Source organism: Ruegeria sp. HKCCE4148, assembly GCF_017872495.1.
Lineage (GTDB): Bacteria > Pseudomonadota > Alphaproteobacteria > Rhodobacterales > Rhodobacteraceae > Ruegeria.
Window position 1 is genome coordinate 233,185 of sequence record NZ_JAEDOS010000003.1, and the last position, 111,985, is coordinate 345,169.

Sequence of the window (111,985 nt, forward strand, 5' to 3'; positions counted from 1 at the left end):
GGCTGTAATCATAAATGCAAGTTCTGCATCATCCCAGATATGCGTGGGAAACTGGCCAGCCGCCCGGCCCATGCGGTTCTGCGCGAGGCGGAGAAGCTGGTCGATAACGGTGTGCGCGAGCTGCTGGTGATCTCGCAGGACACATCGGCCTATGGGCTGGACCGGAAATATGATGTGAACCCGTGGAAAGACCGCGAAGTGCGCAGCCATATCACCGATCTGGCGCGGGAGTTGGGACAGTTGGAGGCGTGGGTGCGCCTGCATTATGTTTACCCCTACCCGCATGTGCGCGAGTTGATCCCACTGATGGCGGACGCGGGCTGCAATGTGCTGCCCTATCTGGATATTCCCTTCCAGCACGCTCACCCGGACGTTTTGAAACGTATGGCCCGCCCAGCTGCCGCGGCCAGAACGCTGGACGAAATCCGGGCTTGGCGCGACATCTGCCCGGACATCACCCTGCGGTCGACCTTTATTGTCGGTTATCCAGGTGAGACCGAGGCTGAATTCCAGACTCTGCTGGACTGGATGGACGAAGCGCAACTGGATCGCGTCGGTTGTTTTCAGTATGAAAATGTGGAGGGCGCGCGGTCGAACGACCTGCCCGATCACGTCCCGGCAGAAATCAAGCAAGAGCGCTGGGATCGCTTCATGGAAAAGGCCCAAGCGATTTCCGCAGCCAAACTGGCGGCAAAAGTCGGCCAGACCTTGCAGGTCATCGTGGATGAGGTCGATGACGAAGCCGCCACCTGCCGCACTAAAGCAGACGCACCAGAGATCGACGGAAACTTGTTCATTGACGAAGGTTTCGAAGACCTCAAACCAGGGGACATTGTCACAGTCGAAGTGGACGAAGCCGGGGAATACGATTTGTGGGGGAAACCTGTGTAACCCCTGAAACCTCAGTAGTCACACGCCACATGGGCAAAGCGTGAAGTGAGTTTATTGGCCTAATACGCCGCCACGCCCGATCTTAGACGGAAAGCCAAATTCGGAGGTTTTCATGTCTTCTGCCTTTAGACTTAGCTTAAACAGCGTGGTTTTTCTGTTGGCTACGCAGTTTTTGGCGACGCCCGGTTATGCGCAGGCCATTTATGTCGGATCAACGAGCTTCATCGCGGCAGGCGGCAAGCAACCAAGCTTGCACAAACACGGTCAAATCAAGATCAAGTGGTATTACCTGGCCCCAAAAGCCAAGGTACGCCCCAAGGTTCATCGCAAAAGATCACGACCAACCCTTGGCAACTACACACCAAAGCGGCGCGTGTTCGGGCATATTCCCTACACGTCGATCAAGCGGCACAAATTTAAACCGCATCGATTCAAATACCCCTACCGTTTCAAGAAGTACTGACCCACCGCGAAACGTGCGCCAACCGGCGTATCGGTAGATACAGGCAAGAAAAAGCCGCCATGAAAGGCGGCGGCAAATGCAAAATGGTGCAGGCGGTCCGGTCTTGGACCGCCTGCGAATAGCTTATTGAGTAACCGGGTTACAGACAGTCTGGCCTGCTTCGGTTGTCGCCAGCTCATACCCACCTGGGCAGCTGGGGGTGCCGGCTTTGTCATAGCTGGGCTGGACGTATACAGGTGTCGGTTCTTCCTGCTGCGCGCAGGCAGTCAGGATCAGAGCAAATGCGCCAACGGCAGCGAGTTTCAGTTTCATGTCCGTCAATCCTCTATTACTTTTCTGATATTGCCCAACTTTTCGGGGCCGTATTCAGAATACGGGTAGAACCTCGATCTGGCAACTGAATCGATCACGACTTTGTGAGTCAGGGCGATTCCATGCCAGTTTTGCCTTTAGGAAAAGCAATTTACTGGGTCGAACCTACCTTTTTGACTGCACTGCTCTAAAGTGTGTCACAACATCAGCCAAAGACGGAGAAGCCACATGTCAGACGCCCCAAACATTGCCCAGAAATCGCCGATTCCGGTCGAGGTTGTCGAAGGGAAGACCTATTTTTGGTGCTCATGTGGAAAGTCTTCTCGACAACCGTTTTGTGATGGATCCCACAAGGGCAGTGCGTTTGAACCCGTGAAATATACGGCGGATACCAGTAAAAAGGTCTTCTTTTGCGGCTGCAAACACAGCGCGAAACGACCTTTGTGCGACGGCAGCCACAGTGAGCTGTGATCAGGTTTTCAAACCATTCAAGGTGTTGGCATTTGCACAAAAATCCGGGGCGCTGTCGGCCAGCATCTGCTGCTCGGCCAGCCACAATGCACATTGGCCCTCGCAATTTGAAGCCCGGCACCGTGTGACAAGTTCCGAATAACCTTCTGGCGTCAGGCGACCGTCCGCCATTGCCTCGGTCAGTGAAATGCCCATGCATCGCGAGACAGATCGCGTCAACCAAAAGTGCTTTTCAATCTCACCCAAGGGAACCTGTGCCATCATGCGTCCTCCAATTGCTGCGCTTTCAGTGCAGCGAATCGGTCCCGGTTAGGGCAGGTACTAGGCGCTTGATCGACTTGGTCCCGCTGCTCCAGCCACTCTGGGCAATCATGCGCCCAAGCACAGCCACGGCATTGTTGTACGATCTCAGCCCATTCTTCGTGGTTCAGATGGCCCTTGCGATAAGCCCCGACCAGGTCTGTGCCGGTGGCTTGCCCCATCCGCAGCACAAGCCGCAAATGAGTCATGATGTTGCCCAGACGTGGCATGGCATGACCTCCGGGTTAAGGCATGAGTTTATGGAGCAATTCCTGGTTTCGGCAGTATTCGGGCGCCCGCCGCGCGGTTGTGGCCTGGCTCAACAGAGACCGGCAGTGTTGCGGGTTTGGGCAGTCGGTGCATCTTAGGACTGCTTCGGAAATCTGATCCACGGAAACCGAACCGCCAATGGCCGCTTCTTCAAGGTCGATGTCCAGCATTCTGGCCATATCGTCCACCAAACCGGCGTGCAGCCTCAAGGTGTTTCGAGTGGGCATGGTGTTTTCCTTTCCCTTTCGCGCTTTGCCAAAAAGGGTAGTGGAATTGCACCTTGAAACATTGACACAGGTCAAGATTGGACGCCGATGTGATCCAGATAGGCCCGGGTGGCATCCTGAACCCGGCGAAATCGATCCCCGCCCAGCTTCTTGCCGCCATACCACCGCGTGACGATGATCACGTGGTTCTGCAGGCCTGCCCGTTCGATCATACGCAGGATCACCATTCCAGCCCCGCTTTCCCCATCATCTGCCTTGAGCGCACCGGTCGGCAGAGTTGCCGCCCAGGTGTTATGGGTCGCCTTGGCATAGCTTTTGTCCGACTTAAGGTCATCCAGCACGGCATCGATTTCAGCCCGAGACGCCACGGGCGCCCCTGAAACCGCATATTTCGAGCCTCGGTCTGTCAGAATCATCCCTAAACGCACAAGATCGGTCATTGTGTCAGGCCCAACTTTGCCGCGGTTTCGATCACAATCTGAACGCGCTGTGCATTTGGCGGGTGGGTTCCTAGGAACGTGTCGCCGGGATCTGGAATTCGTTCAAAGAACTTTGCCCCAATCAGAGGATTATACCCAGCATTATACGTTATGATCGTACCCAACTGGTCTGCCTCTAGCTCGAAATCCTTCACGTAAGCCTGAATGCCGACCTTGGCCCCCTGCTTTTGCGCCGCTTCTATGGCCGCTGCATCGCCGCCGCGCAATTGCTCGCGCCTGCCAAACTCCGCGGCGCTGGCGCTGGCGTTTTCGCTTTGCCGGGCGATATGCCCCAGCACGTGATGGGCCGCTTCGTGGCCCATAACAAAGGCAAGTTCATCGGCGTTTTGCGCGGATCGGATCATAGACTGAGTGAAGATGATTACCGGCTGCCCATTCTCATCGAGTGTTTGGAACGCGTTGGCCTGCGCGCGCGGGTTAAGATCGACAAATATCCGCAACTCGCAATTCTTTCGTCCGGGTTGCTTTAGGCATTGATTACGCGCCTCGGCGCCGATGGCCTGACTGACCTGCTGAAAGGTCTGAACCTCGGCACGGGAACCAGGCTCGTCCCTCAGCCAATCTTCTGATGTTTGCACACGCAGTGTATCCTGCGCACAGGCCGCAAGCAGCAGGGACAACAGTAAAACAAAGCATCTGCGCATGGTGTTTCCTTTGGGCCATTCGAGCCGTCATTTCAACATAGTATGCCCCTTCAGCCGATGCCACAGCCCACAGCGGAAGGAACGGCTTGCATTGCATCCCGGTGGCTTGCACTGTGGTCACATGTTTTCGATTGAGCATGAATTCGACTCGACGGTCATTACGCTTGTGGACGAAGGTGAGAAACCTTTGCAGGAAGATGTCGTGATCAACAATTTCGCTGAATGTGTCACGCTGGAGCAGCTGGATCCACGCACCGAACAGGTTCAAAAGATCACTCTGTCACCGGAACAGGTTCGTGATCTGGCCGCCGCTCTAGACCTTCCCGAAGGCGTTTATCAGATTCGCGAAACCGGGCCTCAGGGGTCATAAACAAACACCTTGTTCCGCGCGGTCTGCCCCTGTTTCAGCGTTAACGTTGAAGGTGCAACACCAAGACACCTGGCAAGCAACTGAAGAACCGCCTGGTTGGCTTTGCCGTGCTCGGGCGCAGCGGTCACGAATACCCTGATCTGATCATCTTCGCAGATCACCCGATCCCGTGCTGCCTTGGGCGTCACCTTCACGTTCAATGTTGCCCCGGCCTGTGCGAGCGACTTGAGATCAGGCAAGTCACGCAGGTTGGATTTCGCCATTGTCATCCCTTTTTCTTCAAAGTCTTGCATGACGGGCACCAGAATGAAAATGATCCACGCAACGCATCGGCGCACCCTTGAAACAGGCGAGTTGCCGACCAACATACAACGTCGTGATGTAAAGAAGGTTAACATATGTCCCTGAAGAACCCCGCCGCTCTGGAGTTTTTGCAGGCGCGCAGGTCCCGGCCCGCCAAAACACTGATTGCACCGGCCCCTACACGGGACGAACTGCTGCCTCTGCTGACCGCCGCCGCGCGCAGCCCCGATCATGGCAAACTTGAGCCCTGGCGCTTTGTCGTTTTGGAAAAAGGTGCCATGTCACGCCTGTCGGCAATGACCGAGGCGTGTGGTCAAAAGCTGGGCAAAAGCACCAAAGACATCGCCAAGGCGCGCAGCCAGTTTGACATGGGGCACTTGGCGGTGGCCGTGATTGAAGTGCAAAAACCGTCCGAAAAAATCCCCGCTATTGAGCAAACCTATTCGGCTGGCGCAGTCTGTCTGGCCCTGCTGAATGCTGCGCTGGCGGCAGGTTGGGGCGCAAACTGGCTGTCTGGCTGGCAAACGCATGACCGCGACTTCTGCGGTGAAGCCTTTGGACTTGCCGAGAATGAACGTGTGGCCGGGCTGATTCATATCGCGACCGAAGGATCGGTACCGCCCGAACGTCCCCGACCCGACGTGGCTGCTTTGACGGAATGGATCACCGAATGATCATCCTGAATGCCTTTTTCAACGCACTCGGACAGATCGGCGATCCGAAGTTCCGGGGTGTTCTGCTGCGCGGCGTTGGTTTGACGATCCTGCTCCTGATTGCCGCCTGCGCTGGGGCGATCTGGTTGATCAACTGGTTGTCCGGAAATGAAATTTCCCTGCCCTTCATCGGCGCTGTGCCCTGGCTGAACGACGTTTTGAATTATTCCGGCATCGTATTGGTCCTGATTCTGCCGGTTTTCCTGATGGTACCTGTGGCCTCGGCGATCACCTCGATTTTTCTGGATGAGGTGGCACAGGCGGTCGAGGACAAGCATTTTCCATCCCTGCAGCCCGCACGGCGTATTCCGGTGTCGGAGGCGGTACTTGACGGTCTCAGCTTTCTTGGCGTGCTCATTGTCGCCAACCTGCTGGCGCTGATCCTCTATGCAATTTTCACACCGCTCGCGCCCTTTATCTTCTGGGCGATGAACGGGTTCCTGCTGGGTCGAGAGTATTTCACGCTGGCCGCTATTCGCAGGGTCGGGCGCGACGGAGCGCGCAAGCTACGTGCCAAACATGCAACAACCATCTGGGTGGCAGGCACGTTGATGGCAATTCCACTGTCCGTACCGCTGGTCAATCTGGTGATTCCAATTATAGGTGCAGCCACGTTCACCCACATTTATCACGCGGTGTCAGGCCCAAGGGCCTGACATTGGGTCAGCGGGGCTCTAGCTGGTTCAACCAGTCGAAATCCCGGACCGAGATCAATCCCGATAAAATAATACCCGCAATGATGGCCCACAAAACCACGGAAATGCCGGTTGTGATCCACATCTTTTTCTTCATGTGGTGCACTTCCGGCGCGCCAGCATGGGTGCCAGGGACAATATCACCCAGATCGCCTTGTGTTTTTATGCGAACGGGCAGAACGATCAGCAGCGTCAGAAACCAGATGACTGCGAAAAGTACAAGTGCGGCAGTAATGGTCATTTCAAACCCTCCGGGGTTTGGGGTGTTACACCTGCTCCAGCTCGACGAGGCAGCCGTTGAAATCCTTGGGATGCAGGAACAGCACGGGCTTGCCATGCGCACCGATCTTGGGCTCGCCTGATCCCAGAACACGGGCACCTGTTTCTTTCAGGTGGTCGCGCGCTGCGATAATGTCTTCGACCTCGTAACACACATGATGGATGCCGCCGGCAGGGTTCTTTTCCAGAAACCCGTTTATCGGGCTGTCATCACCCAGCGGGTAAAGCAGCTCGATCTTGGTATTGGGCAATTCGATAAACACAACCGTGACACCGTGATCCGGCTCATCTTGCGGTGCGCCGACCTTGGCGCCCAGTGCATTGCGGTATTGCTCGGACGCCGCCTCAAGATCCGGTACGGCGATGGCGACGTGGTTCAGGCGTCCAATCATGTCTCACTCCTGTGTCCTGCTTTTCATGGGTTATGGGGGCTGTTTCGTGAAAGGACAAGTGCGCCAAATCGCGCGTTAACGTCGTGTTAGCCAGAAGTTCCTAGCGTGAAGCATCTGCTGGATAGGAGAGCTGCCATGGACGATTCGGGCCTACTTGCCACCACCACCGTCACGCCCACCGCAACGCGGCCTTTGCTGGGTCAGACCATTTTGGTTGTTGAAGACAGCCGCTACGCTTGCGACGCGATCCGCCTGATGTGCCTGCACAGCGGTGCACGCATTCGCCGCGCGGATTGTTTGAAATCGGCCCGACGACACCTTCAGATCTATCGCCCCTCGGTCATACTTATCGATATGGGCCTTCCAGATGGGTGCGGGGCCGACCTAATTTCTGAGCTGGCCGAAGCAACACCCCGTATCGGTGTCATTATGGGCCTGTCAGGCAACGATACCTACGAAAGTAGCGCTCTGGCCGCCGGAGCAGACGGGTTTTTGTCCAAGCCGATCAAATCAATGACTTATTTTCAGAAATCCATTCTGGAACGCCTACCCGAAGACCGGCGACCAAGCGGCTTACATGCGATCCGGGATGAGGTTATCGAACCTGATCCAATGGCCTATCAGGACGACATGGCCCATATCGCCGATGTTCTGACAGGACCCAACGACCATCACACTCTGGATTATGCCGCCCAATTCCTGCAGGGCGTCGCACGGGAAGCCGGGGATAACCCTCTGGCAGAAGCTGCGCGTAAACTTGCTTGGTCCCGCGCAAACGGCGCGCCCTTTACCGTGCAGGCGGCGCAAGTCGCTGGGATGGTTCAGTCTCGCCTGGAACAGCGAGAGGCGATCTGAAAATGGTGACGGCCTACTTCATAACCGCAACGCTCGTGTGCCTTTGGGCATATCTTCGGACACGTCATGCTGCCCGCAGTATTCGGGTCAACCGAGATCATCTGGAAAACCCACTGGACTAACAGACGGAACGTTTCCAATCGCCAAACGAAAACCGCCCGCTTGATGCGGGCGATTTTTCTTAGTCCTGAGGGATAATGCGTAGACCAAGCTCCATCAACTGATCCGAAGTAGGATCAGAGGGCGCATCCATCATCAGATCTTCGGCACGCTGGTTCATCGGGAACATCATGACTTCGCGGATATTGGCTTCGTCCGCCAACAGCATGACAATCCGGTCAATGCCCGCAGCACAGCCACCGTGCGGCGGTGCGCCGTAGTGGAAAGCGTTGAACAGAGCGCCGAAGCGGGATTTGACCTCATCCTCGCCGTACCCCGCCAGTTCAAAGGCTTTCAGCATGATTTCAGGCTTGTGGTTCCGGATCGCGCCGGACACCAGCTCGTACCCGTTACAGGCCAGATCGTACTGGTATCCGCGCACGTCCAGAGGATCACCATTCAGCGCATCCATGCCACCCTGCGGCATCGAGAACGGGTTATGTTCAAAATCGATCGCGCCGGTTTCTTCGTCCTGCTCGTAGATCGGGAAATCCACGATCCAGGCAAAAGCAAAGCGGTCTTTCTCGGTCAGGTTCAGTTCTTCACCGATCACGTCGCGGGCCTTGCCAGCAACCTTTTCGAAAGCTTTCGGCTTGCCGCCCAAGAAGAACGCGGCATCGCCCACGCCTAAACCCAGTTGCTGACGGATCGCTTCTGTACGCTCGGGGCCGATGTTCTTGGCCAGGGGACCAGCGGCTTCCATGCCTTCGCCCTGATCACGCCAGAAGATATACCCCATCCCCGGCAGACCCTCTTTCTGGGCAAAGGCGTTCATGCGGTCACAGAACTTGCGGCTACCACCAGTGGGCGCCGGGATGGCGCGGATTTCGGTGCCGTCCTGCTCCAACAGCTTTGCGAAAATCGCAAAGCCAGACCCGCGGAAGTGGTCAGAGACCACTTGCATTTTAATGGGGTTCCGCAGGTCGGGCTTGTCGGTGCCGTACCACAGCGCTGCGTCCTTGTAGGAAATCTGCGGCCACTCCTGATCGACTTTGCGGCCGCCTCCGAACTCTTCAAACACGCCGGTCAGAACGGGCTGGATCGTGTCGAACACATCCTGCTGCTCGACAAAGGACATCTCAAGGTCAAGCTGGTAGAAATCGGTGGGTGAGCGGTCTGCGCGCGGGTCTTCGTCACGGAAGCAGGGTGCGATCTGGAAATACTTGTCGAAGCCAGACACCATGATCAGCTGCTTGAACTGCTGAGGCGCTTGCGGCAAAGCGTAGAATTTGCCGGGATGCAGACGCGACGGTACCAGAAAGTCACGCGCGCCTTCGGGAGAAGAGGCCGTGATGATCGGCGTCTGATATTCGCGGAAGTCTTGATCCCACATGCGTTTACGCATGGATGCAACAACGTCCGACCGCAGAGTCATGTTCTGCTGCATCGCTTCGCGGCGCAGGTCCAGATAGCGATAGCGCAGGCGCGTTTCCTCGGGGTATTCCTGATCGCCAAACACCATCAGCGGCAGTTCGTCGGCCGCACCCAGAACCTCTAGCTCTCGCACGTAAACCTCGATCTCACCGGTCGGCAGTTTCGGGTTCACCAATTCGACATCGCGCGCCTTGACGGTGCCATCAATGCGAATACACCACTCGGACCGGACCTTCTCCAGCTCGGCAAAGGCCGCGCTGTCGCCGTCGCACAGAACCTGAGTTACCCCGAAATGGTCGCGCAGGTCGATGAACAGCACGCCGCCGTGATCTCGAACCCGATGCACCCATCCGGACAGGCGGACAGTTTCACCGACATTTGCGGCGGTCAGAGCGGCGCAGGTGTGGCTGCGATAGGCGTGCATGGATCATATCCCTTCGGGCGCAGAATTCGTCGCGCCGATACACCCTGTCAGGCCCGGAAAGTCAAGGCGGGTCGCCTCGTCAAAACGGCCTTTGCACGTTGCCCGAGTAGAAATAGACACCCAGCCCAACCGCAAAGATGATATTGCCCGCAATCGCGTGCAGCAGAACTGCGTAGAAGAATGAGCCGCGCTGCCGGTAAGCCCATGTAAACAGAAGCCCGCCCGCTAAGGTCATGAAGGCAACAATCCAGCTCCAATACATAAGATGCGCGAACGAGAATATCGCCGCATTCAGCAGATAGGCCGCGCGCCCCTTTGGCAGGATCGCGTGGTACCGGCGAAAGAACAGAGGGCGGAACAACAGCTCTTGCGGCAAAGCCGACAAAAGCGGATAGCCAACCCAGATGAAGGCCAGCATATCAGGCCGATGGATTGCCAAGAAAAACGCGGCGTCCGGGCGCGTCATCTGGATTAGCCCTACGCAGAAAACCGTCACTACTACGGTGAACAGCAACACCTCGCGCAAAGACCAATTGGCCCATTCATAACGCAGTTCGGCCCAGTGAAAGCCAGGTGTCTGATGCAGCAAAACGATGCCCAGCCCGGTCAGCGCGAACAGCGCCGGAAACATCCAGTTAGGCGGAAAGAGTACGGCAATCAACAGTGGCAGTCCGATATAGAAAAGGCCAAATTCCAGCCTCAGCCGCGGCAGCGCAACCGGCGGTCCGATCATCGTGCTGTCTTTAGTCACGTGTCTATCAGCTCCACCCGGATCAGCCCGCGCAATGAATTGCCTACATAAACAGTTTGCGCGTTTTTCAGGTCGGTCAAGGTCAGCACGGCCTCGGTCACTGTTTCTTTATCCAGCAGTTCTTCGCGCAAAATGCCCGGCAACAGCCCGCAGGACAGCGTAGGTGTCTGGAACCGACCATCGGGCATCTTGGCAAACAGGTTCGTGATCGTCCCCTCGCACAGCTCGCCTAGTTCGTTCAGGAACAGCAACTCATCTATACCTGCCGGCAGAGCCGCCCGTGCCGAGTCGTAAAGCGCACGGTGGGTGGTCTTGTGCCGCAACCAAAGGTCGTTGGACGCCAAACGGTTCTCGGATACGGCCACGCGCCAAACCGGTGGATTCTCAGCCAAGGCACCAATGGTCAAGTCAAACGCACCAGCAGAGTCCAGCGTCAATCGGCAGCGCAGCGCGGTTTCGCCTTTTGCGGCGGTCAGCGCGGCTACGGCTTCTTCCAAGTCAAAAGGAAACCCAAAGACCCGTGCCGTGCGGGCCATACGAGCCAGATGGCGGCCCTGCCGCACGAATCCCTCGTCTGGCCGGAAGGCCAGGGTTTCGATCAGGCGGAAATCAGGCTCATTTGCCGGGCAAAGCGGGCTTTCCATAGCGCCTCCTCGTATTCTGAAGGGGCAGTACTGTCCCAAACGAGGCCACCACCCACATTCAGCGTGGCGCGATCATCCTCAAGCATCAGGGTGCGGATGGCCACGTTGAACTCGGACCGGCCATCCGGCGCGGCCCATCCAATGGTGCCACAATAGATGTCTCGCGGCCAGGGTTCCAGCTCGGCCAGAATTTCCATCGCGCGTATCTTGGGGGCGCCTGTAATCGATCCGCACGGGAACAACGCTGTCAGAATCTCACCCAGCCCCACGTATTTGTGCAACTGAGCACGCACCAGAGAGACCATCTGGTGCACAGTGGCGTAGGTCTCGACCTTGAACAGCTCGGGCACATGCACCGATCCGGGAAGCGCCACGCGGCTGATATCGTTGCGCAGCAGATCAACGATCATCAGATTCTCGGCACGGTTCTTTTCATCCGAGGTCAGAAAGGCCCGACGCAGTGCGTCTTCTTCCAGGTCATCGCTGCGCGGCTGTGTGCCCTTCATCGGACGGGTTTCAATCTTGCCACCTTCGTCCGTGCGGAAGAACAGTTCGGGCGACCGGCTGAGCAGATCCGGCAACCCGTCCTGCTGCACCAGCGCGCCTTGCCCCACCGGTTGCCCGGCGACCAGCGCCGCATAAAGCGATTCACTTTCGCCTGAAACCGTCAGGTCAATGGGAAAGGTCAGGTTGGCCTGATAGATATCGCCTGCGCCGATAGCATCGTGCACGGCGCGGAATGCCTGAGTATAGCGCGCCTCATCCCAGCGCGGTTGAAAGTCGCTGACCTCGCCGCTGGACATTGGCAACGCTGCGCGATCCGGCGCGTCGTACACCCCAAAGCACAGCAAAGGCAGACGGCGGTCCTTGGGCAACAGGTTCAGCAGCCGGGGTTCCAACGCGTAACCAAGCTCATAGCTCGCATAGCCCGCCACCCAGGCACCGTTCACGCGCGCCTCATCCAGCGCCGCCAGAGCCTGGGGCACCTCTTCCGCCACATCCGCGCGGATGATCTGAGACGGGCGCTGAAACCGGGTGCCACGCCCGGCCGGTCCCTGATCGAAACGAATACGCACTTGCATCCTCAATTGCCGTAAGGGGCCGTATAGAGGATACTCCGCCAAGTGAAAGAGGGGAAAGCGGCAATTTCGCCCCTGTTTCCGATACCCCTTGAACCTTTTTGCGCGGTCCCTATAACGCAGGACAATTTGGGCACTGGGGCGGTGCCCTGACTCGCGGACAATCGAAGGAACAAGGCCAATGCCGAGAAGAACCGACATCCAGTCGATCATGATCATCGGGGCGGGCCCCATTGTTATCGGCCAGGCCTGCGAATTCGACTACTCCGGCGCTCAGGCGTGTAAAGCCCTGCGCGAGGAAGGCTACCGGGTCATTCTGGTGAATTCGAACCCTGCGACGATCATGACCGATCCCGGTCTGGCAGATGCCACCTATATCGAACCGATCACCCCCGAAGTTGTCGCTAAGATCATCGAAAAGGAACGCCCTGATGCTCTGCTGCCCACCATGGGTGGTCAGACCGGCCTGAACACATCGCTCGCACTGGAAGAGATGGGTGTGCTGGACAAGTTTGGTGTCGAGATGATCGGCGCCAAGCGTGACGCCATCGAAATGGCCGAAGACCGCAAACTGTTCCGCGAGGCAATGGACCGGCTGGGTCTTGAGAACCCCAAAGCGACGATCGTGACCGCACCTAAGAAAGAAGACGGTTCTGCCGATCTGGAGGCAGGTGTGCAAATGGCGCTGGACGAGCTGGAAGAGATCGGCTTGCCCGCGATCATCCGCCCTGCCTTTACCTTGGGCGGCACAGGTGGCGGTGTGGCCTATAACCGCGAGGATTACATCCATTTCTGCCGTTCGGGCATGGACGCCTCGCCGGTGAACCAAATTCTTGTCGATGAAAGCCTACTGGGCTGGAAAGAGTATGAGATGGAGGTGGTGCGCGACACCGCTGACAACGCCATCATCGTTTGCTCCATCGAAAACGTCGATCCGATGGGTGTGCATACCGGTGACTCGATCACCGTGGCCCCTGCCCTGACGCTGACCGACAAGGAATACCAGATCATGCGCAACGGCTCGATCGCCGTTCTGCGCGAGATTGGGGTCGAGACCGGCGGGTCGAACGTGCAATGGGCGATCAACCCTGATGACGGCCGCATGGTCGTAATCGAGATGAACCCGCGCGTGTCACGCTCTTCGGCGCTGGCGTCCAAGGCAACCGGTTTCCCGATTGCCAAGATCGCCGCGAAGCTGGCCGTCGGATATACTCTGGACGAGCTGGACAATGACATCACCAAGGTTACGCCAGCGTCGTTCGAGCCGACAATCGACTATGTCGTTACCAAGATCCCGAAATTCGCGTTCGAGAAGTTCCCGGGGTCCGAGCCCTATCTGACCACCGCGATGAAATCGGTCGGCGAAGCGATGTCCATCGGTCGCACCATCCACGAATCGATGCAAAAGGCGCTGGCTTCGATGGAATCAGGCCTGACAGGCTTTGACGAGATCGAAATCCCCGGCCTGAACGTGGGCGTGTGGGAGGAAGCCGACGACAAAGCCGCTGTGATCAAGGCGATCAGCCAGCAAACGCCAGACCGTCTGCGCACCATTGCACAAGCGATGCGTCATGGTCTGACTGACGACGAGATTTTCGGTGTGACCAAGTTCGACCCCTGGTTCTTGGCCCGCATCCGCGAGATCATTGACGCCGAGCGTCAGGTTCGCAGGGACGGCCTGCCCGTCACCGAAGACGGTATCCGCAAGCTGAAAATGCTGGGCTTCACCGATGCCCGTTTGGGCAATCTGACCGGCCGTGACGAAGACAACGTCCGCCGCGCCCGCCGCAATCTGGGCGTCAACGCCGTGTTCAAACGCATCGACACCTGCGCCGCCGAATTCGAAGCTCAGACGCCTTACATGTACTCGACCTATGAGGCCCCGATGATGGGCGAGGTCGAATGCGAAGCTCGCCCGAGCGACCGTAAAAAGGTCGTCATTCTCGGCGGCGGCCCGAACCGTATCGGTCAGGGTATCGAGTTCGATTATTGCTGTTGTCACGCCTGTTTCGCGCTGACCGAGGCGGGCTATGAAACCATCATGGTCAACTGCAACCCCGAGACGGTCTCGACCGACTATGACACCTCGGACCGTCTGTATTTCGAGCCTCTGACGTTTGAGCACGTCATGGAAATCCTGACCAAAGAGCAGGAAAACGGCACGCTGCACGGTGTGATCGTTCAGTTCGGTGGTCAAACCCCGCTAAAACTGGCGAACGCGCTTGAGGCTGAAGGTATTCCGATTCTTGGCACCACCCCGGACGCCATCGACCTGGCCGAAGACCGCGAACGGTTCCAGGCGCTGGTCAACGAACTGGGCCTGAAGCAGCCCAAGAACGGCATCGCGGCGACTGACGAACAAGCGCTCGATATCGCTGAAGAAATCGGCTTCCCACTGGTCATTCGCCCCTCTTACGTCTTGGGTGGCCGCGCGATGGAAATCGTCCGCGATATGGATCAGCTGAAACGGTACATCAACGAGGCCGTAGTGGTTTCGGGTGACAGCCCCGTTCTGCTCGACAGTTATCTGGCTGGCGCGGTGGAGCTGGATGTCGACGCGCTGTGCGACGGTACTGACGTCCACGTCGCCGGCATCATGCAGCACATCGAAGAGGCAGGCGTTCACTCGGGTGACTCCGCCTGTTCACTGCCGCCCTATTCGCTGTCCAAAGAGATTATCGACCAGATCAAGGATCAGGCGTTCAAGCTGGCCAAAGCGTTGAACGTTGTTGGTCTGATGAATGTGCAGTTCGCGATCAAAGACGATGAGATCTATCTGATCGAAGTGAACCCGCGCGCTTCACGCACCGTGCCATTTGTCGCCAAGGCGACCGACAGCGCGATTGCCTCGATCGCAGCGCGCGTCATGGCAGGTGAGAAACTGGCCAACTTCCCGATGCGCCCTGCCTACAAGGAAGGTCAGGACACCAAGATCGCCGACCAGATGACGCTGGCCGACCCGGATATGCCGTGGTTCTCGGTGAAAGAGGCTGTGATGCCCTTCGCTCGCTTCCCTGGCGTAGACACCATTTTGGGTCCGGAAATGCGTTCGACCGGTGAAGTCATGGGCTGGGACCGCGACTTCCCGCGCGCTTTCCTGAAGGCGCAGATGGGCGCGGGGATGGTGCTGCCGTCGTCGGGCCGTGCGTTCATTTCAATCAAGGATGCCGACAAGGGCTACGCCATGCAGGAAGCGGCGCAGGTTCTGGTGGATCAGGGCTTTACCCTGGTGGCCACGCGTGGCACCCAAAGCTGGCTGGACGAGCAAGGCGTTGCCTGTGACGTTGTGAACAAGGTCTACGAAGGCCGCCCGGACGTTGTGGACATGCTGAAAGACGGTCAGGTGCAGTTGGTGATGAACACCACCGAAGGCGCGCAGGCGGTCGAAGACAGCAAGGCCATCCGGTCCATCGCGCTATATGACAAGATCCCTTATTTCACCACCGCCGCCGGAGCGAACGCCGCTGCGCTTGCGATCAAGGCGCAGGCCGAAGGGGATGTAGAGGTAAAGTCGCTGCAGGGCTGAAACTGCCCTGCGCACCCAGCCCTCACACGTTCAAAAACTTCAGCGCGTCAGCTTCGATCGAGTTTGTGCGGTTGGTCCAGCCTTTGCCGAATTTCGGGAAATGGGGCAGGCTCTGATAGTAGTTCAGCCGCAGTTCGCTAAAGCGTCGAATGATATGGGCGGGATCCACGGCCTTGACTGCGGCAAGCGTTATTGGGCCAACTTGGCCATCCTGTGCCACACCGACGATTCGCTGCAAGAGTTTGCCGGATCGGCTTGTTCCCGCATTCACGCCAAAGTCGAACGCAACCAGATCAACGCCCGCCGGAAGATCGTCGCAACTGAGTGCGTTCCAGTAGTTTGCCCGGTATATTTGTTTGGCTTCTTCGACGCTGAGATCCTTTACGTCTTTCTTGGTAATCGGTGCCTTCCGCCAGGATTTCAAAGTATCGAAGGTAATGCCCATGTTCGTGGCGCCGCCGGGGTCGTCCGGATCATCGACATAGCCGCCTTCTTTGCTGAGGATGATATCCACGCAGCGGGGAAAATTGTTTTCATTGGCAAACTTCTTCTCTTCCTGCGGCGCAATCACGGTTGGAACTGCCGCGGGCTGATTTGACTTGACCGTATTGACCAGCATCCGGGTGCGCTGTTCTTCTGCTTCGAACTGCTGAGCCTGGGCCTTGAAGTTGTTGATGTCCTTCTGCTTGGACCCTTGCGACGACCCCAGCCAGAAACTGACAACCGTGGCAAAAGCAGCGGTGAGCGCGCCGATCACAATGTTGATTATCTGAAACAGGCGTTCCCCGAATGGGTTATCGGGCCCGCTACTGAACGCTGGCAGGTTCTTTCCCATCAGCAAAAGTCCAAGCACGACAAAGAAGCCCAGAATTATGACGATGGAAATTATGGGTTGCGCCCAGGCCAGCTTGCTTCCGGTTTCTGCAAGTTGGGCGAACCGCCCGCGCGCGTCCTGCGCATCTGCGATTTCCTCTTTGAACACGTTAAATTGCTGCTGCTGATCTTCTTTGTTTGCATCAAGCTTGGCTTGCATAACGCTCAGCGCATGAGTCTGGTTCTTCTCCAGTTGCGCAAGCTCGAAAGCGCGTTGCTCAGCTTCTTCTTTTGCCGCGATCTCGGCCAGCTTCATCCGCAGGTCTGCAGCAATTTGCGGATCCTTGGCCAGAATGTCCGCAACTTCTTCCGGGTCTTCTTTCTTTGTGGTTTCCTTGACTGCACTGATTACTGCGTCTGACACGGTATCAACTGACTGCCTGTGCTTCGCACTCAGCACAGATTTCAGGATTTCGGGCAGGATGTTGGACGCTAAAACGATTAAAGGGCTCATACCAAAACTTCCCCCAAAGTATGTGAATAAACTTATAAAAGGGAACTATAACACAACCGCGCGAAAAAGTCGCTTTCCAGCGCATGTTTACCCCGAATGCGCAGGTCCCAGACAATCTGCGGGGCTGGTCGCCTACCGGTTTCAAGTTGCAATCCCGCGTGGTTCAGGCGGCCTTGCCCAAAACCAACGTGCGGCTTTGGGCATGGACAGATTATGCAGATTTAGGCCACGACGGTTTTCGATTTTGCCTCTTCCCGCTTAAAGAAAAGCAGGTAGAACACCGGCGCGGCGACCATGGTCAGGACGGTGGCAAAGGCCAAACCGCCCATGATCGTCACCGCCATCGACACAAAGAACGCATCCGTCAGCAGCGGCGCCATGCCCAGAATGGTTGTGACCGCCGCCAGCATCACGGGGCGCAAACGGGATACCGACGCCTCAACAATAGACTCGCGTAGGGGTTTGCCCGTGGCGCGGACAAGGTCAATCTCTTCCACCAAAACAATGCCGTTCTTGATCAGCATGCCCGACAGGCTGAGCAGACCAAGAAGTGCGGTAAACGTAAAGGGCAAGCCGGTTCCCAACAGGCCAATCACCACGCCGTTCACCGACATCGGCACCAGCAGCCAGATGATGATCGGCTGGCGGATTGCGTTGAACAGCAGGACCGAGATCAGCACCATGATCAGCAGGCTCAGCGGCAATTGCTTGCCCAGGCTTTCCTGCGCATCGCGTGAGTTTTCAAACTCCCCGCCCCATTCCATCTTGTATCCGGTGGGCAGCTCGATGGCCTCGATGGCGTCGCGGATTTCGGCATGGACCTGCGCGGCCGTCAGGTCGGGTGGGATGTCCGCGCCGACTGTGATGGTCAGAACCCGGTCACGACGATGCACCAGTGTATTGAGCGATTTGTACTCGAAGCCGTCGACCATCTGTTCGATGGGCACAAACTTCTCGGACTGATCCGAATACACCACCTGATCGACGATTGAATAATCCCCATCCGCCGGTCGGCGCAGGATGATCGGGATCAAACGGTCTCGTTCACGCAACACACCACCCGTGATGCCGTCGGTCGAGAATTGCAGCGTGGCGGCGATATCTTCGCGCGTTACACCTGCGGTCTGCGCCCGTTCCGTGGCATAGATCGGCTGAACCGCCAACTCTTGTTCACGCCAGTCGTGATGGACAAGCAGCGCGTTGGGCGACGCCGCTGCCATACGCTGAACCGCCTCGTCGGCAAGCTGACGCAAAACAACCGGGTCACTGCCCGAGAACCGGGCCTGAATCGGGTCTCCACCACCGGGGCCAAAGACCAGACGCTTTGTGCCGAACTCACCTTCGGGGAACTGAACAGACCCAAACGCTTCCAGATCCGCTTGCAAGGCCGGGATGTCATCCAGGCTTTCGGTGCGAATGATCATATGTCCATAGCTCGGGTTCGGTTTTTCCGCCGAATAGGTCAGCATGAAACGTGTGGCTCCCTGCCCAACGAAAGTTGTGACGGAAACCACGTCTTCGCGTTCAGCCAACCATTCTTCGAACACCGCCATATCCTTTGCCGTACGCGCAATCGGTGTGCCCTGAGGCAGCTTGTAATGGACAAAGAACAAAGGCGTGTTCGAGTTGGGAAAGAACTGCTGTTTCATCAGCCCAAACCCGGCGTAACACACCACCGTTACTCCAATGAGACCTGCGACAACCAGCCAGCGGAAGCGCAGCGCAAATCGTAGGATCGCGCCGTAGACGCGGAACAGAATGCCTCCGTAAGCATCAATTTCACCTTCTTTGCCTTGCTTGAAGAAGTAGTGCCCAAGCAAAGGTGTCACGGTGATAGCCAGTATCCAGCTAAGCAGCAGCGAAATGCCGATCACCGCAAACAGCGAGAACAGAAATTCACCCGTTGCATCCGGGCTGAGGCCGATCCCTGCAAAGGCCATGATACCGATTACGGTGGCCCCCAGCAGCGGGATCTGGGTTTTCGATGCAACATCTTCGGCAGCATCGCGCGAGGATTTACCGCGCAACATCGCGATTTGCATCCCTTCGGCCACCACGATGGCGTTGTCCACCAGCATCCCCATGGCGATTATCAAGGCCCCAAGCGAAATGCGCTCCATCTCGATCGAGAAAAGCGACATGAACAAGAGCGTACCCACCACGGTCAGTAACAGGGTTGAGCCCACAACAATGGCCGCACGCCACCCCATGAAGATACCCAGCACGGCAACCACGATGGCCACCGACATGGCAAGGTTCACAAGGAAATCGTTCGAGGCCTGCTCGACCACAACGTGTTGCTGGTAGATCGGCAGGATATCGACACCGAAGGGGATATTGGTGTTCAGGTCGGCGAATTTGGCATCGACCCGCTTGCCAACTTCGACGATGTTTTCCGTTGAAAGCCCGGCGATGCCAAGGGTAAAGGCTTCGGTCCCGTTATAGCGGATCATGATATCGGGATCGTTTTGGCGGGCACGATACACGTCGGACATATCAAAGAGGTTGATCACCTGCCCCTGTGAGCCAACCGACAAACCGGCGATGGCCGACACGCTGTCGGACCCTTCAGCCGTCAAAATAGGTGTCCGACCGTTTTCCGAACGCAGGGAACCCGAAGAATTTACTGAATCCGCATTGGCAATGGCCTCGTTGATCGCTTGAAGCGGGACGTTCTGGTTTACCGAGATCGCCAGATCAGGTTCCACAAAAATCGCTTCGTTGGGCAGGCCCTGTACTTCAACATCCGCCACACCTTCCACGGCCAACAATTCTCGCCGCAGGAACGTGGCCAGATCATGCTTTTCGGCGTCCGAGAAGCCCTCTGCAGTGACGGCATAGAAAAGGCCAAAAACATCGCCAAATCCGTCATTTACAAAAGGCTGGCCAACGCCAGACGGCAAACTTCGGGCGGCGTCGCGCACCTTGGCCCGCAAGCGGGTCCAGATGTCTGGTAGTTCGGAGCCGTCATATGTTGACTTGATCTCAACCTCGATCAGCGATTGCCCGGGTTGGTTGACCGAGGTGATAACGTCCACTTCACCCATTTGCTGAATGGCGGATTCAAGCGGTTCCGAGACCTCCAGCGCCACCTGTTCCGCTGTGGCACCGGGGTATTGCGTGGCTATAACAGCGTTTTTGATCGTGAAGGCCGGGTCTTCCAACCGGCCCAGCGACAGAAAACCCCAAATGCCACCAAAGAGGGCTATGAGTATGATCAGCCATGTGTAAAGCGGCCGATCGATCGAGGCACGAGCGATGTTCATCTGTCAGCACCTCAGTTCGCGAAACCAGTGAACCGGCGCACGGCCTGACCGTCTGTCAGTACAGCGCCGCCAGCCACGACCACTTCGTCACCATCGGACAAGCCCGTTAGCACCCGAACGTCGCCGGTTTGCGTGGGCTCAATGGTCACAGGAACGCGACGAACGGTGCCTCCATCGGCACCGCCCGGGGAGAACACCATAACACTCAGTTCACCCGTAGCATCAGCGACTATTGCTGTCGCGGGCACGATGATGCCTGTACGTTCGTCCTGAACCTGTACGTTCACTGTGACCGACGAGCCGGGGAGAATTTGCAGCCCCTCGGGCGGGGTCAAACCAAACTGGATGCGGAAGGTTTGTCCAACGCTTGAGGTTTCAGCGTCGAATTCACGAATTTCCAGTGGGAAAACCTCGTCACTAATAGGGAATCTGGCGGTGATCGTGATATCGTCGTTCTGGCCCGAACGCTGGAATAGAATTTCAGGAACATCCACCTCGATCCGTAGTTCGGACATGTCGTGGATACGGACAATGGGGGTGCCTGCAGAGACGGTGGTGTAAGCCTCGACCGCACGGCTTGAAACCAGCGCGTCAAAGGGCGCGGTTAGTGTCGCGTGCTCAAGATCGTATTCTGCGTCGCGCAATGTGATTGCGGCTAGTTGCGCTTCGGTTTCGGCGTCATCCACAGTCACTTGGCTGGTGGTTGTCCCCCGAAGGCGCGACAGGCGCGCGACGGTACGGTCGGCCTGTTCCTTTTGCAGCCGGGCCCGGTTGAGGCGCAGCTCAAATGGCTCCTGATCCAGTCGCGCGATCAGGCCATCCTTGGGGATCACAAAACCTTCGTTGATGGGCATCTCGACGATCTGGCCTGCCACCTGAAAGGCCAGATCAACAGTCTGACGCGCAGCGACGCGGCCAAAGAATTGGCGGGTGAACCCAGGAGCCGTTTCGCGCACCTCAATAAGTTTCACCGGTTTCGGGGTGTCTTGAGCGGCAATTGGGCTTGCCAGAACGGCCAGTGCAAAGCCGATAGAGGTCAGGAGTTTCATTTCTTCAATCCCTCGGGAATTCCCGTTTTCAACACGTTGTCACGGATTTTGCGCGCCAGTCGCGCGAATTCGGCTGTTTCTTCTTTGTCCAGACCAGAGGCTCTGTGAAAAAGATCTCCGGCCTCGGCCACCAGCATGTTGCGGGCCTCTTCACCTTGCTCGGTCAACACCAGCAACCACGCCCGGCGGTCTTCGGGGTCACGTTTGCGCGTCAGATAACCTGCTTTTTCAAGGGAATCCGTAGTGGCCGTGATCGTTGACGGCACACTCAGCATGTCTGCGGCCAGCACCCCCATGCGCTTTGGCTGATCCAGCTTGATCAGCATGTGGCATTCGGGATGGCTTAGGTCCGTTTCGATACAGTCAAATGTCTCTTCCAGTTTCCAATACAAAGCATACACCCCCATGATCGCCTGGATCTCGGGGCTGAGACGGCCAAGTCTGGTGCTGATACCGTCTGTCATTAGGAATCTCCGCGCGCGTTACGGGGCGATATACTTCGATTTATGAACTATTCAAGATATGAAGCGGCTCTCCCCAGTGCATTCCCTTGGGTCAACATACCTTGATCAAATGACACCATGACTGCATTTTGGGCAGATCCGAAACATTCAGGGCCCGCCATGTATACCCCCGCCATCACCGGTACCGGTGTCTTCACGCCAGAAAACATCATCACCAACGCCGAGCTTGTCGAAGCATTCAACGCTTATGCCGACAAACAGAACGCGAAGAACGCCGAGGCCATCGCAGCAGGTCAGATCGAGCCGATGCAGCATTCGTCTGAGGAGTTCATCGTAAAGGCCTCGGGGATCGAGAACCGCTATGTGATGGACAAGGCCGGGGTGTTGGACCCCGATATAATGCACCCGTCGCTGCGTCAGCGCAGTGATGACGAGCCCGGGATCATGACCGAGATGGCGATCGATGCCTGCAACAAGGCGCTGGCGCAGGCGGGGCGCACGGCGGCGGATGTTGATCTGGTGATCTGCGCGGCTTCGAACCATGAGCGTGCCTATCCTGCGATTGCAATCGAGATCCAGCAAGAGATGGGCATCGACGGATTTGGCTTTGACATGAACGTTGCCTGCTCCTCGGCCACTTTTGGCATACAGGCGGCGGCGGACATGGTGAGGTCTGGATCGGTGCGAGCGGCGCTGGTGGTCAACCCCGAGATCTGCTCGGGTCATCTGGAATGGAGGGACCGCGATTGCCACTTCATTTTTGGCGACGTGGCGACGGCAACCCTGATCGAACGGATAGAAGAGGCGCAAGGCCCACATTTCGAAATCCTCTCGACCCGTTGCGCCACAGCGTTTTCCAATAATATCCGCAACAACAACGGCTTCCTGCGCCGCTCACGCCCGGATGGTCTGATCGACCGGCGCGACATGCAATTCATGCAGAACGGGCGAAAAGTGTTCAAAGAAGTTCTGCCGATGGTCAGCAAGCACATCAGTGACCACATGGAAGCGGAAGGGATCGAAAACACCGACCTGAAACGCCTTTGGTTGCATCAGGCCAACAAGACCATGAACGATTTCATTGGCAAGAAGGTTTTGGGCCGCACGCCCGAGACCGGTGAGCAACCAAACATCCTTCAGGATTACGCCAACACCTCATCCGCCGGGTCGATCATCGCGTTCTCAAAATATTCCGATGACCTGCAAGAAGGTGACCTAGGTCTGATCTGTTCTTTTGGAGCCGGGTATTCGGTTGGATCGGTCATCGTGAAGCGCCACGCCTGACCAGCACCTATTTTTCGGCAGTTACTTTGAAAATTCGGAACGCGTCGCTGGGCGCGCCCGGAATGCTGCTGAGGTAGTTCGGGACCTCGCCTTCAACCAGCCTGGTTTGCAAACCCTTGCTGCCCGACGCCCAGGCCCAGAACTCAGCCCGGGGCGCGGAAGCACAAAGCATAATGTAGTCGACGCCCAGCGCGCCCAATCGCGGCGCGATTTCAGACGCATTGGATCGGAACAGGTCGATCTGCGCCAGAATCCCTGCCTGATTCCGGTGATAATTTCCGCCCAGAACCGAATGATCCGTGTAGCGCAGAACATGCGCAGCAAAGTCGAAATCAACAAGAATCATGCCGCTGGGCAGATCTTGCAGGGCGGCGTAGGCTTGCGGTGCGCGACAAGACGCACCTGTATCAGATGTGTCCTGCCCTACGGCTGCGGCCGTGGCCGAATAAGCGGGCCCGGAAAGCGACCCGATCTGCCTTTCCAGACTGATACCCGCCTTGGGTGAGGCACAGATTACAAATGCCACCATTGCCAACCCTGTGATCACTCGGCGATCCTGCGCATAAGAACAATAAAGCACGCGAAGAATCTGCGCCTGAACCGCCACAAGCGAAACACTGAGGAAGGTCATCATTCGTGTCTGATAAAGGAAGACGAAGAACCCTACCGCAATCAAAACCAGAAACAAGGTATAGTCCAACCCAGCACGTGATTTGACGGCGAAAGCAAGTGCTGCACCCATCGTAAGCATAGACATGGCCATCAGAGCCAGGGCTTCACCCCTGTGCCGCTCTAACACAACCGAGATATTCTGGGCTTCGGCCACCTGGCTCAGCCAGTAGTCCCGCATGTCCTGAGGCAACGCGTCAATTGGATTGCTGAGGCAATGGGGCGCAAAGGCAAAGGCAACGGCCAGCGTCATGATGCCAACACCAAGACAGGCCCCGAACCGGCCCGGCATTGACCAGCCAGAGCCGATCCAGGCCGCAGCCAAAAGCCCAAGAGCAGCAGCAGTTGCAGGTAAGGCCACACTGAGGGTCAGAGCGTCGCAGCTTGGGTAAAGAAACCCGTCGCGCCCGGTCGTCGCCAGGCTGGTCAACGCAAGAGTAAAGACCAAGGCAACACCGAAGATTATGGTGCGGTGGCGCGCGGAAGCACCGTTGCAAATCCAGTCGATGGCGCAAAACACCGCGATCAGGGCGATCTGAAGAATCGACTCGGTTCCAACGGACACTGAAAGGGCTAGGCAGACACCCAGCATCCAGGCGGCATAGCGCCTTTCTTTGCGTAAGACAAAAAACGCTAGTGCCGCAGCAAAGAGAAGAATTTGTAGGTTGTGGTGATCGAACGAGAAATAGTCGAACTTCCGCGAATGTTCGAGCGTCAGCACTCCGATAACCAAGGCCGAGATTGCGCCCTCGCGCCGCCCTAGCACTCCGCCAGTGACCGCGAAGGCCCACAGGGTCAGGGCAGCCAACGAGGCGGGCCAGACAAATGCCGTGATCTGCAAGGCGGTTTCAGCTGGCAGGACCGCACGAAGCGCGACGTATAGCCCGGCAATCGGGGCATCGACCAGGCGGGACCAATGCATCAAGGTACCCTCGTCGGGACCCAGGCGATGCTGATACGTGTCGAACCAGCCTTGTCCGGCCAGCAAATCTCGCACACCGACCAAGCGCATCACATCATCAGACCCTTCGTAATAGCCGCTGAGCGTCATCAGGATCGCAAGTGCCGCACAGGCGCATAGAAAACCCCAACGAACCACCGGGTCCGTATGACTCCTGTAACGCTGTTGCGATGGGTGCATGCTTTTGGGTCCTCAACGGAATTGTCTGCGCGGTGAGCCTATCGCACGGACGTGACTTTATTGAGGCAGGCGGCGCGATCTGGAACCTTGCTCTGACCGCTGATCTGTGTCGCGCCACACAAACGACCCGACCGGCGAAAATTAGCTGGAATTGGCCACGACGACAGCGGAAAAGTGACTTAACTGACGCTTTCTTCTTCCAGGTGAAGCTTCATCTCGATCAGGACCTGTTGCAACAAACTGGTTTCTTTCAACAGCCGCTTGGCCTCGTTAACGGTAATGATACCGTCTTCTATGGCCGCCTGATATTCAGTCATCAGCATCGCAAACCGCTGGCTGAGCGCGATCACGTCCGAGTTTACACCACCAGTGCGCGGTTCTTCCGAATTGCGGTCGGTATAAGACAAGGTGATGTTCTTAAGATCCGCCAAGGCCGACGTGACATGCGGATAAGTTGCCGCGTTTTCAAGACGGGCTACGGCGTCCACAGGCATGAACCTGTCTGCGTGTTCGGCATTGTCGGAATAGTACCGGCCCAATGTGGCTTTGGATTTCCCCGTAATTTCACATGCGGCTTCGATTCCGACGTCTTTGACCAATGCTTCTGTATGCTTTTTCAGATAGGCCCCAATATCTGCCATTGTTTTACCTTTGTTACCTGCAATCGCCTGCCCGGTGTCCAAACGGGGGAAAGCGCCGGGAAATTTCCCATAACAGATTCATAATTGAAATGTCATACATTGGCTATCCCTCAGATATGCGAGGGATTTCGTGAGTGAGTGGCGGCAGTTCATGCCGGTAATGAGTGATTGCGAGGTGGTATTGTTTGGGCCTCGCTCCGTTTTGGCCACATGTTGGCCGACGGCGTCGCTGTTGCAGATGTGGGGGTTCCATCCCCTAGAGCGTAGCTCGGCCCCTGCAAAAGCAACGGCGACGTCGCTTCCGTAAAAAGCGATTGCCGTCTTGTTCATAATCTCCAAGCGTTTTAGACCCCGGTCATGGCAAAGCTGTATTTCAACTATTCGACCATGAACGCGGGTAAATCGACCGTGTTGTTACAAGCCTCGCACAACTATCGCGAGCGTGGAATGCAGACCTATCTGATGACCGCCGCCATTGATGGGCGCGCAGGCACCGGGCGGATTGCATCGCGCATCGGTATTTCTGAACAGGCTGATATGTTCCGGCCCGATGACGATGTGTTTGCCATGATCGAAAACCGCCTGAACCAGGGCCGGGTTGCTTGCGTTTTCATCGACGAAGCTCAGTTTTTGTCGGATGATCAGGTCTGGCAATTGGCGCGTGCCGTGGATGATCTGGATGTACCGGTATTGGCCTACGGGCTGCGGGTGGATTTTCGTGGCAAACTTTTTCCCGGATCTGCCGCTCTGCTGGCCCTAGCCGACGAAATGCGCGAGGTGCGCACCATCTGCAAATGCGGCCGCAAAGCCACAATGGTGATTCGTCAGGACGAAAACGGCAATGCCATTACCGAAGGTGCCCAGGTGCAGATCGGCGGGAACGAAACCTATGTCTCGCTCTGCCGTAAACATTGGCGCGAGGCCGTGGGCGACTAAACCGGGTTGGGCAGTGCCCTGCCCGCCACATGAGCCGCCACGTTATCAAGCGCCATATGGCCCATGCTGCTGCGCACTTCTTCGGTTGCTGTGCCGAGATGAGGCAGCAGGGTGACATTCTCCATATTGCAGAGGGCCTGAGGTACTTTGGGTTCGAACTCGTAAACGTCCAGCCCGGCTCCTGCGATCTGACCTGATTGAAGCGCCGAGATCAGGGCCGCTTCGTCCACGACCTCGCCCCGCGCAATGTTGACCAGAATAGCCCCAGAGTTCATCGCCTTAAGAACTTGCGCATTTATCAAATGGCGAGTTTCCGCGCCGCCGGGAACCGCGAGCACGAGGAAATCGATGGAAGCCGCCAGTTTGTGCAGGTCAGGTGAGAACTCTGCCGGGAAGTCCAGATCTTTGACGCTGCGGGACTGATAGGCCACCTGCATGCCAAAGCCGAAATGACAACGACGCGCGATGGCTTGCCCGATGCGGCCCATACCAACGATACCAACACGCTTACCAGTGACGTGCTGCCCCAACATCTGCGTCGGGTGCCAACCCTGCCACTGGCCCGATCGGACCAGCCGCTCGCCTTCGCCTGCGCGACGCGCCGTGGTCAGCAGCAGGGTCATAGCGATATCTGCGGTTGCATCGGTGACCGCGCCAGGCGTGTTGGTCACCTCAATCCCTGCCGCGCGCGCAGCCTCGACGTCGATATGATTGTAACCAACGCCGAAATTGGCCAGTAGCTTGCAGCGCACTGTACCAGCATCTGCAAAGACTTGAGCCGAGAACAAATCGCCCAGCGTTGGCACAACGACGTCGAATTCCGTCAAAGCAGACAACATTTCCCGCTGCGACATGGGCAGAGTGTTTTCACGTATCTCCACGTCGAACTCGGTACGGGCGCGGGCCTCGACCGCCGGTGTCATTGGGCGCGTGATCAGCAGTTTCATCAGTGCATCCGTCCGCCAGTTGGAACTTTGCCATCCGGTCCGATCAGAACGATCTCGCCGTTTTCATCAGGCAGGCCCAGCACCAGAACTTCAGACATGAACTTACCGATCTGGCGCGGCGGGAAATTGACAACCGCCATGACCTGCTTGCCCACCAGAGCCGACGGATCGTAATGCGCCGTGATCTGAGCCGAGGTTTTGCGCTCGCCAATTTCCTCACCGAAGTCGATCCACATCTTGATCGCGGGCTTGCGGGCCTCGGGATAGGGTTCGGCGCGGATCACCTCGCCCACACGGATGTCGACCTTGAGAAAGTCGTCGAATGAAATCTCACTCACGTGACAGCTCCTTGGATCGGTCGGTTGCCGCCTTTACGGCGCGGTGCAGCAGATCGGGGAATCCCTGCTCATCATGCATCAAAACTTCAAGCGCGGCCTGCGTGGTACCGTTTGGAGAGGTCACGTTGATGCGCAGTTGCGTTGGGTCATCCTCGGCGACCTTGGCCAATGCACCGGCCCCCGCCACCGTGGACTTTGCCAGTTTCATTGCCAGTTCCGCAGGCAAGCCCTGCGCCTGTCCGGCGGCGGCTAGCGTTTCAATCAGGTGGAAAACATAGGCCGGGCCAGAGCCGCTGAGGCCGGTCACGGCGTCCATCTGCGCCTCATTGTCCAGACGAACGGTCTCACCCACCGCCGACAGCAGGTTTTCAGCCAATGTCAGATCATCACCAGAAGCGTGGTTGTTGCCGATCAGTGCCGTGATACCCTGGCGGATCGCTGCAGGCGTGTTGGGCATCGCGCGAATGATGGGCGTGTCGCTGCCCAGAACGGATTCAAATGTGGCAATCGATTTGCCTGCGGCTACCGAAACAAACAGGCTTTTACCACCGCCCAGCGCCTGAATGGCTGGCAAAGCTTCACCCATCATTTGGGGTTTAACGGCGACAAGTACCACGGCGGGCGCTTCGGGCAGTGGGGTGTTGATGTTGACGCCTTGCGCTTTCAACCAGTCTGACGGGTACGGATCAATCACCCAAACGGACGCTGGCGGAAGGCCGTGTTCCAGCCATCCCGCCAGCATTGCGGACCCCATCTTTCCGCACCCCAGAAGCACAAGCCCCTGTTCGGCCACACGCGTAATGTCCATTTGCCCCTCCCGCGTTACATATCGGTTTGGGGCAAAGCTTTACGCCCGGCCGTAAGCCTCTGCAATGGCCACTTGCATGGCTTCTTCTGGCTCTCGATTACCCCAGGTCACCAGTTGGATCGCCGGATAATACCGCTCGGCGCTCATGACGGCGGCGGTGATCATCGTGTTGATCTGATCCGCGCTGGCTGTCTGTCCCCCTGCAAGAACCAGACCATAGCGGTAGACCATCAGCTTCTGGTTTGCCCAATAGGTAAAGGCACCTGCCCAGCACTGGTCATTCATCTTGTTGAGCAACTCATAGAGCTGCATTTCACGCTCTGTCGGCGGCTCCATCTCAAAAGAGCACACCATGCGCAGGGTTTCGTCATAGTTGGACCAGGCCAGAGTGATCGAATAGGTCCGCCACTGTCCTTCGACAGCCATGGCGATCTGATCGTCTCCTATACGATCAAAATCCCAGTCATGGTGTTCCGCCAGGTGTTCAACAATGTCGATCGGATGAATGTCTTCTTCGAGATACTGCTCGGAAAGGGCCATAATGCCACCTCACTAATCTCTAGCAATTTGGGGCTGGCAGCGCCCCAGCGCTAGTTGCCTGCTCTACAAGCCGGGCTTCCCCCGTGGGCCTGTACTAAATATGGTGCGATGTGGCGTGAGTTCTGGCAACCCTATTTCTTGGGGATAACAGCAATAAGTTGTGGACAGTCGGCAACGGCGATCAAAATATTGGCGCTCGCACCAGCTTTGTCTTGATTAAATTCTGCGATGCGTCAAAATACACATCACCGCACAATCCGGGCTGGATTGCGCGGCTTTAAGCTTTGCCCTGATAATTTGGAAACGGGAAACGTCGGGGCGTTATTTGTCCAGTTTCGCCTCAAGCGCTGCGATGCGGGCCTCAAGCGCTGCGTTTTCTTCGCGCGCTTTCTGGGCCATGGCGCGGACAGCGTCGAATTCTTCGCGGGTGACGAAATCGCGGTCGGCCAGCCAGCGGTCGATCATCGACTTCATCGCGTTCTCGGCCTCTTCCCGCGCGCCTTGCGCCACGCCCATGGCGTTAGTCATCAGTTGGGACACGTCGTCCAGGATCTTGTTGCGGGTCTGCATGTGTACACTCCGGTCTCACGGTTTATCTGTATATGGGCAAAGAATGGCGCAGGCTCAAGGTTGACTTGCCCTGCAAACCCCGGGCAATGAGACGCACATGCAGGCTGTTCTGAACTTCCCCGATCTGTCGCCCGAATTGTTCTCGATCTCACTGTTCGGGATGGAGTTCGCGTTAAGGTGGTATGCGCTGGCCTATATTGCCGGAATTCTGATCGCTTGGCGACTTGCCGTTGTGGCGCTGCGCCGCCCTGCCCTGTGGCCCGCGGATACCCCTCCGATGAAACCGGATCAGCTGGAGGATCTGGTCACCTGGATCATTCTGGGCGTGATTCTGGGTGGGAGGCTAGGCTTTGTCCTGTTTTATCAGCCTGCCTATTACTTATCGAACCCGTTAGAGATTCTGAAAGTCTGGCAAGGCGGCATGGCCTTTCATGGCGGCCTGTTGGGCGTTATCCTCGCGTCTTATCTATTTGCCCGTCGACATCATATCCCCACCCTGTCACTGGGCGATCTGGTCGCCTACACCGTTCCGCCCGGCCTGCTGTTGGGGCGACTCGCCAATTTCGTCAATGCGGAACTGTGGGGCCGACCAAGTGAGCTTCCTTGGGCCGTGATTTTCCCCGGCTTCGCCGCGCAGGATTGCCCTGGCGTGGTTGCGGGAATGTGCGCAAGGCACCCGTCGCAGCTGTATGAAGCCGCGCTTGAGGGTGTGTTGTTGGGCGCATTGCTGCTGTGGCTGGTCTATCGCAGAGGGGCCTTTAAAAAACCGGGCATGATCATGGGCCTGTTTCTGGCCGGGTATGGCGTGTCCCGCTTTATTGTCGAGTTTTTTCGCCAACCGGATGCTCAGTTCGTGTCACCCGGCAACCCGTTGGGACTGGCTTGGCATGTGGGCGGCTATGGCCTGACTATGGGTCAAATCCTCTCACTGCCGATGATCGCGATTGGCCTTTGGCTTGCCCTACGCGCGCGGCGAGCGGCATGAGCCTGACCGATCACCTGATCACCCGCATCCAGCAGGATGGACCGATGAGCGTGGCAGATTATATGGCCGAGTGCCTTCTGCACCCCACGCTGGGCTATTACACAACGCGCGATCCGTTCGGGACCAAGGGGGATTTCACCACCGCGCCGGAAATCAGTCAGATGTTCGGGGAACTGATCGGCCTGTCCCTGGCGCAGTGCTGGATGGATCAAGGAAGACCAACGCCTTTTACCCTGTGCGAGCTTGGGCCAGGGCGCGGCACATTGATGGCCGATGTTCTACGCGCAACGCGGTCTGTGTCCGGGTTCCACGACGCCGCACAGATCGTGCTGGTCGAAGCTTCACCCGTATTGAAAGAGATACAGGCACAAACCCTGAAAGATCACCCGCCTCAATGGATCGACAGTGTCGCAGAGCTGTCAGAACAACCATTGCTGCTGGTGGCAAACGAATTCTTTGACGCTCTGCCCATTCGTCAGTTCCTGCGCGAAGGCGACGGATGGTGTGAACGTCTGGTAGGTGCGCGGGATGGCGCGTTGCTGTTTGGGCGGGGTCCGAACGGACCTCAAGTGGCGCTGAATGACAGACTCGCAGATACAAAAGAGGGTGATCTGGTCGAATTGTGTGCGGCAGCGATTCCGATTCTGACCGTGATTGCTGGCCGGATCGCCAGCCATGGTGGTGCGGCTCTGATCGTCGATTATGGTGACTGGCATTCGCTAGGCGACACGTTGCAGGCCCTGCAAAACCACGAACGCGCCGACCCACTGGCGGCACCAGGCCTTGCTGATCTGACGGCACATGTGGATTTTGAACCTCTGGCCATTGCCACCCGCGCCTGTGGATGCCGCCACACGCGGTTGACCCCGCAAGGCGTGTTTTTGGAACGGTTGGGCATTACAGCCCGCGCGCAGGCGTTGGCAAAGGCGCTGAGCGAATCCGAGCTGAACTTGTTGATTGCCGCGCATCGCCGGTTGACGCATCCCGACGAAATGGGAAATCTGTTCAAAGTTATGGGCCTTTTTCCGGCCTATGCCGCCCCACCGCCAGGATTAGAACCATGACATTGGAAATTCTAACCTCAGACTTGCTGTCGCCTTTGCGCCACGGGTTCTTCACCCGTCGCGGCGGGGCCTCGTCCGGGATATTTGACGGGCTGAATTGCGGCTACGGCTCATCCGATCAATCCGAAGTCGTGGCGCTGAACCGCAAGCGGGTGGCTGACGCAATGGATGTCGCACCCGAAGCCATGATCGGGGTGCATCAGGTCCATTCGCCCGAGGTTCTGACCGTAGACGGCCCGATTATCGGCGACAGACCAAAAGCCGATGCCATCGTCACTGCAACCCCTGGTCTTGCCCTGACGATTCTGACGGCGGATTGTCAGCCCGTCTTGTTTGCCGACCCGGATGCGAATGTAATCGGTGCAGCCCATGCGGGCTGGCGCGGGGCGTTGGACGGTGTACTGGAGGCTACGCTGGCCGCCATGGAGGCTTTAGGGGCCAAACGCAACAACGTCAGAGCCGTGATCGGCCCGAGTATTTCGCAACGCGCTTATGAAGTGGGCCCCGAGTTTCTGGACGCTTTCATAGCGGAATCCCCCGATAACGCCCGGTTCTTTGCCAATGGCCAGGATGACCGGCTGCAATTCGACTTGCCCGCCTTTGGCCTGAACCGCTTGCGGTCGGCTGGCGTTGGGCAGGCGGAGTGGACACGGCATTGCACATATTCGGACTCTGACCGGTTCTATTCCTATCGTCGCGCGACACATGCGAAAGAGGCCGATTACGGCCGGCTTATCTCGGTCATAAAACTGTGATTCAGCCCCAGATTTAGACGTCCCGCCTCTTTTCCGCCACATTTGTTGTGTTTACCGGACCCAAGAATCGTAACGAGTTTTGCCAGCCATCAGATGGCTATCTGACGCTCCTTTTTTGAGCGCTGGCGTGTTGAGTGAAAGGACTGTGCATCTTTATCTCTTGTCTGCAAAACATCCCGGATAAGCCTTATCCCTGCCGCAAATCGGCGTCACAAAAGGTTCATGAAGGATGCGGGAATGACCTTCCCGAGCAATGCAGGACCAGAATTATGAAATCCAAATCCCGCTTTCTCAAAGCCATGGTTGCCGCCACTCGGGACCAGAAGCTGGAAATGCCATGGAAACGGGTATCAAGCCATTCTGCCAGAGTTGCCAGCCGCATTGCGGTTCGGCGCTGAAGCAGGATCACCCCAAGACCAAGCTGCCGGTCTGAAGACGGGGTAAGCGCGCAGCGGGCATGCTCCGGCCCGATGTTGCGTAAGTCGTAGGTAAAAATTTACGACTTTTTTCAGGAGTTTGTGTGTGTGCGGGCAATTTTCGCCCGTGAAGTACGAGTTTGTCTGGGGGGTCAATGTGTTGACCATTGGAACGCGAGATTTAGTCGCCATGCGGGGCCAGAACGGTCACCGTCCAACGGTCTTCCATTCGTTTCAAGACAAAGAACCTGTTCGTCAGGTGGGCCTGTACGGGGGTACGCCAGGCCTGTTCGGACATTTGAGGGGACGGAATATTTATGACTATTCCTAATTCATTGGCCCGAGCGGCCAGAAATGCCATCGAAACGTCGGCTATGCTGCGGGAAGCACCGCGACCGGTCGCGAAACCCAAGGCGCAATTGCGCCGCTACGAAGTCAGCAGCCTGCTGCCAAACGGCGACGTGGCTCAGACCCGTCACATCGCGCCCGCTCTGCCGATGTTCGAAGACGCCTTTTGCGCTTTTTCGCGTGGGTCGTTGGTTGAAACGGAACATGGGCCAATGGCGATCGAGGACCTGATGCCGGGGGACACGGTTCTGACGCAAGATGGCAGCTCGCAAACGGTGCTATGGAAAGGGTCAGTCACTCTGATCCCTGGGCGCGAAGATTCTCGCGGTCGCACACGCCCGTTAACGCGGATCATGGCAGATACATTCGGAATGCAAAAACCGATGTCAGGTGTAATCGCCGGACCCGCAGCGCGAATCGTGGGCGCTCCGGCGCATTTGCGGCACCTGCACGGCGGGGAACCGATTCTCACGCCAGTTTCTGAATTTCAGGACGGGATGGGTGTAATTGAAACAATGCCTCCAACGCCTGTCGAACTGTTTCACATTTGCCTGAAACGGCATTCCGTTATTCGTGTAGATGGTTTACAGTTCGAAACATATCACCCAGGTGTGAACGCGGTTCGCATGATCAGCCATTCGTTGCGGTCGATTTATCTGAACCTGTTCGCTCACATCGAGTCGCTCAACGATTTCGGTCCGCTGCTGATGCCACGCGCCGGAGACGGAGAGATCGACGCGATGTCGGCCTGAGTGTGATAATGGGTACTGCATTATGGGGGGCATCATGCAGCTGGTATTAAGTTGGGTTCTATCCCTTGCGGTGGCTGCAATGCTGCCACCAATCACCGCACAGCCGAAACGTGTGGGCGTTACGCCATCCGGTTCATGCGTTCTTCCAGAACGTCGAACGGCACGCCTGGCTCGTCTTTTGCGCCGCGGATGACAAGCGAAGTCTTGACGCTGGCCACGTTGGGCGTGGTCAGCAGTTCACCGGTCAAGAATTGCTGAAAACTGCTGAGATCAGGTGCCACGCATTTCAGGATGAAATCGACCTCGCCATTCAGCATGTGGCATTCCCGGACCAGCGGCCATTCGCGGCAGCGTTCTTCGAACGCGCGCAGCTCGGCTTCGGCCTGGCTGTCCAGACCGACCATGGCGAAGACTTGCACCTCAAAGCCCAACTCACGTGAATTGACGTCGGCGTGATACCCGGTGATATAGCCGGATTCCTCAAGTGTGCGCACCCGACGCAGACACGGCGGCGCCGAAATGCCGACCCGTTTGGCCAGTTCAACGTTAGTCATGCGACCGTCTGCCTGCAATTCCGCCAGAATCTTGCGATCAATGTCATCCAGCCGAGTCGTGACCATAGAATGCTCCTGGTTTTTCGGTTCTTATATCAGCCCCCTAAGCGCGCGCAATAATGTTTCGCACATGCGCAATTTTCTTTGTTTTCTAATCACTCAATTGCTTAATGTGCAGCGCAGGGGATCACAATCAGGATGGGGGTTTAAGCCGGGTCAGTCGATCGCTATATCGGGGCGACGGGCTAAACGCCCAATTCAGGCAATTCGAGCGGGGATAGCATGGCCGACACACGACACACTAAGGTTCTGATCATCGGGTCAGGACCTGCAGGATACACCGCAGGGGTTTACGCCAGCCGCGCCATGCTAGAACCCATTCTAGTTCAGGGGATCGAACCTGGCGGTCAGCTGACTACAACGACGGAGGTCGAGAACTGGCCCGGCGACACCGAGGTTCAGGGCCCGGACCTGATGGTGCGCATGCAGGACCATGCAAAGGCAATGGGCTGTGAGGTGATCGGCGACATCATCAGCGATCTGGATCTCAGCCAGCGCCCGTTTACAGCCAAGGGCGACAGCGGCACGACTTACACCGCAGACGCGGTTATTCTGGCCACTGGTGCGCGTGCGAAATGGCTTGGCCTACCGTCCGAAGAGAAATTCAAAGGCTTTGGCGTCTCGGCCTGTGCCACCTGCGACGGGTTCTTCTATCGAGGACAGGAAATCGTGGTCATCGGTGGCGGCAACACTGCTGTGGAAGAAGCTCTGTTCCTGACCAACTTCGCCAGCAAGGTGACCTTGATCCACCGCCGGGATGAGTTGCGGGCCGAAAAGATCCTGCAAGACCGGCTGATGAAAAATGAAAAGATCGAACCGTTGTGGTTCCACGAATTGGACGAAGTGATCGGAACGGACGCGCCTTTGGGCGTGGAAGGCGTTCGCGTCAAGCACGTTAAAACCGGCGAGATCACGGAAATCCCTTGCAAGGGTGTTTTTGTCGCCATAGGCCACGCCCCTGCGAACGAGCTGGTCAAGGAGACGCTGGAAACCCATATGGGCGGCTATGTCGTCACCAAGCCGGGCACAACTGAAACGTCGGTTCCCGGCGTGTTTGCGGCAGGTGATCTGACAGACCATGTTTACCGTCAGGCCGTCACAAGCGCTGGCATGGGCTGTATGGCCGCACTGGATGCCGAACGTTTTCTGGCAGAAAACGAATAGTAACGATTTTTGGTCCCCGGCACGGGTCGGGGACTACGCCCCTCCGCCTTGACCCTTTCACAGTGCCGTATCAGGATTGCTGCAGAACGGGCGAAACACGGGTGAGCTTTTGAACAACGCTCTTTGGCGCGGCGGGTGGGCAACCCGACTTCGGATCGGCAGCGGCCTGATCCTGTTTGTTTTCGCGTTTTTTCACTTCATCAACATTGGCCTTGGCCTGTTTCACACCGATTATCTGCACGGAATGCAAGACGGTCGGAAAGAGGTGACGCGCCACGACGCCATGAGCGTGCTTCTCTACGCGGCGCTGTTCGTTCATGCCGGTCTTGCCCTGGTATCTATCGCGCAGCGCAGGACATTGCGCATGCCATTCAGCACAGCACTTCAGGTGGTGTTGGGCCTGCTGATCCCTTTGCAGCTGATCTCGCACATCATTCACACCCGGGTCGCGCATGAGGTTTATGACGTCAATGACGAGATGGGATACATCATCATCCTGATGTGGCCCAGCATTGCGGTCTGGATGCAAAGCGCGCTACTGCTGGTTGTCTGGGTGCATGGCTGCATCGGCCTGCACATGTGGCTGCGGTTGACAAAATGGTGGTCGCGTACCGCACCTTACCTGATCGGCGTTGCCGTCTTTGTGCCTCTGTTCGCGCTGGCTGGCCTTCTGACCGAAGGCCGTCGCATCTGGGCCGACTTCGCCGACGAGTTTCTGCGCGAGCAGTATATCGAGCACTACAACTGGCCGTCTCCCGAAGCTTTTCAAACCCTGTTCAGCGTCAAGGACAATGCCCTGATGGCCTTTTGGCTGGCACTTGGCGCAACAGGTCTGGTTTTCATCGGACGCAAACTCTGGCGACGCAGGCATTCGGTGCGCGTTTCCTATGCCCTAGGTCCGGATGTAGTCGCGGAAAAGGGAATGACGCTGCTTGAGATTTCCCAAGCCAACGGCGTGCCCCATGCGGCCCTATGCGGCGGTAAAGGACGCTGCACCACATGCCGCGTCATTGTCGAGGATGGCGGTAACGCGCTGCCGCCACCCAGCGACGTCGAGGCGCGCAGTCTGGCCGCTGTCGGCGCGTCTCCCCAGACGCGGCTGGCCTGTCAGATCCGCCCAACCGAGCCGACCACCGTCTTTCGTGTTTTCCGGCCGGATGGCGGCCGCATCCGTGGACACGCCAGCCAAGGAGAGGAACGCCAACTGGCGGTGTTGTTTCTGGATATGCGCGGCTTTACCGCCCGCACGACGGGGCAGTTGCCCTACGACATCGTGTTTCTGCTCAACCGATTCTTTGATGCGGTGGTGCCAGCCATTACAGACGAAGGCGGCATCGTGGACAAATATATGGGCGATGGTTTGTTGGCGGTTTTCGAGAAACGCGATTCTGCGGCCTCTGCTCGCGCTGGGTTAAGTGCGGCGATAGCGATCAGCCGGGCGCTGGATCTGTTCAACCAACAGCTTGAGGCTGAAGGAAGCCCCGGAATTCGCATCGGAATGGGCCTGCATCTTGGCGACCTGGTTCTTGGTGAAATCGGCGCACAAGGACATGCCGCAAAAACAATCATCGGCGATGCGGTCAATGTAGCCAGCCGCCTTGAGAGCGAAACCAAAGCTCTAGGAGTTGAACTGATGGTTTCTAACGAATTACTGCGCGCCGCAGATGTAGATGTGGCGCAAGCAGATATCCGAGCTCTCGAGCTGCGTGGCGTCTCAGCGCCGATTCCTGCTCTGCCAGTGATGCGCGCCTCGCAACTAGAGCCAAACGTACAAAAACAGGAACAGTCATACTCTGCGTGAGGGAATTAATTCCATTCCATAGAACCATGTTACACGGCGTGCTTCCATGTCAGAAATCTCTTCCAATTCGGAAAAAATCAGCGCATATCCTCCTTTGTTTCATTGACGCCGGTGGACTTTGCCTAACAGTCGGTGCAAATGCACCGAAAATGCCACTACCCACTGGCTAACCAACACTGCGATAAGAGTATTCCAATGACGATGTTAAGTAATCTGGCCCCAATCCCGGAACTTTACGTATCCTATGAGTCTGCTCAGAAACTTAAGTTCGAAGCTTCTGATCTGACCAGCCATGACCTGAGCCCGCGTCAGATCTGCGATCTGGAGCTTCTGATGAATGGCGGGTTCAACCCGCTCAAGGGGTTTCTGACCGAAGCTGATTACAACGGCGTGGTGGAGGACATGCGCCTGGCTGACGGCACGCTCTGGCCGATGCCGATCACGCTGGATGTCAGCGAAGATTTTGCCGACAGTATCGAGCTGGGCCAGGACATCGCCCTGCGTGACCAGGAGGGCGTGATCCTCGCCACCATGACCGTCACCGATCGCTGGGCGCCGGACAAGGCGCGTGAGGCCGAGAAGGTGTTTGGCGCCGATGACGATGCGCACCCTGCGGTCAACTACCTGCACAACGTGGCCGGCAAAGTCTATCTGGGTGGCCCCGTGACCGGCATCCAACAGCCCGTTCACTATGACTTCCGCGGCCGCCGCGACACGCCAAACGAACTGCGCGCCTATTTCCGCAAGCTGGGCTGGCGCCGCATCGTGGCCTTCCAGACCCGCAACCCGCTGCACCGCGCGCATCAGGAACTGACCTTCCGCGCCGCCAAGGAAGCACAGGCCAACCTGTTGATCCACCCGGTTGTCGGCATGACCAAGCCGGGCGACGTGGATCACTTCACCCGCGTGCGGTGTTATGAGGCGGTGCTGGACAAGTACCCGGCGTCCACCACCTCGATGAGCCTGCTGAACCTGGCCATGCGCATGGCTGGCCCGCGCGAGGCGGTCTGGCACGGGCTGATCCGCGCCAACCACGGTTGCACGCACTTTATCGTTGGCCGCGACCACGCAGGCCCGGGCAAAAACAGCCAGGGCGAAGATTTCTATGGCCCGTACGACGCGCAGGACCTGTTCCGCCAGTATCAGGATGAAATCGGCGTCGAAATGGTCGATTTCAAACACATGGTCTACGTCCAGGAACGCGCCCAGTACGAACCCAATGACGAGATCAAAGACAAGGATAAGGTGACAATCCTTAACATTTCCGGAACGGAGCTGCGCCGCCGTCTGGCCGAGGGTCTGGAAATCCCCGAATGGTTCAGCTTTCCCGAAGTTGTGGCCGAGCTGCGCAAGACCAAACCGCCGCGCAGCCAGCAGGGCTTTACCGTGTTCTTCACCGGCTTCTCAGGCTCGGGCAAATCCACCATCGCCAACGCACTGATGGTCAAGCTGATGGAGATGGGCGGGCGCCCGGTGACGCTGCTGGATGGCGACATCGTGCGTAAGAACCTGTCGTCCGAACTGGGCTTCTCGAAAGAGCACCGCGACCTGAACATCCGCCGGATCGGCTATGTGGCCTCAGAGATCACCAAGAACGGCGGCATCGCCATCTGCGCGCCCATCGCGCCCTACGCCACCACGCGCCGCGCCGTGCGCGAAGAGATCGAACAGTTTGGTGCCTTCTGCGAAGTGCATGTCGCGACCACCATCGAGGAATGCGAACGCCGCGACCGCAAGGGCCTGTACAAGCTGGCCCGCGAGGGCAAGATCAAAGAGTTCACCGGTATTTCCGACCCTTATGACGTGCCGGAAAACCCTGAACTGAGCGTCGAAACCGAAAATGTCGAAGTCGACAACTGCGCTCATCAGGTGATCCTGAAGCTTGAGCAAATGGGGTTGATTTCGGGCAGTTGGGGAGAGGGTTGGTGATGGCTGTACCTGTCTTGAAGGCTTTTTGGGGCCCAATCTTCCAATGTAAACCCAACTGCCGGAATGGTGCCGTTATAGCCCTCGGTGATTTTGAGTGAAGAACATGGACCCCAACACACGCTTTTCAAAGATTTTGAAGGACGGATTGTGCATTGGCTGCGGTCTTTGCCAATCTGTGCTTGGGTCAGCAAAACTGCATATGGAAAAGGCGCAGGACGGAGAACTGCGCCCGCAGCTTCGAGGCGAGCTGACCCGGGCGGATGTTGACCTTGTCTACGACGTTTGCCCTGGTGCGCGTTGCGAGGCGATCCCATCCGAAGAAGCGAATGCCGCCCCCTTTGATGACCTGGTCTGGGGACCTTATCACAGCCTGTCTCTGGCTTGGGCGGTTGATGCCAACACGCGGTACGAGGGCTCTACCGCAGGTGTCTTAACCGCGCTGGCGCAATACCTACTATACTCGGGGCGGGTCTCGTTCATCTTGCATGTGAAAGCCTCGGAACAAGAGCCGACTTTTGGCGAGGCCACGATTTCGACAACGATGGAAGAGGTTTTGAGCGGGGCAGGGTCTCGCTATGGTCCGACGGCACCGCTGATTGGACTGGTTGCGGCTTTGGACCGGAACGAACCCTTTGCCGTTGTTGCAAAGCCGTGTGATCTGAACGCTATACGCAATCTTGCGCACAAGGATGCGCGTGTGAATCGCTTGACAAAGTATATGCTGGCCCCTGTCTGCGGCGGCTTTATGCCCGATCAGGCCATGAACCGCTTTTTGTCGGACAACGACATACTCATGCAAGATATCACAGCCTTGCGGTACCGTGGCCGTGGGTGTCCGGGCCCGACAACAATCACCACAAATGACGGTCGACGTCGCGATTTTCATTATCTTGATTTTTGGGGCGAAGACGAAAGCAAATGGTCATTGCCTTTTCGCTGCAAGGTTTGTCCCGATGGTATTGGCGAGGCCGCAGATATTGCGGCCGCTGACACCTGGCCCAATGCCACGCCGGACCGAGAAGGGTCCGTAACGGATCCTGGTACCAATTCAGTGATTACCCGCACGCAGCGTGGTGAAGCGCTTTTACAAGCAGCACTTGCGGACGGATTTCTGGCCCCCGGAGGACAGGTTGATGTTGACTACATGAGTAACACGCAGCCGCATCAGGTATCTAAAAAGCGGTTTATGCATGCCCGATTCAAAGGGCTGAACCGGGCTGGTCAACTAACGCCGGCGACCTTCGGTTTGCGCCTGGAAGAGCTTTCTGATCAAAACACCGCAGAGGAAAACACCGCTCAGGAACAAGGGGCATTCGAGCGCGCTTCGAGGGTAAATGTTTAAAAATATACGTTTTTCTCTGCTGGCCTTTTGTGATCATAGGCACCGCAAACCGGTTTGAGACGGTCACGTCTGGTATGACCACGACAGTCACGAGACGTTGGCTTCTCGCACAGTGCCTTCGGCCTGCTGTTCGCGCCGTCGCGATGTGTTACACCCCAAGAACGCTCGAATCGTGATCTTTGGAAAACCCGAGGAGATACGGCTAAAACCGGGGATATCGCACGCAATGGAGTTTAGAGCTGTGGAGCTGGCGCTTTGAAAAACAACGCACAAAAAGCAGCGCGTTTAAGCGTTGCGCCGATGATGGACTGGACAGATCGACACTGTCGCTTTTTCCATCGACTGCTCAGCACCGAGACCTTGTTGTACACCGAAATGGTGACAGCGCCGGCGCTTGTACGAGGCGGGGCGATGCACTTGTTGGAGTATTCGCCAGAGGAACATCCGGTGGCATTGCAGCTTGGCGGTTCGGACCCGGATGAACTGGCGCAGGCCGCACGGCTGGGGGCCGAAGCTGGATATGATGAGATCAACCTCAATTGCGGTTGCCCATCGGACCGGGTGCAATCGGGCACGTTTGGGGCGGTTCTGATGAAAGATCCGGGCCGTGTTGCCGAATGCGTGTCCGCGATGTGCGCGGCTGTGGATGTGGACGTTACGGTCAAGTGCCGCATCGGGGTTGACGATCAAAACCCTGACGATGTGCTGCCTGCATTTCTGGACCAGATCCGTAACGCGGGTTGTCAAAGGGTGACAATCCACGCACGCAAGGCTTGGTTGCAGGGGCTGAGCCCCAAGGAAAACCGGGATATTCCTCCGTTAGACTATGATCTGGTGCACCGGATGAAGGCGGCGTTTTCGGACCTTCATATCTCGATCAATGGCGGTATCGCTTCATTGGACGCGGCGAAGGCTCATCTGGATGCAGGCCTGGATGGGGTGATGATCGGACGGGCCGCGTACCACCAGCCCGGAGATATTCTGTCAGAGGCTGACCCGCGCATCTTTGGCGTCGGAGACGCGCGAGATCCGATTGCGATCGTTCAACAAATGGTGCCCTATATTGATAAGCATCTTGCCAAAGGCGGGCGGTTGCACCAGATCACGCGCCATATGCTCGGTCTCTTTGCAGGCCGCCCCGGGGCCCGTGCATGGCGGCGCGCCTTGTCAGAAGGGGCCGTGCACAAGGGGGCAGGGCCCGAAGTGATGTTGCAGGCGTTGGACCACATTGCGCCGATGGCAGAGGCTTAACAGGCAGGGGGAACAATGCCCGAGACGATGTTGCTGGCTCAGATGCTGGGCCTTTTGCTTGTGATCGGAGCGCTGGCTGGCGTTCTGGCAGGGTTGCTTGGGGTCGGCGGAGGTATCGTTCTTGTCCCCGCGTTCTTTTATGCCTTCCAAACCCTCGGATATGGCGGCCCGCAACTGATGCAGCTGTGTTTGGCGACATCGCTTGCCACGATCATTGTGACATCGGTTCGTTCAGTTATGGCGCATAACAAAAAGGGTGCCGTTGATTGGGACATTCTGCGTGGATGGGGACCGGGTATCGTCGTTGGCGCAATAGTTGGCGTTATGGTCGCCTCCGCCCTGCGGACCGAGGCCCTGCAGGCTTTGTTTGGCGTTCTGGGTATGGTGATTGGCGCGTATCTTGGGCTGGGCCGTGCTGAATGGCGACTGGGCGATGTTATGCCGGGGGGGATCAAAAGGGCAGTTCTGTCGCCCATGGTAGGCTTTCTTTCGGTTCTGATGGGGATCGGGGGTGGCAGTTTTGGTGTTCCGCTGATGAGCCTTTATAACACCCCGATCCACCGTGCCGTCGCAACAGCGGCAGGCTTTGGTGTGATCATTGCCGTGCCGTCTGTTATCGGTTTTCTGTTTCTTGAAATCGCTCCCGAGCATCGGCCTCCGCTCACCATCGGAGCGGTCAATCTTGTGGCTTTCGGGGTCGTTGTTGCCATGACAATGATGACTGCGCCCTGGGGGGTGAAACTGGCCCATGCGATGGATCCGAAACCCTTGAAGCGGGTCTTTGCGGTATTTCTGACGCTGGTTGCACTAAACATGCTGCGCAAGGCGGTTGGGCTATGAGTGATTTCTGGACCAAGGGCTGGGTCAAGTTTCCTTTTGATCCAACGCTTGCCGAATGGATTGGTCACGCGTTGCCCGCCGCACGGGCGTCAACTTCGGACCCGGAACATGCAGAATGGTTGGATTGTGAAGGAACATGGTTCATCGGCGTGGATGCATTACCCAATGACCCGCAGGGCAGGGTCGGGTCGTCTGGGCCTTTGACCGGACTGGCCCTGTCGTTCATTCGCGAACACTATGGTGATTTACCTCTGCACAAAGGGCAGGTTTCGGTCATCTATCCGGGCTACCCACGCCCGCGGCGTTGGGAAAACGAAGCCGCCACTCGGTATCGCCGGAATAGGGATGCTGCCCATGTGGACGGTTTGCGCCCAATGGGCCCGGATCGTCGTCGGCGTGTGGATGAGCCACATGCGTGGATATTGGGCATTCCCCTGACCGAGGCCAGCGCGGATGCGTCACCCATGGTGCTGTGGGAAGGCAGCCATCATATTCTTGGTTCTGCCTTCAGGGATGCGTTGCGTGGCACACCAGACGAGGCTCTGCATGAAGTAGATGTGACGGATATCTACCAAGCCGCGCGACGCGAGGTTTTTCAGACCTGCCCGAGGATCGAATTGCCTGCCGTACCGGGGGAAGCTTACCTGTTACACCGCCATTGTCTGCATGGTGTTGCGCCCTGGGCTGACGCGGCCACAGCCGGACCAGATGGACGGATGATCGCCTATTTTCGACCGGAATGTACCGGGGGTGTGGCCGAATGGATCAAAACTGCCTAACCTTCTGTCATTATTTGGCTTTGGAGGTTTTGAGGTATGATTAAGGTCCATACGAATTCTGATGGTGCCCTGATTGAAGTCGAGTTGTCAGGGCAAGTCACAAGCGCCGACTACACAAACACCTTGGTTCCTGCGATCGAGGCCGCGTTGACCGAAAATGATACGGTGCGTCTACTGGCCATCGTGCAGCCTGAATTCAAAGGGTATGATCTGGGCGCTGCATGGTCGGATACCAAGCTGGGGCTCAGTCATTGGCGTGGCTTCGACCGGATCGCAGTAGTTGCCGATCAGGGCTGGGTGAAAACCAGCGTTCGTCTGGCCGCCCCGATCCTGCCGTGTCCCGTGCAATTGTTTGATCTGGCTGATCTGGAAGCCGCCCGGCGTTGGATGCGCGAGTCGCTGGGCTCGATCCATGTGACCGACTTGGGCGGGCCGGGTGTGCAGATCAGCCTTTTGGGTAAACTGGACCCCGAGGAATACCAGCAGGCAGAGCGTGATCTGGATGGCTTGCTTCAGGACCGCGACGGGTTTCGCTTGCTGATCGACCTGCGGGAATTCGATGGATGGCAGGGACTGTCTGCGTTAGCGGCGCATTTCCGGCTGGCCAGTCGCCATATCGGTCAGTTGGACCGAGCTGCGATTGTTGGCGACAAAAGCTGGCAGCATATGGCCCAAAAAGTCGCCAGTCATGTTCTTGGCACTCGGACTCAGTTTTTCCCGTCTGAAGAGTTCGACAACGCAAAAACCTGGCTGGCTGCCGGATAAGCCCGCAGTGTGCTTAAGGTGGCGGCGATCAATCCCCAGGGCATTGATCGCTGCATCGCGCTCGCGAAATTCATGATGATTCGCCAACAATGGTTGGGTTGCAAAGTGCACACTTGTTATTTGCGTTTTGCTCAGACCTGAACGCCTAATAATGACGTGAGGGAACTTCAGGCGTTTATGGGTTTTTACTGACGGGTGCGTCAAATACGATCTGGACCTGAGTGTTTTCCCCCTAATTTTCGTTGGAAACACCTTTAGCCACACTTTGTCGCTGCGGGTCACCACTTACATAAGACGCGAGCTAGAACCCCTCGGAGCTCGCTTTCGATCCGCAGCGGCAGAAATGTTATTTAGCGGGAATAACAAGATGAAATTGAATGCTCTGTTTGGAAAGCTGTTAAGCCGCGCCGCGTCTGACAATCGGCGTGTGAAACCAAAAAGTGAAACTGTTCGACATGACCGGGCGACGCGATCCGAGATGACGGTTCTGCTCTGCAAAGAATTGCATAAACCTGTTTCGAAGCTGGCCGGACATGCGCAAATCGACGCGCGAGATAAGCTGGGCTAACTGCTCAGGAGTCGTTTAAGCGACCCGCACGTCCGCCGCGCCGTTTGGCAAGCCGGGGTTTGCGCGCGGGCAAGTCATCCATGATTTCTGCACGCTCAGAGCTGTCCATCTTGGACCAGCGCGTGATTTCGTCAATCGTGCGATAGCATCCGGTGCAGATGCGTTCAGTCGGGTGAACGACACAGATCTGGACGCAAGGGCTTTCGACCTCATTCCGTTTCCACACCATATTCGTCATTGACGGTCTCCGACCTCGTTACAAAAAGCGCAACCTGTCCAGCGCCCCTTGCAAGATATAACCTGCGGCTACGTGATCAATAACCTGTCCGCGACGTTTTCGTGTCGTATCCGCCTCCAGCAGTGCTTTTTCTGCCGCAACCGTGCTGAGCCGTTCGTCCCAGAATCCAATGGGCAGATCGGTCAAACGGGACAGATTTCGCGCAAAAGCCCGTGTCGACTGGCAGCGCGGCCCCTCAGACCCATCCATGTTTTTCGGCAGTCCCAGTAAGATACCACCGATTTCACGATCGGTCACAATCTCGATCAAACGCGCGGAATCCAAGGTAAATTTTTTGCGCCGTACGGTTTCCAGCGGACTGGCAACCCCGCGCATCCGGTCGGACACGGCAACGCCGATTGTCTTTTCACCAAGATCCAGACCCATCAGTGCTGTCATCGGCGGCAACGCTGCAGCGAAGTCCTCGAACGCATCGTGGATCATTGGGCAATCCCTGCCTGCAACGCGGCTGCGTCGAGGATTTCAAGTGCTTCGGAATTCCCGACAAAGACTTGCATGGCCTCTTTGTGAATATCGATGGCCCTTTGACCCTGACCCAGAACACCCAAAGCTGCAATCAGACGTGCCCATTCCTCGGGCGCGCCGCCTTCGGTGGCCAGACGGTCTGACAGCTGGTTCACCATCCCCTGAATCATCTCTTGCCGTTCTTCGGGCGTCAATTCCGCCGCGGCGGCCATATCTTCCTGACTGGGGCCGGCCGCGGTGCTGAGGTCTGGTGCATTGAAAACACCTGCTCGAAAGGCCAGTTCATCGATCTGCGCCCGAATGGCACCGACCCAGGGCGCGCCGCTTGGGGAATCCTGTAAGGTTTGCACCCACATGCGATAGGCCAGGTCCGGGCGACCGACCTGAGCCAACATCTGCCCCCAGTAGTAACGCGCCGGACCATGGCGACGGTCCCGGTTCAACGCTTCGGTCAGGGCCTGTTCAGCCTCTGGCGAAACATAGCCGCCCGCCGCGAGGATCATCATCTCGGCAAGGTCAGCGTAAGCGTCGGCCGTTGCTGCGTCCCCGGACAGTTCAATCACGCGTTTCTGCGCGGTATATCCTGCCTTGAAGTTGCCAGCGTTGGTCTCGTGCTGTGCCAGCAGCATTTGCCCCTGCAGGTCATCCGGACGGTTGGCGACCGTTTCCCGCAACTGATTCAAAAGCGCTTCATAGCTTTCGTCCAACTGCGCAGGTTGCGGTGGGGTCGCCAGCTGTTCTGCGGCGTTTTGGGGCGGACGGTTGGCGCGAACCTCTTCCGCAAGCTCCAGCCTTGCGGTCAATGGCATGTCGGGCAAACCCACGGCACCGGTCCGATCATACAGTGCCGTCGCACCACCGATCAGGATAAGCGCAATCACGACCACCGAGATGATGGAAACGGCTCGCGAAGGCCCAGATTCGGCGTTGCCCTTTTTCATTTGTTCGTCGGCGGCCAGAATGCGACGGGAAATCTCGGTTCGGACCCGTTCGGCGTCTGCCTCGCCAATCACACCGCGCGCCAGGTCTTTGTCGACCCCGGCCAATTGTTCGCGATAAACCTCCAGATCATAAGCGGCTGAAGGTTTCTCCCCACTGCGATTGTGCAGCAGAGCGAAGCAAAGGAATGCCGCAATCAGGAGTGCGACAATAAAAATCAGAACCCAGAACGTCATGGTCCCTCCGAAGATGTTGCCCTGACTTAGACCCACGGGCCGCCCGACAAAAGGGACAAATGGCCGCGAATGAGCGACATGTCGCAATAGTGCGATATTGCGGCGTTGCGCGGCAGGGGTAAACTGCGCACACACGGCATATCTGCGCCCAATCACCGAACCGGATGGATTCGCACATGAAACACTATTCAGCCTTTGCTGTGGCGCGGGAAGCTCTGCGCTATCACACCGGATGGGAACGCGCCTGGCGTTCGCCCGCACCCAAGAAGAAATATGACGTCATCATCATAGGTGCTGGCGGGCACGGTCTAGCGACCGCGTACTACCTTGGAAAGAACTACGGCATACAGAATGTCGCGGTGATCGAAAAAGGCTGGCTGGGTGGTGGTAACACGGGCCGGAATACCACCATTATCCGTTCGAACTATCTGCAGGATCCATCGGCTGCGCTGTACGAAAAAGCGCGGGGGCTTTATGAGGACCTGAGCCAGGACCTGAACTATAACATCATGTTCAGCCCGCGCGGTGTGATGATGCTGGCGCAGACACAGCACGAGATTCGCGGTTATCAGCGCACGGCCCATGCCAATGCTCTGCAGGGTGTGAAGACCGAATGGATCACCCCCGAGCGCGTCAAGGAACTGGTGCCGATCATCAATCTGGAGGGTCCGCGCTATCCGGTTCTGGGCGCGTTGTGGCAGGAACGCGGCGGCACCGCGCGTCACGATGCTGTGGCCTGGGGCTATGCCCGTGCCTGTTCTGCCATGGGGATGGATATCATTCAGCAATGTGAAGTCACAGGCGTGCGCTCGGATAACGGGCGGGTCGTAGGCGTAGATACCACCAAAGGTGCCATTGATTGTGACAAGCTGGGCATCGTCGTTGCCGGCCACTCTGGTCAACTGGCCGAAATGGCGGGCTTCCGTCTGCCGCTTGAAGCGATTGCATTGCAGGCTCTGGTATCCGAACCGATCAAGCCTTGCATGGATGTGGTCGTAATGGCGAACACCGTGCACGGTTATATGTCTCAGTCCGACAAGGGTGAGATGGTGATTGGTGGCGGCACCGACGGGTTCAACAACTTTACCCAGCGCGGATCGTTCCATCACATCGAGGAAACCGTGCGCGCGCTGGTCGAAACCTTCCCGATGATCTCACGCCTGAAAATGCTGCGGCAATGGGGTGGGATCGTGGATATGACCGGCGACCGGTCCCCGATTTTGTCCAAGACACCGCTGGGTGGCTGCTTCATCAACTGTGGTTGGGGTACTGGCGGCTTCAAGGCGATCCCGGGATCGGGCTGGGGCATGGCACAGCTGATGGCCACAGGTCATTCGCCGCTGACCGAAGCCTTTACTCTGGATCGCTTCAAAGAGGGCCGCTTCATCGACGAAAGCGTCGCCGCCGGGGTGGCGCACTAATGGGTCTGCCCAAGGTCGCCAAGTAACAGAATTCAGGTCGGCTTCGATGCCGACCGACCGCCAAAAGGATGACAACATGCTGATCCTGAACTGCCCTTACTGCGGCGTTGACGCCGAAGAAACCGAACTGGCCGCTGGTGGCGAAGCGCATCTGAAGCGTTTTGGCCCCGGCTCGTCGGATGATGAATTCCACGACTACCTTTTCATGCGTGAAAACCCCAAAGGGGTGCATTTCGAACGCTGGCGTCATGCCAATGGTTGCGGCAAGTGGTTCCACGCCGCGCGCTGCACGCAGACGCTTGAGGTGTTCGGCACTTATTCCGCACAGGTCACCGAGCCGCCGAAAGATATCAAGGATGCCATCACAGCCAAACGTCCTGACTGGACGTGGAGAGAGTTCTCCTGATGCTTCATCTTTTCAAAAATACTCCCGCCGGAGGCTTTGATGCCTCCACCTGCGAAAGGTCCGCAAAATGAGCACCCGTCTCGCAAAACAAGGCCGGCTGATTGACCGGTCGAAAAAGGTCACGTTTACGTTCAACGGCACTTCGATGCAGGGCTACGACGGCGACACGCTCGCTTCGGCCCTGCTGGCCAACGATCAGATGATGATGGGCCGGTCGTTCAAGTACCACCGTCCGCGCGGCGTCGTCGCCAGCGGTGCGGAAGAGCCGAACGCGCTGGTTGGTCTGGGGCAGGGTGCCCGGTTCGAGCCGAACCAGCGCGCCACCACGACCGAGCTGTTCAACGGCTTGACTGCAATCTCTCAAAACCACTGGCCGAACCTCGATTTTGACATCGGTGCAGTGAATACAGCGCTGGCGCGGTTCCTGCCGGCTGGTTTCTACTACAAAACGTTCATCCATCCGAAGCCGTTCTGGAAACACGTCTACGAGCCCTTCATCCGCCAATCTGCCGGTCTGGGCAAAGCGCCCGACAAGGAAACCAAGGACGCGGACACCTATGAACACTTCTATGCCTTTACCGATGTGCTGGTGATTGGCGGTGGTGTAGCTGGGCTGCAAGCAGCGAAAACGGCCGCGCAATCCGGTGCCAAGGTTCTGCTGATCGAGCAGACCGCGCATTGGGGTGGTCGCGCTCCGGTTGACGGCGGTACGGTGAATGGCGAGCCTGTGGATAAGTTCGTGGAACAATTAGTTTCCGAACTCGAAACAATGGACAACGTTACCTTGCGCGCGCGATGCATGGGGGCAGGCGTCTATGACCACGGTTACGTGCTGGGATATGAGCGTCTGACGGACCACACTCCGGGCGTGCAAGGCCCTCGTCATCGGTTGTGGCGTATCCGGGCCAAACAGGTTGTCACCGCCACCGGTGCAATTGAGCGTCCGTTGTCATTCGCGGGTAACGATGTGCCGGGTGTGATGCTGGCTTCGGCGATGCGCGATTATGTTGTGAACTGGGGCGTAACACCCGGTGAACGTGTCATTGTTGCCACCAATAATGACGACGCATACCGCACTGCGATCCAGATGAAACAGGCCGGTGTTGATGTTCTGCGCGTGGTTGACGCCCGTGCATCTGCCGGCCCTCTGGCGCAAGAAGCGCGGGACCTTGGTATCCGCGTTGATCCCGGCAAGGCCATCGCGAAGGTCAAGGGCGGCAAACGCGTCAAAAAGGTTGCCATCTGTAACCAAGAGGGTGTCGGCGGCGCGCGCGAGGAGGTCGAAGCCGATGCGGTCGCCATGTCAGGCGGCTGGTCTCCGGTTGTGCATATGTGGTCGCACTGCGGCGGCAAACTGATCTGGGACGAGGCGCACGCGCATTTCCGCCCAGATCCTGATCGCCCACCGCTGGGTGCTGATGGTGAAGGCTTTGTTCTTGCTGCTGGCAGCTCGAATGGTCCGTTGGCTCTGGCAGATGTTCTGAAAGACGCAGACGCAGCAGGCAAAGCAGCGGGCAAGGCCGTTGGTCATACGCCCAAACGCACCAAAGCCCCGGTTGGTGAAACCACTGCCGAGGCACCGATGGAAGCTGTTTGGCTTATGCCTGCCAATGCTGAAATCCAGCTGCGCGCTAAATCGTGGCTCGACTTCCAGAACGACGTCAAAGTCTCGGACGTTCAGCTGGCGGCGCGCGAAGGGTATGAAAGCGTCGAGCACACCAAGCGTTACACCACGTTGGGCATGGCGACCGATCAGGGTAAGCTGAGCAATATCAACGGCTTGGCGATCCTTGCTGATGCACTTGAATCAGAGATTCCCAAGGTCGGCACCACCACCTTCCGTCCGCCCTATACGCCCATTTCGATGGGTGCGATCGGGGGCGAGGCGCGGGGTGAAGTATTCCAGCCGATCCGTCAAACTCCGATGCACAACTGGCATGACAAGAACGGTGCCGATTGGGAGCCGGTCGGTCACTGGCGCCGAACATATGCCTATGTTCGTCCCGGTGAATCCGTGCATGACGCAGTGAACCGCGAGGTGAAGAACACCCGCGAAAACCTCGGTCTGCTGGATGCATCGACGCTGGGCAAGCTGATCGTCAAAGGGCCTGATGCGGGCAAATTCCTGGACATGATGTACACCAACATGATGTCCACGCTGAAGGTCGGCAAATGCCGCTATGGCCTGATGTGTTCCGAGAATGGATTCCTGATCGACGACGGTGTTGTTGCCCGTATCGACGAGGACACGTGGCTCTGCCACACCACCACCGGCGGGGCCGAGCGCATCCATGGTCACATGGAAGAATGGCTGCAGACCGAATGGTGGGATTGGAAAGTCTACGTCGCCAACGTGACCGAGCAATATGCGCAAGTCGCCGTGGTCGGCCCGAACGCGCGCAAGGTGCTTGAGAAGCTGGGCGGCATGGATGTCAGCAAAGAGGCGCTGCCGTTCATGGAATGGCGCGATGGCAAGATCGGTGACTTCGATTGCCGCGCCTATCGCATCTCGTTCTCAGGTGAGCTGTCTTATGAGATCGCTGTTCCTGCAAGCCAAGGTCAGGCGTTTTGGGATGCCTTGATGGAGGCAGGGAAAGAGTTCGGAGTGATGCCGTACGGCACCGAATGTCTGCACATCCTGCGGGCCGAGAAGGGCTTTATCATGATCGGTGACGAGACCGACGGCACCGTGATCCCACAGGATTTGGGGCTGCATTGGGCGTTGTCGAAAAAGAAAGAGGATTACCTCGGTAAGCGGGCCCATTCGCGCATCCATATGGCCGATCCAGAACGTTGGAAACTGGTCGGTCTTGAGACTGTGGATGGTTCTGTCATTCCCGACGGTGCCTACGCGGTGGGCGAGGGTGTCAACGCCAACGGTCAGCGCAACATGATCGGGCGCGTGACCTCGACCTATTACTCGGCCAATCTGGGCAAAGGCATCGCCATGGGCCTGATCAAGCACGGGCCAGATCGCATGGGTGAGATTGTCGAATTCCCGGGCACCGACGGTAAAACCTACAAAGCAAAGATCGTGGACCCGATCTTCTTCGACAAGGACGGGGAGAAGCAGAATGTCTGAACCCATCAGCGCACTGAACCACGCCAGCTATGACGGGATCGCTAAGATCGCGGAATGTGGCCTGCAAGGCATGATCACACTGCGCGGTGATCTGTCCGACAAGGTTCTGGCCAAAGCCGTCAAGGATGCAACCGGACAGAAGGTGCCCGGTCAGCGCGAGGCTTCGGTCACTGGCGACACCGGCGTGGCTTGGATGTCCACCGATGAATTGCTGGTGCTAGTGCCTTACGCCGAGGTCGAGGCCAAACTGGCGGCAATGACCAACGCGCTCAGCGGCACGCATGCTCTGGCGGTCAACGTCTCGGATGCGCGTGCGGTATTCAGCATCTCGGGTGCCAGCGCGCGTGAAGTGTTGGGTAAGCTGGCTCCGGTTGAGCTGTCGGCAGAGGCATTCCAACCCGGCCAGATCCGCCGTTCGCGCCTTGCGCAGGTGGCTGGCGCATTCTGGATGGACGACGATCAGACCTTCCGCGTTGTGTGCTTCCGCTCCGCTGCGGACTACGTCTTTAAGTTGCTTAAGGTTGCCGCGCAGCCGGGCAGCGAAGTCGGTGTTTACTGATAGAAAGTAGAAAGCCCCGGATCACCCGGGGCTTTTCTTAGCTTTGAACACTGCAGATGCCAACGCCGGATGGCTTGTTCGCAAAGTTACCCTGCAAAAAGGCCATGCGCACAGTAACGGACTTATCGGAAGGTTTAAGGTTTGCCTGAGAGCGAACACGAACGTTTCCGCCTGCAGCCATGGTTTGGTCCAAGTGCCAGACAACACGATAGCCTTTCGCGCCTCGATCTTAAAATTGTGCCGCCTCTCATTCCCGGTAAGAGCTGGCTGCCAGTGCAGACGCTTGTGCTGTATCAATCTTGAACCTGTACTCTGGCGCGATCCAGCGGTGGGCGTCCTGTTTTGTCATCTTACATAAGCATATAACCGTTTCGGCTGCTCCTGTTTGTACAAGTACCAGCGCAGAAAACTTCAATAAAAATATTTTATTACAATGATTTATTTATTGAATTCAGGTGGGTGCAAGCACCCCGATACACCCAGAAGAGGCAAGATCTATTCGTTGAAGTTTATAGAATACCGGCCCCGGCGTTTCTTTATTGCAAAAGGATTGTACGATACCGGCTTAACCCCTCTGGCTTCAAAAGCTCCGCCGGTTTCAGCGGTTGCATCTTGTCATCCGAGAGAGAGGGGTAAAAATCCAGCGCCTCCAACAATCCGGCCACCCGGTCGCGTCTTTCAGCCTCGGGCAGCAATGGAGCATGCAGCGACAAAAACAGGGCGGGGCGATGTTCTTTGAGCCACGGTGCGAGGGTTGGTAAGACAAAGAACTCTGCCCCCTCGATATCCATCTTAACCAACGACACGCCGGACAGATCGTTTGCGGTTGCGAACTGGTCCCACGCGATGGTCAATGCATCAGAGCCATGCGCTCCGTCATGCAGAAGCGAACTGGTGGAATCCCCCGGCTCGCCCCGAACGGACGCCATGCGGGCCACGCCAAATTTGTCAGACAAGGCAACGCCCAAGGCCGAGACATTTTGAATGCCATTCAGATCCAGATTCCAAGCCAGATGCCGGTACGCTGTGGGGTCGGGTTCGAAGCACCACACATGCCGCGCTTTTCGCGCGCCATATAGGACCGTGGGACCGATCCAAGCCCCGATGTCCAGATAATCGCTATCTTGGGAAAGGAACTGATCCAGCACCGCAAAGGTTTCCGGTTCCCAAGCGCCAGCAGAGGCTTTGCGCCAGAATTTCGAATGGTAGGGGTCTAGGCGAAATGGCTCGCCGTTCAATGAACCTTCATAGTATCCGCGGGCGCGGTAAAACATCTTGCGCGCCTGTGTCAGCATCGCGGACCTCCGGGTTTTATTGCCTCGCCCCTTGACCTGCGGCGGCTGCCACAGCATTTAACCGTTGGGAACCGCAACTTTAATTTAACAGGGGGCCGACATGGCTTTTGAACTTCCTGATCTTCCTTATGCACATGACGCGCTGGCAGCCAAGGGTATGTCCGCGGAAACGTTGGAATATCACCACGACCTGCACCACAAAGCCTATGTCGACAACGGCAACAAGCTGATCGCCGGCACCGAATGGGATGGCAAGTCGCTGGAAGAGATCATCGTTGGCACCTATGACGCAAACGCAGTTGCGCAGAACGGTATCTTCAACAACATCAGCCAGCTGTGGAACCACAACCAGTTCTGGGAAATGATGGGCCCTGGCGACAACGCGATGCCCGGTGAGCTGGAAAAAGCGCTGACCGAAAGCTTTGGCTCGGTTGACGAATTCAAGTCGCAGTTCAGCGCGGCTGGTGCCGGTCAGTTCGGCTCGGGCTGGGCGTGGCTTGTCAAGAACGCCGACGGATCGCTGGCCGTGACCAAGACAGAAAACGGCGTAAACCCGCTGTGCTTCGGTCAGACCGCACTGCTGGGTTGCGACGTGTGGGAGCACTCCTACTACATCGACTTCCGCAACAAGCGCCCGGCATACCTGTCGAACTTCCTCGACAATCTGGTGAACTGGGAAAACGTCGCGTCGCGGATGTAATGAATTGAACCGACGTCGGTTTATAAAGGGCCTGCTGGCGGTAACGCTGGCAGGTCTCATCACGTCAGCCTACGGGTTTTTCATCGAACCCGCAGTGCGGCTGCGCGTGCGTAAATGGCGCGTGCGTCGGGACGATTGGACCGCACCACCGCTCAAGATTGCGGTGCTGTCGGATTTGCACGTGGGTGAGCCCTATGTTGGTCTGGATCGCATAAGGCAGGTTGTGCGCCGTACAAACGCATTGGCACCTGATGTTGTCCTGCTGCTGGGCGATTTCTTCGCAAGCCACAAAGGGGTCTCTGAAACCGTCGAGATGCAGGATCTGGCACCTGTATTGGCGGGGCTAGAGGCAAAGAACGGTGTCTTTGCCGTGCTGGGCAATCACGACTGGTGGGATGACAAGCCAGCACAGCGCCGTGGGGCAGGACCCAATCGCTATACCGAGATTCTGGAACAGAACGGCATTTCGGTTTTGTCTAACACCGCCGTGAAACTCGAAGTCCCCGGCATCTGGCTGGCAGGGCTTGAGGATCAACTGGCTATCTGGCGCAACGGTAAACCAAAAGGGCTGGATGATCTGGAAGGAACATTGGCGCAGATCACCGACGATGCCCCGGTTGTGATGATGGCGCATGAACCGGATGTTTTCCCTAAAATGCCAGACCGGGTGGCCTTGACCCTTTCGGGGCATACGCATGGCGGCCAAGTGCGCCTGTTTGGGTGGTCGCCTGTTGTGCCGTCGAAGTTTGGCAATCGGTATGCTTACGGACATGTACGCGAAGGTGCGCGTGATCTGGTGGTGTCGGGCGGTATCGGATGTTCGATCCTGCCGGTGCGTTTTGGTGTGACACCGGAAATCACCGTTGTCGAAATGTCGGCCTAAAGGATTGATGAGCCGCCGGTGAAAACCCGCCGATGGGTTTCATTTCCGTACAACCACATCTTGTTTGCTTCGCTACAGAACACATCTTTGTAGGGCGGAGGGAGAGAACCGCACACCAAATCAAACAACGACCGGGCTACGCATCACTGGTGCGTAAACAAACCCGTACGCCCGGCAGGTCGAGGGATACCCAGAGAACAACCTTAACAGGAGATCGCAATGGTCGCACTTACACAGGGAACTTGGGTTATTGTTGCAGACGGAGAGAAAGCGCTGGTGATGGAGAACATCACCGATGCTGACGATCCCAATCTTGTTGTTGTCGCTGTCGAGGAACAGGACAACCCAGCCTCAAAGCCGACTGACCGCGCTGGTCGTCGCAACGACGGCGGGCCAAAGCAGAAATCAGCCTTAGAGGACCCAACGTGGAAGATCCATGCAAAGTCCCTGTTTGTGCAGGATCTGGCGAATTTGTTAAATCGCAAGGGGTTGAAAGGGGCATATAATCGATTGGTACTGGTAGCCAGCCCTCATGTTCTGGGTCTGCTGCGCCGCCGGTTGCACAGTGAAGTGCTGGGAAAAGTCGTGGCCGAGGTCAACAAGACCCTGACCAACCACCCTTTGCATAAGGTTGAGCAGGTCGTGCGCCACAGTTTGCAACACAAGGCGCGTTTGGCCTGATCAACAAGGCGGGCGGTTTTGCCGCCCGCACCGTTTCTGGTGTCAGTTCAGCTTGTTCCGCAAGGCGACCATGGCGGCATCTGCATCTTCTACCCATGTGATGAAATCTGCCAGCGACGCGTCGGCAAAGCCTTGTCCGATCACCTGACCCAACAGCGTCTGCAACGCATCCCAATAGCCATTCACGTTCACCACGACGATGGGCTTGTCGTGCAGTCCCAACTGACGCCAAGTGAGGGCTTCGAACAATTCATCCAATGAGCCCGGCCCTCCGGGCAGAACGACCACCGCGTCGGCGTTCATGATCATGACCTTCTTGCGCTCGTGCATCGTCTCGGTGATCACAAAGTGGGTCAGATCGGTTTTGCCGACTTCCCGCTGAACCAGATGAACGGGGATGACGCCAAAGGTTTCGCCTCCGGCATTTTGCGAGGCGCGGGCCACTTCTCCCATCAAACCCACATCCCCAGCACCATAAACCAGCCGCCAGCCTTCCTGCGCCAGCAGCGTGCCGAAGTGCCTTGCAGTTTCAGAATAAGACTTCTCGGCACCATTGCGTGACCCGCAATACACACACACTGATTTCTGAGACATGAAAGAAGGGCTCCGGGGTTGTGTCAGAGGTTTTGACCCGTGATAGCGGGATTGATAGATTGCCTCAACTGTCCGCCGGAAAGCTTTTGAACGAAAAGCTTTTGCAGCGCGGAGTGAAAGGAAAAGAATGAACGCCAATTCGGGAAACGAAAGCTCGGGCAATTTCATCTGGGGGGTGATTGCAGGGCTTGTTGCAGTATTGGGTGCAGGTGGCTTGTACCTGTCGGGCGTCTTCACCAACGCACCGGAACCTGACGCAAGCACACCGCAGGAAACTGCTTCCGTTCCAGCAATCTCAGAGCCAGCAGATGAGGCACCGAAAGAAGCGGAAGACGTTACTGCCGCAGAGCCGTCCAATCCGGATACTGCGTCGTCAGACGAAACACCCGCACCTGCTGAAGACCTGGCGGAGCAAGCGGAAGAACCTGCTGAAACGGAGGCCGCCGAAGTTGCAGAGGAAGTGGCTGCGCCTGCGCCGGTCGCGCCTCCAGTCCTGGATCAGATTTTTGTAGAAACTGACGGCACCGCGCTTCTTTCGGGTGACGCAGCACCCGGCAGTCAGATAGAAGTTCTGCTGAACGGCGAAGTCGCACATTCTTTTACCGTGGATGGCAGCGGTCAGTTTGCTGAATTTGTGACGATCCCCTTCAGCGACACCGCGCAGGGACTTGTGTTGCAAAGCACGGACGGGGCGCAAGCAACGCGATCCGACGACTATCTGATTGCCGCTTTGCCCAAACCAATCGAAGAAGAACCTGTTGCCGAAACAGCGCCCGAAGCCGAGCAGATCCCATCCCAGGACACGCAGGAGCAGGTGGCTGCAATCGAAGAGGTTCAGCCGGATTCTCATGCTGAGGCTGACGTTTCGGAACCTGAAACGTCAGAGCCCGAGGCCGAGACAGTTGAAACTGCTGAACTGACCGATGAAACCCCACAGCAGGATCAGCAGGTCGCCGTGCTGCGATCTGGCGAAGAGGGCGTTGAGCTGGTGCAGCCCCCGGTCGTGCGGGATACCCCACCCGAGCAGGTCGCACTGGACACGATCGGATATTCCGAAACGGGCGATGTGCAGCTGACAGGGCGCGTTCAGGATGGGGCCGCCATTCGGTTGTACCTGAACAATCGTCTGGTCGCGGATCTTGCCCCGGAACAAGATGGATCCTGGCGCAGCGATCTGGAGGGAATTGACCCAGGCGTCTACACGCTTCGGGTAGATGCGGTAAACACGGATGGGACGGTCCTTAGCAGGGTCGAAACTCCGTTCAAACGCGAACCACTTGACGTTCTTCAGGCTGCAACGGGCACGGCTCAGGCAGATACGCCTCAAGCGACCCCTGCAATCCGGTCTGTCACGGTGCAGCAGGGCGACACGTTGTGGGCCATCTCACGTGATCGATTTGGCGACGGGGTCTTATATGTGCGGCTGTTCGAAGCCAATCGTGACTTGATCCGCGATCCGGATCTGATCTATCCCGGGCAAATCTTTACAATCCCGGAATAATCAGCCCTTCTGGCCTTTTATGGGCAGAGGTCTAACTCTGGCCGCAGACAAGGCACATGATGAGACGCACAGCTCGTATGACTTCAGATGACATGGTGTCGGATGACGCACGCAGCTCGGGCTGGCGGACGATCCGCAAGGTTGCCCCATATCTATGGCCCGACGACGAACCGTGGGTAAAGCGCCGCGTCGTCATCGCCATGGGTATGCTTGTTCTGGCCAAGCTGATCGCGGTTTATACACCCATTTTGTATAAGGGCGCTGTTGACGCGCTGGCGGGTGAGGGTGTGCCGCCATTGGCGCTGGGCGCAGTTGGATTGACTGTGGCCTATGGTGTGGCGCGAATGATGACGGTGGGCTTTCAGCAATTGCGGGATGCCGCCTTTGCCCCCGTCGGACAACGCGCGTTGAGGGCGCTGGCGCTTGAGACGTTTCAGCACATCCACAACCTGTCGATGCGCTATCACGTCACGCGCCGTACTGGCGGGCTGAGCCGTATCATCGAACGGGGCGTCAAAGGGGTTGAGTTCCTGCTGCGGTTCCTGCTGTTCTCGATCGGGCCGCTTATTCTGGAGCTGATGCTGGTCGCCATCATCCTGATGTGGCTGTTTGATGTCTGGTATCTGGTTGTCGTCGCGGTCACGATTGGTCTGTACATCTGGTTTACTTTTGCCGTGACCGAATGGCGCGTGAAGCTGCGGCGTGAGATGAACGATCAGGACACCGAGGCCAACCAGCGCGCCATCGACAGCTTGCTGAACTTCGAAACCGTCAAATATTTCAACGCCGAAACCCGTGAAGCTGAACGGTATGACGTGTCGATGAAAGCCTATGCAGGGGCTGCGTTGAAGACGGCCTATTCATTGGCATTTCTGAACTTTGGACAATCGTTCCTGATCACCTGCGGTCTTATTGGGGTGATGGTTCTGGCCGCAATGGGTGTGCAGAACGGCAACCTGACCGTCGGCGATTTCGTCATGGTCAACGCCTACATGATCCAGATCACAGTGCCGCTGAACTTCCTTGGGACGGTCTATCGGGAAATCCGGCAGTCCTTGGTCGATATGGGTCAAATGTTCGACCTGCTTGAACAACCCGCCGAAGTTACAGACAAAGCCTGCGCGCCGAACCTGAAGGTAAATGGCGGCGAAGTCACGCTTGAGGACGTGCACTTTGGCTATGATCCCGAGCGTGAAATCCTCAAAGGCGTGTCCCTGACTGTCCCGGCTGGAAAAACCGTGGCCATTGTGGGGGCGACAGGGTCGGGTAAATCGACCATCGGGCGGCTCTTGTTCCGGTTCTACGACGTGACCAAAGGGGCGTTGAAGATCGATGGTCAGGACATTCGCGACGTGACCCAGACCAGCCTACATGCCGCCATCGGTGTCGTCCCGCAAGACACGGTGCTGTTCAACGACACGATCCGCTACAACATTGCATATGGCCGCGACGGTGCCACCATGGACGAGGTCGAAGCAGCGGCCAAGGCGGCTCAGATTCACGACTTCATTTCCTCACTGCCCGAAGGGTATGACACCAAGGTGGGCGAGCGTGGCCTGAAGCTTTCCGGTGGTGAAAAGCAGCGCGTCGGGATTGCACGTACCTTGCTGAAGAACCCACCGATCCTGCTGTTGGACGAGGCGACCTCGGCGCTGGATACGGATACTGAGCAGGACATCAAAGATGCGCTGGCACGCGCGGGTGAGGGGCGGACGGTGATCACCATCGCGCATCGTCTCAGCACCATCGCCGAGGCCGATCAGATTGTGGTTCTGGAGGCGGGAGAGATCATCGAACAGGGTAAGCATGACGAGTTGCTAGCTCGGGGGCGCCGTTATGCCCAGCTTTGGAGCCGTCAACAAGCTGACGCCTTGGCATCCTAAACGGTTTTTTACCTTTTTGGGTAGCGCATTCCGGTCGGGTCAGGTTTGAAGCTGATCAACGCAAAACGGATAGGTCTGAAAAAGCAGACAGGAGGAGTAATGGAAGGATCGGAACTTGCTCGGCCCGAGATCAGAACCGTGCGCCGGGTGTGCCGAGAACATCTGACCATGGTCGGCCGCCAAAGTGCCTTTGCCACCGCACATGCTGCGGCGCATGTGGTGGACCAAAAGATACCAGGTGATTTCGTCGAGTGTGGCTTTTGGCGTGGGGGGGAACGTCATCATTGCTGCCCGTGTTTTCATGCAACGTAATGATGTGCGAACTTGCCATTTGTTCGATACTTTTGCCGGCATGACGGAACCGACTGCCGAGGATATCGGACCGAACGGTGAGACTGCGATTGTAGAATTCGAGCGTCAAAAGACAGAAGAAGGTTCGACCTGGTGCATGGCTTCGCTGGAAGATGTCCAGTCCAATGTTGCGGCCTTTGATCTGAACCCTGACATGTTCGTCTACCGGAAGGGTGATGTGTTGGAGACGCTGAAAGATGAGGCCAACCTGCCTGAAACGATCTCGGTGCTTCGGCTGGACACGGATTGGCACGATTCAACCAAGCTTGAGCTGGAAACCTTGTACGCGCGCCTGTCCCCCGGCGGTATCGTCATCATTGACGACTACGGGCACTGGAAGGGCGCGCGCAAGGCAACGGATGAGTTTTTCAAAACATCCGGGTTTAAGCGCCCGTTCTTTTTTGGGCTGTCAAACGGCGGTGTTATTGGAACGAAAATCTGAACCATGGGGCATCACCTTTGAAAAAGGCGCGCCGACGGGCGCGCCTTTTCTCATTCCGCAGCCTTCAGGGGGTGCCCCGGTGGGTGTGGTTCTGAAGTATCCGCATCCGGGTTTTCGGAAGATGGGGTAGTGTCTGTATCCTCCCACACAATCTCGGTTGCTTGCATTTGACGGGCAGAGCGTCCAATGGCCATGTCCTGTGCAATCTGGCTTGATCGGCCCGCAGTTACTCGCGCCAGCAAGCGGCTGAGCCACACGGCATAAGTTGTCACCCAAACCCGCAACGCCAAAAGGGAAGGCGTCACGATCAGGGTCAGAACAGTGGCGATGCCCAAACCAAAGACCACCGCCGTCGCCAGCTGTTTCCACCACAAGGCAGTAGGGCTGTCGATGGAATAGCCGCCATTGATGAAGTCCAGCGAAAGACCGAACATCATGGGCGTCAAACCGGCCATTGTGGTCAAGGTCGTCAGCAGAACCGGACGAATGCGCGATTCTGCGGTTCGAATGATCGCCTCGATCCGGGGCATGTACGTGCTGTATTCTTGATAGGTATCGATCAGAACGATGTTGTTGTTCACCACGATCCCCGCCAAAGCCACGATGCCAGTGCCGGTCATGATGATCGAGAAGGGTTGTTCCATCACGATCATACCGATCAGAACGCCAGTGGTTGATAGGATTACCGCCAGCAACACCAGCACCGAATTGTAGAACGAGTTGAACTGCGCGAGCAGGATCACGAACATGAGCCCCAGCGCGCCCATGAAGGCGTTCACCAGAAAGGCACCGGATTCCGCCTGTTCTTCCTGATCTCCGGTCCATTCCCAACTGATAGAATTGGAAAACGGACCCGTTTCCAGCCATTCGGTCAGAACAGCAATCCGTTCATTTGGGTTGATCAACGCGAACTGTGCGTCTCCGCCCTCAACCGTGCTGATGAGTTGATCCACGCTATCGGCGCCGGTCAATTGAACCAATTCGTAGGACTTTCTGCCACCGCCGTTCAGGACCGTGCTGGTGGGGGTATAGCCTTCAGCAACTTCCCGAACCACGGCAAGACGGATGAGTTCACCATCGGGGCCTTCGGTCGTAACCTTGCTCAAACCTGGTTCAACGTCGGCTTTGACGTCGTAGTAGCGTTGTTGGTCAACCCGGTTGATCTCGGCCAGTTTGGCCACCGGCTTACGACTTACGAAATTCGACAGTGGCACCAAACCATCCGGAGTGCGGACCTTGAGCGTGTCCAAAGTTGATAGCACGCGATCTTCTTCTGGCAGGCGCACGCGAATTTCAATCTCTTCATCGTTGCTGTCCGGGCGCATCTCGCCCAGCAGAATACCGCGTGTCACCAACTGCACCATGGCTCCAACCGTGGCCACGTCAGCTCCGAACCGACCGGCCTTGGCGACATCCACATCGATTTGCCAGTCGATGCCGGGCAAGGGAAGGGTGTCTTCGATCTTGATCAGTCCCGGCGTGGTGTCGAAAACCTCGCGCGCGGTGAGCGTCGCCGAGGTCAGATCCTCCCACCCATCACCCTTTATGCGCAGATGCACGGGCTTTGCCGAGGCCGGGCCTTGTTCCAACGGCAGGATCTCGACAACGATGCCGGGGATCTCAGCCAGTTGCGCGTTGAGTTCGTCAATCACGAAGTCACCGTCAAATTCAGGCGCAACAAAGTGACGATCAAACAGGCCCCACAGAACAGATTCCGAGACGTTGGGACGGTCTTCCCAAGGAATGATCTCGAACTGAACACGGCCCACTGTATCGGCAGGTTCCTGAGCGCCCCCGTTGTTCTGGTTCAGACCGCCTTCGCCCGCGAAAGAAAACACGTTGATGACGGCAGGGTGGGCTGCGATCACATCCTCTGCCGCCAAGACCATGCCATCTTTTTCCGCAAGCGAGATGTTTCCCCGCGCGCGGACATAGGCGGTGGCTTGTTCCGGTTCGCTTTCCACGAAAAATTCGACGCCTCTGGATTCCTGCGGGAACCAGACGAAGGCAACGGTGTAGACGGCAAAGAACACTGCGGCCAACGACACGATAGGCATGATCGGATTGCCAACGAGGAACTTGACCACATGGCCAAATGGGGTGTGTTCATCGGCTGTGTGAACGCGCTCTTCCACTTTGCGTTCGATCCTGGCAGCGCTCAGGGTCACGGATCCTGCAAAGGCCCCGAACAGGAACAGAAGCGCACCAGCAATTGAACCGCCGGGTAGCAGGTAATCCGGGTTCAGGGTCTGCATCGCGCCCAGAAAGATCATGTACAGCGAAGGAGGCACCAGCACAGCCCGCAGCCACCACGGCGTGCGCGCGCGCAACCAGATCGACGAGCGGTCGAAGACGCGGCTTAGCCGCCCTGACACACCGCCCATGACCGGCAGGTAAATCAGCGCCACGATCAGCGACGCCGACAAAACAAAGATCAGCGTGACGGGCAGCATACCCATGAACTCACCCGGTACGCCGGGCCAAAACAGCATGGGCAGGAATGCGCAAAGCGTTGTCGCAGTCGACGACACGATGGGCCAGAACATGCGCTGCGCCGCCTCAACATAGGCGTGCATCGGTCCGACGCCCTGCTTGATGCGTTTATCGGCATATTCCACGACGACGATGGCACCGTCCACCAGCATACCGACCGCCAGAATAAGACCGAACATCACGATATTCGAAATGCTGACGCCCATAACCGCCAGGAAAGCAAAACACAGAAGGAATGAGGTGGGGATCGCGAAACCCACCAACAACGCAGCCCGCGTGCCCAGCGAGGCCAGCACTACGATCATCACCAGTGCAATCGCGGTCAGAACCGAGCCTTCCAACTGGCTGACCATCGAACCCACGATGCGGCTCTGGTCGTTGGACGTGCCCAGATCGACGGCGGCCTGAAGTTCAGGTGGCCACTTTGTTTTCGCTTGCTCGATGGTCTCTTTGACCTGAGCAACAGTATCGATCAGGTTGAAGCCCTTACGCTTTACCACTTGCAGGGCAACAGTTGGTTCACCATTGAACCGGGCCGTACCGGCGCGGTCTTCGAAGGTGTAATTGATCTGCGCCAACTCACCCAAAGTCACAACCCGGTCGCCATTGACCTTGATCGGCAAGCCATAAACGTCCTGCGCGGTTTTGAACGATGACGGGATCTTGACCGAGAATGTACCCTGCGCGGTTTCAACTTCACCCGCGGCGATCAACTGGTTGTTGTTGCGAACCACATTGATCAGCTCATCTGCGGTGACGTTGTATGCCTCAAGCCGTAAGGGATCGATGACCACCTCGAGCATCTCGTCGCGATTGCCCGCGATACCAGCCTCAAGTACCGAATCCAGTGCCTCAAGCTCGTCCTGCAAGTCTTTGGCAACGCGGGCCATCGTGCGTTCAGGAACTGCGCCGGTCAGGTTGACGATGACGATGGGGAATTCTGAAAAGTTGATCTCGGTCAGCGAATACTGTTCCGCACCTTCAGGAAAATCCGCCTGCGCCGAATTCATCGCGTCGCGGACGTCGGCCATGATCGCGGTTTTGTCCCAGCCGAAATCAAACTCCAGCGCGACCCCTGCATAGCCTTCGGCGGCGGTCGACGTCATTTCCTTGAGGCCATCGAGATCCGCCAGTTCGGTCTCCATCGGCTTGATCAGAAGATTTTCGGAGTCTTCCGCTGAAATGCCGGGAAACTGTACCGAGACAAACAGGGCAGGGATTTCAATATCCGGCTCACCCTCTTTCGGCAATGAGACATAGGCAAACCCGCCGATGACCAACGAGATGGCGATAAACGCCAGGACCATACGGGCTCGATGCGCGGCCCAAGCAACAACGCCCGTCATTGTGATGCTTCCCGATAGGTGGGTTTCACAGTGACGCCGCGGGTCACAAACTCTTGCCCGACTACGATGATGTCAGTCGTTTCCGGCAGCCCGCCGATCCAGACACCTTCTGCAGTGTCGCGCAGAATTTGGACTGGCTTGAAGTCGACAATGTTGCCTGCGCCCACCGTGCGAACCCCCAATTGACCCTCATTGCTGAGCGTCAGCGCGGATTGCGGCAGCAGATGCGCCTTGGCGCCTTCGGCGGCGATTTGAATGGTTGCGGTTTGGCCGTCACGGATGGTCAGATCCGGGTTGGGGACAGTGATCTCTACCTCGAACGTCCGCGTTGCCTCATCGGCCGAACGGCTTAGGAACGTCACCCGCCCATTAAGTTGCCGCCCAGTGACCAAAGTTGCGGATGCCTCGGAACCGACAACCACGCGGTTGACCTCGGTCTCGGGCACAAAGCCCACCAGCTTGATCGGATCCAGCTGAATAACCGTCGCGCAGAGCGATCCGGGCTGCATCAGGCTGCCCAGCTCAGCGGTGTCGCTTTCCAGCAGACCCTTGAAAGGTGAGGTGATGACCACGCGACCGGCCTCGCGCTGTGCGGCCTCAACGGCCGCAGTTGCGGCTTCAATCCCGGCACGGGTGGCTTCCAATCCGGCCTCTGCCGACTTCACTCCGGCCTTGGCGGTGCTCATCGCGGCTTCGCTGGAAATCCGGCGGGTTTCCGAGGCAAAGCCTGTTTCCGCCAATTTACGCGATGCGGTCAGGTTGATCTCGGCCTCTGCCACCAGCGCATGGGCCTCTTGCAGGCGTGCTTCGGCTTCGGGGATACGGCTTTCGGCTTCAAGCTTGCCGGCCATAGCTTCGGCCAGTTGGGCCGGGCGTGTGCCGGGGTCAAGCTCGCACAGAATGTCACCTGCCTCGACAAAGGCACCTTTGCGCTTGGGTTCTGAGATGACGGTCGAAGTGGTTTCTGACAGAACTTCGACCTGGCGATTTGCTTTGGTCTGACCGCGGAGCAAAACCGCGCTGTCAATCTCGCGGGCTTGCGAACGCAGGGCGACAACACCCACTGCCGCGATGTCTGAAGTTTCCGCAGCGGCAGCCTCACCTTGCGTCGTTTCATCGCCTTCGCCACGCCCCGCGAAGGCAAACAGCGCATCGCGTTCGAATACAAGAAAATACAGAGCAACAATGACCAGAATGGCGTTGATGAATGAAATCAAACGCATACGGGGATTCTCCTAGAATTTTTTGCCCAAGAACGCGAGGCGCTCACTTTTCGAAATGGGACTTATGCTATGTCTTTTCTACACTGAACTGAATAGTTTGGTTCACTTTTTTTCGCAAGAGCAGTACCCGGCGGCGAAAATGTGCAAATTCGGACCCTTGGCTTGGCGTTGGTGCCGGGGTATGACATGGCGCACTTAGACAAGATATACAGCCCAGGGGGCACGGGATGAGCGACACGGACAGTTTCATTGATGAGGTCACGGAAGAGGTGCGCCGCGACCGAATGTATCTGTTATTGCGCCGCTGGGGCTGGGTAGGTGTGGTTGCCGTTGTGCTGATCGTGGGCGGCGCGGCCTTCAATGAATACCGAAAATCCCGCGATGCGGCGCAGGCGCAAGATCTGGGGGACTCGATTCTTGCTGCGCTGACGGAAAACGATTCCGACGCGCGTGTCGCAGGCCTGCAGGGTATCGGGGCGGCAGCTCCGGGTGGAGACGCGGTTTTGAACATGCTTTTGTCCGCCTCGCAGGTCGATGCCGGATCGCGCGAAGACGCGGTCAACAGCCTGAACGCGGTGGCCGTTCAGGGCGACTTGCCTGAAATTTACCGCGCGATTGCAAGCTTCAAGGCGTTGTTGTTGCAAAGCGACACACTTCCTGCAGCCGAACGTAGGCAACAGTTTGAGGCGCTGGCAGCGCCTGGCGCACCGCTGCGTCTGCTTGCCGAAGAACAGTTGGCCCTGATTGACGTGTCCGAGGGCAATGTCGAGGCTGCGCTGGATCGGTTGCAGGCGCTGCGGCAGGATGCTGAAGTCGGGATTGACCTGCAACAGCGTGCCGCGCAATTGATTGTCGCGCTGGGCGGGGAACCAGAACCCCTGATGGCGCAACAAGGTTGATCGGGTGGTGAACAAAGACATTTTGACAGGCGAGTTCGGAATACCATGGTAACAAGACTATTCTCCCGCGTGGGACTGCCGGTCGCGGCACTGGCATTGACCGCTCTGGCCGCCTGTGAAGAACCCGAGACCATTCTGCCCGGTGAACGTGAAGACATCCGCCCCCTGTCGGATTTGGAAACTGTTGAAAGGCAGGGCTCTCAGCCCATCAGTCTGCCGTCGCAGCAGGCAAATGCCAATTGGTCGCAAAGCCCAGGAACTCCGGCCTATCGAACAACAAACGCCGCGCTGCGCGCGACACCGCAGCGGGTTTGGTCGGCCTCGATCGGTCAGGGGGACTCACGCAAGCAACGCATCACCGCCGAGCCAGTCGTTGCAGGTGGGTTGATCTATACGCTGGATGCAGGGGCAACGGTTTCAGCTGTCACACCCCAGGGCCAGTTGGCCTGGAACACGGATTTGATTCCCGCAAGTGATGGGGACTCGGACGCAACGGGCGGTGGAATGGCCTATGCCGATGGTGTTCTTTATGTCTCTTCAGGTTATGGTCGCCTGACCGCACTGGATGCGAGAACCGGTGCCATTCGGTGGCAGAAGCGTCTGCAAGCCACCGGCAGCGGCGCACCGTTGGTTAATGATGGCCTGCTTTATCTGGTGGCCGGAGATGAAACGGGTTGGACTATTGCCACCAAGGATGGACGTATCGCCTGGCAAATCGAAGGTACGCCGAGCGTGGGCAACGTGTTGGGTGCACCAGCGCCTGTGATCGCCTCGGATCTCGCTGTGTTCGCCTTCGGCTCGGGCGATATTGCGGCGACCTTTCGGCGGGGCGGTATCCGCCGTTGGAACGCATCGGTCGCCGGTGGACGCCGAGGGCGGGCCGCAGCCCAGATTGTTGACGTGACAGGCGGCCCGATGGTGTCGGGAAACACCATCTATATCGGCAACCATTCAGGCCGGACCGTCGCCTTTGACGTTGCTACGGGTGAACGTCGGTGGACCGCCGATGAGGGGGCCGTGGATGCCGTTTGGCCCGCAGGTAACAGCATCTTCCTGGTCAGTGACCGCAGCCAGCTGGTGCGTCTGAACGCGGCGGATGGCTCGGTTGTCTGGGCGCAGGATCTGCCGGGTTTCGTGAAAGACAAACGCGGCCGCCGTGGTCCGATCTTTGCGCATTACGGTCCGATCCTGGCCGGTGGCCGCATTGTGATTGCGTCCAATGACGGGTATTTGCGGTTCTTCAATCCGGTCAACGGAACACTGGTTCATCAGGTCGAAGTGCCCGGAGGCGCGACAACAGCGCCGGTTGTTGCCGGGCAAACGCTGTATGTCGTTTCGACCAAGGGTGATCTACACGCTTTCCGTTGACGGCAAGATGCGCTAAAGGGCGCATCTTGAGTCTTGAAAGTTGAGTATCATGTCGCTGACCCTCGCTATCGTGGGGCGCCCGAATGTGGGCAAATCCACTCTGTTCAATCGCCTTGTGGGCAAACGTCTGGCCCTGGTCGACGACCAGCCGGGCGTGACACGTGACCTGCGCGAGGGCGAGGGGCGTCTGGGCGATCTGCGCTTTACCGTGATCGATACGGCGGGGCTTGAGGATGCAACCGACGACAGCCTTCAGGGAAGGATGCGCCGCCTGACCGAGCGCGCGGTGGACATGGCCGATGTGTGCTTGTTCATGATCGATGCGCGCACGGGGCTGACCCCCACGGATGAGATGTTCGCCGAGATCCTTCGCAAGCGCGCGAAGCACGTGATTTTGGCGGCCAACAAAGCAGAAGGTTCTGCTGCGAATGCGGGAGTTCTGGAAGCTTATAATCTGGGGCTGGGAGAACCCGTGCGCCTGTCTGGCGAACACGGCGAGGGCATGACCGACCTTTATTCTCAGCTCATGCCACTGGCTGATGCGGCCGATGAAGCACAGGCAGAGGAAGCCCCCGAGACCGATATCGAACTGGATGAAGATGGCGAGGGTGAAACACCTCTGATCACTGCTGCCAAGCCATTGCAAGTGGCGGTGGTTGGCCGGCCAAACGCGGGCAAGTCGACATTGATCAACAAGATCATCGGTGAAGATCGCCTGCTGACAGGCCCCGAGGCTGGGATCACGCGAGACGCCATCAGTCTGCGTGTCGACTGGGCTGATCCTGATGGTGACAGCACCCCGATGCGTATTTTCGATACAGCGGGGATGCGTAAAAAGGCGAAGGTTCAGGAAAAGCTTGAAAAGCTCTCGGTGTCCGATGGTCTGCGGGCCGTTAAGTTTGCAGAAGTTGTCGTGGTCTTGCTCGACGCGGCGATCCCGTTTGAACAGCAAGACTTGCGCATCGCCGATCTGGCCGAACGCGAGGGTCGGGCCGTAGTTGTTGCCGTCAACAAATGGGACGTCGAAGAGAACAAGCAGGAAAAACTGCGCGAGCTCAAGGAGTCCTTTGACCGACTTCTGCCGCAACTGCGCGGTGCACCCTTGATTACAGTGTCTGCGAAAACGGGCCGGGGGCTGGAGCGCCTGCGCGCCGCGATTTTGCGCGCCCATGACATTTGGAACCGCCGGGTGCCGACTGCTGCGCTGAACCGCTGGCTGACCGCGATGCTTGAACAGCACCCGCCACCAGCGCCGCAGGGTCGCCGGATCAAGCTGCGCTATATGACTCAGGCCAAGACCCGCCCGCCGGGCTTTGTTGTGATGTGTTCACATCCTGATAAGATGCCCGCCAGCTATACCCGCTATCTGGTCAACGGCCTGCGCGAGGATTTCGACATGCCCGGCACGCCAATCCGTCTGACTCTGCGTGGGCAGGGGGATAAGAACCCCTACAAGGGTCGCCGCAAGAAAAACGCGGGCGCACTGGCCAAGCATCTCAAAGGGCGCGCGTAACTGCGCCAATTTTCAGCGTTTTTGCTGCGAGGGCGTGACAGCGTCCGTTCTGCGCGCTAGCATTCACTAGTGTGCATTTGTTTTACTGCGCACGCTTGTACCGGGGCCAACGGGGCATATTTTTAGTTTATATTTAACCGGGCCATCGTGGGAGAGGGCTGGATGGATCTGAGGGAATATACACGGCAATACGCTGTTCAGGACAACAGGCTGGCAGCGCTTGGCTATTTTGGAACTTTTGCGGTGTATTTTGCATCGCTGGCGCTTGCGATTGGATATGTGGATCGCTGGTATGTCATGGTTCCCGCAGGCGCGGTCTTTGCCTTTTCGGCGGTGCGTCTTTATGTTTTGCAACATGATTGCGGCCATCATTCGCTGTTTGAGACGCGCCAGCAAAATGAATGGGCGGGGCATGGGTTGTCACCGTTTACCTTTGCGCCCTTTGAGGTGATGAAACAGAATCATAACCTGCATCACGCAGGGATCGGCAATCTTGAGCACCGCGAAACAGGTGAAATTCACACAATGACCCTGCGCGAATGGAATCAAGCTGATTGGAGCAAACGTCTGTTCTATCGGCTGTACCGCAACCCTTTCATCCTGGTGCCCGTTGGCGCGTTGTTCACATACTTCATCCGGTACCGCTGGCCTAAGAATACCGTTCGGTTTGGGGTGAAGGGCGTGTTGTTGCACAACCTGTCCATCGTTGTTTTTCTGGGGCTACTCTACATGATTGCGGGCGGCACCGGAATTCTGGTCTGGCTTGTGTTCTCGCTTTTGGGTGGAATGTTGGGGGTTTTCCTAGTCTATCTTCAACATAATTTTGAAGATACCTATTGGGACCGACGCCCGGATCTGGATCCGCAACTTGCGGCCCTACAGGGTTCATCCGCGCTTGATTTTGGATGGTGGTTCGATACGGCGGTTGCATGTATAACATTGCACGACATTCACCACTTTAACGCGCGCATTCCGTCTTATCGCTTGCGTGCGTGCCATTACAGCCTGCCGCCTGAATACACCCCGCGGCGTATCAAATTCCCCGAAGCAGTCGCAGCGCTGAACCTTAAGCTTTGGGACGAGGATACCAAACGTCTGGTGCCGTTCCCCAAAAAAGGCCGGACGGCTGATTTGGCCCATAGTTAAGCAGAGTTGCGCCATTTGGTGCCGCGGCTTGAAGCCTCGTATATCTTGTGTATATACGTTAAATCAGGGAGACAGAGAAAGGATCCGGAATGACCGCAGTGACCGATGTTAAAGGTGTGGGAGAGGCGCTTGCCGCGGCTTTGTCCGCGAACGGCTTTAAGACAGCCGAGGCGTTAGCGAAGGCCAAACCCGAAGATCTGGTCAAGGTTCCCCGGATCGGTTTGGCAAGAGCTGCCGTGCTGATTGCTGCGGCGAAAGATGCCACGGCTTCAAAACCAGCTGCGCGCCAGGTTCCGGCCCGCAAACCCGCCGCCCGCAAACCTGCTGCCCGCAAACCAGCTGCGCGAAAACCTGCGACGCGACGCCCAGTTGCACGCAAGACCGTTGCGGCCGCCGCTGCCGAGAAACGCGCCGAAGAGGCGGCGAAGAAGGCTGCAGAAGAGAAAGCAGCCGCTGACGCGGCCGAGGCCAAAGCCCGCAAAAAAGCCAAGGCCAAAGCCAAAGCTGAAAAGGCCGCTAAGAAACGTGCCGAGATGGAAGCTGCGTTTTCGAAAGCAAAGGATAAGGTGAAGGCCAAGTCCAAGAAGGACAAAAAGTCCAAAAAGGACACAAAGAAAAAAGATGCTGGCAAAAAAGACAGCAAGAAGAAAGATAAGAAAAAGGATAAGAAAAAGGTGAAGAAGTAAGACTTCCTCGCCTTCCCATCTTATTGGACCGGCTCCCGACTGGGGGCCGGTTTTCTTATGTCAGCGTGCCGTCCAGCTGCAGGGTCAGCTTGCCGCCCAGATAGGGGCTCAGAACGTCTGGTAGGGTCACGGTACCGTCAGCGTTCTGACCGTTTTCCAGGACAGCGATCAAGCAGCGCCCCACGGCAAGGCCTGAGCCATTCAGCGTATGGACATATTCCGGTTTTCCACCACCCTCAGGGCGGAACCGCGCATTCATGCGGCGGGCCTGGAATTCACCACAGGTCGAGACCGAGCTGATCTCGCGGTAAGTATCCTGACCGGGCAGCCAAGCCTCGATGTCAAAGGTGCGGCGCGCGCCAAAACCGATGTCGCCGGTACACAGGATGACGGTGCGGTAGGGGATGCCCAGTTTTTCCAGAATGCCCTCGGCGCAGCGCAGCATACGCTTTTGTTCGTCATCCGATTTGTCCGGATGTGTGACCGAGACCATCTCGACCTTTTCGAACTGGTGCTGGCGCAGCATACCGCGTGTGTCCTTGCCCGCGCTGCCGGCTTCGGACCGAAAGCACAGAGAATGCGCGGTATAGCGGCGGGGCAGGTAGCTTTCCTCGATCAACGTGTCGTTGACGATATTAGTCAGCGAAACTTCGGATGTCGGGATCAGCCACCAGCCTTCGCGTGTCTGATAGCTATCTTCGCCAAATTTCGGCAACTGACCCGTGCCATGCATCATCTCGGACAGAACCAGTACCGGGCCGTTCACCTCGGTCAGCTCGTTCTCGTTGATATGCGTGTCCAGCATGAACTGCGCCAGTGCGCGGTGGATGCGGGCAACGCCGCCCGACAGCAGCACAAAGCGCGAGCCAGAGAGTTTGGCTGCGGTTTCGAAATCCATACCGTGCTGGACGGCTTCAATCTCGAAATGCTCTTTGGGTGCAAAATCCAACTTTCGTGGTGTGCCCCAGCGGTTGATCTCGACATTGTCGTTTTCATCGGCCCCTTCGGGCACATCCTCGGCGGGCAGGTTGGCGATGCGGATCAGCTGATCGGTCAGCAGAGCGTCCAGATCTTTGGCTTCGGTCTGCATCCGGGCAATCTCGGCCTTTTTCTCGGCCACCAATGCGCGCAGGCGTTCGAACTCTGCCTCGTCGCCACGACCCTTGGCAGCACCGACTTCTTTGCTGGCCTTGTTCTGTTCGGCTTGAGCTGTCTCGGCGGCCAAGATTTTGGACCGGCGGCTTTCATCCAGCCGCAGCAAATCTGACGACACCGGCGCGTCCCCACGGCGCGCAAGGGCGGCGTCGAAGGCGGCTGGGTTTTCGCGAATGGCGCGGATGTCGTGCATGTCTCAGATCCTTAAATGCGTGAATCACTGAAACCGCTTATGCACCATCTGTCGGGCGGGGTGTAGCACCGGTTACGACTTATCGTCCTCGGCGTGGATTTCATGCGCCAGATGGCCATCCCATTCCTCTGCCGGGATTTTTGGTTCCGGTGGGTCAGCCATATAAGAGGGCGTCATGATCTGTACGCCATTTTCATTGAACACGGCGACAATGTTGCGGTGCAGGTCCGAGCGTATTTTTGGAATGATGCTGCCGCGCGTTGTGTAGCCGTTGATCTGATAGTTGATCGCGTAGTCGGCCAAAGCGGTCCACAATACAAAGGGTTCGGGCTTGGCTTTGATCCCCTTGGTGCGATTGGCAGCTTCGATCAGCATCGCCTCGACCTTCTCTGGGGGTTCCTCATATCCAATGCCGACCGTCGTGTGCAGCAACAGCCCGCTGCCATCGGTCTTCTTCGAAAAATTCACCACATCCGAGTTCATCAGCTGGGCATTTGGGATCGAGATCAGTTCATTCTTGATGGATTTCAAATGCGTCTCCATCAGCTTGATCTGCACAACGTCTCCTATGTGATCTCCGATCTGGATACGGTCACCGATTGAGGTGGATCTTCGGTAAATAACGAACAGGCCCGCCAGCATGTTGGACACGACCGAGTTTGCGCCCAGCGAAAGCATCGCGCCGACCAGAATGGTCAGTCCCTGAAACGCGGCCGAGTCCGAGCCGGGGATGTAGGGGACAGCAAAAACCAACGCGATCAGAATCACGATGACACGGGCGATATTGAACGTCGGGTTGACCCAGTGTTTCTCGAAATCACCCATATCGAACGAGCCTGCTTCGACCGCATCGAAGAACACGCGCATCCCTTTGATGATATACATCGTGACCCATGTGATCAGGCCCAGCATGATCAAGTTGGGAATGTAGCTCAGGATACCCTTGAATATCAGCAGTACGGGTTCGGTCAGGTAAGTGAGCAGCAGCTGCGCGAAATACCGTGTTTCAGCAAATGCAAGAAGGACAAAAGACAAATAATAGTAGAAACCCAGAAAGAAGATAATCAGCAGGATGAAATTCAATCCGTACCGGATCAGGGCTGCGATCGCTTCGGCCTGGACGCTTTTGGCAGTCGCCGTTTCAACATCCTTCAAATACCGCTTTACCAGTTTCAGGGTACGCCGCCTGATCCGCCGATGCAGCCATAGGATCAGCGCCACGAAAGCGACAAAGCCAAGTGTCCATCCCGCAGCCTCAATTGCACCTGACACCCGCGCCTGGTCTGTGCGGTTGGCACGATAGGCGAGGATGGCCTCTTCGATCGCCTGACCATGGAGGAAGCTGAGAACATCCAGCTCCATCTGATCCAATTCGGCATCTGCAACGGTCACGATTGACACGATCACACCGTCAGCCCGAATGCGAACGCCCAGATCGGTTTCTTCGAATGCGATGTCGACCGCAGGACTTTCCGAAGCTTCGGCAACCTCAATGATCTTGTCCTGAACGCTTTCCGCCCGTTCCGGCGCGGGCAGGGCACTGGACCCACGCAGGAAGAACAACATTTCGCCGTCCACGATTACAGGCGCTTTGAAACTGTCCGTTTCATCTGCCTCGGGCTCAGTGATTTCAGCGGGTGTTTCCTGCGATTGCGCCGGGCCGGAAAGCGTCAAACCCACCGATATGGTGATCAGTAAATAACATAGCAAAAGGAAAGGCTTGAATGGCAGTGTCATATGTCCCCCTACGGTTAAACTATAACCGGTTTTGCATGTGTTCCTAGGACATATCTGCAACGCTTTTCCCTTAGTTGACGGGTCGTATTCTTTTTCACGTGGGACACATCACCGCCTTTGCTTGCAAACAGGCATCTCAAAGCATAGGTTCCGGCCAAATTTGCGGAACGGTGCCGCAAGATCTGAACAAAGGAATATCCCATGGAAGGTGGCGCAATCGCCCAGTTTCTCCCGCTGATCCTGATTTTCGCGATCATGTATTTCCTGCTGATCCGTCCACAGCAGAAGAAAATGAAAGAACATCAGGCCATGGTCGAGGCCGTGCGCCGCGGTGATCAGGTGATCACCCAGGGTGGGGTGATCGGCAAGGTGTCGAAGGTCAAGGAAGGCGAGAACGAGATCGAGGTCGAGATCGCCGAGGGCGTCAAGATCCGCGTGGTTAAATCGACCATCGCTCAGGTTCTGAACAAGACCGAACCTGCGAAGTAATTTCGCTCGACAATCCCTTGAAAAGGCAGGGTAATGCTGCAAATTGATACCTGGAAGCGGGTTCTGATTTGGCTGGTCTGTGTGACCGGCCTTCTCTTAGCCCTGCCAAACGCGTTTTACACACGGGTCGAACAATCCAACGACGCACAAGCGGCCATTGAGCTTGGTAACGATACGCCTGAATTGCAGGCTCAGGCTGCGGAATGGCCCACTTGGTTGCCATCTTCGCTGGTCAATCTTGGTCTGGATTTGCGCGGTGGTGCGCATTTGTTGGCCGAAGTCCGGGTGCAGGATGTATACGAATCCCGGATGGAGGCCATGTGGCCTGAAGTTCGGGACGCGCTGCGTGACGAACGCGCGACGGTTGGAACGATCCGTCGCCAGGAGTCTGCCCCGGATGAGATTCGCGTACGCATCAGCCAACCAGAGGGAATGCCCAGAGCGCTTGAAGTGGTGCGTGGACTTGCCCGCCAGGTGCAAACCCTGACCGGTGTTGGTGCCACGGATATTGAGGCGCGCGCTGATGGCGACACGATCGTTGTGCAGCTTTCCGAGGCCGAAAAGCTGGCATCCGATGATCGCACCGTGCGTCAATCGCTTGAGATTATCCGCCGCCGGATTGACGAAGTTGGCACCCGTGAGCCCACTATTCAGCGCCAGGGCGCGGACCGGATCCTGATCCAGGTGCCGGGCATCGGCAGCGCCGGAGAGTTGAAAAACATCATCGGAACCACAGCTCAGCTGACCTTCAACCCGGTTGTTAACAGGGGCACCGACCCGGATGCCAGCGTGGGCATCGGCGAAGAAGTTGTACCTTCGATCGACGAAAGCGGTGTCTATTACATTATTGAATCCGCCCCGGTTGTGACCGGTGAAGAACTGGTGGATGCACAGCCTTCGTTTGACCAAAACGGTCGCCCTGCGGTCAGTTTCCGGTTCAACACGTCTGGCGCCCGCAAATTTGGTGATTATACCCGCGACAATATCGGCGCGCCCTTTGCGATCGTGCTGGATGACGAAGTGATTTCCGCCCCAGTGATCCAAAGCCACATCCCCGGAGGATCTGGCATTATCACTGGCAACTTCTCGGTTGAGGAAAGCACCAATCTGGCCATCTTGTTGCGTGCGGGTGCGCTGCCTGCCGGTCTGGAATTCCTGGAAGAACGCACCATCGGTCCCGAATTGGGACAGGACAGCATCGATGCAGGTAAGGTTGCCACAATCGTGGCCTTTGTTGCCGTTCTAACCTTTATGGCGCTCAGCTATGGTCTGTTCGGAATTTTTGCCAACATCGCGTTGATCATCAACGTCGGTTTGTTGTTCGGCCTGCTTTCCCTGATCGGAGCAACCCTGACCCTGCCGGGCATCGCCGGGATCGTTCTGACGGTCGGTATGGCGGTGGATGCCAACGTGCTGATCTTTGAACGCATTCGGGAAGAATTGAAATCTGCCAAAGGGCCAGCCCGCGCCATCGAGCTGGGCTATGAAAAGGCGCTGTCGGCCATTCTGGACGCCAACGTGACAACCTTCATTACGGCGACGATCTTGTTCGCGATGGGCAGTGGCCCGGTGCGCGGGTTCGCAATTACCCTGGGCATTGGTATTCTGACATCGGTCTTTACCGCGATCTTCGTGACACGCCTGATGGTTGTCATGTGGTTCGAACGCCGCCGTCCTAAAACGATCGAGGTTTGACATGAGACTGAAACTCGTACCCCAGAACACCTCGTTCGATTTCTTCAGCCGCTGGAAGGTTTGGCTGGGTATTTCCGGCCTGATGATGGTCGTGGCTTTTGCTTCGTTTATGTTGCAGGGCCTGAATTTTGGCATCGACTTTCGGGGCGGTACGACCATTCGAACTGAAAGCACGCAACCGATTGACGTCGGCACGTACCGCGACGCAATCGCGCCATTGGAACTTGGCGATGTGACAATCACCGAGATTTTTGATCCGACCTTCGGAGAGGATGAAAATGTCGCGATGATCCGCATTCAGGCGCAGGCCGATGCCGAGGCGGTTGAGGCAGCAACGATCACGGCTGTGGAGCAAGCGCTGCAAGCCGTGATTCCGGATATTCAATTCGTATCGGTTGAATCGGTCGGCCCTAAGGTTTCCGGAGAGCTTATCCAGACAGCCGTTATCGCCGTTGCATTGGCCATCGGCGCGGTGCTTGTTTACATCTGGCTGCGGTTCGAATGGCAGTTTGCGCTGGGGGCGGTAGCTGCCCTTGTGCATGACGTGATCCTGACCATTGGCATATTCTCAGAGCTGCAAATCCGGTTCGATCTTGCCATCATCGCGGCGCTTCTGACTATCGTCGGCTATTCGTTGAACGATACAGTGGTTGTTTTCGACCGCGTGCGCGAGAACCTTCGGAAGTACAAGAAGAAAGACCTGAAAGAAGTTCTGAACATCTCGATCAACGAAACCCTCAGCCGGACGGTTATGACCTCGGTCACGACCCTGCTGGCGCTGATCTCGCTTTATGTTCTTGGCGGGGACGTGATCCGAGGGTTCGTCTTCGCGATGATCTGGGGTGTGATCGTGGGTACTTATTCCTCGGTCTTCGTGGCTTCGACCATCCTGTTATGGCTGGGGGTCAAACGCGACTGGTCCAAGCCGTCGAACACGGCAGGCAACCAGTTTGCCAATATTGATGCCTGAGCTTTTTGGCCAGCCCCCGCAAGGGCTGGCCATTATCCTTTTTGCGGCTTTTCTTGGCGGCGTTGTGCGCGGATTTTCGGGCTTTGGAACCGCGTTGGTCTTCCTGCCCCTTGCCTCCCCCTATCTCGGCCCATTCGGCGCGCTGATCGGGTTGACGATCATGGACATTTTTGGCCCGCTGCCCAATCTGCGCCGCGCGTGGAGCGATGTGGACAAAGGCGATCTTGCCCGCTTGACCGGAGGTTGCGCTTTGCTTCTGCCGCTGGGCTTGTGGGTGCTGACCCGCGTCGACCCCGATGTGTTTCGATATGCGGTCAGCCTGCTCGCGCTTTTCATGCTCGCGGTTCTGGTATTGGGGCTGCGGTATAACGGCCAAGTCACTCGCGCGATGGTCTTGGGCATCGGTGCCGCTGCCGGGTTTCTGGGCGGTGTCGCTGGGCTTCCGGGTCCGGCGGTGATCCTTTTTTATATGTCCCGTCCGCTGTCGGTTCAGGTCATTCGCGCCACGATACTGTTGTTTCTCTTCGCGTTCGACTTTCTCATTCTCGGTTACCTGACTGGGATGGGTCGTGTTATATGGGCGGCTGCAGCGCTGGGTCTTGCACTGGCAATACCGAACCTGGCGGGGAATTGGCTGGGCGGATGGATGTTCCGCCCCGAGCGTGAGAGGCTTTATCGTGCGGCAGCTTATATCGCCATCGCACTGGCGGCCTTGTCGGGCCTGCCGCTTTGGGGATAGAAAGCGCATATGCGCCTGAACGAGATCACCTACACCAGTGCAGTACCGGTCGACGGCTACGGCCCCGGCTTCTTCCGCGTCGGCGGGCAAGTCCACGACGGCCCGGTTCTAATCGGCCCAACCGGAACAACAAGATGGGGCGGCTATGATGACACAGTGCCGCTGCTGAACCTTGCAGATGACATCGACGTCCTGTTCATCGGCACTGGCAAGGAAATGTCGCACATTCCCCAAACCCTGCGTGCTATTTTGGAAAATGCCGGAATTGGCGTCGAAATTATGAACTCTCCCGCCGCCTGCCGCACCTATAACGTGCTGCTCTCGGAAGGTCGCCGGATCGCACTTGCCTTAATCCCACTTGGATAGGGTGTTGCAATCCGCCCTTGGCTATCCCCAAGCCAGCTAAGCCCTGCGGCAAATCTTGCCTTTTGCCTCTGAGGACAATCCGCTAAGCGGGTTTCATGACACTGACTGTATCCGACTTGTCGATCACCCGTGGTGGCATTCCCGTGCTGGAAGGTCTCAGCTTTCAACTGCGGCCTGGTAAGGCGCTGATTCTACGTGGACCAAACGGGATCGGTAAAACGACGCTTCTGCGTACTTTGGCGGGTTTGCAGCCGCCGCTTGAGGGTACCATCGAAGGTGCCGAGGACCAGATTGCCTATGCTGCCCACTCGGACGGGTTAAAGCCGACGCTGACCGTGACCGAGAACCTGACGTTCTGGGCCTCGGTCTTTGGCACCAGCGGCATACAAAGCGCATTGGATGCGTTTGATCTGAATGAGCTGGCTGATCGCCATGCCGGTAACCTGTCAGCCGGTCAGAAACGGCGGCTGGGGCTTGCGCGGATGCTTGTGACTGGACGGCCGATCTGGATGCTGGACGAACCCACCGTGTCGCTGGACAAAAACGCGGTGCAGATGTTTGCCGACGCGGTGCGGGCACATCTGGCGCAGGGCGGGTCGGCCCTGATCGCAACCCATATCGACCTCGGCCTGGACGGAGAGGTTCTGGATGTGGGACCCAACAAGGCCAAACCCAAACCCATTGACGATTTCGACGGAGGCTTCCTGTGATCGCCCTTTTGCTGCGCGACCTGAAACTGGCCTTCCGTGCAGGCGGCGGGTTTGGTTTGGGTCTGGCGTTTTTTCTGATCGTGACCGTGATGGTGCCGTTTGCAGTTGGTCCGCAATCTTCGCTGCTGTCCACCATCGCACCCGGTGTTCTTTGGCTGGGAGCGTTGCTGGCCTGTTTGCTGTCGCTCGACCGCTTGCTGGCTTTGGATTGGGAAGACGGGTCGCTGGACCTGTTGGCCACCGCGCCGCTGCCGCTGGAATCAGTTGTAACCATCAAGGCTTTGGCGCATTGGCTGACCACCGGTTTGCCTCTTGTCCTGGCCGCTCCGTTCCTGGGAGTTTTGTTGAATCTTCCTGTGCCGGGTTTCTTCTGGCTGGTGATTTCACTGCTGATTGGCACCCCGGCGATGAGCGTGATCGGAACATTCGGTGCAGCCCTGACCGTTGGATTGAAGCGTGGCGGTTTGTTGCTGTCACTGTTGGTGCTGCCGCTATACGTGCCCACCCTGATTTTCGGAGCCGAGGTCGCCCGGCGCGGAGCCACAGAGATGGAGGTGCAGACGCCGCTGCTTATGCTGGCCGGCATCACGGCGGCAACGATCGCGCTGTTGCCATTCGCCAGCGCGGCGGTATTGCGGATCAATCTGCGGTGAACCGTCTCAACTTTGACCAAGGTCAATTGAGAACCACCCCAATTCAGACTAGATAGGGCCCATGTCTATTGCAGCCAAAGCCAACGCCCTCTGGGAATATGCCAACCCGCGTAAGTTTCTTGCGACGAGTGAGCGTGTTCTGCCGTTTTTCTGGATCACCTCACTTGCCTGCATCTGTGTTGGCCTGATCTGGGGCTTTTTCTTTACGCCGGACGATTACAAACAAGGGTCGACGGTCAAGATCATCTATCTGCATGTGCCTGCGGCGCTGATGGCGATCAACTGCTGGCTCATGATGTTGGCGACGTCGCTGGTTTGGCTGGTAAGACGTCACCATGTCAGTGCGCTTGCTGCGCGGGCGGCGGCACCGATTGGGATTGTGATGACCCTGATTGCTTTGCTGACTGGTGCGATCTGGGGCCAGCCTATGTGGGGCACCTGGTGGGCCTGGGATCCGCGACTGACATCGTTTCTGATCCTGTTCCTGTTCTACCTTGGATATGTCGCCCTGTGGGAGGCGATTGAAGACCCGGATACGGCGGCCGACCTGACCTCGGTCCTGTGCCTTGTAGGGTCGGTTTTCGCGATCCTCAGCCGCTACGCGGTGAACTTCTGGAATCAGGGACTGCATCAGGGCGCATCTGTCATGCGCGCAGCAGCGGTTACCGGGACAGACACCGAAGAGAAGGTTAGCAACATATTCTTCTATCCGCTGCTGGTCTGCATCATCGGCTTTGTTCTGCTGTTCATCGCATTGGTGCTGTACCGTACCGGAACCGAAATTCGGGCACGTCGGATCAAGGCACTGATGGCGCGGGAAAGGGTAAGTGGATGATTCCCGATCTTGGAAAATACGCTGACGCGGTTCTGTCGTCTTATGCCGTGTCGATCGTTCTTCTGGTGGCCTTGATTGCGTTCAGTGTGATGCGAGGACGCAAAGTGCGTAAAGATATGGAAAAGGTCGAACAAAGGATGTCGCGCAATGGCTAAGATTTCGCCCTTGATGATCGCTCCACCTGTGGCATTTGCTGTGTTGGCCATTCTATTTGGTGGTGGATTATTCAGAGGTGACAAGGATGCCTTACCTTCCGCCCGTCAAGGTCAGCCAGCCCCTCCTGTCGTTCTGAGCGAATTCCCTGAGAAAGCCTTGTTCGATGATGCCGCGCTGCGGGATGGAGAAGTTAAATTGGTCAACTACTGGGCCAGTTGGTGCGCACCCTGCCGGGCTGAGCATCCCAACCTGGAAGCACTGGCTGCAGAAGGTGTCCCCGTCTATGGCATCAACTACAAAGATCAACTGACCAAAGCAGAGGCGTTTCTGACTGAACTTGGTGACCCTTACATTGCCATAGGTCGCGACGAGCAAGGCCGCATGGCGCTGGATTGGGGCCTATACGGCGTTCCTGAAACGTACGTGATAGACGGCGATGGCACTGTCATCCTGCGCTTTGCCGGGCCTATCACGCAACGGGTGATCGAAAGCACGATCCGCCCTGCCTTGGAAAAGGCTGCGGGTGGCTAAATACCTGAAAGCGGCAGCACTGGTTTTTACAATCGATAGCCTCCGGTAACGCCGAGGACTTCACCCGTTATGAAACCTACCGCATCAGAGGCCAGAAACCGAACGACCCGCGCGATATCCTCTGGCACACCGACACGCCCAAGGGCGGTGTCTTTGACGAACAATTCTGTCAGATCATCCGGGCGCGGGACCTCGGGGATGTTGATCGCGCCAGGGGCAATCGCATTGACGCGAATACCCTGCGGGCCCAGTTCCTTAGCCATGGCACGGGTCCATAGGTTGAGCGCAGCCTTGCTGGCCCCATAGGTCGCGGCATCGCGCGGCGGAAGGGTCGCATTCATGGAAGAGATATTCACGATGGATGCCCCAGCTTGCAGTTGGGGCAGGGCGGCGGTCAGAAGGGCCACGGGCACAAGCAAATTCAGGTCAAGAATGTCCCTGTGGTCCTGTTGATTGAACGCCTCTTTGGGTGTCGCGCGCACAAGCCCCGCATTGTTCACAAGAACGTCCAGCCGTCCGAATTGTGCGATGACCTGTTCAATAACCTGAGCCGGTTGATCTGGCTGAGTCAGGTCTGAACGGATCGCCAAAACATCGCTGTCCAACACATCCAGCTCAGGCGCGCTGTTTAACCACGTGAACGCAATTTTGTGATCTCGACCAAGGTCTTCGACGATTGCCCGGCCAATCCCTCGGGCGCCGCCGGTTATCAATGCAACTTTGTCCATAGGCACACCAAATCTGTAAAGTGGATGTGTTTCAACGCTTAATCTGATCGCCTTGGAATAGCGTCAGCTGCGCAGCAAAATCCAGATCATCGCCGCGATGAACGCAAAGGTTACCAGGTTCATCAGAGTATCTGTGAGATCACCGATCAGCATCGTGCTGGCCCTCCTCTCTGAGACCGCGGAACAGGCAGACCATCAGCAGGACTGAAATGAAGACAAAGGGCAAAGCACCCAGTGAAATCAGGATCTTGACCGAGTCCACTGACCCAGAAAGGATCATCGCCACGCTCAGCAGCCCCAGCAAGGCCCCCCATATCAGGCGCACGCGCGGAGGAGGGTTCTCGTCTCCTCCGGTCGAGAAGGTGCCCAAAACAAATGCAGCGCTGACGACACTGGTCACAATGAACAGAAACGCAGCCAGTACCGTTGCAAGTGTTGTGATCAAGGACAGCGGCAGCCGGTCGAGCAGAGCAAAGGTCACGCGTTCAATTTTTGTCTGCGTATAGGCCAGAAGTTCGCCTGCGCCGTTGAGTGCCTCGAACAGGCCAATGCCGCCAAAAGCGCCGAACCAGAGTATGGAAAACAAAGTGGGGGCGAACAGTACCCCGATCACGAACTCTCGTATCGTTCGACCACGAGAGATGCGCGCCACGAAGACACCCACAAAAGGCCCCCAGGCGATCCACCAAACCATGTAGGTGAGGGTCCAGTCGCTGAACCACCTGGTGACGTCGTCGCCAAAAAACGTGAAGGTTTGAAAGCCGCGTGGGATGACGTTTGTGACATAGTCGCCAAAGCCCTGAACCACAGTATTCAAAAGGTATTCAGTTGGGCCAAGAATAATGGTGTAGGCCACGAGGCCGATCGCAATCAGCATGGCAGCGTTAGATAAGCGCGCCATGCCTTGCCCCAGATCGATCAAGAGTGCTGGGATATACGCTCCGACCATTGCCAGAAACACGACGGTAATCAAAAATGCTCCGACCGTTTCCCGGCCTCCCAACACCGCAATTCCATCTGCGACCTGAAAGACGCCCATGGCCATTGAGCCACCCACGCCAATGGCAATCGCAATGATCGCCATGAAGTCTGAAAGCCATCCGACACGTTCGGCCCAGCGTTCACCGGGAAACAGGCTTTTGATCGGGGCGCTGACCATCATCCCGGTGCCGCGCCGGAAGCTGAAATAGGCGATGGTCAGCGCAGTCGATCCGTAAATGGCCCAGGCGTGTAAACCCCAATGGAAGTTTGTTGCCAGCATTGCCTGTTGTGCGGCGATGAATTCCGGTGCCATGCCTGAGATGAAATTGAAGTGGGTTAACGGTTCGGCCACCGCCCAGAACAACAGACCGACCCCCATCCCAGCTGAGAACAACATCGATATCCAGGTGGCAGTCGAGAATTCTGGTTCTTCGTCATCGCGACCAAGGCGAATGTTCCCATGTTTTGAGAATGCCAGAAACAGACACCCGATCAACATGCCCGAGGCGGCGAGCATCACGAACCATCCCCGGCTGTGGAAGGTCTGTTGGACAATACCACTGGCCCAAGTCACCAAACTCTGGATGTCGATGACACCCCATATCCCGATGACCGCAATGACGCTGAGAGAGCAAACCAGCAAGGCGTTTGGTTTTTGCATGGCGAACGGTTTCCGTGAGTGACTTTACCCAACAGTTTCAGGTTTTCGAATGAATGGCTAGAAAACAAAACCCCCGGCGCTTGGCCGGGGGTTTAATTCGCACGTTATGCTGTCAAGTCACGATGCCTTCGCAAGATTACGCAGTACATAGTGAAGCACGCCGCCGTTTTCGATGTACTCAATCTCGGGTGCGGTATCGATGCGGCACTTCAGGGTGATGGTCTTCTCACTTCCGTCGCCATAAACGATTGTGCAGGGCACCTCTTGCAGGGGCTCAACCGAATCCAATCCGTGGATTGAGACGGTTTCATCCCCTTTCAGGCCAAGCGTCTTGCGTGTGTCACCCCCTGTGAATTCGAATGGAATGACGCCCATACCAACCAGGTTTGACCGGTGGATACGCTCAAAGCTTTCGGCGATGACGGCTTTCACACCCAGCAACGCGGTGCCTTTGGCCGCCCAGTCGCGCGACGAGCCTGCACCGTATTGTTCGCCACCAAAGACAACCAGCGGTGTGCCCTGTTCCTGATAGGCCATCGATGCGTCGTAGATCGATGTTTGTTCGCCATCCGGGCCTTTGGTGTAGCCGCCTTCGACGCCATCCAGCATCTCGTTCTTGATGCGGATATTGGCGAAGGTGCCACGCATCATGACCTCGTGATTGCCGCGGCGTGAGCCGTAAGAGTTGAACTCGCGCGGCTGCACTTGACGTTCGATCAGATACTGGCCAGCGGGCGAGGTCGACGCAAATGACCCGGCAGGCGAGATATGGTCGGTTGTGACCATGTCGCCCAGAATCGCCAGCACCTTGGCCCCTTCGATATTCGAAATCGTGCCTGGCTCTACGCCCATACCTTGGAAATAGGGCGGGTTCTGGATGTATGTCGAGGTTGGTGGCCAGTCATAGGTTTCCTGTTGAGGCACCTCAACTTCGCGCCATTTCTCGTCGCCTTTGAACACGTCGGCGTATTTCGATTGGAACGCCTCGCGGGTCACGGTCGCCTCGACCAGTTCCGCGATTTCGCTCTGGCTTGGCCAGATGTCTTTCATGAAGACATCGTTGCCATCCTTGTCTTGACCAATCGGTTCGGATGTCAGGTCGATATCCATTGTTCCCGCCAGTGCGTAGACAACCACCAGCGGCGGTGAGGCCAGATAGTTTGCGCGCACATCCGGCGAGATTCGACCCTCGAAGTTGCGGTTGCCGGACAGAACCGACGTGGCAACCAGATCGCCTTCGGAAATTGCCTCGGATATTTCTTTCTGGATCGGGCCCGAGTTGCCGATACAGGTGGTGCAGCCATATCCCACAAGGTTGAACCCGATCTTGTCTAGATCGTCTTGCAATCCTGCAGCTTCGAGATAGGCCGACACCACTTGCGATCCCGGCGCCAGAGAGGTCTTGACCCAGGGCTTGCGATCCAGTCCCAGTGCCGCGGCCTTGCGGGCCACCAGACCCGCGCCGATCATGACGTAGGGGTTCGACGTGTTGGTGCAGGAAGTGATCGAGGCAATCACGACTTTGCCCGACTCCATGCCATAGTTTTCGCCCTTGACTTCGACCTGCTTGCCCATCGGGCGTTTGAAAGTCTCTGCCATTTCCTGCGTAAAGGCCGCCTTGGCGTCGGTCAGCGCAACATAGTCCTGCGGACGCTTCGGGCCCGAGATCGCCGGAACGATCGTGCCCATGTCTAGCGTCAGGGTATCGGTGTAGATCGGAGCGTAGTCCGCGTCACGCCAGAGGCCGTTTTCTTTGGCATAGGCTTCAACCAATGCCAGACGGTCTTCGTCACGCCCGGTGTTGCGCATGTAGCGTAAGGTTTCTCCGTCAATAGGGAAGAAGCCGCAGGTCGCGCCATATTCCGGGGCCATGTTGGCGATAGTGGCGCGGTCGGCCAATGGCAGGCGGTCCAAACCTTCGCCATAGAATTCAACGAACTTACCGACAACGCCCTTTTCGCGCAGCATCTCCACGACTTTCAGAACAAGGTCGGTGCCGGTGGTGCCTTCGACCATCGAACCCGTCAGTTCAAAACCCACAACCTCGGGGATCAACATCGAGATTGGCTGACCCAGCATCGCGGCCTCGGCCTCGATCCCGCCAACGCCCCAACCCAGAACGGCCATGCCGTTCACCATAGTGGTGTGGCTGTCGGTGCCAACCAGCGTATCGGGATAGGCGACTTCTTCGCCGTTTTGATCCGTGTCGGCCCAGACGGTTTGAGCCAGATATTCCAGGTTCACCTGATGGCAAATCCCAGTGCCGGGAGGCACCACGCGGAAGTTGTTAAAGGCATTCTGACCCCATTTCAGGAACTGGTACCGCTCCATGTTGCGTTCATACTCGCGGTCCACGTTCATCTGGAATGCACGCGGATTGCCAAATTCGTCAATCATGACCGAATGGTCGATGACCAGATCAACCGGGTTCAGCGGGTTGATCTTTTGTGCGTCGCCACCCAGCGCCTTGATACCGTCGCGCATCGCGGCCAGGTCGACGACAGCCGGAACACCGGTGAAGTCCTGCATCAAGACGCGGGCAGGGCGGTATGCGATTTCGCGCGGGTTCTTACCGCGGTTTACACCCCATTCAGCAAAGGCCTTGATGTCGTCGGTTGAGACAGAAAACCCGTCATCCTCGAACCGCAGCATATTTTCCAGAACCACTTTCAGTGCGGCAGGCAGTTTTGAGAAATCCCCCAAACCGGCCTCTTGCGCGGCGGGGATCGAGTAATAGGAAATGGACTTACCACTCACGCTCAGGCTGCGGCGTGTCTTGGCGGTATCCTGTCCGACTTTGATGGGCATCAGTGGCCTCCCTCTCAAATGACTTGGATAATAGGATTTGCTGTCTGATATCTGCATCACGAAGGCCCTTGGTTCAAGGTTGAACGGGCACAAAGGAGTAATTTTTGTATACCATTGCACACATTTACGGAGGTAAACATGTATTCCAGCCTCAAGAAACCTTGATTGGTCGTTGAATGCCAAAGCAGCTATTTCTGAAAATCAACCGCCCAAACCGAGAGTCCACATGTTCAGATCCGCCGCTGTAACCGCCCTGATGTCCTGGCTTTTGGCTGCCTCTGCTGCGGCTGAGAGCGACCCTGTGGTGGTTGAGTTGTTTACGTCGCAGGGGTGCTCCTCTTGCCCTCCGGCAGACCGGTTGATGCACGACCTGGCCAAGCGGGACGATGTGATTGGCCTGGCGTTGCACGTGGATTATTGGGATTACATCGGTTGGAAGGACGAATATGCCGACCCGGATCATACTTTGCGGCAGCGGGCGTATGCGCGGGAAGGCGGTCGTTCGATGATCTACACGCCACAGATGGTGATCAATGGGCAGCATGATGTTGTGGGCGCGCAGTCACGTGAGCTCGACCGCTTGATTGACGCTCATTTCAAGGCGACACCCGAAGCGTCGGTGACTGCAACCCGGACAGCAGATGAAGTAACCGTGAATGTCACGCCCGTAGTATTGCCGGAGGGCGAGACCTACGACGTGCGTATCGTACAGTATTCGCCGATGCGCCACGCCTCGATCCGCCGCGGAGAACTGGCTGGGCACGATCTGGACTATGCCAACGTTGTCGAAACATGGCAGATGGCAGGGCAGTGGGATGGGGCTGCACCACAAACCTTCTCAGCCCAGCTTGGGTCAGACCTGCCGGCGGTTGTTTTGGTGCAACGTGCGGGTCATGGTCCCATTGTCGCCGCAACGCGGGTTAAGTGATCAGGGCATCTCGTCCGGTGCAATGCCAAGCCCGTTCCAATGCTTCCAGCGGCGGTGGATCCAGAACCACTGACCCATATGCTGACGTACCATCTTCTCAAGGTCGTCATTGGTGAATTGCGTCATCGTTTTCGGGTCAGTGTGCGGAACCGGATCGTGCAGTATGATTTCGAAATCGATGCCGTTTGGCTGGCGCACGGCATAACATGGGATCAGTTCCGCGTTGTATTTCATCGCCAGTTCCGCGTTCAGCACAGATGTGACAGCGGGTTTGCCGAAGAATACAAGCTCTTCCCCGCCCATCGCATGGAGATCGGACACAATTGCAATGATCCCGCCCTTTTTCAGCGTGCGCACCATCTCAACCATTCCGCGCCGCCCCTGCTCGAACATGGGCGCACCGGTTTTATAAAAGGCCTCGACATAGGCGTCGTTGAAGTAAGGATTAGCCATGCGGCGATACAGGCAGCCAATCGGTTGGCCGCTGTGTTTTTGCAAGGCAATGCGCGCGGCCAGATAGTGCCCAAAATGCGCAGTGATCATCATGACCGGACGCCCTTCGGCGATGGCCGCATCAAAGGCCGCAATACCAGGGCCGGAAATTTTCGCTGTACTTTGACGCTCAGTAAATCCTTCTGGCGAGAAATGCTCCATGATCGCCCGACCGGCGTTGTCGGGTACGTCACGGCAAATCTTTTTGACCTCGGCTTCGGACAGGTCAGGGCAGGTGAGCTTCAGGTTCCGCCGGATGCGTGTACGAAACCCCACGACCGGGGTCAAAACGCGCATAATCGCGCCCATGGTTGAGATGCGCCGCTCATACGGGAGAAGGCGCATAGCACCGATAACCCCCTGAAGGAACAGATTGGCGACATAGTATTTTCCAAGCTCAAACTTGCTGAGCTCCGACTTTTCGACGGGCATGGAGGCGTCTCACCGCGTGATGGGTATTTCCGTGCCAGACATACAGGCCGATCTTGGCAAGCTCAAGCGTTCAGCAAGACGATGGGCAAACTGAGCATGTTAAGGGGCAAACCTGCTAACCTGATGCTACTCAGCCTCTTCCTCAGTTTCGACCAGAGCGATTGTTCCTGCATCAACCAGTGTTCGAATGGCGCCAACCACCTGAGTCATCGCTTCTTCGGCCTCGGATTGTTTGACTCGTCCGCGTTCACCCATTTCCTCACGCAGGTTTTCCGCCATGCGTGACGAGATATTTGTCAGCAGAAATTCAACCGATGCCTTGTCGTCATCTGCCGCAGCTCCGGCCAGGGCTGTTACAAGCACGGCTTGGTCCACTTCGCGCAGGATGGCCGGAACATCGCGGGCTGTAATGCGGTTCGAAATATGCGCAAAGGTGAAGATCGACTGGCGTACGAGTTCTGCAAAGGCGGCATCGTCTTCATCCAATGCGTTCAACAAGTCGTCGCGGGTGGCCGCGGCTGACTGGTTTAAGATCGCGCCAACGCGTGCGCTGGGGCCGTCATCAAACGCCTGCACCGGGCGCTGATCCAGTTGCGCGGCCAGAGACCAGCCGATCCGCTCGACCGCCTCTGGGGTAACGTTCGCTGTTTTCGAGACAGCAAAGGTGATCCTACGCGCCACAGGGCCGGGCATTTGCCCAAGCATCTGAGCGGCTTGCGCGGTATCCATCTTTGACAACATCACTGCGGCCACTTCGGTGCTTTCCGCTTGGGCCATGGCTGCAAGATCTTCGACAGGGATGTCGCGCAGCCTTTGCCACGGGTCACCAACCTGTCGTATCCCGGCCACCTTGCGCAGGCGTGCCGCTGTTTTCGGGGCAATCTTGCCGGTTACCGCATCCAACGCCCCAGCCAAGCCATGCGGAAAGGCCAGGCCGATGTTATCCAGTGCTTCGCCGAACTCCTGCGCCACGGCATCCAGTGTCACGCGGTCCACAAGACCCATTTCGCCAAGCTGATGGGTTAATTTTTCTTGCAGATCGTCAGGGAGTTCCTCAAGCGGAAGATCCGCGCCTTCGCTCAGCAGAAGGCGGACGACAATCGCTGCTTTTTGTCGGTTGCTCAATGTCCGGGGAACAAGCCGTGGTTTATCGTCATTCCCCTTGGCAAGCGGAGCAGCTGCTCCGGGTGCCGTGTGTATCAACGCGTTTGTGTCCTGCATCTGCCTGTGGTGCCAAAATTTCTGAACCACAGGCAGATTACGGAGAATCGGGTTAAATAACCTTGAAGTTTAGTAGTTATAGGTCAGCCCGGTGCGGATGGCTTCGCGCAGCGATGCCTCGGCCCAGGTTCCTTCGCCGCCACGAGTTTTGATCTCGCGCCATTGCTCGATCGCCAGATCGGTTCTGCCTTCGGCGACAAAGCCCTGTCCCATATAACTGCGGGCAAGGATGTTGTCGGGGTTGGATTCGATGGCGTTGGTGTAGAAGGCGTTTGCCAGCTCAAGCTCACCCATTTTGCGGTAAGTAAAACCCCAATATGTCAGGACGCGATCATCGTTCTGATCCATGATGCGCAGAATGTTCTGAGCGTTCTCGAATTGCCCGTCATAAGCCAGCTCGCGCACGGCGTCATACAGTTCATCATCGGTGAAATTGGTCTTGTTCGGTTTGACACAACGCCCCGCGTCCTTGTCGTAGACGCGGCCAAAAAGGCATCTCTTGGTCGTGTTCGTTGGTTTTGGTGGGGTCGTGGTGCTGCCACCGTCGCCGGCTGCATACAAAGCCGGCGCAAAGGCAAAAGCCTGAAGGGCAATAGCTGAAACTAAAACAAGGCGCATTTTCCTACTCCGTTCTCTGGGCTGCTCTGATCAAGCATAGCGCGATTTGATAAAAGGCTAACAATTGCGCTGCCTCTTTTATTCACAAGTAGGAAAGAAAAACCTCAGCTATTGACAGTTTTTACGCAGCTATGGGCTTCGGCGTCCCATTGTGTTCCCGGCGCGCAGGACTGCGTTTGTTCAGTATGGGCGCTGCAGGCCAAGGCGACAGAGGCTGAGCAGCCAAGGGCCAATGCGCAAATCAAAGTCCGGATCATCAAGCTTCTCCTGTTCGGGAATGCGCGGACAAGATAACCGATTTTTGATGATCCGGCAAAAGAACAAGGCCCGGATCGCTGCGTACGAACCGGGCCCCTGAACTGTTTGATCTGCTTGATTTTTACTCGCCAAACACACGGGCAAAGATCGTATCGACATGCTTGGTGTGATAGCCAAGGTCGAATTTTTCTTCGATTTCTTCAGGGCTGAGCGCAGCGGTGACATCCGCATCTGCCAGCAACTCTTGCTTGAAGTCGGTCCGGTGTTCCCAGACCTTCAGCGCGTTGCGTTGGACCATGGCGTATGCGTCTTCACGGCTGACACCGGCTTGGGTCAGTGCCAACAAAACCCTCTGGCTCATGACAAGGCCGGGGAACTTGTTCATGTTCTCGAGCATGTTCTCGGGGAAGATCAGCATCTTGTCGATCACACCTGTCAGTCGTGCCAGCGCAAAGTCCAGGGTGATTGTCGCGTCCGGTCCGATCATGCGTTCGACTGAAGAGTGCGAGATGTCGCGCTCGTGCCAGAGCGCCACGTTTTCCATCGCCGGGATCACGGCCGCGCGCACCATGCGCGCCAGACCTGTCAGGTTCTCGGTCAGAACAGGGTTTTTCTTGTGTGGCATGGCCGAGGAGCCTTTCTGACCCATCGAGAAGAACTCGGCGCCCTCCAGCACTTCGGTCCGCTGCATGTGGCGGATTTCTATGGCGATATTCTCGATGCTGCTGGAGATCACACCTAGCGTAGCAAAGAAGGCCGCGTGGCGGTCGCGCGGGATGACTTGTGTGCTGATCGGTTCCGGCACAAGCCCCATCTGGTCGCAGACATGTTCCTCAACACGCGGATCGATATTGGCGAAGGTGCCAACTGCGCCGCTGATCGCGCCGGTGGCGATTTCCGCGCGAGCGTCACGCATCCGAGACAGGTTGCGATCCATCTCGGCATAGAACCGGGCAAAGGTCAGGCCCATGGTGGTAGGCTCTGCGTGGATGCCATGGCTGCGACCGATGCGAACGGTGTTTTTGTGTTCAATCGCGCGACGCTTGAGCGCGGCCAGAAGGCCTTCGAGATCGGCGATCAGCAGGTCCGCAGCACGGGTCAGCTGTACGTTCAAACAGGTATCCAGCACGTCCGAGCTGGTCATTCCCTGATGCACAAAACGGGCTTCTTCGCTGCCCACATGCTCGGCCAGATGGGTCAGGAAGGCGATGACATCGTGTTTGGTGACGGCCTCAATCTCATCAATGCGGGCTACGTCGAACTCCACATCCTTGGCTTTCCACACGGCCTCGGCATTTTCGCGCGGGATGACGCCCAGATCGGCCATGGCGTCGCAGGCATGTGCCTCGATCTCGTACCAGATGCGAAACTTGGTCTGAGGCGACCAGATGGCGACCATGTCAGGGCGGGAATAACGGGGAATCATTGGCGGCAGCACCTTTATGTGGTTGGGATGAGGCGTTGGCGCGGGGTTTAGCCCCGAGCGCGTTAGGGAACAAGACGTGAGAGCGGGTATGAGACGGTTTGCCCTGATTTTGGCCCTTTGGCCGGGTGTTTTGGCCGCAGATGGCTTCCAGAAATTGTCCGGCGAGGAAATCCTTGCAGCTTTGACGGGCCAGAAATTGGAATATGGCAGCGGGGTCTGGCAAACTTTCGACTCCAGTATGGTCACGCAATATTTCTCGGGTGGGCCGAGTGCAGGTCGCTGGGTGGTGCGCGAAGACCAGTATTGCTCGATCTGGCCACCTTCGGACCTTTGGGCTTGCTACGACGTTTTTCGGAACGAGGATACGATCCGTTTCGTCGACGATGCCGGGGGGCGGACAGATGGCACATTTGCCCAATAAGCGGGCGTGCTGACCTAACGCGTTCAAGACCTGTTGGCACTGGCCGCAGCGCCAGGAAAGTGGATATGCGCGGGTTCAATCCACCTGATCACGACGCGCCAGCACTGGACAAACCGCGCCTTGAAAGTTCAAGCTGTGCGTGAGGAAACTATCAGGTTATTGAGATATGCGTTTATTTTCAGGTCCATTGCTTGCTGCATGCGCTGCCATTTGGTTGGGTGGGGTAGGGTCCGCAGCAGCTGATACCCCGGTGACTTATACTCAGGATGGCCGCGCACTGTTCGGCTTTCATGTTCCAGACTTTTGGGCGCTGCGTACAGGTGGCCCGCGCGAAATCGAAGATACCGAGTTGGGGGATACGCGTGCCGTGTCCCGCGTCATGGGGATGCGCCCGGTTACTGATGATACTGTCTGGATGGGCTTTGTCTCGCCCGCTGGTGTCGCGACCATTGAGGATGGCGTCCGCTATTTGCAGGATATCGACAAGTTTCTGGTCAAGGACCCGACCATCACCAGCACCAGCGACACCCGCATCGGTGGATTGCCGGCGCGTGTTTTTCGGGGAACCGGGCGTCGGGAAAGCAAAGGAGTCAGCTTTACCGCGGCCCTAATTGATCTGCCAAAAAACCGCGTTGCAGTTGCCGTGGCCATCCTTCGTGACGGCGCTAATCCAGATTATGCCGACGATCTGAACGCGGTTTTCGCGTCGTTCCGGTCGTTCCAGTAAGGGGAGGGTGCTATGAGTTTGCGAAACATCAGACGGATTTCTCTTGCGCTGGGGCTGGGGGCTGCGACGTTTTCACTGTCGGCCTGTGATGGTGTCTCGGTCGGGGTCGGTTATGGGTATGACCCGTTTTATGACTCGATGCTCTGGAACGATTACTACCGTCGTGACGTCAATATCGACATCGATCGGCCAGATCGACCAAACCGTCCAGATCGGCCAACGCGCCCTGATCGGCCACAGCCGCCGGTTGCCAAACCGCCTGCACGGCCAAGGCCGCCAACGGCGCGCCCGCCCGCTGCACGGCCGCCTATTCACCGGCCATCGCCGCGTCGTTGATCGCAAAGGCCGCACAGGGGCGGCCTTTTTCTATGGCAGAAGCTCAGTTGTTATATGGGCTGAACCCTCAAGCGTCCGGTGCACAGGGCACTTGTCCGCAATTTCCAGCAAGCGTTGCTTTTGCGCTTGATCCAGCGGGCCGATCAATCGGATTTTGCGACGGAACTGATCCACCTTTCCTTCATTCGCCAGCCCGGCGTCCTGAGCGTGAACCTTGTCGTGACAGACATCCACGCTCACCTTTTTCAACGGCCAGTTCTTTCGGCGCGCATACATGCGTATGGTCATGGATGTACAGGCACCCAGACCGGATGAGACAAAGCCGTAAGGCGACATGCCCTTATCCGTACCGCCGTAAGAAGCTGGTTCATCCGCGACCGCGTGGTGATGCGGACCGGCCTGAATATCCTGCATATAACCGCTTGGGTCTGCTTCGGTCACACGGACGACGCCTTCCGGGGCGCCTGGCGGCGGGGCGGGCGGGCACAGTTTCACATACCGCGAAACCCAAGCTGATATCACATCGGCTGCGTATTCGGCATCGGCCGCGCGCGTGATCAGATGATCGGCATCATCAAGGGTCACAAAGCTTTTTGGATGCTTCGCCGCCAAGAAGATGGTGCTGGCATTGTCTATGCTGACCGTTTCGTCGCGTGGCGCGTGCAGGATCAATAAAGCGGCTTTTAGGTCGGTGATCGCTGCGGTCAGGGCGGATTGGGCAATGTCATCCACAAAGGCCTTGCCGATGCGGAACGGGCGCCCACCCAAAGTCACCTCGGCGCTTCCGTCCTGTTCGATCTGAGGCAGCGCCTCTTCGAAGTGATGTGAGACGTGACCGGGATCTGCTGGCGCGCCCAGTGTCACAACAGCCTTTACCGTTGGAATGCCAGCGCGTGCACGCAAAACCGCCGCACCGCCCAGCGAATGGCCGATCAACAAGGACGGTGCCATGTTCCGCCCCGCCAGAAATTGCGCAGCAGCGATCAAATCCTGGACATTCGAGGTGAAGGTCGTATTGGCAAACTCGCCCTCAGAATGGCCCAGCCCCGTAAAGTCAAAGCGCAGTACTGCAATCCCCATCGCTGCCAAGCGCGCCGAAATGCGCCGGGCTGCGGGGATGTCTTTGGAGCAGGTAAAACAATGGGCAAAGAGCGCTGTCGCCAGCACCGGGCCGTCAGGCAGATCCAGTCGTGCGGCCAATTGGCTGCCGTCATGTCCGGCAAAGGTAATGCGTTCCGTGGGCATGTCGGCTCCTTGAATGGGTTGGGGGAACACGAACAATACTGTGTTCATGTTGGTCTGGTCTCAACCCTTATGTCAGTCGCGTCACGGGAAGGTGAGAACTGAGCACGTGTCGTTTCACCCGAATATCATCACTACGCTGAAGGTTTGAAAGGCGATTTGCATTTCTGGGAGTCACATCAAGTATTGTGAAGTAATGTCGGCCAAACATTCATTTCACTTATTCTCGGTGTGAACACAACTATGCAGCGAAGATGTTGCATTAGGAGATATACATGTCACACGCAGAATTCACCGCCCGCCCGAGACGCGCCCGCTGTGGGTCATCGCGCTGCTGCTGGCCGGTCTCATTGGATTTGCAATCGGACAGTCCTGGCCCGCAAATCTAACAGGGCCACAGGTTCAAGACGAACCAGTTCTTGAAGACTGGCACGGAAATGTCCGCAGATCGCACTGGTCAGAGTGAGGCTTAGGTCTCACTCCAACCCCATCAAGCGGGGATCAAATGGGTACTTGGTCAGGTTCTCGTACCCGTCTTCGGTAATGAGAACCTGATCTTCTAGCTTGATGCTAAAGTCACCACCGACCTCGCCAACGCAAGCTTCGACACACAAAACCATTCCCGGTTCCAGCGCATAGTCATAGGATCCTTCGACGGCCTTATCCGGATAAGCCACAAGCGGCCATTCGTCACAAAGGCCAACGCCGTGCATCAGGCAGCCGTATTTCTGCGCCTGAAACTTGTCGTCCAACCTGTGAGAGTTTGCTGTCAGTTCCGGAATCATCACGCCGGGTTTGAGCATTTCCATGTTGGTCATGATGTGTTCATGCGCGTGCTGCATGGCATAGATCATGTCTTCACGCGGCTTCTGATCGCCAATCCACCAACTGCGGGAAATGTCGATGCAAATCCCGTATGACCCAATCAAGTCGGTGTCGAACGAGATGATCTCGTTCTGCTGGGTGATCCGAGGGCCGCATTCCTGAAACCAAGGATTGGTCCGCTGGCCCGAGGCCAGAAGGCGCGTTTCGATCCATTCTCCGCCACGTTTGATGTTTTCTGCATGCAGGACAGCCCAAATGTCGTCTTCCGAGGTTTTCCCATCGCCCACATTGGCACGCGCGAACTTTTCCATTTCTGCGACCGCTGTCTCGCAGGCGTGGCTGGCGCAGCGCATGGCGAGGATTTCGTCAGGCCCTTTGATGGCACGGGTCTTTTCGGTCAGCTCTTCGCCTTCCATGATCTCGAACCCTTGCGCCTCAAGTGCACGCAGGCCGTGCAGCATGATCTTGTCGACGGCCAGTCGCTTGTTGCCGCCACTGTGTTCTTCGATCAGCACCCGCACTTCGTTCGAGAACACATCCGCAGCAACGTCGACCTTGTCACCCCGGTCAAAGTAAAACAGATCGGCGCCCGAACGTTGTTCACGCACCAGGGGGTTGAATGTGCTGAGGAAGGGCGAATTCTTGTAGTCCCAAATCACCATATAGCCATCAGCGCACAGCAGAACCGCGCGAAACGGGTTATGCGTGTTCCAAAGCTGCATGTTGGTGCTGTCGGTGGCATAGCGAATGTTCAACGGGTCAAACATCAGCAAGCCGCCATAGCCGCGATCTGCAATGGCCCGTGTCAGTCGCTTCCAGCGGTGTTCCCGCATCCGCGTCAGGTTGGGCAGCTCAAGCCCCGCAGCGGCCCATTCGTCAAAGGCCAACTGCGTTGGCCCGATCTCAATCCGATCATTGTCGTTCGGAGTACCGTCACCCAACGTCGCGCCTTTGCTGGGGTCAATCTTGCGCGTGTCTCGGTAATGTTGATTCATGGCGGGCCTCTTTAAGTGCTGCGGCAAAACTAAAGAGCCGACCCGTATCGTCTGACAAAATTGCGACGGCGAGGCTGTCGTTTTCGACCGACACGTGGCTCCGTGCGTGCTAAGTCTTTGTCATGAGGCAGATTCTACAAAACACAATCCCGTATGATGTTGGTAATCCACGTGCTCTGCCCGGGATACAGCCCACAACACTTGAAGATTGGCTGCATCAGGACGAGGCGTTTTCCGGTCAAATGCAGCGCCGTGAAGAGCTGCTTTGTGATCACCGAGACGACGTTCTGGCCCTTGATCCGCAAGCCGAACCTGCCGCCCAAGAGCTGCTGGATATGGTCTTGGCGCGCGTTTACCCGTCAGCAGCTGAGGCAGTTGTCCGACCCGATGGCGCGACGGTCCTCATTGATCGCAGCCAACCGTTGGATACGTTGTGCAAATTGGTGCAGGAAGACTTCTGCATTCTTCAAAAACTCGGTGAAGAGCATGTTTTGACCGGGGCGATCCTGTGCTTTCCGGCCAGTTGGCGCTTGTTGGAAAAATTCATGCGGCCTCTGGTCGACATTCATGTGCCGGTTCAGAGTTACGACGCCAATATTGCAAAGCGTGTGCAAAGATTGTTCGACGGAATTCAGCCCGGTCGTCCGTTGTGGCGTTTCAATGCTCTTTGGTATGAGGATTCCGAGCTGTTCCAGCCCCGCAGTGCCCATGCCCGACGAGAAATCCCGGATCGGCGCGAGAACTCGTTTTTGCGGAGCGAGCGGCAAACTTTATTGCGTCTGCCCGAAACAAACGCGGTCGTGTTTTCCATCCACACTTATGTGCTGGCCGCGCACGCAGTTGCAGAAATGGAAAACCCCGCCTGACGGCGGGGCCTCCAAGGAGGGTCTTGGTAATTCAGTTACATGCCCAACGCATCTGCAACATCGGCAAACGCATTGCTGGCGTTCAGTGCTACAATGGCAAAAGTGAACACAAGCACCTGGGTATTCAGGCGGAAATCTTCGCCTCGGATCAGGTTGACGGCGGCCATTGACACAGCGATTGGCGCTGAAACGCTGGCCAGAACACCTGTCATGCACCAGCTGCTCAGCCGCAAGACATCGCTTGGGCGTTCACCATCTTCTGTTATTTTGGCTCCAGGCGCGGTCTGGTCAAACGGGGGCGTGTCTTCGCTGCGGAACGCGATGCTGAGCAATTGCTCATCTGTAAGCTGGATCGGACGTGCCGTCGGGGCGTGAAGTGCACTAACAGTGTCGTCCAGCTCGGGCAGGTTGACGCCGGTGAACTGACCGGTCAGTGACTGAAAAATCTGTTTTCGGTCGCGCGTTGCGGGATTAGGCGCCAGGGTGTCGAAGGCGCTCATGAATTGTTCGACCGTTAGCACCGTGCTCGGCGAAAGCCATTCGACTCGCCGGGTCGAGCAGATATCGACCATGCGATACAAAATGACCACCAGCATCAGTTCCGAAATCTCAGTATCATCCAATAACGGGGACACGGGGGTGACTGATAGCACGAGCCGGTTTTGAGGATGTGACACGCGGGGTTTTGTTATGGTTTTTAACCCCGCGGCACGGTCCATACGCTCGTAACGGTCTTCCTGCTCGGGTGTGCCTGTATCCAGCGTAAGGCGAACCAAGTATTGGCTCGATACGATGCTGGCTTCGGAATAACTGAGCAACGCTTTGCGTTCGACCAGATGGCCATAATCTTCAAGCGTTGTGGCAACGATGGTTCCAAAACGCTCAAGAGCGCCGTTTGCGTCACCATCAAATTGCAGGCCGCCATGGTAGCTGTGCTTCCGAGCCACTGCTTTGTCCTTATTCAAGCTTTGTTCGAAAGACACTCTAGCAACCGTTCTGGGGCAGAATTTGGCGAAAAATGCAAAAAACCGAAATTTTCCCGCGATTGATTACGCTTTGGAAACCAAGAAACTAAAGGCTTTTGTTTGTCACTGTGGCGGAAATGTGGCGAAAACGGGTGCTGCGCATGTTTTCCGTGCGGCGACGTTATTGATCGATTCGGGAGGCCATGATCGCGATGGATTGCTGATACACTGAGGCTGCGTTCCACTGCTGCAATACACGGAAATTTGGCTCTCCTGGCTGATAGCCGCGCCCCGGTTTCCAGCCCTTCTTGCGAAGAAAATTTGCGGTTGAAGCCAGTGCGTCCGTCATGTTGTAGAAATCCACACGCCTGTCGCCGGTGGCATCGACCCCATAGGTCAGAGCATTGCCTGGCAGGAATTGCGTGTGGCCCAACTCGCCATGTTTTGCCCCTTTTGTCGCCATTGTGATACTCCCCTTGTCCACCAATTTCAGCGCCCCAATTGCGTGCGGAATAAAGAACTCGGATCGGCGACAATCATAGGCCAAAGTGGTTATTGCGGACACAACCTGGCTGTCGCCCATGAAGTTTCCAAATCCGGTTTCCATGCCATGAATGGCGATCAGCACGCCTGCTGGTACACCGTATTGGCGCTCGAACGCAGCATAATAGTTGGGGTTGGCGGCTTTGCGTTTGCGCCCTTGAGCGACGATAGTGTCGGCCCCTCGGACCCGCATGAATTTGTCCAATGAGTATTTAAAGCTTTTCTGATTGCGGTCCGCCTCGATGGTGCGCGTTGCGTATTGCGTTTGCGACAGCGCACGTAATCCCTTTTTTTTCACCCCGGCCTTTCGTGCCTGTTTCGCAAAATCGGTTTTCCACGCCTCAAAGCCAGCGCTGGTATTCCCGCATGGGGCGGCCAAAACGGGGGCGGTAAGAGACAAGGCAAGGATAGCAGCGAGGCGAAACATAGGTTCAATCCAACGAAGAAGAAATCTGACTTCAGCGTAGCGCGGGTGTCGAGATCGGAAAAGAAGCTAGTAGAGATCTAGCTCTCCTTTTTCCTTTAGCGTCTCAAACCATTCATTAGGGGTGGCCTTGATCCGGGCATGTTTTACCATCATGGCGTTCATGTTTGGCAGGTTGGACGCATCTGGCCACGCGTCGGGTTGCCACAGGTTTGATCGGATGACGCATTTGGGGCAATGCGCAAACACCGTATGAACGTGGATCAGCAGCGCCAGTTTAGGAGCATGGCCAGAGATGGCCATTTGCTCCAGTAGCTGCGGGTCCGCGCAGATTCGGGCTTCGCCTCGTAGTCTGAGTGTCTCCATCTTGCCAGGCACAAAGAATATCACACTGACACGCGGGTCCTTTAGAACGTTGTGAAAGGTATCCACCCGTTTGTTGCCTGGCCTGTCCGGGATCGCGATCAGTGTGTCAGACAATACCTGAACAAAACCAGCCGGGTCCCCCCTTGGTGAGATGTCCAGGTATCCGTCAGGGTTGGCCGAGGCGATCAAGCAGAACGGAGACGTTGCGATGAAGTCGCGGCACATCCGGTCCAGCGCGTTCAGTTCTTTGGCGAGGATCTGAGGCAGAGGGGAGCCTGTGATACGCTCAAGGTCCTCTGCCGTGGTCACAATGTTGGAAAACTGTGAAAAAGCGTTCATGCGATCTCTCCTGCATTGGGATCGATGGGCAGGAGTGTGAAAGATCAATACTAACGAAACAAGGGCGCCCGATTGGACGCCCTTGCAGATTTAAACCCAAGCCCAGCTTAGCAGCTGTAATACATGCCGTATTCAACCGGGTGCGGGGTGTGCTCGTAGGTTTCGACCTCTTCCATTTTCAGTGCGATATAGCCGTCGATCTGGTCTTTGGTGAAAACGTCGCCCTGCAGCAGGAAGTCGTGATCAGATGCCAGAGCTTCCAGAGCTTCGCGCAGGCTGCCGCAAACGGTCGGAATGTCGGCCAGTTCTTCGGCAGGCAGATCGTACAGGTTCTTGTCCATGGCTTCGCCCGGATCGATCTTGTTCTTGATACCGTCCAGACCAGCCATCAGCAGTGCGGCAAACGCCAGATAGGGGTTCGCAGCCGGATCCGGGAAGCGGGCCTCAACGCGCTTGGCTTTCGGGCTTTCCGTCCACGGAATACGGACACAACCCGAACGGTTACGGGCCGAGTAGGCGCGCAGAACGGGCGCTTCGAAGCCGGGGATCAGACGCTTGTAGCTGTTGGTCGCCGGGTTGGTGAAGGCGTTCAGGGTCTTGGCGTGCTTCAGGATGCCGCCGATGAAGTACAGTGCTTCGTCTGACAGGTCGGCGTATTTGTCACCTGCGAACAACGGCTTGCCGTCTTTCCAGATCGACATGTTCACGTGCATACCAGTGCCGTTGTCACCCGCGATCGGCTTCGGCATGAAAGTCGCCGATTTGCCGTAAGCATGCGCAACGTTGTGGATAACGTATTTGTACTTCTGCAGCTCGTCCGCTTGTTTGGTCAGGCTGTCGAAGATCAGGCCCAGTTCGTGCTGGCACGAGGCAACCTCGTGGTGGTGCTTGTCGACCTTCATGCCTAGACGCTTCATGGTCGACAGCATTTCCGAACGCAGATCCTGCGCTTCGTCAACCGGGTTCACCGGGAAGTAGCCACCCTTGACGCCCGGACGGTGGCCCATGTTGCCCATCTCGTACTCGGTGTCGGTGTTCCACGACGCGTCGGTCGCATCAACTTCGTAGGATACTTTGTTGATACTATTGGAGAAACGAACATCGTCAAACAGGAAGAACTCGGCTTCCGGACCCATATAGGCAACGTCGCCGATGCCGGATGCTTTCAGGTAAGCTTCGGCTTTCTGAGCAGTACCGCGCGGGTCACGCTCGTATGCTTCGCCAGTGTCGGGTTCAACAACCGAGCAGTGCAGGCAGATGGTCTTTTCCGCGTAGAACGGATCGACATAGGCGCTGCCTGTGTCGGGCATCAGTTTCATGTCCGAAGCTTCGATCGATTTCCATCCCGCGATGGACGAACCGTCGAACATAAAGCCTTCTTCCAAGAAGTCCTCGTCGACCTGATCGGCCATGATCGTCACGTGCTGAAGCTTACCGCGCGGGTCGGTGAAGCGGATGTCGACGTATTCTGCGTCTTCTTCCTTGATCAGCTGAAGAACTGCGTCCTTGCTCATTCTCTTGTTTCCTCTGACTTGAAGATTTGAGTTTTACAGCGCGTCCGAACCGGTCTCGCCGGTACGGATACGGATGGCTTGTTCAATTGGTGAGACAAAAATTTTGCCATCACCGATTTTGTCGGTTTTTGCGGCCGAAACGATGGCTTCGATGGCGGCATCGACCTGATCATCGTCCAACACGACCTCGACCTTCACCTTGGGCAGAAAGTCGACGACATATTCTGCGCCACGGTAGAGTTCCGTGTGTCCTTTCTGGCGGCCGAAGCCTTTGACTTCGATCACGCTGAGGCCCTGGACGCCGACGTCCTGTAATGCCTCTTTCACTTCGTCCAGTTTGAACGGCTTGATGATCGCTTCGATCTTTTTCATCCCGGCTCACCTCGCATGGTTGTCAGACCCGCAGTGATCACGTCTAAGATCAGGCGGCAATGTGATTGCGGAATTGTTGTGCGGCGGGCAGGGCGAATTTCGAGGCTGGGTGAGATTTTGGGCATGTTGCACAAAAAGTAATCGAAATTGAATCGCGGAAAGGATTGAGATGACAGAGTTGCTGACAGCGGCCCAAATGCGGGCGATTGAGCGGGCCGCCATCGAGTCCGGTAAAGTGACAGGTCTGGAACTGATGGAACTGGCCGGGCTGGGCGTTGTCGACGCGATCTTCGAGGAATGGCCGGAGTTGCGGGATCGAGGGGCCAGCCCCTCGAGCTCCCCGAGGTATTTGGGGCCAGATGAAGGGGATCCCCGGCGCGCGGTGGTTTTGTGCGGGCCTGGGAACAATGGTGGCGACGGGTTTGTTGTTGCGCGTCTTCTGCGAGAGTTAGGATGGGAGGTTGAGGTTTTTCTGTATGGGGAACCAGAAAAGCTGCCTCCGGATGCGCGGGTGAATTATGAGCGGTGGGCCAAGCTTGGCGAAACGCATGCCAGGGTCATCGATCCTGCGCCGTTTCATGACGATTATTTGCGCTTTCCCGACAGATTTGACCTGATTGTTGATGGGCTGTTCGGAACCGGGTTGACGCGTCCCTTTAGCGGCGTGTTTGCTCACTTGGCTCTCGAAGAAACAAGATCTCTAGTTCGAGAGAAGGGCGCGCGCATCGTCTCGATCGACACCCCAAGTGGTCTGTGTGCAGACAGTGGTCATGTGATCGGGAATGCGATTGAAGCCGATCTGACGGTCACCTTCCATGCAAGAAAGATTGGGCATGTGGTGGCCGATGGACCGTTGAAGTGCGGCAACGTCAGAAACAAGTCCATCGGTCTTGCTCATTCTGAACCCGACCAAGTCGTACGCTTGATGTCTTCACAGGATGTTTTGGTCGCGAAAGAAGTCTCTGGTCACAAATACACCCACGGTCACGCCCTAATCCTGTCGGGCGGTTCCGGAAAAACCGGCGCGGCGCGGTTAGCGGCGCGGGGGGCGCTACGAATTGGGGCCGGGTTGGTAACATTGGGGGTACCGCCCTCGGCACAGATGGAAGTGGCCAGTCAGATCACAGCTTTGATGATGCAACGGGTTGAGGGGGCGGAGAGTTTGGCTGAGGTCCTGAGCGACACGCGCCTGAATGCGCTTTGTCTGGGGCCAGCGCTTGGATTGCAGCGAGCTCGTACGTTGGTTTCTGTGGCTTTGGCGGCGAGACGGGCGACAGTGTTGGATGCCGATGCCTTGTCAGCTTTTGCAGACGATCCGACCGTCTTATTTGAGCAGATTCACGAGAAATGCGTTCTGACTCCGCATGGTGGAGAGTTTGCGAGGCTTTTCCCGGACATTGCAGAGAAGCTGAATGCGGTGCCAACCAAAGGTCCGGCTTATTCCAAGGTTGACGCTACGCGGGCCGCGGCGAAACGGGCGGGGTGTGTGGTTCTCTTCAAAGGGCAGGATACGGTGATTGCGTCACCAGATGGGCAATGCTCGATCAATGCGGCGTGTTACGAAAGGGCGGCCCCCTGGCTGGCAACCGCTGGGTCCGGCGACGTGTTGGCGGGTTTCATCACGGGTTTGCTGGCTCGTGGGTTTGCACCGATGCAAGCGGCCGAGACGGCGGCGTGGCTGCATATGGAATGCGCGTGCCAATTCGGGCCCGGTTTGATCGCCGAAGATATTCCAGAGCAACTGCCCGAAGTGTTTAGAAAGATGAATATTTGAGTGTGTTGGCGGGGAATGGCTCAATCCACACAAAACCGGCAAAATTCCGCCGATCGCGTCTGTATGATGACAGAGCGAGTGTTTGCCAGACACACATTCGGACGGCACAGTTTTTCTGAGCACCTCCGAAACGGATTGGCGGTGATGTGTTTAAGTTAATGAAATACATTGTAAAACTTTCACGACCGCTGTGCCCAGTGTTGCGAATTTGCAATTCCTTTACAAAACAGCGCGCTGTTATCTGGAACGTCGATGCTCGGTAATCAATTAGACGGGGTGAAAGACCCGAACCATTCATGGTGAGTGAAATGACTTTTAAATTCAAAACCCTATCCGTTGCCGCCACGTTGACAGCGACGACGGTCATCCCGGCTGCGGCAGAACTGAAATATGAAAACAACACTGGTGGTTATGTTCTGCTGTACGGGCAACTGCACCCTGCGCTGATCTCGGTCGATGACGGACAAGATACCGAGACCCGCGTTCTGGACAACGATTTGTCGAACAGCCGCGTGGGCCTGCGCCTGATGCAGCCATATGGCAGCAATGAGTTCCAGTTTTGGTTCGAAACGGGTCTCGGTTTGCCGGGGTCCGCGTCGGCCGATCAATTTGGAACCAACGCTGATGGCTGGAATCGCGAAGACATTCGCCACGTGGATTTCTCGCTCAAGGGCGGCTATGGCAAGTTCTCAGCCGGTCAGGGCAGTATGGTCGCTGATGGTGCCGCAGAGGTCGATCTTTCGTATGTCGGAACTGCGTTGTATTCGTTTACCAATGATGAAAACGCAGGCTTCTTTTACCGCGATACGACCGGTTTGCTGAGCGGAATTACTGTCGGAGACAGCGCAAGCAACTTTGACGGCGGGCGCCGTGGGCGTGTGCGGTATGATACGCCATCGTTGAATGGGTTTTCGGCTGGTTTTGCGTATGGTCAGAATATTCTGTCCAGCAGCGATGATGATGACTATTACGACGTTGGCCTGTTCTATGAAAACACCTTTGCCGGTGGTGTGAAATTCGCAGCAGCCATTGCTTATGCGGTGAGAGATCGGGATGACAATTCCGGGGATAGCAAAGACACGATAGGCTCTGCGTCGGTTCTGCTGCCGAGCGGTCTGGGATTTACGATCGCGGGTGGTACGCGTGACGATGATCAGGCTGGTGCAACGGATCCGAATTACTGGTACGGCAAAATCTCGTACGAAGGAAACTGGATTTCATGGGGAAAGACGGGTGTCGGTATTGATTACTATGACGGTTCGGATTTCGACAGCAACGGGTCGGACACCAAGGCCTGGGGTATCGCGGTGGTTCAGAAAGTCGACGCGATCGATACAGACGTTTACCTGAAATACCGCAACCACGACTTTGATGACGGATCATCCTTTGACAACAACGAAGCCTGGGTTCTGGGTGCGCGTTGGAAGTTCTGATCGACGTGACAGCGCCAAACGTAAACGCCCCGGTTTCCGGGGCGTTCTTTTTTGCGGTTTAGGCGATCAAATGCTGTTGGATTCCGCCTTTGCCCCTTGCACGTAAGCTGCTGGCCAAATAGAAGGCGTCAAATTTGCCCGGCGCGCCCTTTTTGCGCGCCCCGAATCCTATGGGGACTACCATAATGCAGGTTACCGAGACGCTGAACGAAGGTCTGAAACGTGGCTACAACATCGTTGTGACCGCAGCCGAGCTGGACGACAAGGTCAATGAAAAGCTGACCGAAGCGCAGCCGGAAATCGAAATGAAAGGTTTCCGCAAGGGCAAGGTGCCGATGGCGCTGCTTAAGAAGCAGTTTGGCCAGCGCCTGCTGGGTGAAGCGATGCAGGAAAGCATCGACGGTGCGATGAACCAGCACTTTGAAGACAGCGGTGACCGCCCTGCGCTGCAGCCCGAGGTCAAGATGACCAACGAGGATTGGAAAGAAGGCGACGACGTTGAAGTGGCGATGTCTTATGAGGCACTGCCTGCAATTCCCGAGGTTGACCTGAAGTCGGTCGAGCTGGAGAAGCTGGTTGTCAAAGCTGACGATGCTGCTGTGGAAGAAGCACTGAACAACCTGGCCGAAACTGCGCAGGATTTCAAAGCGCGTCGCAAAGGTTCGAAAGCCAAAGATGGCGATCAGATCGTATTCGACTTTGTCGGCAAGGTTGACGGCGAAGAGTTCGAGGGTGGATCGGCCGAAGATTATCCTTTGGTTCTGGGCTCGAACAGCTTCATCCCTGGCTTTGAAGAGCAGTTGGTTGGTGTGAAGGCTGAAGAAGAAAAGGACGTCAACGTCACTTTCCCCGAAGAATACGGTGCCGAGCACCTGGCTGGAAAAGATGCCGTTTTCACTTGCACCATCAAAGAAGTGAAGGAGCCGGTGGCCGCAGAAGTAAACGACGAACTGGCCATGAAATTCGGCGCCGAAGATCTGGACGCCCTGAAAGCGCAGATTTCCGAACGTCTGGAAGCAGAATACGCCGGTGCATCGCGTGCGGTCATGAAGCGCACTCTGCTGGATGTGCTGGACGAGAAAGTCTCGTTCGACCTGCCGCCGTCGCTGGTGGAAGCCGAAGCCAAGCAGATCGCGCACCAGCTGTTCCACGAGGAAAACCCGGACGTGGAAGGCCATGACCACGGCGAAGTGGAGCCCACGGAAGAGCACACCAAGCTTGCAGAGCGCCGTGTACGTCTCGGTCTGCTGCTGGCCGAGTTGGGCCAGAAGGCCGAGGTTGAAGTGACCGACGCGGAAATGACACAGGCGATCATGAACCAGGCGCGTCAGTACCCGGGTCAAGAGCGTCAGTTCTTTGAGTTCGTTCAGCAGAACGCTCAGATGCAGCAGCAAATGCGTGCGCCGATCTTTGAAGACAAGGTTGTCGACTATGTGTTCGAGCTGGCTCAGGTCAGCGAAAAGGACGTGAGCAAAGACGATCTGCAAAAAGCCGTAGAGGCTCTGGAAGAGGAGTAATCCTCTTCCGCCCATTCCCAATGGGCACAAAGCAACGGAGCCGCCTGTTGATCAGACGGCTCCGCATGGGTGGCTTTTGTATCTATGAGGTGAGGGGGTCAGGCCTCATGAGCAAAAGCGCGGGGGGTTTCTAAAAGAGCGGTTCTCTGCTCTGGGGTGAACGTGTCCATCAGCGTCTCTATCAGCTTAAGGACATCCTGCCGCTCAGCTTCGGTTTTTGCGGCGTTCATCTGTTCCACAAAATACTTCTCAAGATCGGTGAGCGGTTGGTGGTTGGTGTTGGCTGGCGCTTCAGTTTTGCCCTGAGCAAACAGTTCCAGCGCCTGTTCATCGGACATAAAGACATCGTGATCGATGCCAGCATAGTCGCGGATGCCCGAAATACGCTCGTCTGAGCAATCCATCAGAGCTGCCATTGCCACCACTTTACCCATAGGTTTGGCTGAGCCAAGGTAGTCATATGGAGCGTTTCCTGATCGCTGGAGAACGCGGTTCATGACCGGGTCGATGACGGCGATCGAATCCAGCACGCCAGCGGTTTTTGCATATTCGAACGATCCGATCATGACCTCGCTGGTGACATAGGACACAGAGTTTTTGCCGCGGCCGCGGCCCAGTTTCTTGGTGTCGACGCAGAAACGGGTTGCTTCCCAAACCTGCGAACTGCGGAGTGGTGGCTCTCCGTCCAAGATCGAGTTGAATACGTCCGACAACATGTGTGGACCAGTTGTCTGCAACAGGCGCATACAACCGACGACTTCCCCCTCGTCGTTGATGCTGACCACATGCGCAGGATTTAGGTCGTCGAACATGTCGCGCTCGCGACCGTCCACGATATTAACTTCCCAGCCCAAACGATCCCCGAACACACGAGCCCGAAGCTTGAACATATCGTCCAGGACGTCTTTGAATTTATGTTGGTTGATACCATCAATTACGATGATCATTTCCATCCCCCTGCAGTCTGGTTACCGTGACACAACATTTAACCATATTGTGATCGGGGACTATTGGGGATTTCCCGTATTTTTGCGATTTTTTACTTAACCCGGTGCTATTAAGCCCAGACCTATTGCCCGTCCGATGGCTTGGGGAGTGGTCAGCGCGCCCAGTTTTTCCCGACCCGACCGCATGTGAACCTCAACCGTTCGGTGCGAGATAGACAAAATATCGCCGACATCTTGTTGGGATTTGCCTTCGGCAACCCATTGCAAAATCTCTTTTTCGCGCGTGGACAGGGCAGGGAGGTAAAGCGCTTTGGCCAGAACGCCAGACTGCATAACCATGTCATGAGCATGCACAGCCGCCATTTGCAGATCGCCCATAACATGCTTTTTCAGCTTTTCCCACTCACCGTCTGAACAATCGCGTGTCACGCTGAGAATCCCGCACTCGCCATAAGGACCACGAACAGGGACAGTCAACCCGCGTGGGGTAATGCCAAAGTCATGCGCGTCGCGAAAAACAGCGTTGAAGTTTTCGTCCTGATTAAAGCGGCTCCAATCGACCGGGGCGATGCTTAGAACGGATTGATAGATTGTGGGATCGAAATGGTGATACCCGTGGCTGCCATAATGAATCTTCCACTCGTCAGGATAGTTTGCATATCCTTGCACATCCCCTTTGACAGGGTTCATCGTGGCATAGGACGCGTAGTCGAATCCAAGCTCCTCGCAGACAGAATTTATAACGTCTGCGGTCGACTTTTCCTCGTGGTCAAGCGCGGCCAAGTCTATCAGTTTCACCTGTCCAACCTTTGTTTAGCCCTTCCCATCCCTCAAGAAGTGCCAAGTTTGTCCGTATTCAACGCTACGTTGCGTCAACCGATGCGCAAAGCGCAAGGGAAGTGTTCATATCTCGCAGTTTGGTGCGTGTTTTGCGCAACATTAAACCTCGAATGCGGCTGAATATGGTGATATTGCGGGGGATTTGACGTGAATTCGCGTCGAATGTCCATAGTTAATCGCTAGATTGTGCAGACTGCTACTGCGATTTCAATCCAGTTTCTACCAGCAATCCGCGGGCTTTGGCCTCGGGCCAATACCCTTTGGCATACAGAAAGATCGCGCGTTGCTGGTCTCCATCAGACAGCAACCATGCCCCGCGCAGGTATTTGCCTGCGAATTCTAGGTTGGTATCCGCGTCCAGCAATCCTTCGGCATTGCCTTTGTATCCCATGGACCGTGCTGTGGCTGGGAGGATCTGCAATAGCCCATAATATGGGCGGTTCACTGCCCATGGGCGGTGTGTGCTTTCGCGGATGGCCAGTTTATGCACAAGCTCACGGGGCAGCTCGTAATGGTCTGCCCATTTGTTGATCGACGCTCTGAGTTCAGGGGTTTCGTTTGGATATAGCGGTGGGTTGTATAGGGACGTGTCCGCTTTGGAGACTTCTCCGCCACCACAGGCAAGCAGTGGCGTTGCGAACAAAAGAGCAAGAATGCTGCGGCGAGGGTAAACAGGCATCATGAATCTCCGGTCAATAGGGCGCTATGATATGGAACGTTTGTCCGGTCGCAACACTAGCGATCAATTTGGGCCGAAATTTGCTGGTGTGACTGCGGCGCACAAAAAAGGCCGCACAAATTGCGCGGCCTTTGGATTGGTAGGTTCGAAACCTGATCAGGCTTTCGCTTCGTCTTCCTCAGCAGGAGAGACTTCGGCAGCCAGGTCATCATCATCTGACGCAGCCGAGCCGATGTCGTCGAACAGTTCGGCGATTTCGAATTCAGCAGCGGCTTCTTCTTCAGCAGCCAGTTCCTGGATCGATTTACCCGATGCCTGAAGTTCAGCTTCTTCTTCCGAACGAGCAACGTTCATCTTGATCGCGACTTCGACCTCGGGGTGGAGACGAACACCAACGGTGTGCAGACCCAGTTCCTTGATCGGAGCAAGCAGGACGACCTGTTTCTTGTCGACGGTGAAACCGGCCTCAGTCGCAGCGTCTGCCGCGTCACGCGGGGTGACAGAGCCGTACAGAGCGCCAGCATCGGATGCCGAGCGAATCACGATGAACTGCTGACCGTCCAGCTTTTCAGCCAGTGCTTCAGCTTCTTTCTTGGTTTCCAGGTTGCGGGCTTCCAGCTGCGCTTTCTGGGCTTCGAACGAGGCGATGTTCGCATCGGACGCGCTCAGCGCTTTGCCTTGGGGCAGCAGGAAGTTGCGGGCATAGCCGGGCTTGACGTCAACGACGTCGCCCATCTGACCCAGTTTCGCAACGCGTTCCAGCAGGATAACTTGCATGTCAGTGTCTCCTTACTTCACGGCGTAGGGCAGCAGGGCGAGGAAGCGGGCGCGTTTGATAGCACGGGCCAGTTCACGCTGCTTTTTCGCCGAAACGGCGGTGATGCGCGAAGGAACAATCTTGCCACGCTCAGAGATGTAGCGCTGCAGCAGACGGGTGTCCTTGTAGTCGATTTTCGGCGCGTTCTCACCCGAGAACGGGCAGACCTTACGACGGCGGAAAAATGGTTTTGCGGCCATGGTTTAGTGTCCTTTCCTCAGGCGGTGATCAACGACGCTCGCGGCGGTCGCCACGTTCGTCACGCTTCTGCATCTGAATCGACGGGCCGTCTTCGTGGCCGTCGACCTTGATGGTCAGAACACGCATGACATCGTCATGCAGGCGCATCAGGCGTTCCATTTCCTGAACCGCACCCGAGGGGGCATCGGTCTTCAGGAAGGCATAGTGGCCTTTGCGGTTTTTGTTGATCTTGTAGGCCATCGTCTTGACGCCCCAGTACTCGCTGTCGACGAGGCTGCCGCCATTGTCGGCCAGTACGGTGCCAAAGTGTTCGACGAGGCTTTCCGCCTGCGCGTTGGACAGGTCCTGACGCGCGATCATTACATGCTCATACAGTGGCATGTGCACTCCTGTTTATATCAAGGCGCATTTCATAGGCGGGGCCATCTGGTCCTTCGCGACCCTGCCACGAGAGGCTGCGCGATTCATATGACTGCGAAGGATGGCCCCGTATACACGTTTGAGCGGGCGGGGCAAGCCCTGCCACATATGCCTTTGAGACGCCGCCCAATTTCCTTTGGGGTGCCCAATTGCTGACGCTTTTCGGCTCAAAGTTGTTTTGCATACCGGACGATACCCGGAGCCAATTTTTATTCGACAGTAACCTGACAAAAGGTGAAATGTTATGACCGCGATGAACACAAACACATACCGGGAAGATGCGGCGGGATCGCGTTTTGAGCACTCGGTCCCGGTAATGATTGCCTTCGCGCCGAATTGGAAGGCGCGTCTGATCCTGGTGCGGATGGTTGGCGCTTTTCTGATCGTATCGGCGTTTTCCATGTGGCTGATGCCGGGGTCCGTCATTGAGGCTGAAGTCTGGCCCATCAAGATGGCCGCTTCGATGCTGTTTTTGATCGTTGGTGTCAGCCTGCTGACAATCGAGGTTCTTGATCCTCGTCCTGATGCCTATTTCGACCCAATTCGCCGCGAAGTACGAGTGCTGCAGAAGAACGAGGACGGGCGTCCGCAGACTGTTTTGCGCCGCAGCTATGACTCTTTGGGTGGTGCGCGTTTTGAAGAGAATGAAGTTCATCTGTTTGACGTGGACGGAAGCTTGTTGATGAAGCTGCCGCTTGAATCGGCGGATGTCAGCCGAGCTCTGAAAGGACAGCTGAGCAAAAGCGTAACAATTTTCGGCTGATATTTATTCTGTTCAAAAAGGAACAGAAATTGTTAGCCAACAGAGGTTGTGTGCCGCCCTAGGGCGGCACATCTTGTTTTTGAGCAACCCCATCGGCTTGCATTCACAAAAACGCGGAGATTGTTATGAAATCCACCCTTCTTGCTGCTGCTTTGGCCGTTTCGGCGACTGCTTCGTTCGCCAGCGCTGAGAAATACGTGCTGGACCCCAGCCACAGCCAGGTTCTTTTCAGCTATGACCACCTTGGGTTTTCGACCACCTATGGCATGTTCTCGGGCTTTGAGGGCGAGATCTTGTTTGATCAGGAAAACCCTGCGGCGTCCAGCGTCAGCGTTTCGATGCCAGTCATGGAGATGTTCACCGGCTGGAAGCCGCGCGAAGATCACTTTATGACCGAGGATTTCTTCGGCGCTGCCGAGGGCGATCTGATCACTTTCACTTCGACCGGTATCGAGGTGACGGGCGACGACAC

Annotated in this window: 114 protein-coding genes (2 of these 114 running past the window's edge); 59 read left to right on the forward strand and 55 right to left on the reverse strand. The window is 56.9% G+C overall.

What is annotated here, in order from left to right:
- Together rimO and I9187_RS10945 are read left to right on the forward strand one after the other, a co-directional pair.
- A protein-coding gene (gene rimO, locus I9187_RS10940) for a 30S ribosomal protein S12 methylthiotransferase RimO (protein ID WP_171621301.1) crosses the window boundary here: on the forward strand, positions 1-891 show its 3' portion. It extends 498 nt beyond the left edge of the window; the window shows 891 of its 1,389 coding nt (coding positions 499-1,389); the start codon falls outside the window, past its left edge; it ends in the stop codon at positions 889-891.
- Positions 892-1,003: 112 nt separating this feature from the next.
- The gene (locus tag I9187_RS10945; RefSeq protein ID WP_209509512.1) at positions 1,004-1,354 is read left to right on the forward strand and encodes a hypothetical protein; all 351 of its coding nucleotides are present in this window, start codon (positions 1,004-1,006) and stop codon (positions 1,352-1,354) included.
- 123 nt (positions 1,355-1,477) lie between these two features.
- Here the strand turns inward: I9187_RS10945 and I9187_RS10950 are convergent, their stop codons facing one another.
- Positions 1,478-1,666, reverse strand: coding sequence for a hypothetical protein (locus I9187_RS10950; protein ID WP_170346096.1), 189 nt, complete (start codon positions 1,664-1,666; stop codon positions 1,478-1,480).
- 228 nt (positions 1,667-1,894) lie between these two features.
- Between I9187_RS10950 and I9187_RS10955 the strand changes: the two genes are divergently transcribed.
- On the forward strand, positions 1,895-2,137 hold the full coding sequence (locus tag I9187_RS10955) for a CDGSH iron-sulfur domain-containing protein (RefSeq protein ID WP_171176076.1): 243 nt from the start codon (positions 1,895-1,897) through the stop codon (positions 2,135-2,137).
- Here the strand turns inward: I9187_RS10955 and I9187_RS10960 are convergent, their stop codons facing one another.
- From I9187_RS10960 to I9187_RS10980, 5 genes are all read right to left on the reverse strand, one after another.
- Positions 2,138-2,401, reverse strand: coding sequence for a DUF6455 family protein (locus tag I9187_RS10960; RefSeq protein ID WP_245223192.1), 264 nt, complete (start codon positions 2,399-2,401; stop codon positions 2,138-2,140).
- Positions 2,398-2,667, reverse strand: a complete 270-nt coding sequence (locus I9187_RS10965; protein ID WP_171176080.1) for a DUF6455 family protein — start codon at positions 2,665-2,667, stop codon at positions 2,398-2,400. Before I9187_RS10965 ends, I9187_RS10960 begins: the two co-directional genes overlap by 4 nt.
- A 15-nt stretch (positions 2,668-2,682) precedes the next feature.
- A complete protein-coding gene (locus tag I9187_RS10970; RefSeq protein WP_171176082.1) occupies positions 2,683-2,934 on the reverse strand; it encodes a DUF6455 family protein in 252 nt (83 codons plus the stop codon).
- Positions 2,935-3,005: 71 nt separating this feature from the next.
- Entirely contained in the window at positions 3,006-3,374 is a 369-nt protein-coding gene (locus I9187_RS10975) for a YigZ family protein (RefSeq protein ID WP_171176084.1), read from the reverse strand.
- A complete protein-coding gene (locus I9187_RS10980) occupies positions 3,371-4,078 on the reverse strand; it encodes a M48 family metallopeptidase (protein ID WP_171621303.1) in 708 nt (235 codons plus the stop codon). The genes I9187_RS10975 and I9187_RS10980 overlap by 4 nt, the downstream gene beginning before the upstream one ends.
- A 121-nt stretch (positions 4,079-4,199) precedes the next feature.
- Here I9187_RS10980 and I9187_RS10985 point away from each other — a divergent pair, with 121 nt between their 5' ends.
- Positions 4,200-4,448: a hypothetical protein gene (locus tag I9187_RS10985; protein ID WP_050604775.1), complete on the forward strand. Its 249-nt coding sequence runs from the start codon at positions 4,200-4,202 to the stop codon at positions 4,446-4,448.
- Here I9187_RS10985 and I9187_RS10990 read toward each other — a convergent pair.
- Entirely contained in the window at positions 4,436-4,711 is a 276-nt protein-coding gene (locus I9187_RS10990) for a DUF167 domain-containing protein (protein ID WP_171176279.1), read from the reverse strand. The genes I9187_RS10985 and I9187_RS10990 overlap by 13 nt on opposite strands.
- Positions 4,712-4,846: 135 nt before the next feature.
- Here I9187_RS10990 and I9187_RS10995 point away from each other — a divergent pair, with 135 nt between their 5' ends.
- Together I9187_RS10995 and I9187_RS11000 are read left to right on the forward strand one after the other, a co-directional pair.
- Positions 4,847-5,425 (forward strand): nitroreductase family protein, encoded by a 579-nt coding sequence (locus I9187_RS10995; protein WP_171727422.1) that lies wholly within the window; start codon positions 4,847-4,849, stop codon positions 5,423-5,425.
- Positions 5,422-6,120 carry an EI24 domain-containing protein gene (locus I9187_RS11000; RefSeq protein WP_171176090.1) on the forward strand — a complete coding sequence of 233 codons (699 nt, stop codon included), beginning with the start codon at positions 5,422-5,424 and terminating at the stop codon, positions 6,118-6,120. The genes I9187_RS10995 and I9187_RS11000 overlap by 4 nt, the downstream gene beginning before the upstream one ends.
- 7 nt (positions 6,121-6,127) lie before the next feature.
- On the opposite strand, the gene I9187_RS11005 is transcribed toward I9187_RS11000, so the two are convergent.
- Together I9187_RS11005 and mce are read right to left on the reverse strand one after the other, a co-directional pair.
- Positions 6,128-6,400: a DUF1467 family protein gene (locus tag I9187_RS11005; RefSeq protein ID WP_171091626.1), complete on the reverse strand. Its 273-nt coding sequence runs from the start codon at positions 6,398-6,400 to the stop codon at positions 6,128-6,130.
- A gap of 25 nt (positions 6,401-6,425) precedes the next feature.
- Positions 6,426-6,830, reverse strand: a complete 405-nt coding sequence (mce, locus tag I9187_RS11010; protein ID WP_109313240.1) for a methylmalonyl-CoA epimerase — start codon at positions 6,828-6,830, stop codon at positions 6,426-6,428.
- 135 nt (positions 6,831-6,965) lie between these two features.
- On the opposite strand from mce, the gene I9187_RS11015 reads away from it, so the two are divergent.
- Positions 6,966-7,685 (forward strand): response regulator, encoded by a 720-nt coding sequence (locus I9187_RS11015; protein WP_171176093.1) that lies wholly within the window; start codon positions 6,966-6,968, stop codon positions 7,683-7,685.
- Between the two features lie 181 nt (positions 7,686-7,866).
- On the opposite strand, the gene aspS is transcribed toward I9187_RS11015, so the two are convergent.
- From aspS to I9187_RS11035, 4 genes are all read right to left on the reverse strand, one after another.
- Positions 7,867-9,642, reverse strand: a complete 1,776-nt coding sequence (gene aspS / locus I9187_RS11020) for an aspartate--tRNA ligase (protein ID WP_171621307.1) — start codon at positions 9,640-9,642, stop codon at positions 7,867-7,869.
- A gap of 79 nt (positions 9,643-9,721) precedes the next feature.
- Complete coding sequence (locus I9187_RS11025; RefSeq protein ID WP_348540087.1) at positions 9,722-10,393, reverse strand: CPBP family intramembrane glutamic endopeptidase; 672 nt, start codon at positions 10,391-10,393, stop codon at positions 9,722-9,724.
- Positions 10,390-11,037 (reverse strand): aminotransferase class IV family protein, encoded by a 648-nt coding sequence (locus I9187_RS11030; RefSeq protein WP_171176097.1) that lies wholly within the window; start codon positions 11,035-11,037, stop codon positions 10,390-10,392. Before I9187_RS11030 ends, I9187_RS11025 begins: the two co-directional genes overlap by 4 nt.
- Positions 10,992-12,119 (reverse strand): aminodeoxychorismate synthase component I, encoded by a 1,128-nt coding sequence (locus I9187_RS11035; RefSeq protein ID WP_171727423.1) that lies wholly within the window; start codon positions 12,117-12,119, stop codon positions 10,992-10,994. The genes I9187_RS11030 and I9187_RS11035 overlap by 46 nt, the downstream gene beginning before the upstream one ends.
- Before the next feature lie 178 nt (positions 12,120-12,297).
- On the opposite strand from I9187_RS11035, the gene carB reads away from it, so the two are divergent.
- Positions 12,298-15,642, forward strand: coding sequence for a carbamoyl-phosphate synthase large subunit (gene carB, locus I9187_RS11040; protein WP_171176108.1), 3,345 nt, complete (start codon positions 12,298-12,300; stop codon positions 15,640-15,642).
- Positions 15,643-15,664: 22 nt separating this feature from the next.
- Here the strand turns inward: carB and I9187_RS11045 are convergent, their stop codons facing one another.
- The 4 genes from I9187_RS11045 to I9187_RS11060 form a co-directional block, all read right to left on the reverse strand.
- Positions 15,665-16,969: a glycoside hydrolase family 108 protein gene (locus I9187_RS11045; RefSeq protein WP_171176109.1), complete on the reverse strand. Its 1,305-nt coding sequence runs from the start codon at positions 16,967-16,969 to the stop codon at positions 15,665-15,667.
- Positions 16,970-17,190: 221 nt separating this feature from the next.
- The gene (locus I9187_RS11050) at positions 17,191-20,235 is read right to left on the reverse strand and encodes an efflux RND transporter permease subunit (RefSeq protein WP_171727424.1); all 3,045 of its coding nucleotides are present in this window, start codon (positions 20,233-20,235) and stop codon (positions 17,191-17,193) included.
- Between the two features lie 11 nt (positions 20,236-20,246).
- Positions 20,247-21,284, reverse strand: coding sequence for an efflux RND transporter periplasmic adaptor subunit (locus tag I9187_RS11055; protein WP_209509514.1), 1,038 nt, complete (start codon positions 21,282-21,284; stop codon positions 20,247-20,249).
- Entirely contained in the window at positions 21,281-21,748 is a 468-nt protein-coding gene (locus tag I9187_RS11060) for a MarR family transcriptional regulator (RefSeq protein WP_209509515.1), read from the reverse strand. Before I9187_RS11060 ends, I9187_RS11055 begins: the two co-directional genes overlap by 4 nt.
- Positions 21,749-21,907: 159 nt before the next feature.
- Here I9187_RS11060 and I9187_RS11065 point away from each other — a divergent pair, with 159 nt between their 5' ends.
- Positions 21,908-23,032: a beta-ketoacyl-ACP synthase III gene (locus tag I9187_RS11065; RefSeq protein WP_171238535.1), complete on the forward strand. Its 1,125-nt coding sequence runs from the start codon at positions 21,908-21,910 to the stop codon at positions 23,030-23,032.
- Positions 23,033-23,039: 7 nt separating this feature from the next.
- Here I9187_RS11065 and I9187_RS11070 read toward each other — a convergent pair whose 3' ends face one another.
- On the reverse strand, positions 23,040-24,800 hold the full coding sequence (locus tag I9187_RS11070) for a hypothetical protein (protein ID WP_171712177.1): 1,761 nt from the start codon (positions 24,798-24,800) through the stop codon (positions 23,040-23,042).
- A 221-nt stretch (positions 24,801-25,021) separates the two neighbouring features.
- Complete coding sequence (locus tag I9187_RS11075) at positions 25,022-25,483, reverse strand: hypothetical protein (RefSeq protein ID WP_171176122.1); 462 nt, start codon at positions 25,481-25,483, stop codon at positions 25,022-25,024.
- A gap of 357 nt (positions 25,484-25,840) precedes the next feature.
- Between I9187_RS11075 and I9187_RS11080 the strand changes: the two genes are divergently transcribed.
- Positions 25,841-26,419 carry a thymidine kinase gene (locus I9187_RS11080; protein ID WP_171176124.1) on the forward strand — a complete coding sequence of 193 codons (579 nt, stop codon included), beginning with the start codon at positions 25,841-25,843 and terminating at the stop codon, positions 26,417-26,419.
- Here I9187_RS11080 and I9187_RS11085 read toward each other — a convergent pair.
- The 5 genes from I9187_RS11085 to I9187_RS11105 all read right to left on the reverse strand — a co-directional run bounded on the left by I9187_RS11085 (position 26,416) and on the right by I9187_RS11105 (position 29,622).
- A complete protein-coding gene (locus tag I9187_RS11085; RefSeq protein WP_171176126.1) occupies positions 26,416-27,366 on the reverse strand; it encodes a D-glycerate dehydrogenase in 951 nt (316 codons plus the stop codon). The two genes, I9187_RS11080 and I9187_RS11085, sit on opposite strands and share 4 nt — an antisense overlap.
- Positions 27,366-27,704 (reverse strand): tRNA-binding protein, encoded by a 339-nt coding sequence (locus I9187_RS11090; protein ID WP_171176128.1) that lies wholly within the window; start codon positions 27,702-27,704, stop codon positions 27,366-27,368. The genes I9187_RS11085 and I9187_RS11090 overlap by 1 nt, the downstream gene beginning before the upstream one ends.
- On the reverse strand, positions 27,697-28,512 hold the full coding sequence (gene proC / locus I9187_RS11095) for a pyrroline-5-carboxylate reductase (protein WP_209940193.1): 816 nt from the start codon (positions 28,510-28,512) through the stop codon (positions 27,697-27,699). The genes I9187_RS11090 and proC overlap by 8 nt, the downstream gene beginning before the upstream one ends.
- Positions 28,513-28,551: 39 nt before the next feature.
- The gene (locus tag I9187_RS11100) at positions 28,552-29,052 is read right to left on the reverse strand and encodes a YbjN domain-containing protein (protein WP_171176132.1); all 501 of its coding nucleotides are present in this window, start codon (positions 29,050-29,052) and stop codon (positions 28,552-28,554) included.
- Between the two features lie 321 nt (positions 29,053-29,373).
- Complete coding sequence (locus I9187_RS11105; protein WP_050604795.1) at positions 29,374-29,622, reverse strand: accessory factor UbiK family protein; 249 nt, start codon at positions 29,620-29,622, stop codon at positions 29,374-29,376.
- A 97-nt stretch (positions 29,623-29,719) separates the two neighbouring features.
- On the opposite strand from I9187_RS11105, the gene lgt reads away from it, so the two are divergent.
- From lgt to I9187_RS11125, 5 genes are all read left to right on the forward strand, one after another.
- A complete protein-coding gene (gene lgt / locus I9187_RS11110) occupies positions 29,720-30,607 on the forward strand; it encodes a prolipoprotein diacylglyceryl transferase (RefSeq protein ID WP_171176134.1) in 888 nt (295 codons plus the stop codon).
- Positions 30,604-31,671, forward strand: coding sequence for an SAM-dependent methyltransferase (locus I9187_RS11115; RefSeq protein ID WP_171176136.1), 1,068 nt, complete (start codon positions 30,604-30,606; stop codon positions 31,669-31,671). Before lgt ends, I9187_RS11115 begins: the two co-directional genes overlap by 4 nt.
- Positions 31,668-32,426 carry a peptidoglycan editing factor PgeF gene (gene pgeF / locus I9187_RS11120; RefSeq protein ID WP_171176138.1) on the forward strand — a complete coding sequence of 253 codons (759 nt, stop codon included), beginning with the start codon at positions 31,668-31,670 and terminating at the stop codon, positions 32,424-32,426. The genes I9187_RS11115 and pgeF overlap by 4 nt, the downstream gene beginning before the upstream one ends.
- 269 nt (positions 32,427-32,695) lie before the next feature.
- Positions 32,696-32,824: a hypothetical protein gene (locus I9187_RS22115; RefSeq protein WP_256368551.1), complete on the forward strand. Its 129-nt coding sequence runs from the start codon at positions 32,696-32,698 to the stop codon at positions 32,822-32,824.
- Positions 32,825-33,159: 335 nt separating this feature from the next.
- Positions 33,160-33,942: a Hint domain-containing protein gene (locus I9187_RS11125; RefSeq protein WP_171176140.1), complete on the forward strand. Its 783-nt coding sequence runs from the start codon at positions 33,160-33,162 to the stop codon at positions 33,940-33,942.
- 119 nt (positions 33,943-34,061) lie between these two features.
- Here the strand turns inward: I9187_RS11125 and I9187_RS11130 are convergent, their stop codons facing one another.
- The gene (locus I9187_RS11130; RefSeq protein ID WP_171176142.1) at positions 34,062-34,562 is read right to left on the reverse strand and encodes an Lrp/AsnC family transcriptional regulator; all 501 of its coding nucleotides are present in this window, start codon (positions 34,560-34,562) and stop codon (positions 34,062-34,064) included.
- A gap of 216 nt (positions 34,563-34,778) precedes the next feature.
- On the opposite strand from I9187_RS11130, the gene trxB reads away from it, so the two are divergent.
- The 9 genes from trxB to I9187_RS11175 all read left to right on the forward strand — a co-directional run bounded on the left by trxB (position 34,779) and on the right by I9187_RS11175 (position 44,995).
- Positions 34,779-35,720: a thioredoxin-disulfide reductase gene (trxB, locus tag I9187_RS11135; protein WP_171176144.1), complete on the forward strand. Its 942-nt coding sequence runs from the start codon at positions 34,779-34,781 to the stop codon at positions 35,718-35,720.
- Positions 35,721-35,829: 109 nt separating this feature from the next.
- Positions 35,830-37,521 (forward strand): adenylate/guanylate cyclase domain-containing protein, encoded by a 1,692-nt coding sequence (locus I9187_RS11140; protein WP_171176146.1) that lies wholly within the window; start codon positions 35,830-35,832, stop codon positions 37,519-37,521.
- Positions 37,522-37,716: 195 nt separating this feature from the next.
- Positions 37,717-39,450 carry a bifunctional sulfate adenylyltransferase/adenylylsulfate kinase gene (locus I9187_RS11145; protein WP_171727426.1) on the forward strand — a complete coding sequence of 578 codons (1,734 nt, stop codon included), beginning with the start codon at positions 37,717-37,719 and terminating at the stop codon, positions 39,448-39,450.
- A gap of 199 nt (positions 39,451-39,649) precedes the next feature.
- Positions 39,650-40,792, forward strand: coding sequence for a Coenzyme F420 hydrogenase/dehydrogenase, beta subunit C-terminal domain (locus I9187_RS11150; RefSeq protein ID WP_209940194.1), 1,143 nt, complete (start codon positions 39,650-39,652; stop codon positions 40,790-40,792).
- 255 nt (positions 40,793-41,047) lie between these two features.
- Positions 41,048-42,043 carry a tRNA dihydrouridine(20/20a) synthase DusA gene (gene dusA, locus I9187_RS11155; RefSeq protein ID WP_171179464.1) on the forward strand — a complete coding sequence of 332 codons (996 nt, stop codon included), beginning with the start codon at positions 41,048-41,050 and terminating at the stop codon, positions 42,041-42,043.
- 15 nt (positions 42,044-42,058) lie between these two features.
- Positions 42,059-42,883 (forward strand): sulfite exporter TauE/SafE family protein, encoded by an 825-nt coding sequence (locus tag I9187_RS11160; protein ID WP_171179467.1) that lies wholly within the window; start codon positions 42,059-42,061, stop codon positions 42,881-42,883.
- Positions 42,880-43,662 (forward strand): hypothetical protein, encoded by a 783-nt coding sequence (locus I9187_RS11165; RefSeq protein WP_209509313.1) that lies wholly within the window; start codon positions 42,880-42,882, stop codon positions 43,660-43,662. The genes I9187_RS11160 and I9187_RS11165 overlap by 4 nt, the downstream gene beginning before the upstream one ends.
- 36 nt (positions 43,663-43,698) lie before the next feature.
- The gene (locus tag I9187_RS11170) at positions 43,699-44,427 is read left to right on the forward strand and encodes an STAS/SEC14 domain-containing protein (protein ID WP_209509312.1); all 729 of its coding nucleotides are present in this window, start codon (positions 43,699-43,701) and stop codon (positions 44,425-44,427) included.
- A 367-nt stretch (positions 44,428-44,794) separates the two neighbouring features.
- Positions 44,795-44,995, forward strand: coding sequence for a hypothetical protein (locus tag I9187_RS11175; protein WP_171179472.1), 201 nt, complete (start codon positions 44,795-44,797; stop codon positions 44,993-44,995).
- 4 nt (positions 44,996-44,999) lie between these two features.
- On the opposite strand, the gene I9187_RS11180 is transcribed toward I9187_RS11175, so the two are convergent.
- Genes I9187_RS11180 through ccmI form a run of 3 tightly spaced genes read right to left on the reverse strand, consistent with a single transcriptional unit; the run spans position 45,000 to position 46,933 of the window.
- On the reverse strand, positions 45,000-45,233 hold the full coding sequence (locus tag I9187_RS11180; RefSeq protein WP_171179474.1) for a DUF1289 domain-containing protein: 234 nt from the start codon (positions 45,231-45,233) through the stop codon (positions 45,000-45,002).
- 18 nt (positions 45,234-45,251) lie between these two features.
- Complete coding sequence (gene ruvX / locus I9187_RS11185; protein ID WP_171179476.1) at positions 45,252-45,716, reverse strand: Holliday junction resolvase RuvX; 465 nt, start codon at positions 45,714-45,716, stop codon at positions 45,252-45,254.
- Positions 45,713-46,933: a c-type cytochrome biogenesis protein CcmI gene (ccmI, locus tag I9187_RS11190; RefSeq protein ID WP_209509311.1), complete on the reverse strand. Its 1,221-nt coding sequence runs from the start codon at positions 46,931-46,933 to the stop codon at positions 45,713-45,715. The genes ruvX and ccmI overlap by 4 nt, the downstream gene beginning before the upstream one ends.
- Positions 46,934-47,109: 176 nt before the next feature.
- Here ccmI and I9187_RS11195 point away from each other — a divergent pair, with 176 nt between their 5' ends.
- The 4 genes from I9187_RS11195 (at position 47,110) to I9187_RS11210 (ending at position 52,401) form a co-directional block, all read left to right on the forward strand.
- Positions 47,110-48,354 carry a sarcosine oxidase subunit beta family protein gene (locus I9187_RS11195; RefSeq protein ID WP_171179480.1) on the forward strand — a complete coding sequence of 415 codons (1,245 nt, stop codon included), beginning with the start codon at positions 47,110-47,112 and terminating at the stop codon, positions 48,352-48,354.
- Between the two features lie 76 nt (positions 48,355-48,430).
- Positions 48,431-48,760: a sarcosine oxidase subunit delta gene (locus I9187_RS11200; RefSeq protein ID WP_171180050.1), complete on the forward strand. Its 330-nt coding sequence runs from the start codon at positions 48,431-48,433 to the stop codon at positions 48,758-48,760.
- Positions 48,761-48,827: 67 nt separating this feature from the next.
- On the forward strand, positions 48,828-51,842 hold the full coding sequence (locus tag I9187_RS11205) for a sarcosine oxidase subunit alpha family protein (RefSeq protein WP_171179482.1): 3,015 nt from the start codon (positions 48,828-48,830) through the stop codon (positions 51,840-51,842).
- Positions 51,835-52,401: a sarcosine oxidase subunit gamma family protein gene (locus tag I9187_RS11210; protein ID WP_171179484.1), complete on the forward strand. Its 567-nt coding sequence runs from the start codon at positions 51,835-51,837 to the stop codon at positions 52,399-52,401. Before I9187_RS11205 ends, I9187_RS11210 begins: the two co-directional genes overlap by 8 nt.
- A gap of 536 nt (positions 52,402-52,937) precedes the next feature.
- Here the strand turns inward: I9187_RS11210 and I9187_RS11215 are convergent.
- Entirely contained in the window at positions 52,938-53,696 is a 759-nt protein-coding gene (locus tag I9187_RS11215; RefSeq protein ID WP_171179486.1) for an FkbM family methyltransferase, read from the reverse strand.
- Positions 53,697-53,796: 100 nt separating this feature from the next.
- Here I9187_RS11215 and I9187_RS11220 point away from each other — a divergent pair, with 100 nt between their 5' ends.
- From I9187_RS11220 to I9187_RS11230, 3 genes are all read left to right on the forward strand, one after another.
- Positions 53,797-54,396 carry a superoxide dismutase gene (locus I9187_RS11220; RefSeq protein WP_170704218.1) on the forward strand — a complete coding sequence of 200 codons (600 nt, stop codon included), beginning with the start codon at positions 53,797-53,799 and terminating at the stop codon, positions 54,394-54,396.
- A gap of 4 nt (positions 54,397-54,400) precedes the next feature.
- Entirely contained in the window at positions 54,401-55,279 is an 879-nt protein-coding gene (locus I9187_RS11225; RefSeq protein WP_209509310.1) for a metallophosphoesterase, read from the forward strand.
- 219 nt (positions 55,280-55,498) lie between these two features.
- On the forward strand, positions 55,499-55,960 hold the full coding sequence (locus I9187_RS11230) for a host attachment family protein (protein WP_171179490.1): 462 nt from the start codon (positions 55,499-55,501) through the stop codon (positions 55,958-55,960).
- Between the two features lie 42 nt (positions 55,961-56,002).
- Here the strand turns inward: I9187_RS11230 and I9187_RS11235 are convergent, their stop codons facing one another.
- The gene (locus I9187_RS11235; RefSeq protein ID WP_171179492.1) at positions 56,003-56,554 is read right to left on the reverse strand and encodes a TIGR00730 family Rossman fold protein; all 552 of its coding nucleotides are present in this window, start codon (positions 56,552-56,554) and stop codon (positions 56,003-56,005) included.
- 127 nt (positions 56,555-56,681) lie between these two features.
- On the opposite strand from I9187_RS11235, the gene I9187_RS11240 reads away from it, so the two are divergent.
- Both I9187_RS11240 and I9187_RS11245 read left to right on the forward strand, forming a co-directional pair.
- The gene (locus tag I9187_RS11240; RefSeq protein ID WP_171727431.1) at positions 56,682-58,055 is read left to right on the forward strand and encodes a LysM peptidoglycan-binding domain-containing protein; all 1,374 of its coding nucleotides are present in this window, start codon (positions 56,682-56,684) and stop codon (positions 58,053-58,055) included.
- A 77-nt stretch (positions 58,056-58,132) separates the two neighbouring features.
- Positions 58,133-59,938, forward strand: a complete 1,806-nt coding sequence (locus I9187_RS11245) for an ABC transporter ATP-binding protein/permease (RefSeq protein ID WP_171179496.1) — start codon at positions 58,133-58,135, stop codon at positions 59,936-59,938.
- 39 nt (positions 59,939-59,977) lie between these two features.
- Here I9187_RS11245 and I9187_RS22120 read toward each other — a convergent pair whose 3' ends face one another.
- Positions 59,978-60,220, reverse strand: a complete 243-nt coding sequence (locus tag I9187_RS22120; RefSeq protein WP_209509309.1) for a hypothetical protein — start codon at positions 60,218-60,220, stop codon at positions 59,978-59,980.
- A 19-nt stretch (positions 60,221-60,239) separates the two neighbouring features.
- Here I9187_RS22120 and I9187_RS11255 point away from each other — a divergent pair, with 19 nt between their 5' ends.
- Entirely contained in the window at positions 60,240-60,731 is a 492-nt protein-coding gene (locus tag I9187_RS11255; protein WP_171179500.1) for a TylF/MycF/NovP-related O-methyltransferase, read from the forward strand.
- A 50-nt stretch (positions 60,732-60,781) separates the two neighbouring features.
- On the opposite strand, the gene I9187_RS11260 is transcribed toward I9187_RS11255, so the two are convergent.
- Positions 60,782-64,570 carry an efflux RND transporter permease subunit gene (locus I9187_RS11260; protein WP_171179502.1) on the reverse strand — a complete coding sequence of 1,263 codons (3,789 nt, stop codon included), beginning with the start codon at positions 64,568-64,570 and terminating at the stop codon, positions 60,782-60,784.
- Positions 64,567-65,793: an efflux RND transporter periplasmic adaptor subunit gene (locus I9187_RS11265; protein WP_171179504.1), complete on the reverse strand. Its 1,227-nt coding sequence runs from the start codon at positions 65,791-65,793 to the stop codon at positions 64,567-64,569. The genes I9187_RS11260 and I9187_RS11265 overlap by 4 nt, the downstream gene beginning before the upstream one ends.
- A 227-nt stretch (positions 65,794-66,020) precedes the next feature.
- Between I9187_RS11265 and I9187_RS11270 the strand changes: the two genes are divergently transcribed.
- The 5 genes from I9187_RS11270 to I9187_RS11290 all read left to right on the forward strand — a co-directional run bounded on the left by I9187_RS11270 (position 66,021) and on the right by I9187_RS11290 (position 71,405).
- Positions 66,021-66,692 carry a hypothetical protein gene (locus tag I9187_RS11270; RefSeq protein ID WP_171179506.1) on the forward strand — a complete coding sequence of 224 codons (672 nt, stop codon included), beginning with the start codon at positions 66,021-66,023 and terminating at the stop codon, positions 66,690-66,692.
- A 45-nt stretch (positions 66,693-66,737) separates the two neighbouring features.
- A complete protein-coding gene (locus I9187_RS11275) occupies positions 66,738-68,060 on the forward strand; it encodes a PQQ-like beta-propeller repeat protein (RefSeq protein WP_171179508.1) in 1,323 nt (440 codons plus the stop codon).
- Between the two features lie 49 nt (positions 68,061-68,109).
- Positions 68,110-69,573: a ribosome biogenesis GTPase Der gene (der, locus tag I9187_RS11280; protein WP_171179510.1), complete on the forward strand. Its 1,464-nt coding sequence runs from the start codon at positions 68,110-68,112 to the stop codon at positions 69,571-69,573.
- Positions 69,574-69,735: 162 nt separating this feature from the next.
- On the forward strand, positions 69,736-70,719 hold the full coding sequence (locus I9187_RS11285; protein WP_171179512.1) for a fatty acid desaturase: 984 nt from the start codon (positions 69,736-69,738) through the stop codon (positions 70,717-70,719).
- A gap of 89 nt (positions 70,720-70,808) precedes the next feature.
- Positions 70,809-71,405, forward strand: a complete 597-nt coding sequence (locus I9187_RS11290; protein ID WP_209509308.1) for a helix-hairpin-helix domain-containing protein — start codon at positions 70,809-70,811, stop codon at positions 71,403-71,405.
- 55 nt (positions 71,406-71,460) lie between these two features.
- Here I9187_RS11290 and serS read toward each other — a convergent pair whose 3' ends face one another.
- Entirely contained in the window at positions 71,461-72,753 is a 1,293-nt protein-coding gene (gene serS / locus I9187_RS11295) for a serine--tRNA ligase (RefSeq protein WP_171179516.1), read from the reverse strand.
- 72 nt (positions 72,754-72,825) lie between these two features.
- Positions 72,826-74,490: a mechanosensitive ion channel family protein gene (locus tag I9187_RS11300; protein WP_171618752.1), complete on the reverse strand. Its 1,665-nt coding sequence runs from the start codon at positions 74,488-74,490 to the stop codon at positions 72,826-72,828.
- 201 nt (positions 74,491-74,691) lie between these two features.
- Between I9187_RS11300 and yajC the strand changes: the two genes are divergently transcribed.
- The 10 genes from yajC (at position 74,692) to I9187_RS11350 (ending at position 81,634) form a co-directional block, all read left to right on the forward strand.
- Positions 74,692-74,979: a preprotein translocase subunit YajC gene (yajC, locus tag I9187_RS11305; RefSeq protein ID WP_171090782.1), complete on the forward strand. Its 288-nt coding sequence runs from the start codon at positions 74,692-74,694 to the stop codon at positions 74,977-74,979.
- Positions 74,980-75,012: 33 nt separating this feature from the next.
- On the forward strand, positions 75,013-76,674 hold the full coding sequence (gene secD, locus I9187_RS11310) for a protein translocase subunit SecD (protein WP_171179520.1): 1,662 nt from the start codon (positions 75,013-75,015) through the stop codon (positions 76,672-76,674).
- A gap of 1 nt (position 76,675) precedes the next feature.
- Positions 76,676-77,644: a protein translocase subunit SecF gene (gene secF, locus I9187_RS11315; protein WP_171179522.1), complete on the forward strand. Its 969-nt coding sequence runs from the start codon at positions 76,676-76,678 to the stop codon at positions 77,642-77,644.
- Complete coding sequence (locus I9187_RS11320) at positions 77,637-78,383, forward strand: TSUP family transporter (RefSeq protein WP_171179524.1); 747 nt, start codon at positions 77,637-77,639, stop codon at positions 78,381-78,383. Before secF ends, I9187_RS11320 begins: the two co-directional genes overlap by 8 nt.
- A gap of 9 nt (positions 78,384-78,392) precedes the next feature.
- On the forward strand, positions 78,393-78,749 hold the full coding sequence (locus I9187_RS11325; protein WP_171179526.1) for an Mth938-like domain-containing protein: 357 nt from the start codon (positions 78,393-78,395) through the stop codon (positions 78,747-78,749).
- 95 nt (positions 78,750-78,844) lie between these two features.
- Positions 78,845-79,459, forward strand: coding sequence for a heme ABC exporter ATP-binding protein CcmA (ccmA, locus tag I9187_RS11330; protein ID WP_171179528.1), 615 nt, complete (start codon positions 78,845-78,847; stop codon positions 79,457-79,459).
- Positions 79,456-80,112 (forward strand): heme exporter protein CcmB, encoded by a 657-nt coding sequence (ccmB, locus tag I9187_RS11335; RefSeq protein ID WP_171179531.1) that lies wholly within the window; start codon positions 79,456-79,458, stop codon positions 80,110-80,112. Before ccmA ends, ccmB begins: the two co-directional genes overlap by 4 nt.
- Positions 80,113-80,173: 61 nt before the next feature.
- Positions 80,174-80,947 (forward strand): heme ABC transporter permease, encoded by a 774-nt coding sequence (locus I9187_RS11340; protein ID WP_171179533.1) that lies wholly within the window; start codon positions 80,174-80,176, stop codon positions 80,945-80,947.
- Entirely contained in the window at positions 80,944-81,102 is a 159-nt protein-coding gene (ccmD, locus tag I9187_RS11345; protein ID WP_171179535.1) for a heme exporter protein CcmD, read from the forward strand. The genes I9187_RS11340 and ccmD overlap by 4 nt, the downstream gene beginning before the upstream one ends.
- Entirely contained in the window at positions 81,095-81,634 is a 540-nt protein-coding gene (locus I9187_RS11350; protein ID WP_171179537.1) for a DsbE family thiol:disulfide interchange protein, read from the forward strand. Before ccmD ends, I9187_RS11350 begins: the two co-directional genes overlap by 8 nt.
- 26 nt (positions 81,635-81,660) lie before the next feature.
- Here I9187_RS11350 and I9187_RS11355 read toward each other — a convergent pair whose 3' ends face one another.
- From I9187_RS11355 to acnA, 3 genes are all read right to left on the reverse strand, one after another.
- On the reverse strand, positions 81,661-82,362 hold the full coding sequence (locus I9187_RS11355; protein WP_171179539.1) for an SDR family oxidoreductase: 702 nt from the start codon (positions 82,360-82,362) through the stop codon (positions 81,661-81,663).
- Positions 82,363-82,501: 139 nt separating this feature from the next.
- A complete protein-coding gene (locus I9187_RS11360; RefSeq protein WP_209509307.1) occupies positions 82,502-84,004 on the reverse strand; it encodes a BCCT family transporter in 1,503 nt (500 codons plus the stop codon).
- Between the two features lie 117 nt (positions 84,005-84,121).
- Positions 84,122-86,812 carry an aconitate hydratase AcnA gene (acnA, locus tag I9187_RS11365; protein WP_209940196.1) on the reverse strand — a complete coding sequence of 897 codons (2,691 nt, stop codon included), beginning with the start codon at positions 86,810-86,812 and terminating at the stop codon, positions 84,122-84,124.
- 226 nt (positions 86,813-87,038) lie between these two features.
- Between acnA and I9187_RS11370 the strand changes: the two genes are divergently transcribed.
- Positions 87,039-87,740: a DUF1223 domain-containing protein gene (locus I9187_RS11370; RefSeq protein WP_171727434.1), complete on the forward strand. Its 702-nt coding sequence runs from the start codon at positions 87,039-87,041 to the stop codon at positions 87,738-87,740.
- Here I9187_RS11370 and I9187_RS11375 read toward each other — a convergent pair whose 3' ends face one another.
- From I9187_RS11375 to purB, 4 genes are all read right to left on the reverse strand, one after another.
- Positions 87,741-88,664 carry a lysophospholipid acyltransferase family protein gene (locus I9187_RS11375; RefSeq protein WP_171179548.1) on the reverse strand — a complete coding sequence of 308 codons (924 nt, stop codon included), beginning with the start codon at positions 88,662-88,664 and terminating at the stop codon, positions 87,741-87,743.
- Between the two features lie 126 nt (positions 88,665-88,790).
- Positions 88,791-89,885 (reverse strand): FliG C-terminal domain-containing protein, encoded by a 1,095-nt coding sequence (locus I9187_RS11380; protein WP_171179550.1) that lies wholly within the window; start codon positions 89,883-89,885, stop codon positions 88,791-88,793.
- 69 nt (positions 89,886-89,954) lie between these two features.
- Positions 89,955-90,503 carry a hypothetical protein gene (locus I9187_RS11385; protein WP_171179552.1) on the reverse strand — a complete coding sequence of 183 codons (549 nt, stop codon included), beginning with the start codon at positions 90,501-90,503 and terminating at the stop codon, positions 89,955-89,957.
- Between the two features lie 379 nt (positions 90,504-90,882).
- Entirely contained in the window at positions 90,883-92,187 is a 1,305-nt protein-coding gene (gene purB, locus I9187_RS11390; RefSeq protein WP_171179555.1) for an adenylosuccinate lyase, read from the reverse strand.
- Positions 92,188-92,275: 88 nt separating this feature from the next.
- Here purB and I9187_RS11395 point away from each other — a divergent pair, with 88 nt between their 5' ends.
- The 3 genes from I9187_RS11395 to I9187_RS11405 all read left to right on the forward strand — a co-directional run bounded on the left by I9187_RS11395 (position 92,276) and on the right by I9187_RS11405 (position 93,671).
- Positions 92,276-92,608, forward strand: coding sequence for a hypothetical protein (locus tag I9187_RS11395; RefSeq protein WP_171721495.1), 333 nt, complete (start codon positions 92,276-92,278; stop codon positions 92,606-92,608).
- Between the two features lie 166 nt (positions 92,609-92,774).
- Positions 92,775-93,335, forward strand: a complete 561-nt coding sequence (locus I9187_RS11400) for a hypothetical protein (RefSeq protein WP_171179560.1) — start codon at positions 92,775-92,777, stop codon at positions 93,333-93,335.
- A gap of 12 nt (positions 93,336-93,347) precedes the next feature.
- Positions 93,348-93,671 (forward strand): hypothetical protein, encoded by a 324-nt coding sequence (locus tag I9187_RS11405; RefSeq protein ID WP_171179562.1) that lies wholly within the window; start codon positions 93,348-93,350, stop codon positions 93,669-93,671.
- Positions 93,672-93,701: 30 nt separating this feature from the next.
- On the opposite strand, the gene I9187_RS11410 is transcribed toward I9187_RS11405, so the two are convergent.
- A complete protein-coding gene (locus tag I9187_RS11410; RefSeq protein ID WP_171179564.1) occupies positions 93,702-94,916 on the reverse strand; it encodes a bifunctional alpha/beta hydrolase/OsmC family protein in 1,215 nt (404 codons plus the stop codon).
- Positions 94,917-95,389: 473 nt separating this feature from the next.
- Complete coding sequence (dddP, locus tag I9187_RS11415; RefSeq protein WP_171618766.1) at positions 95,390-96,733, reverse strand: dimethylsulfonioproprionate lyase DddP; 1,344 nt, start codon at positions 96,731-96,733, stop codon at positions 95,390-95,392.
- 122 nt (positions 96,734-96,855) lie between these two features.
- On the opposite strand from dddP, the gene I9187_RS11420 reads away from it, so the two are divergent.
- The gene (locus I9187_RS11420) at positions 96,856-97,599 is read left to right on the forward strand and encodes a DUF3445 domain-containing protein (protein ID WP_171618768.1); all 744 of its coding nucleotides are present in this window, start codon (positions 96,856-96,858) and stop codon (positions 97,597-97,599) included.
- Positions 97,600-97,634: 35 nt separating this feature from the next.
- On the opposite strand, the gene I9187_RS11425 is transcribed toward I9187_RS11420, so the two are convergent.
- The 5 genes from I9187_RS11425 to I9187_RS11445 all read right to left on the reverse strand — a co-directional run bounded on the left by I9187_RS11425 (position 97,635) and on the right by I9187_RS11445 (position 102,122).
- Entirely contained in the window at positions 97,635-98,546 is a 912-nt protein-coding gene (locus I9187_RS11425) for a hypothetical protein (protein ID WP_348540091.1), read from the reverse strand.
- Positions 98,547-98,745: 199 nt separating this feature from the next.
- Positions 98,746-99,534 (reverse strand): lytic transglycosylase domain-containing protein, encoded by a 789-nt coding sequence (locus tag I9187_RS11430; protein WP_209940197.1) that lies wholly within the window; start codon positions 99,532-99,534, stop codon positions 98,746-98,748.
- A gap of 66 nt (positions 99,535-99,600) precedes the next feature.
- A complete protein-coding gene (locus I9187_RS11435; protein WP_171179574.1) occupies positions 99,601-100,236 on the reverse strand; it encodes an MSMEG_1061 family FMN-dependent PPOX-type flavoprotein in 636 nt (211 codons plus the stop codon).
- Between the two features lie 107 nt (positions 100,237-100,343).
- Positions 100,344-101,750, reverse strand: a complete 1,407-nt coding sequence (gene glnA / locus I9187_RS11440; RefSeq protein WP_171179577.1) for a type I glutamate--ammonia ligase — start codon at positions 101,748-101,750, stop codon at positions 100,344-100,346.
- Between the two features lie 33 nt (positions 101,751-101,783).
- The gene (locus tag I9187_RS11445; protein WP_171179579.1) at positions 101,784-102,122 is read right to left on the reverse strand and encodes a P-II family nitrogen regulator; all 339 of its coding nucleotides are present in this window, start codon (positions 102,120-102,122) and stop codon (positions 101,784-101,786) included.
- 169 nt (positions 102,123-102,291) lie between these two features.
- Here I9187_RS11445 and I9187_RS11450 point away from each other — a divergent pair, with 169 nt between their 5' ends.
- The 3 genes from I9187_RS11450 (at position 102,292) to tig (ending at position 106,846) form a co-directional block, all read left to right on the forward strand.
- Positions 102,292-103,896, forward strand: a complete 1,605-nt coding sequence (locus I9187_RS11450; protein ID WP_171179581.1) for an NAD(P)H-hydrate dehydratase — start codon at positions 102,292-102,294, stop codon at positions 103,894-103,896.
- A 308-nt stretch (positions 103,897-104,204) separates the two neighbouring features.
- On the forward strand, positions 104,205-105,329 hold the full coding sequence (locus I9187_RS11455) for a porin (protein WP_171179582.1): 1,125 nt from the start codon (positions 104,205-104,207) through the stop codon (positions 105,327-105,329).
- Between the two features lie 185 nt (positions 105,330-105,514).
- Positions 105,515-106,846 carry a trigger factor gene (gene tig / locus I9187_RS11460; RefSeq protein WP_171179584.1) on the forward strand — a complete coding sequence of 444 codons (1,332 nt, stop codon included), beginning with the start codon at positions 105,515-105,517 and terminating at the stop codon, positions 106,844-106,846.
- 98 nt (positions 106,847-106,944) lie between these two features.
- Here tig and I9187_RS11465 read toward each other — a convergent pair whose 3' ends face one another.
- The 6 genes from I9187_RS11465 to rpsF form a co-directional block, all read right to left on the reverse strand.
- Positions 106,945-107,793 carry an acyl-homoserine-lactone synthase gene (locus I9187_RS11465; protein ID WP_171179586.1) on the reverse strand — a complete coding sequence of 283 codons (849 nt, stop codon included), beginning with the start codon at positions 107,791-107,793 and terminating at the stop codon, positions 106,945-106,947.
- 96 nt (positions 107,794-107,889) lie between these two features.
- Positions 107,890-108,591, reverse strand: a complete 702-nt coding sequence (locus I9187_RS11470; RefSeq protein WP_171179589.1) for a LuxR family transcriptional regulator — start codon at positions 108,589-108,591, stop codon at positions 107,890-107,892.
- Between the two features lie 238 nt (positions 108,592-108,829).
- Complete coding sequence (locus tag I9187_RS11475; RefSeq protein ID WP_171179591.1) at positions 108,830-109,315, reverse strand: transglycosylase SLT domain-containing protein; 486 nt, start codon at positions 109,313-109,315, stop codon at positions 108,830-108,832.
- Positions 109,316-109,468: 153 nt separating this feature from the next.
- Positions 109,469-110,089, reverse strand: a complete 621-nt coding sequence (gene rplI / locus I9187_RS11480; RefSeq protein ID WP_171179592.1) for a 50S ribosomal protein L9 — start codon at positions 110,087-110,089, stop codon at positions 109,469-109,471.
- A 12-nt stretch (positions 110,090-110,101) separates the two neighbouring features.
- Positions 110,102-110,329, reverse strand: coding sequence for a 30S ribosomal protein S18 (gene rpsR / locus I9187_RS11485; protein WP_005608650.1), 228 nt, complete (start codon positions 110,327-110,329; stop codon positions 110,102-110,104).
- A gap of 28 nt (positions 110,330-110,357) precedes the next feature.
- Positions 110,358-110,711: a 30S ribosomal protein S6 gene (rpsF, locus tag I9187_RS11490; RefSeq protein ID WP_171179594.1), complete on the reverse strand. Its 354-nt coding sequence runs from the start codon at positions 110,709-110,711 to the stop codon at positions 110,358-110,360.
- A 283-nt stretch (positions 110,712-110,994) separates the two neighbouring features.
- Here rpsF and I9187_RS11495 point away from each other — a divergent pair, with 283 nt between their 5' ends.
- Together I9187_RS11495 and I9187_RS11500 are read left to right on the forward strand one after the other, a co-directional pair.
- Complete coding sequence (locus tag I9187_RS11495; protein ID WP_209509306.1) at positions 110,995-111,513, forward strand: hypothetical protein; 519 nt, start codon at positions 110,995-110,997, stop codon at positions 111,511-111,513.
- 125 nt (positions 111,514-111,638) lie between these two features.
- Positions 111,639-111,985: the 5' portion of a YceI family protein gene (locus I9187_RS11500; protein ID WP_171179600.1), read on the forward strand. Its footprint extends 226 nt past the window's final position; the window shows 347 of its 573 coding nt (coding positions 1-347); its start codon is at positions 111,639-111,641; its stop codon lies beyond the right edge, outside the window.

What these genes read in the sequence shown, in the direction of transcription:
- I9187_RS10945 (WP_209509512.1), top strand. Translation starts at nt 1,004, where the DNA reads ATGTCTTCTGCCTTTAGACTTAGCTTAAACAGCGTGGTTTTTCTGTTG.
- I9187_RS10950 (WP_170346096.1), bottom strand. Translation starts at nt 1,666, where the DNA reads ATGAAACTGAAACTCGCTGCCGTTGGCGCATTTGCTCTGATCCTGACT.
- I9187_RS10955 (WP_171176076.1), top strand. Translation starts at nt 1,895, where the DNA reads ATGTCAGACGCCCCAAACATTGCCCAGAAATCGCCGATTCCGGTCGAG.
- I9187_RS10960 (WP_245223192.1), bottom strand. Translation starts at nt 2,401, where the DNA reads ATGATGGCACAGGTTCCCTTGGGTGAGATTGAAAAGCACTTTTGGTTG.
- I9187_RS10965 (WP_171176080.1), bottom strand. Translation starts at nt 2,667, where the DNA reads ATGCCACGTCTGGGCAACATCATGACTCATTTGCGGCTTGTGCTGCGG.
- I9187_RS10970 (WP_171176082.1), bottom strand. Translation starts at nt 2,934, where the DNA reads ATGCCCACTCGAAACACCTTGAGGCTGCACGCCGGTTTGGTGGACGAT.
- I9187_RS10975 (WP_171176084.1), bottom strand. Translation starts at nt 3,374, where the DNA reads ATGACCGATCTTGTGCGTTTAGGGATGATTCTGACAGACCGAGGCTCG.
- I9187_RS10980 (WP_171621303.1), bottom strand. Translation starts at nt 4,078, where the DNA reads ATGCGCAGATGCTTTGTTTTACTGTTGTCCCTGCTGCTTGCGGCCTGT.
- I9187_RS10985 (WP_050604775.1), top strand. Translation starts at nt 4,200, where the DNA reads ATGTTTTCGATTGAGCATGAATTCGACTCGACGGTCATTACGCTTGTG.
- I9187_RS10990 (WP_171176279.1), bottom strand. Translation starts at nt 4,711, where the DNA reads ATGGCGAAATCCAACCTGCGTGACTTGCCTGATCTCAAGTCGCTCGCA.
- I9187_RS10995 (WP_171727422.1), top strand. Translation starts at nt 4,847, where the DNA reads ATGTCCCTGAAGAACCCCGCCGCTCTGGAGTTTTTGCAGGCGCGCAGG.
- I9187_RS11000 (WP_171176090.1), top strand. Translation starts at nt 5,422, where the DNA reads ATGATCATCCTGAATGCCTTTTTCAACGCACTCGGACAGATCGGCGAT.
- I9187_RS11005 (WP_171091626.1), bottom strand. Translation starts at nt 6,400, where the DNA reads ATGACCATTACTGCCGCACTTGTACTTTTCGCAGTCATCTGGTTTCTG.
- mce (WP_109313240.1), bottom strand. Translation starts at nt 6,830, where the DNA reads ATGATTGGACGCCTGAACCACGTCGCCATCGCCGTACCGGATCTTGAG.
- I9187_RS11015 (WP_171176093.1), top strand. Translation starts at nt 6,966, where the DNA reads ATGGACGATTCGGGCCTACTTGCCACCACCACCGTCACGCCCACCGCA.
- aspS (WP_171621307.1), bottom strand. Translation starts at nt 9,642, where the DNA reads ATGCACGCCTATCGCAGCCACACCTGCGCCGCTCTGACCGCCGCAAAT.
- I9187_RS11030 (WP_171176097.1), bottom strand. Translation starts at nt 11,037, where the DNA reads ATGGAAAGCCCGCTTTGCCCGGCAAATGAGCCTGATTTCCGCCTGATC.
- I9187_RS11035 (WP_171727423.1), bottom strand. Translation starts at nt 12,119, where the DNA reads ATGCAAGTGCGTATTCGTTTCGATCAGGGACCGGCCGGGCGTGGCACC.
- carB (WP_171176108.1), top strand. Translation starts at nt 12,298, where the DNA reads ATGCCGAGAAGAACCGACATCCAGTCGATCATGATCATCGGGGCGGGC.
- I9187_RS11045 (WP_171176109.1), bottom strand. Translation starts at nt 16,969, where the DNA reads ATGAGCCCTTTAATCGTTTTAGCGTCCAACATCCTGCCCGAAATCCTG.
- I9187_RS11050 (WP_171727424.1), bottom strand. Translation starts at nt 20,235, where the DNA reads ATGAACATCGCTCGTGCCTCGATCGATCGGCCGCTTTACACATGGCTG.
- I9187_RS11055 (WP_209509514.1), bottom strand. Translation starts at nt 21,284, where the DNA reads ATGAAACTCCTGACCTCTATCGGCTTTGCACTGGCCGTTCTGGCAAGC.
- I9187_RS11060 (WP_209509515.1), bottom strand. Translation starts at nt 21,748, where the DNA reads ATGACAGACGGTATCAGCACCAGACTTGGCCGTCTCAGCCCCGAGATC.
- I9187_RS11065 (WP_171238535.1), top strand. Translation starts at nt 21,908, where the DNA reads ATGTATACCCCCGCCATCACCGGTACCGGTGTCTTCACGCCAGAAAAC.
- I9187_RS11075 (WP_171176122.1), bottom strand. Translation starts at nt 25,483, where the DNA reads ATGGCAGATATTGGGGCCTATCTGAAAAAGCATACAGAAGCATTGGTC.
- I9187_RS11080 (WP_171176124.1), top strand. Translation starts at nt 25,841, where the DNA reads ATGGCAAAGCTGTATTTCAACTATTCGACCATGAACGCGGGTAAATCG.
- I9187_RS11085 (WP_171176126.1), bottom strand. Translation starts at nt 27,366, where the DNA reads ATGAAACTGCTGATCACGCGCCCAATGACACCGGCGGTCGAGGCCCGC.
- proC (WP_209940193.1), bottom strand. Translation starts at nt 28,512, where the DNA reads ATGGACATTACGCGTGTGGCCGAACAGGGGCTTGTGCTTCTGGGGTGC.
- I9187_RS11100 (WP_171176132.1), bottom strand. Translation starts at nt 29,052, where the DNA reads ATGGCCCTTTCCGAGCAGTATCTCGAAGAAGACATTCATCCGATCGAC.
- I9187_RS11105 (WP_050604795.1), bottom strand. Translation starts at nt 29,622, where the DNA reads ATGCAGACCCGCAACAAGATCCTGGACGACGTGTCCCAACTGATGACT.
- lgt (WP_171176134.1), top strand. Translation starts at nt 29,720, where the DNA reads ATGCAGGCTGTTCTGAACTTCCCCGATCTGTCGCCCGAATTGTTCTCG.
- I9187_RS11115 (WP_171176136.1), top strand. Translation starts at nt 30,604, where the DNA reads ATGAGCCTGACCGATCACCTGATCACCCGCATCCAGCAGGATGGACCG.
- pgeF (WP_171176138.1), top strand. Translation starts at nt 31,668, where the DNA reads ATGACATTGGAAATTCTAACCTCAGACTTGCTGTCGCCTTTGCGCCAC.
- I9187_RS22115 (WP_256368551.1), top strand. Translation starts at nt 32,696, where the DNA reads ATGAAATCCAAATCCCGCTTTCTCAAAGCCATGGTTGCCGCCACTCGG.
- I9187_RS11125 (WP_171176140.1), top strand. Translation starts at nt 33,160, where the DNA reads ATGACTATTCCTAATTCATTGGCCCGAGCGGCCAGAAATGCCATCGAA.
- I9187_RS11130 (WP_171176142.1), bottom strand. Translation starts at nt 34,562, where the DNA reads ATGGTCACGACTCGGCTGGATGACATTGATCGCAAGATTCTGGCGGAA.
- trxB (WP_171176144.1), top strand. Translation starts at nt 34,779, where the DNA reads ATGGCCGACACACGACACACTAAGGTTCTGATCATCGGGTCAGGACCT.
- I9187_RS11145 (WP_171727426.1), top strand. Translation starts at nt 37,717, where the DNA reads ATGACGATGTTAAGTAATCTGGCCCCAATCCCGGAACTTTACGTATCC.
- I9187_RS11150 (WP_209940194.1), top strand. Translation starts at nt 39,650, where the DNA reads ATGGAAAAGGCGCAGGACGGAGAACTGCGCCCGCAGCTTCGAGGCGAG.
- I9187_RS11160 (WP_171179467.1), top strand. Translation starts at nt 42,059, where the DNA reads ATGCCCGAGACGATGTTGCTGGCTCAGATGCTGGGCCTTTTGCTTGTG.
- I9187_RS11165 (WP_209509313.1), top strand. Translation starts at nt 42,880, where the DNA reads ATGAGTGATTTCTGGACCAAGGGCTGGGTCAAGTTTCCTTTTGATCCA.
- I9187_RS11170 (WP_209509312.1), top strand. Translation starts at nt 43,699, where the DNA reads ATGATTAAGGTCCATACGAATTCTGATGGTGCCCTGATTGAAGTCGAG.
- I9187_RS11175 (WP_171179472.1), top strand. Translation starts at nt 44,795, where the DNA reads ATGAAATTGAATGCTCTGTTTGGAAAGCTGTTAAGCCGCGCCGCGTCT.
- I9187_RS11180 (WP_171179474.1), bottom strand. Translation starts at nt 45,233, where the DNA reads ATGACGAATATGGTGTGGAAACGGAATGAGGTCGAAAGCCCTTGCGTC.
- ruvX (WP_171179476.1), bottom strand. Translation starts at nt 45,716, where the DNA reads ATGATCCACGATGCGTTCGAGGACTTCGCTGCAGCGTTGCCGCCGATG.
- ccmI (WP_209509311.1), bottom strand. Translation starts at nt 46,933, where the DNA reads ATGACGTTCTGGGTTCTGATTTTTATTGTCGCACTCCTGATTGCGGCA.
- I9187_RS11195 (WP_171179480.1), top strand. Translation starts at nt 47,110, where the DNA reads ATGAAACACTATTCAGCCTTTGCTGTGGCGCGGGAAGCTCTGCGCTAT.
- I9187_RS11200 (WP_171180050.1), top strand. Translation starts at nt 48,431, where the DNA reads ATGCTGATCCTGAACTGCCCTTACTGCGGCGTTGACGCCGAAGAAACC.
- I9187_RS11205 (WP_171179482.1), top strand. Translation starts at nt 48,828, where the DNA reads ATGAGCACCCGTCTCGCAAAACAAGGCCGGCTGATTGACCGGTCGAAA.
- I9187_RS11210 (WP_171179484.1), top strand. Translation starts at nt 51,835, where the DNA reads ATGTCTGAACCCATCAGCGCACTGAACCACGCCAGCTATGACGGGATC.
- I9187_RS11215 (WP_171179486.1), bottom strand. Translation starts at nt 53,696, where the DNA reads ATGCTGACACAGGCGCGCAAGATGTTTTACCGCGCCCGCGGATACTAT.
- I9187_RS11220 (WP_170704218.1), top strand. Translation starts at nt 53,797, where the DNA reads ATGGCTTTTGAACTTCCTGATCTTCCTTATGCACATGACGCGCTGGCA.
- I9187_RS11230 (WP_171179490.1), top strand. Translation starts at nt 55,499, where the DNA reads ATGGTCGCACTTACACAGGGAACTTGGGTTATTGTTGCAGACGGAGAG.
- I9187_RS11235 (WP_171179492.1), bottom strand. Translation starts at nt 56,554, where the DNA reads ATGTCTCAGAAATCAGTGTGTGTGTATTGCGGGTCACGCAATGGTGCC.
- I9187_RS11240 (WP_171727431.1), top strand. Translation starts at nt 56,682, where the DNA reads ATGAACGCCAATTCGGGAAACGAAAGCTCGGGCAATTTCATCTGGGGG.
- I9187_RS11245 (WP_171179496.1), top strand. Translation starts at nt 58,133, where the DNA reads ATGACTTCAGATGACATGGTGTCGGATGACGCACGCAGCTCGGGCTGG.
- I9187_RS22120 (WP_209509309.1), bottom strand. Translation starts at nt 60,220, where the DNA reads ATGACGTTCCCCCCCACGCCAAAAGCCACACTCGACGAAATCACCTGG.
- I9187_RS11255 (WP_171179500.1), top strand. Translation starts at nt 60,240, where the DNA reads ATGCAACGTAATGATGTGCGAACTTGCCATTTGTTCGATACTTTTGCC.
- I9187_RS11260 (WP_171179502.1), bottom strand. Translation starts at nt 64,570, where the DNA reads ATGACGGGCGTTGTTGCTTGGGCCGCGCATCGAGCCCGTATGGTCCTG.
- I9187_RS11265 (WP_171179504.1), bottom strand. Translation starts at nt 65,793, where the DNA reads ATGCGTTTGATTTCATTCATCAACGCCATTCTGGTCATTGTTGCTCTG.
- I9187_RS11270 (WP_171179506.1), top strand. Translation starts at nt 66,021, where the DNA reads ATGAGCGACACGGACAGTTTCATTGATGAGGTCACGGAAGAGGTGCGC.
- I9187_RS11275 (WP_171179508.1), top strand. Translation starts at nt 66,738, where the DNA reads ATGGTAACAAGACTATTCTCCCGCGTGGGACTGCCGGTCGCGGCACTG.
- der (WP_171179510.1), top strand. Translation starts at nt 68,110, where the DNA reads ATGTCGCTGACCCTCGCTATCGTGGGGCGCCCGAATGTGGGCAAATCC.
- I9187_RS11285 (WP_171179512.1), top strand. Translation starts at nt 69,736, where the DNA reads ATGGATCTGAGGGAATATACACGGCAATACGCTGTTCAGGACAACAGG.
- I9187_RS11290 (WP_209509308.1), top strand. Translation starts at nt 70,809, where the DNA reads ATGACCGCAGTGACCGATGTTAAAGGTGTGGGAGAGGCGCTTGCCGCG.
- serS (WP_171179516.1), bottom strand. Translation starts at nt 72,753, where the DNA reads ATGCACGACATCCGCGCCATTCGCGAAAACCCAGCCGCCTTCGACGCC.
- I9187_RS11300 (WP_171618752.1), bottom strand. Translation starts at nt 74,490, where the DNA reads ATGACACTGCCATTCAAGCCTTTCCTTTTGCTATGTTATTTACTGATC.
- yajC (WP_171090782.1), top strand. Translation starts at nt 74,692, where the DNA reads ATGGAAGGTGGCGCAATCGCCCAGTTTCTCCCGCTGATCCTGATTTTC.
- secD (WP_171179520.1), top strand. Translation starts at nt 75,013, where the DNA reads ATGCTGCAAATTGATACCTGGAAGCGGGTTCTGATTTGGCTGGTCTGT.
- secF (WP_171179522.1), top strand. Translation starts at nt 76,676, where the DNA reads ATGAGACTGAAACTCGTACCCCAGAACACCTCGTTCGATTTCTTCAGC.
- I9187_RS11320 (WP_171179524.1), top strand. Translation starts at nt 77,637, where the DNA reads ATGCCTGAGCTTTTTGGCCAGCCCCCGCAAGGGCTGGCCATTATCCTT.
- I9187_RS11325 (WP_171179526.1), top strand. Translation starts at nt 78,393, where the DNA reads ATGCGCCTGAACGAGATCACCTACACCAGTGCAGTACCGGTCGACGGC.
- ccmA (WP_171179528.1), top strand. Translation starts at nt 78,845, where the DNA reads ATGACACTGACTGTATCCGACTTGTCGATCACCCGTGGTGGCATTCCC.
- I9187_RS11340 (WP_171179533.1), top strand. Translation starts at nt 80,174, where the DNA reads ATGTCTATTGCAGCCAAAGCCAACGCCCTCTGGGAATATGCCAACCCG.
- ccmD (WP_171179535.1), top strand. Translation starts at nt 80,944, where the DNA reads ATGATTCCCGATCTTGGAAAATACGCTGACGCGGTTCTGTCGTCTTAT.
- I9187_RS11350 (WP_171179537.1), top strand. Translation starts at nt 81,095, where the DNA reads ATGGCTAAGATTTCGCCCTTGATGATCGCTCCACCTGTGGCATTTGCT.
- I9187_RS11355 (WP_171179539.1), bottom strand. Translation starts at nt 82,362, where the DNA reads ATGGACAAAGTTGCATTGATAACCGGCGGCGCCCGAGGGATTGGCCGG.
- I9187_RS11360 (WP_209509307.1), bottom strand. Translation starts at nt 84,004, where the DNA reads ATGCAAAAACCAAACGCCTTGCTGGTTTGCTCTCTCAGCGTCATTGCG.
- acnA (WP_209940196.1), bottom strand. Translation starts at nt 86,812, where the DNA reads ATGCCCATCAAAGTCGGACAGGATACCGCCAAGACACGCCGCAGCCTG.
- I9187_RS11370 (WP_171727434.1), top strand. Translation starts at nt 87,039, where the DNA reads ATGTTCAGATCCGCCGCTGTAACCGCCCTGATGTCCTGGCTTTTGGCT.
- I9187_RS11375 (WP_171179548.1), bottom strand. Translation starts at nt 88,664, where the DNA reads ATGCCCGTCGAAAAGTCGGAGCTCAGCAAGTTTGAGCTTGGAAAATAC.
- I9187_RS11380 (WP_171179550.1), bottom strand. Translation starts at nt 89,885, where the DNA reads ATGCAGGACACAAACGCGTTGATACACACGGCACCCGGAGCAGCTGCT.
- I9187_RS11385 (WP_171179552.1), bottom strand. Translation starts at nt 90,503, where the DNA reads ATGCGCCTTGTTTTAGTTTCAGCTATTGCCCTTCAGGCTTTTGCCTTT.
- purB (WP_171179555.1), bottom strand. Translation starts at nt 92,187, where the DNA reads ATGATTCCCCGTTATTCCCGCCCTGACATGGTCGCCATCTGGTCGCCT.
- I9187_RS11395 (WP_171721495.1), top strand. Translation starts at nt 92,276, where the DNA reads ATGAGACGGTTTGCCCTGATTTTGGCCCTTTGGCCGGGTGTTTTGGCC.
- I9187_RS11400 (WP_171179560.1), top strand. Translation starts at nt 92,775, where the DNA reads ATGCGTTTATTTTCAGGTCCATTGCTTGCTGCATGCGCTGCCATTTGG.
- I9187_RS11405 (WP_171179562.1), top strand. Translation starts at nt 93,348, where the DNA reads ATGAGTTTGCGAAACATCAGACGGATTTCTCTTGCGCTGGGGCTGGGG.
- I9187_RS11410 (WP_171179564.1), bottom strand. Translation starts at nt 94,916, where the DNA reads ATGCCCACGGAACGCATTACCTTTGCCGGACATGACGGCAGCCAATTG.
- dddP (WP_171618766.1), bottom strand. Translation starts at nt 96,733, where the DNA reads ATGAATCAACATTACCGAGACACGCGCAAGATTGACCCCAGCAAAGGC.
- I9187_RS11420 (WP_171618768.1), top strand. Translation starts at nt 96,856, where the DNA reads ATGAGGCAGATTCTACAAAACACAATCCCGTATGATGTTGGTAATCCA.
- I9187_RS11430 (WP_209940197.1), bottom strand. Translation starts at nt 99,534, where the DNA reads ATGTTTCGCCTCGCTGCTATCCTTGCCTTGTCTCTTACCGCCCCCGTT.
- I9187_RS11435 (WP_171179574.1), bottom strand. Translation starts at nt 100,236, where the DNA reads ATGAACGCTTTTTCACAGTTTTCCAACATTGTGACCACGGCAGAGGAC.
- glnA (WP_171179577.1), bottom strand. Translation starts at nt 101,750, where the DNA reads ATGAGCAAGGACGCAGTTCTTCAGCTGATCAAGGAAGAAGACGCAGAA.
- I9187_RS11445 (WP_171179579.1), bottom strand. Translation starts at nt 102,122, where the DNA reads ATGAAAAAGATCGAAGCGATCATCAAGCCGTTCAAACTGGACGAAGTG.
- I9187_RS11450 (WP_171179581.1), top strand. Translation starts at nt 102,292, where the DNA reads ATGACAGAGTTGCTGACAGCGGCCCAAATGCGGGCGATTGAGCGGGCC.
- I9187_RS11455 (WP_171179582.1), top strand. Translation starts at nt 104,205, where the DNA reads ATGACTTTTAAATTCAAAACCCTATCCGTTGCCGCCACGTTGACAGCG.
- tig (WP_171179584.1), top strand. Translation starts at nt 105,515, where the DNA reads ATGCAGGTTACCGAGACGCTGAACGAAGGTCTGAAACGTGGCTACAAC.
- I9187_RS11465 (WP_171179586.1), bottom strand. Translation starts at nt 107,793, where the DNA reads ATGATCATCGTAATTGATGGTATCAACCAACATAAATTCAAAGACGTC.
- I9187_RS11475 (WP_171179591.1), bottom strand. Translation starts at nt 109,315, where the DNA reads ATGATGCCTGTTTACCCTCGCCGCAGCATTCTTGCTCTTTTGTTCGCA.
- rplI (WP_171179592.1), bottom strand. Translation starts at nt 110,089, where the DNA reads ATGCAAGTTATCCTGCTGGAACGCGTTGCGAAACTGGGTCAGATGGGC.
- rpsR (WP_005608650.1), bottom strand. Translation starts at nt 110,329, where the DNA reads ATGGCCGCAAAACCATTTTTCCGCCGTCGTAAGGTCTGCCCGTTCTCG.
- rpsF (WP_171179594.1), bottom strand. Translation starts at nt 110,711, where the DNA reads ATGCCACTGTATGAGCATGTAATGATCGCGCGTCAGGACCTGTCCAAC.
- I9187_RS11495 (WP_209509306.1), top strand. Translation starts at nt 110,995, where the DNA reads ATGACCGCGATGAACACAAACACATACCGGGAAGATGCGGCGGGATCG.